Here is a 111,786-nt window from a genome sequence, read left to right as displayed (position 1 = left end):
GGGTCGAAATTGAACGAGCCAATGAAGGATTTCTGCTGGTCGAAGATGATCGCCTTGCTGTGCAGGCTGGAGTCCGATTCGCCGTAGGACTTGCTGTAGAACAAGTGAGCGCTGCCGCCGGTGTCGCCCGGTTGCCGTCGCAACTCGAACAGGCGCACGCCATGTTGCAGCAGGGCCTTGCGGTACGGCGCGTAGCCGCCGTGCACGGCGGGCACGTCGGTGGCTTCCAGGGAATTGGTCAGCAGGCTCACCGACACACCGGCGTCGGCGCGACTGGTCAGGTACACCAAGCCTGGCTGGCCGGGGACGAAGTAGGCGGAAATCATGATCAGTTCTTTGCTGACGCCCGTCAGTTCGGGGGCCAGTTGAGTGGTCAGCAATAGCTGCGGGTCCGGTTCACCCTTGGCCAGCACTTTACTGGGCGCGTCCCACAGCGCCTGGTTCCAGGCCCAGATCAACTGGTCGCGCCACGTATCCAGGCGCGGTTGGGTCTTGTAGGCAGTCAATTGCTGGTAAAGCGCGTGGTTTTCCTTGTGGGTCTGCTCCAGCGACTCTTGCAGGCGCAGCCGACTGTTGGCCAGGTCCTTGGGCGTGGGGCGATGGGACAGGAACTGTTCGATGGGTTTGCTCAGGGCGCTGTTCCAGTACTGGTCGAAACTGTGCCCCAATTGTTCGGCCACCGGACCGACGCCGAGCAGGTCGATGTCGGTGAAGTTCAGGTTGGGTTCGGCGTCGAAATACTCATCGCCCAGGTTGCGGCCGCCGACGATGGCCATGCTGTTGTCGGCCAGCCACAGCTTGTTGTGCATCCGCCGGTGTTGCAGCGACAGGTTGAACAGGCGCCCGAGGCCACGGGTCACGCCGGTAGCGCGTCCGAGGTGCAGCGGATTGAACAGGCGGATCTGGATCTGTGGGTGAGCGGCAAGGGTCGCGATGATCTGGTCGAGGCCATCGCTGGTGGTGTCGTCCAGCAGGATTCGCACGCGCACGCCGCGGTCGGCGGCCTTGAGCAATTCATCCACCAGCATTCGCGTACTGATGCCGTCGTGGACGATGTAGTACTGCAAGTCCAGGCTGCCTTGGGCGTTGCGAATCAGCTCGGCCCGGGCGGTAAAGGCCTCGGTGCTGTCCGATAGCAGCCGAAAGCCCGAGCGTCCTTCGTGGGGCGCGGCCTGGGCCTGGACCGAGCGGCCGAACGAGGATTCAGTGGCGGGCAAGGCCTGGGAGGGCTCACGGGTGACATCAAGACCGGCGCAGCCGCTCAGCAGTGAGGCGACTAACAGCAACGCAGGCAGGATCGGTCTGGATCTCACGTAGGATCGTTCCGCTTGTTGGTAGTGATCGGCTGTTGGGTGCTGCTTCCCTGGTTAACGTTCAGACGACATCGTGCTGGGTTTCGTTCAACAGTGCGATGGCGGCCGCTCCGACCTTGCGCACAGCCTCTTCGATCTGGGCTGTTGGCTTGGCAGCGTAGTTCATCCGCAGGCAGTTGCGGTACTTGCCCGATGCCGAAAAGATGCTGCCGACAGCGACCTGCACGCCTTGGTCCAGCAGGACCCGATTGAGCTTCAGCGTATCGAAGCCGTCGGGCAGTTCCACCCACAGCATGAAACTGCCCCGCGGGCGGCTGGCACGGGTACCCGCTGGAAAATAGCGGCTGACCCAGTCAATCATCACGTCGCGATTGCGCTGGTATTGCGTGCGCATCCGCCGTAAATGGGGTTCGAAATGCCCGCCCTTGAGAAACTCGGCAATGGCGATCTGCGGCTGTGGCGCGGTAGAGCCGGTGCTGATGTATTTCATGTGCAGCACCCGCTCCAGATACCGGCCTGGTGCGACCCAACCAATGCGCAGGCCAGGCGCCAGGGTCTTGGAAAACGAACTGCAGAGTAAGACGCGGCCGTCTTCATCGAATGACTTGATGGTGCGTGGGCGAGGGTAGGTGTAGGCCAATTCCCCATACACGTCATCTTCAATGATCGCCACGTCGAAGCGTTGCGCCAGGTTCAGCAGCGCGCGTTTATTGGCGTCGGGCATGATGTAGCCCAGTGGGTTGTTGCAGCTGGGAGTCAACTGTATGGCCTTGATGGGCCATTGCTCCAGGGCCAGTTCCAGCGCATCCAGGCTGATGCCGGTAAGCGGGTCGGTGGGGATTTCCAGGGCTTTCATGCCCAGGCCCTTGAGGGTTTGCATGGCCCCGTGAAAGCTGGGTGAGTCCACCGCGACGATATCGCCTTGTTCGCAGGTGGCGCGGATGCTGACCGACAGGGCTTCGTGACAGCCGGTGGTGACGATCAGGTCATTGGGGCCCAATTGGCAGCCGGAGTCCAGCGACAGCCGGGCGATCTGCTCGCGCAATGCGAGGTTGCCGTAGATGTTGTCGTAATACAGGCCCGGCATGTCTTGTCGGCGGCTGATCTGCGCCAGGCTGCGTAGCAGCGGTTTCATGGTCGGCGAATGGATATCGGGCATGCCTCGGCCCAGTTGCACCACGTCCGGGCGCGGCACGGCGCGTATCAGTTCCAGCACCTGGTCCCATTGGGAAATGTCCACGGGGCGCTGGGCCGGGCGGCCAATCACCGGCAGGTCCGGCAGTTCACGGCTCACGGGTACGAAATAACCTGACTTGGGTCTCGGCATCGCCAGCCCGCTGTCCTCCAGCACGCGATAGGCCTGCTGCACCGTACTCAAGCTGACCCCATGCTCCGTGCTCAATGCCCGTACAGAAGGCAGCCGGTCGCCAGGACGGTAGAAGCCCTGTTCGATGCGGGTGCCGAGCAGTTCGGCGAGGTTCACGTAGAGGGTCATGGTGCGCTCCCGATGAGATGAGCAACTGCAACCGATACAGTTGGGTTGGAAAATGACGATTCAGTACCGTAAATACCAAATCTGTATGCTTATAAAAGAATTAGGTTGAATCTGTATTGCTTTTGGCCGTCCGCGCATCATGAAACCTCTGGCTACCCAAGTAAACAGGAGCGATCGAAATGAACGGCTTGAGCGATGTGCGGCTGACGTTACACAGTCAGGAACTGGCGGCAGGGCAAGAGAAAGGGCTGCGCAGCGCAACATTGCGCAATGCACCGTCCGGCCTGGGTCGCTGGGGCCTGTTCTGGCATCGTCTGCATACACGCAAGGCCTTGTTGGAACTTACACCCGAACAGTTGCGTGACGTCGGGCTGAGCCGAGAGCAGGCGCGGGAGGAGGGGCTGAAGCCGTTCTGGCGGCTTTGACGTGATCAAGAACCTGTGGCGAGGGAGCTTGCTCCCGCTCGGTTGCGCAGCGACCGCAAAATCGTAGGGTCGCTGCGCAACCCCGCGGGAGCAAGCTTCCTCGCCACGGTTGTTGGGTTAGACCAACTCTTTCAACCGATGCCACAACATCCCCAACGCCAACAACGGTGAGCGCAAATGCTTGCCACCCGGGAAAGTCATGTGCGGGACTTGGGCGAACAGGTCGAAACCGCTGCTCTGCTGCCCGCTAATGGCTTCGGCCAACAATTTGCCAGCCAGGTGCGTGGCATTCACGCCGTGGCCGGAATAGGCTTGGGCGTAATACACATTGGGTTGGTCCTTGAGCCGGCCGATCTGCGGCAAGCGGTTGGCACCGATGCCAATCATCCCGCCCCATTGATAGTCGATTTCCACGCCCGCCAACTGCGGGAACACCTTGAGCATCTTCGGACGCATGTAGGCGCCAATGTCCTGCGGGTCGCGGCCGGAATAGTGACAGGCCCCGCCGAACAACAAGCGACGATCGGCCGAAAGCCGGTAGTAATCCAATGCCACCCGTTGGTCGCAGACCGCCATGTTCTGCGGCAACAACGCCTGTGCCTGCGCCTGGCTCAAGGGTTCGGTGGCGATGATGTAGCTGCCGGCCGGCAACACTTTACCGCCGAGTTGCGAGTTGAGTCCGTTGAGGTAGGCGTTGCAGCCCAGAACCAGCGTCTTGGCGTGGACCGAGCCCTGTTGGGTGTGCACTTTCACTTCAGGGCCGTAGTCGATACGCGTGACCGCCGATTGCTCGAACAGCCGGACCCCCAGTTGCTGCGCGGCGGCGGCTTCGCCCAAGGCCAGGTTAAGCGGATGCAGATGGCCCGAGCCCATGTCGATCAATCCGCCGACGTAGCGATCCGAGCCTACGACGCTGTGCATTTCGTCGGCTTGCAGCAGTCGGATCGGGTGGCGATAACCGAGGCTGCGCAGTTCTTCGGCGTCTTCGGCGAAGCCTTCCAGATCGCCGGGCTTGTTGGCGAGGTCGCAGTAGCCCCAGGTGAGGTCGCAAGGAATCTGGAAGCGCTCGACCCGCTGCCGAACGATTTCCACCGCCTCAAGGCCCATGAGCTTCATCTGGCGCACACCGTCGGTGCCGATGATGGGCGCGAACTGGTCGAGGCCATGGCCGACGCCGCGGATCAATTGGCCGCCGTTGCGCCCGCTGGCGCCCCAGCCGATCCGGTGCGCCTCCAGCAGCGCCACGCTCATGCCGCGTTCAGCCAGTTCGATCGCCGTGTTCAACCCGGAGAACCCGCCGCCGACGACGCAGACGTCCACCCGCAACTCCCCCTGCAACACCGGATGGTCCGGTTGCGGCAGGCTGCTGGCGGCGTAGTAAGAGGCGGCGTGCGCGTGGTTCGGGACAGGTTGCTGAACACGGGCGTTCATGTGCGTAATCCTGATTGTTCTGTTTGAGAAATTTTACGGAGCATAAGCCGGGGATTCCTCCCCGGGCAACACCGGTCGGTTGGCGCTGTCTGGTCCGCGGCTTTTAAGGCAGAATCCCGGACAGTCCTTCTCGGTAACCGTCTCGATGAGCTGCAACAGTCAAAAAATTCGTACGCTACGCCAGCAGATTCCCTCGTTCGAGTGCGTACCGGGCTGCCATGACTGCTGCGGTCCGGTCACCACCTCGCCCGAGGAAATGGCCCGCTTGCCTCGCAAGACCCGCGCCGAACAGGATGCGGCCATGGAAGCGCTCGACTGCGTGCACCTGGGGCCCAACGGTTGCACGGTCTACGACGAGCGTCCGCTGATCTGTCGGCTGTTCGGCACCACGGCGACCTTGCCGTGTCCCAATGGCCGGCGACCGGTGGAACTGATTCATCCGCGTGTGGAGAAGCAGATTCATGAGTACATGGCCAGTACCCGGCAGGTGTTGGTCTAGCAGGCAGGGATACCGAGTCGCGGCCTTCGCGAGCAGGCTCGCTCCCACAATGGAACTCTGTTGCCCACAAGAAGGTAATCACCACCGCACGATGTGGGAGCGAGCTTGCTCGCGAAAGCGGTCCTCCAGGCAACCATTGCCTGGAGCCAGGCTCAATCCGGAATCGGCAGGTTCAAGCTCTCCTTCACTTCTTCCATCACGATGTAGCTCTTGGATTCGCGCACGTGCGGCAACTTGAGCAGGATGTCCCCCAACAGTTTGCGGTACGACGCCATCTCGGAAATCCGTGCTTTCACCAGGTAGTCGAAATCCCCTGACACCAGGTGACATTCCAGCACGTGAGGCAATTTCAGCACGGCGCGTCGGAACTCTTCGAAGGTGTCGCCGGATTTGTAGTCGAGGCTGATTTCGACAAACACCAGCAGGCTGCCCTTCAAGTGCTGCGGGTTGAGCCGGGCGTTGTAGCCCATGATGATCCCTTCGCGCTCCAGGCGCCGTACCCGCTCGGTACAGGGCGTGGTGGAGAGGCCGACCTTTTCCCCCAGCTCGGTGAAGGAGATCCGTCCGTCCGCCTGGAGGATCCGCAGGATGTTGCGGTCGATCTTGTCCAGCTCGCGTTTGGTCTGGGTGTTGGTACGCACAGGTGATGCGCCTCCATGAAAAGGGGTTTTGCCGAGAATTCTCGCCAAATATAGGTGTTTATATAGTGAAAAGCACTGGCTGATCTTTTTTACACTGCGCCCATCAAAGCTATGTACAACAAACGTCAGCGGTTATCCGCGATGAGGGCATCAACATGCGCGTTCTGGTCTTGGGTAGCGGCGTCATCGGTACCGTCAGTGCTTATTACCTGGCTCGTGCCGGGTTTGAAGTGGTGGTGGTCGACCGTCAGCCAGCACCTGCCATGGAAACCAGTTTCGCCAATGCCGGCCAGGTGTCGCCGGGTTATGCCTCGCCGTGGGCCGCGCCGGGCGTACCGCTCAAGGCCATCAAATGGCTGCTGCAACGCCATGCGCCACTGGCGATCAAGGCCACTGCCGACGTTGATCAATACCTGTGGATGGCACAGATGCTGCGCAATTGCACCGCCAACCGCTACGCAATCAACAAGGAGCGCATGGTCCGCCTGTCGGAGTACAGCCGCGACTGCCTCGACGAGCTGCGCGCCGAAACCGGCATCGCCTACGAAGGCCGTAGCCTGGGGACTACGCAGTTGTTCCGCACCCAGGCCCAGCTCGATGGCGCGGCAAAAGATATCGCCGTGTTGAAAGAGTCCGGCGTGCCGTTCGAAGTGCTCGACCGCGAAGGCATCGCCCGGGTCGAGCCGGCCCTGGCCAATGTCACCGACATCCTGGCGGGTGCCTTGCGCTTGCCCAACGACCAGACCGGCGACTGCCAGATGTTTACCACGCGCCTGGCGGAAATGGCGGTGAAGCTGGGCGTGCAATTCCGCTTCGGCCAGGACATCCAGCGCCTGGACTTCGCGGGTGATCGCATCAACGGCGTGTGGATCGACGGCAAGCTGGAAACCGCCGACCGTTATGTGCTCGCCCTGGGCAGCTATTCGCCGCAACTGCTCAAGCCCCTCGGGATCCGTGCACCGGTGTATCCGCTCAAGGGTTACTCCCTGACCGTGCCGATCACCAACCCGGCCATGGCACCGACCTCGACCATTCTCGACGAAACCTACAAGGTCGCGATCACCCGCTTCGACAATCGCATTCGGGTAGGCGGCATGGCGGAAATCGCCGGTTTTGACCTGTCCCTCAACCCACGTCGGCGCGAAACCCTGGAGATGATCGTCAACGACCTTTATCCTCAGGGCGGCGACCTGGCCCAGGCCAGTTTCTGGACCGGCTTGCGTCCGACCACCCCGGACGGCACGCCAATCGTAGGCGCCACACCGTTCAAGAATCTGTTCCTGAACACAGGCCATGGCACCCTTGGATGGACCATGGCCTGTGGTTCCGGTCGCCTGTTGGCCGACCTGATGGCAAAGAAAAAGCCGCAGATCAGCGCCGAAGGCCTCGATATTTCCCGTTACGGCAGCAAACCCCAGGAGTCTGCAAAACATGTCAATCCAGCGCCAGCTCACCAATGACCGCATGAGCCAGGTTGTCGTGCACAACGGCACCGTTTACCTGGCCGGGCAGGTCGGCGACGACATGAACGCCGGTATTGAGCAGCAGACCCGCGAATGCCTGGCCAATATCGAACGCTTGCTGGACCTGTCCGGGACTGACAAGACGCGGCTGTTATCGGTGACGATCTACCTGAAGGACATCAAGGCCCATTTCGCAGGCATGAATGCCGTCTGGGACCAATGGTTGCCCAAAGGCGTCGCCCCGGCCCGTGCCACGGTTGAGGCCAAGCTGTGTGAACCGGAGATTCTGGTGGAGCTGTCCGTCGTGGCCGCGCTGCCTTAATCCCCGGCCGAAACGATCCCTCTTCCGGCGCTGCGGGCGGTTCATGCCGTCAGCCCGCGCCGGTTTTTTATTGATGACCGCCTAGAAGCCTGCCGCCATGCGTCCTGCCCGTGCCCTGATCGATCTCCAAGCCCTGCGTCACAACTACCAATTGGCCCGCGAAGTCACGGGGGCCAAAGCCCTTGCGGTGATCAAGGCCGATGCCTACGGGCACGGCGCGGTGCGTTGCGCCGAGGCGCTGCAGGACATGGCGGACGGGTTTGCCGTGGCCTGCATCGAAGAGGCCCTGGAATTGCGGGCCGGCGGGATTCGTGGGCCGATCCTGTTGTTGGAAGGGTTCTTCGAAGCCGATGAGTTGCCACTGATCGTCGAGCACGATTTCTGGTGCGTGGTGCATTCGTTGTGGCAGCTTGAAGCGATTGAAAAAGCCCCTCTGAGCCAGCCGATCACCGTCTGGCTCAAGCTCGATTCCGGCATGCACCGGGTCGGCCTGCATCCGACGGATTACCAAGCGGCCTACCGTCGCCTGCTCGCCAGCGGCAAAGTGGCGAAGATTGTGTTGATGAGCCACTTCGCCCGTGCCGATGAACTGCACGATCCCAGCAGTACCGAGCAGTTGGCGATCTTCGACAAAGCCCGCCAGGGCCTGGTGGCGCCGATCAGCCTGCGCAATTCACCGGCGGTGCTGGGCTGGCCGCAGATACCCAGCGACTGGGTGCGCCCGGGCATCATGCTCTACGGGGCCACGCCTTTTGATGAGCCCAACGCTGTCGCCTCGCGCTTGCAACCGGTGATGACCCTGGAGTCGAAGATCATCAGCGTGCGTGAATTGCCTGCCGGCGAGCCGGTGGGCTATGGCGCTCGCTTCGTGACCACGCAACCGACCCGGGTGGGCGTGGTCGCCATGGGTTATGCCGACGGCTACCCACGCCAGGCCCCCACCGGTACGCCGGTGCTGGTGGAGGGGCAGCGCAGCCAGTTGGTGGGCCGGGTGTCGATGGACATGCTGGCTGTCGACTTGACCCATGTCCCCCAGGCCGGGTTCGGCTCGACCGTGGAATTGTGGGGCAAGCACATCCTCGCCAGCGATGTCGCCAAGGCCGCTGACACGATTCCTTATCAGATTTTCTGCAACCTGCGGCGGGTGCCACGGCTCTATTCCGGGGCCTGACACGAAGCGCCGCCTACCGAAAGTCGCTTCACCGCACGGGATTCGGGTCAAAGTGTTGTAAATACTGAACGCTGTCGCCATGATAACGCTCACTTTCCACACAACCTGATTCCCTGGAGGCTCCAGCATTGGACGTCGGTGAACGACTGCAATCCATTCGTAAACTCAAAGGCCTTTCCCAGCGTGAACTCGCCAAGCGCGCGGGCGTCACCAACAGCACTATTTCGATGATCGAGAAGAACAGCGTCAGCCCCTCGATCAGCTCGCTGCGTAAGGTCCTTGGCGGGATTCCCATGTCCATGGTCGAATTTTTCTCCGAAGAGATCCTCCAGGAGAAACCGACCCAGATCGTCTACAAAGCCAACGAACTGATCGACATCTCCGACGGCGCCGTGACCATGAAACTGGTGGGCAGGGCACATCCGAGCCGGGCGATTGCCTTCCTCAATGAAATCTATCCACCGGGTGCCGATACCGGTGAAGAGATGCTCACCCACGAGGGCGAGGAAACCGGGATCCTGGTGGAAGGGCGGCTGGAATTGGTGGTCGGCGTCGAAACCTTCGTGCTCGAAGCCGGCGACAGCTATTATTTCGAAAGCACCAAGCCGCACCGTTTCCGTAATCCGTTTGACGTGCCGGCGCGACTGATCAGCGCAGCCACACCGGCCAATTTCTAGACCAAGAGGCGCCAGGCCCGCGTGGCCAAGGCGCCCGCTTGTTGGGCTGTCATGACAAACAAGACCCTTGCGACTTTGGGGTTGTTTCAGAGTGACAGGCTTACCGCTATACTTGCGCCCGCCTGCAAACCGTGGCCGCAGGCGTGACTAGCCACCATTGAGGGTGTACGCGTGAACCTAATTATGAAAATGCTGGCTGCACCAGCAACCGTATTGGCCCTATGGGCTGCGACCGCTCAAGCGGCGCCGAACGACGAAATCGCCAAGCGCCTTGAACCCGTCGGCCAGGTCTGCGTCCAGGGCAAGGAATGCAAGGGTATGGAAGTCGTGGCTTCGGCTGGCGGCGGGGCTGCCAAGACGCCGAAAGACGTGATCGCAAAACACTGCAACGCTTGCCACGGCACTGGCCTGCTGGGCGCGCCGAAAATCGGCGACAAGGCTGCCTGGAAAGAGCGCGCCGATCACCAGGGTGGTCTCGATGGCATCCTGGCCAAGGCAATTACTGGCGTGAACGCCATGCCGCCTAAAGGCACCTGCGCCGACTGCTCCGATGACGACCTCAAGGGCGCCATCAAAGAGATGTCTGGCCTGTAATACGCCAACATCTTTCACAAAAAAGCCGCTTACGAGCGGCTTTTTTGCGCCTGGGGTTTTTCGGGGCTGTTCATCGCAACCAAGACCCGGCAAGCTCGGTCCAACCCACATTCATGGAATGTCCCGGAGGGTCCGATGGTGCAGTTGTGTTCAATCGAACAGGCGGTGGATGACGTGCTCGAGCGCCTGCCGGCACATATTCACCTCGGCATGCCCCTGGGGCTGGGCAAGCCCAACCTGTTCGCCAACGCGCTGTACCGGCGCATCGCAGAACTGCCCGAACGACAGCTGACCCTCTACACCGCCCTGAGCCTGGGCCGGCCGAACCTGGGCGATGGTTTGCAGAAGCGCTTCCTCGAACCCTTTATCGAACGGGTCTTCGGCGATTACCCCGAGCTGGATTTCTTGGCGGACCTGCAGCGGGACAGCCTGCCGGCCAACATCCGCGTCCAGCAATTCTTCATGCAGCCCGGCAGCCTGCTGCATAGCACGTCGGCCCAGCAGGACTACGTCAGCAGCAACTACAGCCATGCGGCCCGGGACATCAATGCCGCCGGCTTGAACCTGGTGGCGCAGCTGGTGGCGAGCGACCCGGAGCACCCGGATCGCCTGAGCCTGAGCTGCAACCCGGACATCACCCTCGATCTGCTGCCGATGATCGCCAAGCGACGCGAGGCCGGGGAGACCATTCTCATGGTGGGCCAGGTCCACAGCGACTTGCCCTACATGCCCGGCGACGCTGAAGTCGGCATCGACGCTTTCGACCTGTTGATCGACGAAAAGGACAGCCACTCGTTGTTCTCCACGCCGAACATGCCGGTGGGTTTCCAGGACCATTTGATCGGCCTGCACGCCAGTACGCTGGTGCGCGATGGCGGTACGTTGCAGATCGGTATCGGCTCGATGGGCGACGCATTGACCGCGGCACTGCTGGCGCGCCAGGCCGATAACGCCGGCTACCAGGCGTTGCTGGCGGACCTGAACCTTAGCCAGTGGGCGCAGTTGATCGAGCGTGAGGGCGGGGTCGAGCCGTTTGCCAAAGGGCTTTACGGTTGCAGTGAAATGTTCGTCAACGGTTTGCTGGCGCTGGCGGAGGCCGGGATCATCCGGCGCAAGGTCTACCCCGACGAGGCGACCCAGGAGCGGGCCAATGCCGGGACGCTCGACGAGGCGGCGCAACCCGACGGCATCTGCATACACGGCGGATTCTTCCTCGGCCCGCGCAGTTTTTACGAGCGCCTGCGCGAGCTGCCGCAAAGCCGTCTGCGCGAATTCAACATGACGCGCATCAGTTACATCAACGAGCTGTACGGCCAGGAACAGCTCAAGCGCCTGCAACGCCTCGATGCCCGTTTCATCAACACGGTTTTCACCATGACCCTGATGGGCGCCGGGGTGGCCGATCAGTTGGAAGATGGGCGGGTGCTCAGCGGTGTGGGCGGGCAGTACAACTTCGTTGCCCAGGGCCATGCGCTGGAGGGCGGGCGCTCGATCCTGCTGCTGCGCAGTTGGCGTGAGGCCGGGGGCGAGATCAGCTCGAACATCGTCTGGGAGTATGGCCATTGCACGATTCCCCGGCACCTGCGGGACATCGTGGTCACCGAATACGGCATCGCCGACCTGCGCGGCAAGACCGACGCGGCGGTGATCGAGGCGTTACTGAACATCAGCGACTCACGCTTCCAGCCCGGGTTGATCGAGCAGGCGCAAAAGGCCGGCAAGCTGCCGAAGGATTTCCGTCTCGATCCGCGGTTCGCCGACAACACCTCGGAGCGCTTGCAGGCGATCCAGGCACGTCATCCGAACCTGTTTCCCGAGTACCCGCTGGGCTGTGATTTCGATGGGCTGGAGCGGGACCTATTACGGGCGCTGAACTGGCTCAAGAGCAAGTTCAAGCTCACCGAGCTCCTGGAGCTGGGCAAAGCCGCGCTGGATGCACCGGAGCCCTGGGAATATGCCGGGCATCTGGAGCGGATGCAGTTGACCAGTCCTGAAGGGTTGAAGGAGGAATTGGCCCAGCGGCTGCTGCTGGCGGGGCTCAAGGCGACTGTGCAACAACAATCAACCTGAAACCCCTGTGGGAGCGAGCTTGCTCGCGATGGCGGTATATCTGTTACCTAAAGGGTGCCTGACAGACTGCTATCGCGAGCAAGCTCGCTCCCACAGGGGCACAGGGGCACAGGGGCACAGGGGCACAGGGGCACAGGGGCACAGGGGCACAGTGATCAGTCGATGAAAGTCACAACCCCACCCGCCAGCGACTTCACTCGGGCCAACGACTCGACGCGATAGCCCTGGGCATCCAATTCCGCGCGGCCGCCCTGGAATGACTTCTCGATCACGATCCCCAAGCCTGCCACGGTGGCGCCGGCCTGCTTGATGATGGAGATCAGCGCCTGGGAGGCTTTGCCGTTGGCCAGGAAGTCATCGATGATCAGCACCCGGTCACTGCTGGTCAGGTGACGCGGGCTGATGGCGACGGTGCTTTCGGTCTTCTTGGTGAACGAATACACGGTGGCCGACAGCAGGTTCTCCGTCAGGGTCAGGGACTGTTGCTTGCGGGCGAAGATCACCGGCACGCCAAGGTTCAGCCCGGTCATGATCGCCGGGGCAATGCCCGAGGCTTCGATGGTGACGATCTTGGTAATGCCAGAATCCTTGAACAGCGCGGCGAATTCGTCGCCGATCAGCTTCATCAATTGCGGGTCGATCTGGTGGTTGAGAAACGCATCGACCTTCAGGACCTGGTCGGACAGCACGATGCCTAGCTCGCGGATTTTCTGGTGCAGGGCTTCCATGAAGCCTCCTCTGATGGCGCGTGGGCGCCTGAAGTCGGTAAAAAAGTAGTCGATTCTAGCGCTTTAACATCGCGCGTATATCCGCCAGGGCACTGTTGCCGCGAACGACTTTGACTTCCGTCGGCGTGTCGTCGTTGCCTTCCCAGGCCAGGTCGTCCGGCGGCAGTTCATCGAGAAAGCGGCTCGGTGCGCAGTCGATCACTTCGCCGTATTGCTTGCGCTTGGCGGCGAAGGTGAAGGCCAGCGTCTGGCGTGCCCGGGTAATGCCGACATAGGCCAGGCGTCGTTCTTCCTCGATGGTGTCGGCCTCGATGCTGGAACGGTGCGGCAGGATTTCCTCTTCCATGCCCATGATGAACACGTAGGGAAACTCCAGGCCCTTGGAAGCATGCAGCGTCATCATCTGCACGCCTTCGGCGCCTTCTTCCTCTTCCTGCTGGCGCTCGAGCATGTCCCGCAGCACGAGTTTGCCGATGGCGTCCTCGACCGTCATGTCGCCGTCTTCGTCTTTTTCCAGGGTGTTCTTCAACGCCTCGATCAGGAACCAGACGTTGCTCATGCGGTAGTCGGCAGCCTTGTCGCTGGAGCTGTTGGTGCGCAGCCAGTTCTCATAGTCGATATCCATGACCATGCTGCGCAGCGCTGAGATCGGATCTTCCCCGGCGCACTGCTCACGGACCTTGTCCATGAAGCGCTTGAAGCGCGCCAGGCGATCGGTGAAGCGGCTGTCCAAGTGTTCGCCCAGGCCGATTTCATCGGTGGCGGCGTACATCGAGATCTTGCGCTCGGTGGCGTAGTTGCCGAGTTTTTCCAGGGTGGTCGAACCGATTTCCCGGCGCGGCACGTTGATTACCCGCAGGAAGGCGTTGTCGTCGTCCGGGTTCACGATCAGGCGGAAGTAGGCCATCAGGTCCTTCACTTCCTGGCGCCCGAAAAAGCTGTTGCCCCCTGACAGGCGATAAGGCACCTGGTGATGCTGCAATTTCAGCTCGATCAGCTTGGCCTGGTAGTTGCCGCGGTACAGGATCGCAAAGTCGCTGTACGGCCGGTCGGTGCGCAGGTGCAGGCTGAGGATTTCCATGGCCACGCGCTCGGCTTCGGCGTCTTCGTTGCGGCAACGGATCACGCGGATCTCGTCGCCGTGGCCCATCTCGCTCCACAGCTGCTTTTCGAACTCGTGGGGGTTGTTGGAAATCAGCACGTTGGCGCAGCGCAGGATGCGGCTGGTGGAGCGGTAGTTCTGCTCCAGCATCACCACTTTGAGCGACGGGTAGTCCTCTTTGAGCAACATCAGGTTTTCCGGTCGCGCGCCGCGCCAGGCGTAGATCGACTGGTCATCGTCACCCACCACGGTGAACTGGTTGCGCTTGCCGATCAGTAGCTTCACCAGCAGATACTGGCTGGCGTTGGTGTCCTGGTATTCGTCCACCAGCAGGTAACGGACCTTGTTCTGCCATTTTTCGAGAATGTCGGCGTGGTCCTGGAACAGCTTGACCGGCAACAGGATCAGGTCGTCGAAGTCCACCGCGTTGAACGCCTTGAGCGTGCGCTGGTAATGGGTATAGACGATGGCGGCCGTCTGCTCCTTGGGGTTGCGGGCGTTTTCCAGGGCCTCGGGCGGCAGGATCAGGTCGTTTTTCCAGGCGCCGATCATGTTCTTGATCTCATCCACGCCGTCGTCGCCCGAATATTCCTTCTGCATGATGTCGGTCATCAGGGCCTTGACGTCGGTCTCGTCGAAAATCGAGAAGCCCGGTTTGTAGCCCAGCCGCGCGTGTTCCTTGCGGATGATGTTCAGGCCCAGGTTGTGGAAGGTACAGACCGTCAGGCCGCGACCTTCGCCGGCGCGCAGCAGGCCGCCGACCCGCTCTTTCATTTCCCGGGCGGCCTTGTTGGTGAAGGTCATGGCGACGATGTACTGGGCGCGGATGCCACAATTCTGGATCAGGTGCGCGATCTTGCGGGTGATCACGCTGGTCTTGCCGGAGCCTGCACCGGCGAGCACCAAAAGAGGGCCGCCGACATAGTTCACGGCTTCTTGCTGCCGGGGATTGAGTCGGGACATGACAGGGTTCAGGGAGTCGTTTGCGAAATGGGCCGGCATTTTAACAGGCTCAGAGAATTGTGCTGCTCTGTCCGACTTGTGACGCACACAGGATTGTCATTTGCCGCTTTTGTCACTTTCACGCAGGATGTGGAGCCAATTGGGTCCTGCGTAGCATTTCGAGCGGAAAAAACCACCGAAAAGCGCGTGTTTGAGAACCATTGGCATTGGTCATTGCCCATCGGCAGGTCATAATGCCCGGCGCCTACCACCTTGCAGAGTCTAGGGAGTCAGCTTGTCAACGCCTGTCGAACCCTTGCGTTTGCTGTTATTGGCCCAAGAGCCAGAGTGGGCAGCAATCTTGCGCGAGGGCCTGGTGCCCTTGGGGCCCTCGGTCGTGTTGATCAGCGCTCCGAGCTGGGAGTCAGTCTGCAGCCTGTTCGAAGACAATCGCAATGCGGTGTTGCTGACCGTTGCGGCGTTGCAACCGGCGCCGGGTCGTTGCAGCCTGCCAACCATCCTGTTGCTTGAGCACGAGCCGGCGGCTGCCCCCGACGGTGTCAGCGACTGGCTGGTGCGCGACGTGCTCGACAGTGCGACCCTGCGTCGTTGCCTGCGCCATGTGCGTGAACGCGGCGTGCTGGAAAACACCTTGCAGCGCCTCGCCGAACAGGACCCGTTGACAGGCATCGCCAATCGCCAGGGCTTCCAGACCTTGCTGGCGGCGCGCCTGGCGGAAAACGACGGCCGTGGCCTGGCGCTCGGTCACCTGGACCTGGACAACTTTCGCCACGCCAACGACGCCCTCGGCCACCAGGCCGGTGACCGCTTGATCCTGCAAGTGGTGTCGCGGCTCAAGAGCTCGCTCGAGGCCGGCGATCAACTGGCGCGATTGGGCAGTGATGAATTCGCCCTGTTGATCGACACCCGCCGCGCACCACAGCGGGCCGAGTGGATGGCCGAGCGTATTACCGAGGCCTTGGCCGAACCCTATTGGGTGGACGGTGAAAGCTTGCTGATCGGCTGTAGTCTGGGCGTCGCCCATGCCCGCGCCCAGGCCGGCGCCGATCCGCTGATGTGGCACGCCCACATCGCCATGCAACAGGCCAAGAGCACCCAGGGCTGCACCTTTCATATCTTCAACGAGCGCATCAATCGCAATGCCCGCAGCCTCGCCGACCTGGAAAGCGAGCTGCGCCGGGCACTGCGCCGCGACGAGTTGGAACTGCATTACCAGCCCCGATTGAACCTCGATGGCGGCCACATCGTCGGCCTCGAAGCCCTGGTGCGCTGGCGTCATGGCGAGCGCGGCTTGCTGCCGCCGAGTGAGTTCGTGCCGCTGGCCGAACAGAGCGGCCTGATCGTGCCGCTGGGCTACTGGGTGATTTCCCGGGCGCTGCGGGACATGCAGGCCCTGCGCGAGCGAGGGCTGGCGCCGTTGCACATGGCGGTCAACCTGTCGTTCCGGCAGTTCCAGGACAGCCAGTTGCTGCCGACCTTGAGCCGGCTGATTGCCGAGCGGGGGGTCGAGGCGCAATGGCTGGAATTCGAACTCACCGAAACCGCCGTCATGCGCCGCAGCGAACTGGTCAAGCAGACCATGGATGCCTTGGGCCGCCTGGGGGTGCGTTTCTCCCTGGACGACTTCGGCACCGGCTTCTCGTCGTTCGTGCACCTCAACAGCCTGCCGATCGCCTTGCTCAAGATCGACAAGAGCTTCGTCGGCGGCATGGAACAGCGCGAAGAGAACCGCAAACTGGTGCACGCCATGATTAACCTGGCCCACAACCTCAACCTGGAGGTGGTGGCCGAAGGTGTGGAAACCCAGGAGCAACTGGATCTGCTACGTGGTTTCGGTTGCGACCAGGTGCAGGGTTTCCTGATCAGCAAGCCGTTGCCGTTGCCGGAGTTGGTTGAATATTTGACGTTCGAGGGTGATCAGCAGTCCACCCACGAAGTCGTGGTCTGACTCCTTTCCCTTGTGGGAGCGAGCTTGCTCGCGATAGCGGTGTGTCAGTCAAAATCGATGTGACTGACCTATCGCCATCGCGAGCAAGCTCGCTCCCACAGGGGGATGAGTTTCATTTGGCCTGGACCGCTTTGAAACTGGAACGCCCAGGCTCATTGCGAATCATCCGTTTCATCTTCCATTCGAACGCCAGCGTCAGGCTCACGGCCGCACAGGCCAGCCCCAGGGCCAGGCCCCACCAGACACCGGTTGGCCCCCAGTTCAGGTGGAAAGCCATCCACCACGCCGACGGCGCACCGATCAGCCAATAGCAACCCAGGCCCACCAGGAAGGTGGTCTTGGCGTCCTTGAGTCCGCGGATGCAGCCCATGGCGATGGTTTGCGTGCCGTCGAACAGCTCGAACCACGCCGCCACCGCCAGCAGGCTCACCGCCAGGTTGATCACCTCGCGAAACGCCGGGTCGTCGTGGTCCAGGAACAAGCCGATCAATTGATGGGGCAGCAACCAGAACACCATGGCGAACGCCAGCATCGCGGCCGCGCCGAAGCCGATCCCGACCCGCCCGGCCAGGCGCGCCATCAGTAGTTGCCCGGCGCCGTAGTGCTGGCCGATGCGCATGGTGATGGCGTAGGACATCCCGGCCGGCACCATGAACGCCACCGAGACGATTTGCAGGGCGATCTGGTGGGCCGCCAACGGCGTGCTGCCCATGGTGCCCATGCACAGCGCGGCGAACGCGAACAGCCCGACTTCCACTGCGTACGTGCCGCCAATCGGCAGGCCCAGGCGCCACAGTTCCTTGAGGTATTGGCGGTTGGGCCGCGACAGCCCATCCAGCAGCGGATAGGCACGGTAGGCCGGGTGCCGATGGATGTGCCAGGCCAGCGCCAGGGCCATGCAATTGGCGACGATGGCCGTGACCAGGCCGATGCCCATCAAGCCGAGTTTCGGCAGGCCGAACATGCCGGTGATGAGCGCGTAGTTGAGCAGGAAGTTGGCCACCGTACCGCCGAGGCTGATCACCATTACGGGGGTGGCTCGGCCGATGGCGCTGGTAAAGCCGCGCAGGGCCATGAAGCTCAGGTAGCCGGGCAGGGCGAATGGCAGCGCCAGCAGGAACTGCCCGGCGGACAGTACGTTGGTTTCGGTCTGGCCGAACATCAGCAGCACCGGCTTGAGGTTCCACAGCAGCAACCCGGCCATCAGCGCCATCAACCAGGCCAGCCATAATCCGGCCTGGGTCAGCCGGGTAGCGCCCTCGACATCGCCTGCGCCCTGGCGAATCGCAACCAGGGTGCCCACCGCGGCGATCACGCCGATGCAGAAGATCGACACGAACGAATAGGTGGCCGCCCCGAGCCCGCCACCGGCGAGGGCTTCGGGGCTCAGGCGCGCCATCATCACGGTGTCGGTGAGCACCATCAGCATGTGCGCCAACTGCGAGGCAATCAACGGCCCCGCCAGCCGCAGGATGGCCCAGAGTTCGGTACGCACCGGATGCCGCATGATCATCACGCTCCCTGTTCAAAGAAGGCAGTAAAACGACGATTCTCGGCGCTCTCGACGGATTGCACAAAAGGATAAAAAAGATCGCTGGCATGATTAAAACTCATGCTGGACGCGTTTCTGGTAGGGTTTGCAAACACCGCCATGGAGCTTTTGCGATGCCTCGTCGTCTTCCTCCGCTTTATGCGCTGCGGGCATTCGAAGCCGCGGCACGCTACAGCTCGTTCACCCGGGCCGCCGAAGAGTTGTCGATCACCCAGAGCGCCGTCAGCCGGCACATTCGCACGCTGGAAGATCACTTTGCCTGTCGGCTGTTCCAGCGCAGCGGTCGCAACCTGCAATTGACCGAGGCGGCACGGCTGCTGCTGCCGGGCGTGCGCGAGGGTTTCATGGCCCTGGAGCGGGCCTGCCACACCTTGCATGGCGAAGACGGCATCCTGCGCATGAAAGCGCCTTCTACCCTGACCATGCGCTGGCTGTTGGCGCGCCTGAGCCGTTTCCGGCATCTGCAGCCCGGCAACGAGGTGCAACTGACCAGTGCCTGGATGGACATCGATTCGGTGGACTTCAACGTCGAACCCTTCGATTGCGCCGTCTTGCTGAGTAACGGGCATTTTCCGGCGGACTGGGAGGCCAGTCTGCTGTTCCCCGAGGAGTTGATTCCGGTGGGCGCACCGAACCTGCTGAACGATCAGCCCTGGGATGTGGCGCGGTTGGCCAGCGCCGAACTGCTGCACCCGACGCCGGATCGCCGGGACTGGCGCAACTGGTTGCAACGCATGGGCCTGGCCGACAAGGTCTCGCTCAAGGGTGGGCAGGTGTTCGATACCCTGGAGCTGGGCATGATCGCGGCGGCACGCGGCTATGGGGTGTCCATGGGCGACCTGCTGATGGTGGCCGAGGACGTTGCCCAAGGGCGCCTGAGCCTGCCATGGCCGACGGCGGTTGCCAGTGGCGAGCACTATTACCTGGTCTGGCCGAAAACCCGGCCGGGAGGTGAACGTTTGCGTCGGCTCAGCGACTTTCTCCAGGGCGAGGTCAAGGCCATGCAATTGCCCGATGTGCAGCGTCTGGGCTGAAACGTTGCTGACACGCGGTTACTGATGGAAAGTGGCGTGCTAGCAACTTGGCATTAATCCGTCCAAACCGCTCAAGTATTTGGCTTTGCCGCCGAATCCGTGAAGATAGAACCCTCGTTCAGAAAGGGTCTACTTACACCTCACCCGAATAAAATGCCGAGCGTGCGACGTGATCAGGATGATCCGGTCTCTCGGCCAGGAGCCGTCATGTCTCAACCCCGCGCCCGGATCGCCTCGCAGCTAGGCCTTGCCCTTGCCGTGATACTGGCGGTCGTGATCTCCGGCAGTACCGTCTTCGCCCTGCGTTCGCTGGACACCGCCAACCTTGCCACCCGTGAAGAGCACTTGGCCAGCGAAGCGCGCCTGATGGCCGATCAGCTCAATACCTTCCACAGCACCTTGCGTGAGAGCACCCAGCGCTTGGCCGGCCTGTTCGAAAAGCGCTTCAGCGCGGGTTTGACCGTGCATCCGGACCAGCCGGTGACGGTGGCGGGCGTACAGACCCCAGGCTTGAACCTGGGCAGCGAAGTGTTGAACAACAACTTCAAGGAAGTGGATGACTTCAAAGCGATGACCGCCGGTGTGGCCACGGTATTCGTGCGCAGTGGCGACGATTTCATCCGCGTCAGCACCTCCGTCAGTAAACAGGACGGCACGCGGGCCATCGGCACCGTGCTCGATCGCGCCGGTCCAGCCTACGGTCCGGTGATCAGTGGGCAGAGCTACATCGGTCGGGCCCTGTTGTTCGGGCGCTTCTACATGTCGCAGTACACGCCCGTACGCGACAGCAGCGGCAAGATCATCGCCGTGTTGTATGTAGGCTTCGATTACACCGATGCGCAAAACGCGCAGTTCGAAAACCTCAAGCGTTTCCGCATTGGCCAGACCGGTTCGCTGGCCTTGTTGGATGAGCAAAACAAATGGCTGGTGCCGCCGGCAGGTGTACAGGCGCTGGATAACGCGACCACGGCCATTACGGGCCTGATCAAAAAACCGGGCAAGGCTGCGTTCTGGACCGATACCGCCGAAGATTTCTACAGCGTTGCCGTGCCGTTCGAGGGCGGGCCGTGGGCGGTGGTGGCGAGCATGCCGAAAACCGAGATCCGCGCCGTGACCTGGAGCGTCGGTACGCAGCTGGCCATTGGCAGCCTGCTGGCGATGCTGTTAGCGGTCGGCTCGGCGATGTGGTTGTTGCGTAGCAAATTGGCACCGCTGGGGGATCTGGTGCGCCAGGCCGAAGCATTGGGCGCTGGCGACCTGAGCGTGCGCCTGAACGTATCGAGCCATGACGAAATCGGTCAGCTGGCCCGTGCCTTCAACCAGATGAGCCAGGCCCTATCGACCATGGTCGAGCACATCCGCAAGGCCTCCCAGGAAGTCAACAGCCGCGCCCAGGCCCTGTCCGGGTTGTCCAGCGGGGCGTACGAGGGCATGGAGCAGCAGTCCGGCGAAATCACCAGCATGGCGGGCGCGGTGGAAGAGTTCAGTGCGACCTCCTTGAACATTGCCGACAACATGGGCAACACCGAGCGCCTGGCCCAGGAGAATGCCCAGCAAACCCGCATTGGCCGGACTTCGATGGATGAGGCGTCGTCGTCCCTGGAGCAAATTGCCGGCGCGCTGAACAGCACGGCCTCGGTCATCAATACCCTGGGCCAGCGTTCCCAGGAGATCGGCGGCATCGTCGGTGTCATCACCTCGATTGCCGAGCAGACCAACCTGCTGGCATTGAACGCCGCCATCGAGGCCGCCCGCGCTGGCGAGCAGGGCCGTGGTTTCGCCGTGGTGGCCGATGAAGTCCGCAGCCTGGCGTCCCGCACCCGCCAGGCCACAGACGAAATCTCCAGCATGATCAATAGCATCCAGCAGGAAACCGGCAATGCCATCAGCACGATGGAGCAGGGCAACCTGTTGATGCAGGAAGGCCTGTCGCGCAACGCCAACGTGGCCTCGGCCCTGGCGCGCATCGACGAGCAGAGTCGCTCGGCTGGCCAGCAATTCGCGGCAATCACCACCGCCACCCAGGAACAAAGCAGCACCGCGACCCTGCTCAGCAGCAATCTGCAGAGCATCGCCATGGCCAACAGCGAACAGCGCCAAGTGGTCTCGAACCTGGCGCTCACCGCCAAGGAACTGGAAAAACTGGCCCAGGACCTGCGCCAAGAGGTTGATCGGTTCCGCTGAGGCCTCTGCAACCACCGCGAACAGGCACCTCGCGATTAATGTGGGAGCGAGCCTGCTCGCGAAGGCGGCTTGCCAGTCACATCTCTGTGAGCTGACCCACCGCCATCGCGAGCAAGCTCGCTCCCACAGTTTGATTCGGGTGAATGCGAAATTCCGGGCCATCCCCTATTCCCTGTGGGAGCGAGCTTGCTCGCGATGGCGGCAGCCAGTCACCACAGCCCTCTGAATCCAATACCTGAACCGCAAGCCAAGCCAATCACCTGTGGCGAGGGAGCTTGCTCCCGCTCGACTGCGCAGCAGTCGCAAACCGGTTAACACGGTCCACCTGGAGATAGGCTGGGGCCTGCTTCGCAGGCCAGCGGGAGCAAGCTCCCTCGCCACGGGTTTGAGATCGGCCGGACGAAAGTTATCGCGAGCGAGCTCGCTCCCACAAAAAACTGCTGGTGTTGTCGCCGTACTTTTTTAAGGAAATTGCTGTTTTTAAGCTTGCTGAAACGTTTCTTCAAGTCTATAAAAACCGCACAACTCCAATAAAAGGTCGTGACCATGACTCCGCTCAAACTGCTCGTTACCCTTGGCGCCTTGGGCGCTGCTTCCCATGCAATGGCTTGGGATTACGTCCTGCTGGATACCGATAAAGCCGCCCAACCCTGGCAAATCACCAGCCAGCAACTCGGCGTGAAGACCGACAAACCCTTTTCCGTGACGATGCGCACCCTGCACGGTGGTCGGCAGGAAGGTATCAGCGTGGTCGACATCGACAACGGCACCCTGAAGCTTTCAGTGGTCCCGACCCGTGGCATGAATGTGCTGCAGGCATCGGTTGGCGACGTGCGCATGGGGTGGGATTCGCCCGTCAAGGAAGTGGTCAACCCGGCGTTCATCGAGCTCAACGGCCGAGGCGGGTTGGGTTGGCTTGAAGGCTTCAACGAGCTGGTCACCCGCTGCGGCTACGAATGGGTCGGCCATCCCGGCATGGACAACGGCGAGCTGCTGACCCTGCACGGTCGCGCCGCGAATATTCCGGCCAACAAGGTCACCTTGCACATCGATGAGAAACCGCCCTACGCCATTACCCTGCGGGGCGAGTTGAAGGAGCAGGCATTCAAGAAGGTCGATTTCTCGGTGCAGACCGAACTGGTCACCGAGCCCGGCAGCGTGACGTTCGTGCTCAACGACACGCTGACCAACAACGGCGATTACCCGAAGGAATACCAAGCGCTCTACCACAGCAATTTCAGCACGCCTTTCCTGGAGCAAGGCGCTCGTTTCGCGGCACCGGTCAAGCAGGTCTCGCCGTTCAACGACAAGGCCAAGGGCGACTTGGCCGACTGGCAAACCTACCGGGGTCCGACCAAGGATTACGACGAAACCGTTTATAACGTCGTGCCCTACGCCGACGCCAAGGGCGACACCCTTACGGTGTTGCACAACAAGGCCGGCAGTCTCGGGGTGTCGGTGGGCTTCAACACCAGCACGCTGCCCGTGTTCTCCCTGTGGAAAAACACGGATACCCAAGGCCAGGGCTACGTGACCGGGCTGGAGCCCGGCACCAGTTTTTCCTATAACCGCCGGTATCAGCGCCCCTTGGGCCTGGTACCCACCATCGCGCCGAAAGAGCACAAGCAATTCCAGATCCACTACAGCCTGTTGGCAGACAAGGGCGCTGTGGATAAGGCGCTCAAGCGCATCGATACGATCCAGAACGGTCAAAAAACCGAGGTCCGGCAAACACCATTGGTGGACCTGAGCAAGCCATAAAGCGGTTCAAGCCGTAGCCGGCCGGTACTGCAACGCTTCGGCCAGATGCTCGCGGCGAATGCTCCCCGCTTGCTCCAGGTCCGCCAGTGTCCGGGCGACCTTGAGCAGGCGGTGGGCGGCGCGCAGCGACAGCGTCAGCCGTTCGCAGGCGGTTTCCAGCCAGGCTTCATCGGTTGTGGATAACTTGCAATGCCGGCGCAATCCCGGCAGATCGAGGAAGGCATTGGCGCAGCCCTGGCGGTCGTGCTGGCGCTCCCGGGCTTCGGCGACGCGCTCGGCGACCGTGGCCGTATCGTCCCCGGGTTCGCGCTTGGGGTTCAAGGCAGTAGCTTCCCGGGCGACGGTCAGGTGCAGGTCGATGCGGTCCAGCAGCGGGCCGGAGAGTTTGTTGCGGTAGCGCTGCACCATGTCCGGTGTGCAGGCACAGCGGCCGCTGGGCTCGCCAAGATATCCACAGGGGTAGGGATTCATCGCCGCCACCAATTGGAAGCGCGCCGGGAAGCGCACCCGGTCACGGGCGCGAGACACCACGATGTGCCCGGACTCCAGCGGTTCTCTCAAGACCTCCAGCACCTTGCGGTCGAATTCCGGCAATTCATCCAGAAACAGCACGCCATGGTGGGCGAGGGTGATCTCCCCTGGCTGCGGTTTTGACCCGCCACCGACCAGCGCCGGGCCGGAAGCCGAGTGGTGTGGCTGGCGAAACGGACGTTGCGGCCAATGGCTCAACGGCACGCAACTGGCCACCGACTGAATGGCTGCGACCTCCAGGGCTTCGCTCTCGGCTAGTGGCGGCAGCAGCCCGGGCAAACGGCTCGCCAACAGGGTCTTGCCGGTGCCCGGTGGCCCGCTGAACAGCAGGTTGTGAGCCCCCGCTGCGGCGATCAGCAACGCCCGCTTGGCCGCGGCCTGGCCTTGTACTTCATTCAGGTCGGGGTAGGGTTTGCTGGCCGAAAGCAGCCCATTGGAAACGAACGGCTCGACCGGCGTGTGACCGTTGAAGTGCGCCACCGCTTCCAGCAGATGGTCCACGGCGATCACCTTCAGCCCCGAGGCCAGGCAGGCTTCCTCGGCATTGGCCCGTGGCACCACCAGCATGCGCCCGGCCTTGCGCGCCGCCAGCGCCGCGGGCAATACCCCGCGCACTGGGCGCACTGCGCCAGACAAGGCCAGTTCGCCGAGGCATTCCACGTCGTCCAAGGTCAGGGTCGGCACCTGCACGCTGGCCGAGAGGATCCCCAGGGCGATGGCCAGGTCGAAGCGACCGCCATCCTTTGGCAGGTCCGCCGGCGCCAGGTTCAGGGTGATGCGCCGCGCCGGAAAATTCAGCCCCGAGTTGATGATCGCGCTGCGCACACGATCCTTGCTTTCCTTGACCGCCGCTTCCGGCAGGCCAACCATCGTCAGCGACGGCAAGCCATTGGCCAGGTGGACTTCAACGGTAACGGCAGGCGCCTCGACCCCTACCTGGGCGCGGCTATGGACAATGGCAAGCGACATGAATCGTTCCTTGAGTGGATGGGGCGCCGCGTCCTGCGGCTCCTGAAGGTTAGTCGTGGGGATGAACTTGGGCGCGGTAATTGAGGGGGAAAAATTTGGCAGGATGTTTCGAGGGTGAGTGACAGCCGAGGAGCGGCCAACACCCTGTCATTCAATCGGCGCCGACGCGAAATATCCGGCCGTCGCCCTCTGCTAGACTCGATTTTGCCCAGTCGGCACTTGGCGGTATCAACGGCACAACGAGGAAGTGGCCATGAACGATCTGCTGGCTCTGTTAACCGACAAGCGCTTCATGCCTCACGGGCATTGCTACATGTGGCGTCCGGATTTGCTGTGGACCAATGTGATCGCCGACGGCTTGATCACCCTGTCCTACGTCACCATCCCCTTCACCCTCCTGTACTTTATCCACAAGCGCAAGGATGTGCCGTTCGATTGGATGCTGGCGGCTTTCGGCGTGTTTATCCTGGCCTGCGGGACCAGTCATGTGATGGAGATCCTGACCATCTGGCAGCCCTATTACTGGCTGTCGGCGCTGGTCAAGGTGATCACTGCGATCGCCTCGGTGATTACCGCCATCCTGCTGGTCCGGTTGGTGCCGGCGGCCCTGAAGATCCCCAGCCCGCAGCAACTGGCCAAGGTCAACGACGAGTTGCGCGAGGCGCAGGCCGAATTGGTGACCACCGCGCGCCGGGCCGGCATGGCGGAGATCGCCACCAATGTGCTGCACAACGTGGGCAACGTGCTCAACAGCGTCAATGTGTCAGCCCAGGTCCTCTACGATAAGGTGCACACCTCCAAGGGGCCTGCGGTGGCCAAGGTCGCCCAGTTGATGAAGGACCATCCCGATGACCTCGGCGACTTCATCAGCACTGATCCGAAAGGGCGCGCGCTACCCGACTATCTCGACAAGCTGGCCGACGCGCTGGCCGTCGAGCAGCAAGGCATGATCGCCGAGCTGGCGCAATTGACCCGTCGAATCGACCACATCAAGGAAATCGTCGCCACCCAGCAGTCCTACGCCGGTAATGCCAGTGTCTTGGAGCCGGGCTCGCTGCGAGAGTTGGTCGAGGATGTCGTGCGCATTTGCGATGTGTCCCTGGCCCGCCACCACATCACGCTGATCAAGGAATTCAGCGATACCCCGCAAATGCCGCTGGATAAGCACCGAGTGCTGCAGATCCTGGTCAATTTGATCAACAACGCCAAGCAGGCGCTGGACGCGGGTACGAACCGGCCGCCGCAGATCGTCCTGCGCCTGAAGATCGTTGACGAGGGGCGCGTGCGGGTCGAGATCGAGGACAACGGCGAGGGAATCGCGCAGGACAATCTGGCGCGGGTGTTCGAGCACGGTTTCACCACGCGTACCGGCGGCCACGGTTTTGGCTTGCACAGCTGCATCCTGGCTGCGCACGAGATGGGCGGCGATCTGACTGTGCGGAGCGCCGGGCCGGGCAGGGGCGCGCTGTTTATCCTGGAGCTGCCGCTGGCATTGACCCCGGACCCATCTCAACACGCTGCGATGGGTTGAGTGGCCCGCAGGGGCTGCTTATTCCTGTGCCGGAGCCAGTCGCGCTTCCAGCTCCGCGACCTTGGCCTCCAGGCTTTCGAGTCGCGCCCGGGTCCGGGCCAGCACGACCATCTGGCTGTCGAATTCTTCCCGGCTGACCAGGTCCAGCTTACTGAAGCCGCTTTGCAGCAGGGCCTTGAACTGGCTTTCGATTTCGCTTTTGGGCAGCGGCGTGTCACCACTCAAGAGGCGGGAGGCGTGGCCGCTCAGGGCGTCGAGGAGGTCTTTGGGCGCAAGCATGTGCAGGTGTCCTGGAAACGATGGCGGGCAGTGTACCACGCAGTGTCTATAGTCAATTTGCAAGCCAGGGATGCACGCTTTTCGCGCATTGCGCCGGGCGCCGCTGCACTGTTGTTGTGCGTATCGTTGCGGTTCATGCCGCAGTGCACGTCGAGCAGGTGGCCAAGAGATTGAAATCAGAGGGTTTGGGTGCAGATGGCAAGGTTTCTGCTTAGAGGCTGATGACCCATGCACTGATGCAGTCGCTGTGACGAATGCAGTGCAGCAGGCGGAACGGGGAGTTTCGTCAGGATCGGTTAACTGGCACCTGTCGGGCAACTTGGGCCGACGACGCGTTACAAAGCCAGGCACTGCGCTTAGACTTGAGTCGGGTTTGTTTTCCTGGGGCAAGTCCACCAATTCGGGAGAAAGTTTCATGAAGCTAGTCACTGCCATCATCAAGCCGTTCAAGTTGGACGACGTGCGCGAGTCGTTGTCCGAGATCGGCGTGCAGGGCATTACCGTTACTGAGGTCAAGGGCTTCGGTCGGCAGAAGGGCCACACCGAGCTGTATCGCGGCGCGGAATACGTGGTCGATTTCCTGCCCAAGGTGAAGATCGATGTCGCCATTGACGACAAGGATCTTGACCGGGTGATCGAGGCAATCACCAAGGCCGCCAACACCGGCAAGATCGGTGACGGGAAGATCTTTGTGGTCAATCTGGAACAGGCTATCCGCATCCGTACCGGCGAAACCGATACCGACGCCATCTAAGCCGCCAAACCCAACGCCCCAGGAGAAAACAATATGACTCTGCGTAAATTCGCAGGGCTAGGAGCCCTGTTGTCCTTCGCAATGCCTGGCCTGGCCATGGCAGAAGAAGCGGCAGCCCCTGTCCTGAACTCCGGCGACACCGCCTGGATGCTCACGGCCACGATTCTTGTACTGTTCATGACCATTCCCGGCCTGGCACTGTTCTACGGTGGCATGGTCCGGTCGAAAAACCTTCTTTCCGTGATGATGCAGTGCTTTGCCATTACCGGTCTGATCAGCGTCCTGTGGGTCATCTATGGCTACAGCATCGCGTTCGACACTACCGGCATGGAGCAGGGCGTCGTCAATTTCAACTCCTTCGTCGGTGGCCTGGGCAAGGCGTTCCTGGCGGGCGTCACTCCGGCGAGCATCACCGGTCCGGCGGCGCTGTTCCCTGAAGCGGTGTTCATCACCTTCCAGATGACCTTCGCCATCATCACCCCGGCCCTGATCGTCGGCGCATTTGCCGAGCGGATGAAGTTCTCCGCCATGCTGATCTTCATGGGCGTGTGGTTCACCCTGGTGTATGCACCGATTGCGCACATGGTCTGGTCCGGCAACGGCGGCCTGATGTGGGACTGGGGCGTGCTGGACTTCGCTGGCGGCACCGTGGTGCACATCAACGCCGGTATCGCAGGTTTGGTGGCGTGCCTGGTATTGGGCAAGCGCAAAGGTTTCCCGACCACCCCAATGGCGCCGCACAACCTGGGTTACACCTTGATGGGCGCGGCCATGCTGTGGGTCGGTTGGTTCGGCTTCAACGCCGGTTCCGCTGTCGCCGCCAACGGCACCGCCGGCATGGCGATGCTGGTGACCCAGATCGCGACCGCTGCGGCGGCGCTGGGCTGGATGTTTGCCGAGTGGATCACCCACGGCAAGCCAAGCGCGCTGGGCATTGCCTCGGGCGTGGTCGCCGGCCTGGTTGCAATTACCCCGGCTGCCGGCACCGTGGGCCCGATGGGCGCCCTGGTCATCGGCCTGGCGGCGGGCGTGGTGTGCTTCTTCTGCGCTACCACCCTCAAGCGCAAGCTCGGTTATGACGATTCCCTGGACGCCTTTGGCGTACACGGCATCGGCGGTATCCTCGGCGCGATCCTGACCGGTGTGTTCGCCGCTCCGGCACTGGGTGGCTTCGGCACCGTGACCGATATCGGCGCGCAAGTGTGGATTCAATTCAAAGGCGTGGGTTTCACGGTGGTCTACACCGGGATCGTCACCTTCATCATCCTCAAGGTGCTGGATGCCGTCATGGGTCTGCGTGTGACCGAGGAAGAAGAAGCCGTGGGCCTGGACCTGGCCCAGCACAACGAGCGTGGCTACAACCTGTAAGTACGCGCCCTAAAAAATGCCCGGTTCGCCGGGCATTTTTTTGCCTGGAATTTGTCATTGCTCACAGGATGCGGCGGTTTTTCCGACGCCTTTTGTTGTGGATGCGACATGGGTTTTTATACCGCCAAAGGCTTACATCGAAGCAAGAATATTAGGGCCTTTGTTTTTTCCCAGAGCGCGCTAGAATGCGCGCCGAACGTGCGGAGATCTGTATGTGGCAACAGACGCTGATAACCCTGCGGGCAAGGCCCCGGGGCTTTCATCTGGTGACGGACGAGTTGCTGGCCGGCCTGCCTGAACTCAAGGCGTGTCGTGTTGGTCTGTTGCATCTGTGGCTGCAGCATACCTCGGCCTCGTTGACCATCAACGAGAACGCCGATCCGGCGGTACGTCGAGACTTCGAACGATTTTTCAATCGGCTGATCCCACAAGGAACCGCCGACTATGAGCACAACGACGAAGGCCTGGACGACCTCCCGGCGCACTTCAAGGCCAGCGTGCTCGGTTGCCAGCTCAGCCTGCCGGTTACGGCAGGAAGGCTGGCATTGGGAACCTGGCAAGGTGTTTATCTGGGCGAGCACCGTGATCACGGCGGTGCTCGTAAAGTCCTCGCCACCTTGTACGGTGAAGAGGCATAACCGCTGATTGCCGGCGGATGTTGAATTTTTTCTGGCAGCCTTCGAACAGATGGCGAAGCTGGGCTATAACTAATCTGCTTTTCGCAAGTCATGAGGTAGAACATGAGCGACGATGATCTGGAAAACGACGACCTCGAAGTAGGCGACGAAGACGAGACCGAAGAAGGCCTTGAAGTGGCGGCGGAAGACGTTGCCGAAGACGATGGCGCCGACGTTCCGGCTCCTACCGCCAAAGGCAAGGCCAAGGCGGCTGTGTCGGTCGACGAATTGCCGAGCGTAGAGGCCAAGAACAAGGAGCGTGATGCGCTCGCCAAGGCCATGGAGGAGTTCCTGGCCAGGGGCGGTAAGGTGCAGGAAGTGGAGGCCAACGTGGTCGCTGATCCGCCCAAGAAGCCAGACAACAAGTACGGCAGCCGCCCTATCTGAGTGTCTGCTTCTTGCTTGCTGAAAAAGCCCGCCGTCGCTGCGGGCTTTTTCATGGGGGCGATTCCATTCCCAGGCCTGGCGCGGTCCCTGTGGGAGCGAGCTTGCTCGCGATAGCGGTTTGTCTGTTGGCATTGATGTTGGGTGTGCCGCCGTCTTCGCGAGCAAGCTCGCTCCCACAGGGATTTGTGCCTGGCGCAGCGCCTCAGGGCACAGCAGAACCAGGGTGGGAGCGAGCTTGCTCGCGATAGCGGTTTGTCTGTTGGCATTGATGTTGGGTGTGCCGCCGCCTTCGCGAGCAAGCTCGCTCCCACATAGGGTTTGGGGAGCTGCGAAGCAGGGGTTCAGGGCTGGCTATGCCACCCTGCCAATAACCCCGGCAGTTCGGTCAGGCTGCGGATTTGCGCGTCTGGTGCGTGATCGGCACTCCAGGGCTTGCCCGCCGGGTTGAACCACACCGCGCGCAAGCCGGCCTGTTGGGCGCCGGCGATGTCGTCGCCCGGGTGATCACCAACGTGTACGGCGGTGCGTGCCGTGGCGCCGCCCCGCTGCAAGGCTTCGTGGAACAGCCGGGCGTCGGGCTTGGCGATGCCAATGTCTTCGGCGCACAGGGCGAACTTGAAATAGTCCGCCAGCCCCAGGCGGCGTACGTCGGCGTTGCCATTGGTGACCACGCCGAGGGCGAAATGATTGGCCAGGATTTCCAGGGTGGGCTGCACCTCGGGAAAAATCTCCAGTTGATGGCGGGCATGCAGGAACGTCTCGAAGGCCTGGTCCGCCAGTTCAGAGGCTTGCCACTGGTCGTATCCGGCCTCCTGCAAGGCACGGAACAGCACCCGCCGGCGCAACGCACTGATGCGATGCTTCAGGTTCGGTTCTTCGCGCAACACTTGCTCGCGAATCGAAAAAAGATGCTCCACCGGCAGCCCGCCCAGGTTCGGGGCGTTGTCGGTCAGCCATTGGCGGAGTACGGCTTCGGCGCTGGCGATCACCGGGGCGGTGTCCCACAAGGTGTCGTCCAGGTCGAAAGTGATGAGCTCGATGGTCATGATTCGTCGCCCTTGATGCGTTTGGCCCTGGGGTGGGCACTGTCATAGACCGTTGCCAGGTGCTGGAAGTCCAAATGGGTATAGATCTGTGTGGTCTTGATGTCCGAGTGACCCAGCAGCTCTTGCACGGCGCGCAGGTCCTGGGAGGATTCCAGCAGGTGGCTGGCGAAGGAATGCCTGAGCATGTGCGGGTGCAGGTTCTGCCCCAGCTCGCGTTCGCCGGCGGCCTTGACCCGCAATTGGATCGCCCGCGGGCCGAGGCGTCGACCGCGTTGGCTGACGAATACCGCATCGTCGGCAGGGTTGGCCAGTGCTCGGAGGGGCAGCCACTGCTCCAGGGCTTCGCGGGCCTTGCGGCCCACGGGCAGCAGGCGCGTCTTGCTGCCCTTGCCGAGTACCTGGACCATGCCGTCGGCCAGGTCCAGTTGATCCAGGTTGAGCCCCGTCAGCTCTGAAAGCCGCAGGCCGGAAGAATAGAACAGCTCGAGAATCGCCTGGTCGCGCCGGGCCAGGAAATCATCCTCGACGGCGCCTTCAAGCAATTGCAGGGCGCGGTCGGTGTCGAGGGTCTTCGGCAGCCGACGTTCGCCCTTGGGCGGCGCCAGGCCGGTGGCCGGATCGTGATCGCACAGGCCTTCGCGATTGAGGTAGTGGTACAGGCCACGCACCGCCGATAACAGGCGCGCCAGGCTGCGGGAGGATTGGCCTTGTTGATGCAAACGGGCGATCAGGCTGCGCAAGCGCTGGATGTCCAGGGCCGACCAACTGCCGATATTCTGCTTCTGGCACCAGCCCAGCACTTTTTCCAGGTCGCGGCGATAGGCCGATAACGTGTGGGGCGACACCTGGCGCTCACTGCGCAGGTGTTCGCAGTAGGCGTCCAGTTGCCGTTCCATCATCAGCGTACCGGGCGCAGCGAGCCGGCGACCCTTGGCAGCACCCGGCCGGTGACTTCGGCGATGTAGCTCAGGAACAGCGTGCCCACCGAACTCTTGTAGTGCTGCGGATCGCGGCTGGCGATGGCCAGCACGCCGTGCACGCCCTGGTGGGCGATGGCGACGACGGCAGTGGAGCCGATCTGCTTGCGTTGTTCTTCGCCAAACAGGAAGTCCAGTTCATGCTCGCGCAGGCTGCCGCTGACGCTTTTGTCTTCCGTGAGCAGGCCGCCAATGGCCGTCTGCGCTTCGGCGTGGGTCACCCAGCGGCCCACCGGCATGGCGTTGTCGCCGAACAGGATCAGGCTGACGAAGGGCACCTGGAAGTCCTGGCGCAGGCTGTCTTCGACGCTCATGACCAGGTCTTCGAGCGTGCTGGCGTCCATCAGGGCCAGGATCAGCCGACGGGTCTTGTCGAAGAGCCGGTCGTTGTCCCGGGCCACGTCCATCAGGTGCGAAAGCCGATGGCGCATTTCGATGTTGCGCTCGCGCAGGATCTTCATCTGGTGTTCCACCAGCGACACGGTATCGCCGCGTCGGTGGGGGATGCGCATCGTCGCAAGCAGTTCTTCATGCTCGACGAAGAAGTCCGGATGAGCCTCCAGGTAAGCAGCCACGGCCGCGGTTTCTGGAAGACTGGGGGATTCGTCGGGCTGTGGGGCTGGAACCTGTGGCTGATCGGTCATGGGTTTGGCTCACTCAAAGACGAACTTGTCCTTCGTATACGCGCACTGCCGGGCCGGTCATCATCACCGGTTGGCCAGGGCCTGCCCATTCGATGGACAGGCGCCCGCCGGGGAGGTCGATCAACAATGGCGAATCCATCCACCCCTGGCTGATCGCAGCGACGGCGGCGGCACAGGCGCCGGTCCCGCAGGCCTGGGTTTCCCCGGCGCCGCGTTCCCAGACGCGCAATTGTGCGCGGTGGCGGTCGATGACTTGCAGGAAACCGACGTTCACCCGCGCCGGAAAGCGCGGATGATGCTCGATTTTCGGCCCCAGTTCATGTACCGGGGCACTGTTGATATCGGCCACGCGCAGCACCGCATGGGGATTGCCCATGGAGACCGCCGCCAGTTCCACCGGGGTGCCATCGACATCGACCTGATAGCTCAAGGCCTGGGCCGGCGCCTGGAACGGGATGTCCGCGGGCACCAGGCGCGGAGCGCCCATGTTGACGCCGATCTGGCCGTCGCTGCGCACATCGAGCTCGATGATGCCGCTCTTGGTCTCGACGCGGATCTGCCGCTTGGCGGTCAGGCGCTTGTCCAGCACGAAACGGGCGAAGCAGCGCGCGCCGTTGCCGCATTGCTCCACTTCCGAACCGTCGGCGTTGAAGATCCGATAGCGGAAATCCACGTCCGGGTTGTTCGGCGCCTCGACGATCAGCAACTGGTCGAACCCGATGCCGGTGTGGCGGTCGCCCCATTGCTTGGCATGCTTGGGCTGGATGTGCGCGTGCTGGCTGACCAGGTCGAGGACCATGAAGTCATTGCCCAGGCCGTGCATCTTGGTAAAACGCAGCAGCATGGTTTTACTCCGGCAGCAGGCTTTCGCCGGCAAACAACTCGGCTACCGTCTCGCGGCGACGCACTTCGAATGCCTGATCACCGTCCACCAGCACCTCGGCGCAGCGGCCGCGGGTGTTGTAGTTGGAACTCATGACAAACCCGTAGGCACCGGCCGAATGCACGGCCAGCAAGTCGCCTTCTTCCAGCGCCAGCTCCCGACCTTTTGCCAGGAAATCACCGGTTTCGCAGATCGGCCCGACGATGTCGTAGGGACGGGCCGCGGTGTCGCGAGGGCGCACAGCGGTGACGTCCATCCACGCCTGGTACAGCGCCGGGCGGATCAGGTCGTTCATGGCCGCATCGACGATGGCGAAATCCTTGTGCTCGGTGTGCTTGAGGTATTCGACCTGGGTCAGCAGCACGCCGGCGTTGGCCACGATGTAGCGGCCGGGCTCGAACATCAGCGCCAGGTCGCGGCCGTCGAGGCGTTCACGCACGGCCTTGATGTAGTCGGCCACCAGCGGCGGCTCTTCGTCGCGATAGCGCACGCCGACACCGCCACCCAGGTCGATGTGACGCAGGTAGATGCCGCAGTCGCCGAGGCGGTCGACCAGCGCCAGCAGGCGGTCGAGGGCATCGATGAAGGGTTCGAGGGTGGTCAGCTGCGAGCCGATGTGGCAATCGACGCCCAATACTTCCAGGTTCGGCAGTTGGGCGGCGCGCACGTACACGTCCTCGGCGTCGGCGATGGCGATGCCGAACTTGTTTTCCTTCAGGCCGGTGGAAATGTACGGGTGGGTACCCGCGTCGACGTCCGGGTTCACGCGCAGGGAAACCGGCGCGCGCACGCCCAGCTCGGCGGCGACGACTTGCAGGCGCTCGAGCTCATCGGTGGATTCGATGTTGAAGCAGTGCACACCGACTTCCAGGGCGCGGCGCATGTCTTCGCGGGTCTTGCCGACGCCGGAGAAGACGATCTTGTCGGCGCTGCCGCCCGCGGCCAGCACCCGCTCGAGCTCGCCACCGGAGACGATGTCGAAACCGGCGCCCAGGCGCGCCAGGACATTGAGCACGCCCAGGTTGGAGTTGGCCTTGACGGCGAAACACACCAGGTGCGGCATGCCGTCGAGGGCGTCGGCGAACGTCCGATATTGCGCTTCGATGTGGGCACGGGAATAGACGTAGGTCGGCGTGCCGAAACGTTCGGCGATCGCGGACAGGGCAACCCCTTCCGCGAACAGCTCCCCGCCACGGTAGTTAAAAGCGTCCATGGCGTTCCCTTAGTAAGTGGTGTGGGTGTCGTGCGAGTGTGACTTGGATTGCGACGACTTGGCCTGCTCTGCTTGTTCTTCGGGAGACTTGCTGTCATCAGGCAGGTACAGCGGACCCTTTTGACCACAAGCTGTCACGAGGCAGGCAACCGCGACGAGCGCAGCAAGGGAAGAGATCAGGCGCTTCATGGCGAAATCCTTGAAAATGCGTTAATTGCGCCGGAGTATACCGGCCACCCGTCAGCTTGCCTATGCAACGGGGCGCCCGTCCGGCGGCACTGGTGTCGTCAGTCGGTATATCCTTTGCAATCGCCGGGAAGCGTCCGTATCTTGCGGCGCTTGAGCATGAGCAGACATTTTCGAGGTTGCCGCAATGAGTTTGACTGAAGCCCGTTTCCACGACCTGGTCGATGCGACCCAGCAAACGCTGGAGGATGTGTTCGATGACAGTGACCTGGACATCGACCTGGAAATCTCCGCCGGTGTCCTCACCGTCAAGTTCGAAAACGGCAGCCAACTGATCTTCAGTCGCCAGGAGCCGTTGCGGCAGTTGTGGCTGGCAGCGGTCTCCGGCGGCTTTCATTTCGACTATGACGAGGAAAGCGAACGCTGGATGTGCGACAAGAGCGAAGAGCAACTGGGCGAGATGCTCGAGCGCATCGTCAAGCAGCAGGCTGGCGTGGAACTCGATTTCGAAGGCCTTTGACGGCGTGAGCCAGACCGCCCCGCCACGGCCACCCAAGCCGCTCTACAGCAACGTCAGCCCCGCCGTGCCGTCGCCGTGTACCGGCGTGTGCAAGTTGGATGAACGCAAGGTCTGCCTCGGATGTTTGCGCCATGTGGAAGATATCCGCGAATGGCGCTCGGCCGACGACGAGCGCCGGCGGGTCATCTGTGCCGAGGCGCTCAAGCGCCGATCCCTGACGTAACGGGTGGCTGGGTTCGTTGTGCTTGGGTGAATTGAAGATTGCCATCGCGAGCAAGCTCGCTCCCACATTGAGGTTGTGTGGTCGCGATATCTTCGACAACACCGCTCCCTCTGTGGGAGCGAGCTTGCTCGCGATGACTCTTGCCCAGGCAACCCAGAACCTGTGGCGACGTGGTGTCCATGGGCAAGGCAAATCCTGCCCGGGTTGTTTATTTATTGAGCTGTGGTAGTGTCCGGCTACGCCTCAACTTATCGAGGCCCGTGAAAACCCCGCCTTTTTGTGGCGGGGTTTTGCTTTTTTTGTGCAGAAGAAAGGAGTCTGCCTGGATCATGACCGCACCTTCCATCACCCTTACCCGCCTGGACGTACAGCGTCTGGAACGCCTGATCGACAGTCTTGATGAAACGCTGCCAGGCGTGATTGCGTTGCAAACCGAACTGGATCGCGCCGAGAACGTGGTGGGCCACGAAGAAGTGCCTGCCGATGTCGTGACCATGAACTCGCGTGTGCACTGCCGCGAAGAAAGCAGCGGCAAGGACTATCACCTGACCTTGGTTTATCCACAGGACGCCAAGGCCGACGAAGGCCGGATCTCGATCCTGGCGCCGGTGGGCAGTGCCTTGCTGGGCCTGAAGGTCGGCCAGCACATCGACTGGCCGGCCCCGGGCGGCAAGACGCTGAAGCTGACCTTGCTGGACGTCGAATACCAGCCCGAAGCCGGCGGTGATTTTCAGCTCTGAGTGCCCGGGCGCATCAGGCCAGCGCCAGCGCCTCGTTCAGGGCGCGTTCCAGGTCGGCCTTGTAGCGCAGGTACAAGTTTGTCGAGCAGGCGCCGTCGTCCACCAGTCCCGAGAGGTCCAGGTCGGTGATGTAGCAGCGATAGCGCTGGGCTTCGCGGCGCTGTTCGACGATCTCCCTGGCGACCACGCGGAACAGCTGGTCGCCATGCTCCAGTTCGGAAAACTCCTGTTGATCGCAGTACAAGGTGACGTGCACCTGCCCGTGCGCCGCTTTGCCGATGATCGCCTGCACGTCATAGAACGGTTTGTTGACCGGCATCTGCGGGGCTTGTCGCGCTTCGATCCGTCGTGCCCGGCCACCTGAAGGCAGCAACTGGTAGTACAGGGTTTCCAGGCTCAGCGGCTGGGCGGCATCCAGCGGCAGCAAGGCGTCGCGGCGGTACAGCACCGATTGCACAAAGCGCTGCAGCGGCACCAGCAGGCTTTGTTCGTCGTGATACGGCACGCGTTGTTGCCACAGCGCGTTCAATTCATCGAGCACGTACAGGTCGGCTTCGTCCTCGTTGGTCCGGTAGAACACCTGGATGCACTCGGGCTGCCCCATGGGCAGGATCAGCGCCAGGTCATGGTCTTCCAGCGCCATCGGGTCCAGGTGCAAGGGGCTGTAGGCCGTCAGTTCTTCGCCCAGGTAATCCATCAGCGCCGACAAGCTGCCCAAGGCCACGTGATTGACCTGGCCGGGCACCAATTCCAGCACGTGATAGTGCTGCTGGACCTGAAGCAGATAACGGTAATTGAGCCTGCTCAGTAACAGGGTCTGGGCTGTTTCGATGACGTCCTCGACGCGCCGCGCAATGAACTGGGCGCGGTTGTGGCAGAAGCAGCGCACCTGCAAGCGCGGCTGGCGCGGGGTGACGGGCAGGTCGTTGAGGTAGTCGCGCAGGCAATCGAGCAGGGCGTGTTCGCCGTCGAAACGGTTGACCAGCACCTCATTCCAACTATTGAGCGTGACTTGGTCGAGGGTCAGCACCAGGTTTTCCCGGACCCCGGCATAGCTCAGGGAATCGGTACGCTCGGTGGTCATCAGAATGTTCAAGTCACGGTGGTGCTTGAGCGGGTCGACGCCGACGTTCACCAGGATCAACACTTCGCTGGGCACGCTGGCCCGCAGCAACTGCGCTTCGTCCACCGTGACCAGGGGCAGGGCGATGGACTGCTGCAGGCTTCCCAGCAGGTTGAACAGTTCGAACTCGCTCAGGTCGCTGCTACCTGGGTGCAGCGCCAGGCGCGTGCTGCTGTCGATCACGCCGTTGCGATGGCACCAGGTCAGCAGCTCCAGCAACTCCCGGCAGCGCTTGATCGGCGCGAAGTTCTCCCACTCCAGGGCGTTGAGGCTGCCGTTGTACAGGCCCCACTGGTTCTGCCCGGGTTCTTTCTTGTTGGGCGACTGCACCAGGGTCAAGGTGTCTTCGGCCAGGTCCGGCGCGATGCCGGGGTTGATGAACTCGACCTTGTCGGCCTTGCGCTCGAAGGCGGCGTACAATCGCCGGCCCAGCACGTTGAGATCGCGCTTGTTGATCAGGCTGACGGTTTTCTCGGTGCGGGCGAACTGGGTCAGGAAGCGGTAGCTGTGGGTGAGTTCGTTGACCAGGGCGCGCCGCTCGTGGCTGACCTGGCGGACTTTCCACTGGCTGCGGCTGTCCAGCAAGGCCAGCTGACGCTGGTCCCAGCCCCACTCCCGGGCCAGTCGCTCAAGCAGTACTCGTTGCCAGCCACTGCTGCGGGCCTGGCCGGTGAGTTTGCGATTGACCTTCAAGTACAGCGCGCGGCGGATCAGCTCCAGGCGTTCGGGTTCGCCACGGGCATTGAGGTATTCCTCGATGCGGCGGTAAACCAACATGTATGGGTCCAGCTCTTCCAGGTCCAGGCGATTGGCAAACACCGCCTGCTTGAAACGCAGGCTCAGGCAGCGCACGTTCGGGTGTTCGCTGGCATAGACTTCGGTCAGCAGCAGCTTGAGCACGGACTTATAGGGCGATTCAATGCCCTTGAACAGTTGCCAGAGCCCGGCACCGACGAATTCGCCCGGCGGGATGTAGGCCAGATGTCCCAGGTCCAGGGTTTCATCCGCACGAATGAAACGCTTGGACATCAGCGTATGGGTGTATTGCTCGTAGTTCTCTTCTTCATAGACCGGCACCAGCCACCAGATCGGCGTGCGCCCGGCCAGCCAGATCGCGGTGCGGTAGAACTCGTCGAGCAACAGGTAATGCTGGGTGGTGCCGCAATCGTCGGAACTGAGCTGGTTGTCCCGCTCGCCCCGCACGAAGCGCGCCGGGTCGATCAGGAAAAAGTGGGCTTCGGCGCCCTGGGTCGCGGCCCATATCTCCAGCAACTGGCATTTCTTGCGCAGCTCGGCCAGTTCATCGTCGCTCAGGTCCGGCCCGTGGCAGACCCACACGTCCATGTCGCTCTGATCGGCCTGGGCCAGGGTGCCGAGGCTGCCCATCAGGAACAGGCCCAGGATCGGGCGAGGCGGGTTGCCGCCGTGCCGAGGCTTGTAGGAAAACGAACGGGTCAGCCGCTGGGCTTCGGCAAGGACGTCGGCGTCAGGCTCGTAATTCGACAGCCCGGCAGGCGTGCTGCCGGAGACGTAGCCGGGCAGCAGCGGATGGTTGACGTGGAAGAACAGCGGCAACAACGTCAGCACGCCTTGCTGGCGGGGCGACAGGCCTTCGAGGGCGCGCTCCATCCGCACGGTGTTGAGCTTGAGGAAACGTGCGCGCAACTGGCTCAGCACCTTGCGGTCGATTCCTTCGTCCAGATCGGGGCGTATTTCGTGGTTGCGGGTCATGTCGGCTCAAACCGGCTCGCGGCGTCGAACGTGGGGTGATGGCAGGTTAGCGCCCGGTCTTGGGAATACTTAAGCTGAAAACAGGATTTTGAGGTTGGTTTTTTACGCAGGGCGCCAGTGCGCCGGCGGAAATCCCGTAGAGGAGATTTCCGTGGGCGGCAGGGGGGATCAGGCGGTTTCTTGAACGCTGAGAATAGTCAGGACGGTTTGTACATTCTGCGCGGCATCACGCCCAAGGCTGGTCAGGTAGCCACCATCGGGTTGATCGATCAGCTCTTTTTCGAACAGGCGTTGGGCAGCGGCAATCGCTTTAGGGGCAGCGGTCTGATGAATTTTCAGGCCTTCCTGGGAACTGTCCAGGTTGAAGAGTGCGAGGATTTCCAGTTCGGCAACCAACTCAGGGGTAAGCGACATAAGGACTCCAGACTTTCTAGGAATTTGGTCGACAGCGTCACTAAGGTGAGCGCACTCGGCCGAGCTGTCCAGTGTCAGTGTCATGCTTTTTTTGTTTAAAGCGATTCTTTTGTGGCGAGGGAGCTTGCTCCCGCTGGGACGCGAAGCGGCCCCAATAGCTTGACGACTGCTGCGCAGCCGAGCGGGAGCAAGCTCCCTCGCCACAAGAGCGGTCCAGTCTTCACAAGAGCGGTTCAGTTTTTTTCCGGCGGCAACTCGGGGAGGGCGCGCAAGGCGGCTTCGTACCACTCGGTATTGAACGGGCGATCTTCTTCCAGGATCGCGTCGATTTCCACCGCCAGCACATGGGCCATCAGGTTGAGAATTTCTTCGCGCTCATAACCCACCAGGGTCAATTTATTGAAAACGGCCTTGGCCGCTGGCGGATTGTCACTCTCGATCTGGTTTTCAATCGCCTCGATCAGCGTGTTCTCGACGAACGCTTCTTCGTTGTCGATATCGGTTGGCTCGCTCATGGCAGGCTCCTGTAGGAAAGGTCGCCAGTTTACCTGCATTCAGCGTCGTGATGCGCCTGGCAGGAAACGCCTCGACGGTCTATAACGCAAGGCTGCCAACCCCGCACGGCCTGGAGGCTTTGTAATGCTTGAGCTTTATGGTTTCTCTGTCAGTAATTATTACAACATGGTCAAGCTGGCGCTGCTGGAGAAGGGCCTGCCCTTCGAAGAGGTCCAGTTCTTCGGCGCCCAGACCCCGGAAGCCCTGGCCATCAGCCCACGTGGCAAGGTGCCGGTATTGAAGACCGAGCACGGATTTATCAACGAGACCAGCGTTATCCTCGAATACCTCGAGCAGACCCAGCCGGGTAAGGCCTTGCTGCCAGCCGACCCGTTCGAGCGCGCCCAGGTGTTGGCCTTGTGCCGGGAAATCGAGTTGTACATCGAGCTGCCCGGACGGGCCTGCTATGGCGAGGCGTTCTTCGGTATGCAGGTGGCCGAGGCCATCAAGGAAAAATCCAAGGCCGAATTGCTGCTGGGGTTCGCCTCGCTCGGCCGACACGGCAAGTTCTCGCCCTACGTGGCGGGCGACAGCCTGAGCATTGCCGACCTGTATTTCTACTACAGCCTTTCGCTGGCTCTGCAGGTGGGCAAGAAGGTCTTCGATATGGATCTGCTGGCGGACATGCCGGCGGCCAAGGCGCTGATGGAACGGTTGGGGGAGAACCCGAACGTGCAGCGGATCGCGGCGGACCGGGAGGCAGAAATGCCGGCGTTTTTGGCGAGGATTGCTGCCAAGAAGTGAGTTTTGTACTGTTTTGAAGTGAGTCATCGCGAGCAAGCTCGCTCCCACATTTGATCTTCATGGCCACACACTCTATGTGTTCACCGAAGATCCATTGTGGGAGCGAGCTTGCTCGCGATGCTTTTGGCTTTTAGCGGCTGGCGATCAGCGCCTGGCCACGCACTACGGCTGCCTTGACCTGTGCCGGCGCGGTGCCGCCGATGTGGTCGCGGGCATTGACCGAGCCTTCGAGGGTCAGCACGGCAAACACGTCCTGCTCGATCTGGTCGCTGAACTGGCGCAGTTCGTCCAGGCTCATTTCCGCCAGGTCCTTGCCACTGTCTACGCCGTATTTCACGGCATGGCCGACAATCTCATGGCAATCGCGGAACGGCAGGCCGCGGCGTACCAGGTAATCGGCCAAGTCGGTGGCAGTGGAGAAGCCGCGCAGGGCCGCTTCGCGCATCACCGCATGCTTGGGCTTGATGGCCGGGATCATGTCGGCGAACGCCCGCAGCGAATCGCGCAAGGTGTCGGCGGCGTCGAACAGCGGTTCCTTGTCTTCCTGGTTGTCCTTGTTGTAGGCCAGCGGCTGGCCTTTCATCAGGGTCAGCAGGCCCATCAGTGCGCCGAACACCCGGCCACTCTTGCCGCGCACCAGTTCCGGCACGTCGGGGTTTTTCTTTTGCGGCATGATCGAGCTGCCGGTGCAGAAGCGGTCGGGCAAATCGATGAATTGGAACTGCGCGCTGGTCCACAGCACCAGCTCTTCGGAGAAACGCGACAGGTGCATCATCGCAATGCTCGCGGCGGCGCAGAATTCGATGGCGAAATCGCGGTCCGAGACATTATCCAGCGAGTTGCCGCCGACGGCGTCGAAGCCCAGCAACTGCGCGGTGTATTCACGATCGATCGGGTACGTGGTGCCGGCCAGCGCGGCGCTGCCCAGGGGCATGCGGTTGGTGCGCTTGCGGCAGTCCACCAGGCGCTCGTAGTCGCGGCTGAGCATTTCGAACCAGGCCAGCATGTGATGCCCAAACGTTACAGGTTGGGCGGTCTGCAGGTGCGTGAAGCCCGGCATGATGCTCTCGGCCTCGCGCTCGGCTTGCTCCAGCAGGCCTTTTTGCAGGCGCGTGATTTCGCCCAGGATCAGGTCGATTTCATCCCGCAGCCACAAGCGGATGTCAGTGGCGACCTGGTCGTTGCGGCTGCGGCCGGTGTGCAGTTTCTTGCCGGTCACGCCGATGCGGTCGGTCAGGCGTGCTTCGATGTTCATGTGCACGTCTTCAAGGTCGACGCGCCAGTCGAACTGACCGGCCTCGATTTCAGTTTCGATGGTCTTCAGGCCGTCGATGATGCTGTCGCGCTCGGCATCGGTGAGCACGCCGACCTTGGCCAGCATGGTGGCGTGGGCGATCGAACCCATGATGTCGTGGCGATACAGGCGCTGGTCAAAATTGACGGAGGCGGTGAAGCGGGCGACGAAGGCGTCGACGGGTTCACTGAAGCGGCCGCCCCAGGACTGATTGGTCTTGTCAGTGCTCATGAATTCGCTCGTGATCGGCTGTGGAGAAAGTAGCGGTTAAAGGCTGCGGCGGATGATAGCAGGGTTGCCGGGACTGGCGCTGGCACTGGTCGGCAGGTTTTTCCGATCGGGCCTTGGGATCCAAGAAGGTTTTCGCACAACGATATTTTTCGATTGAGCAATATCGTCGTGGCAACCGTCTACAGTGGACGGTAGGACTTTTGCTTTTTCCATCCATGGCGCACCGGAAAAATAGAAGAAGGGGGAGCTCATATTGGTCAGATCGACAGTTAACAATCCCTACGGCGACGCCGTGCGACAACGGGCCTCGGGCATCGGTCGGCAAGCGCTGGTAAAGATAGGCAACCGCCTCGCGGCACTTTTTGGCCCTCGAACGAGTCTTAGCGTGGATCGCGGTGACGGATGTCACTTCCCCTGTCTACGCTATCCTTGTGCGAGACTCACGCAGGAATCCAGCGCAATATGAATGTCCTGATCGTTGATGACGAACCACTGGCCCGCGAGCGCCTGAGCCGAATGGTTGGCGAGCTCGAGGGTTACAGTGTCCTGGAGCCGAGCGCCACCAATGGCGACGAGGCATTGGCCCTTATCGACAGCCACAAGCCGGATATCGTGCTGCTCGACATCCGCATGCCTGGCCTGGACGGCCTGCAAGTGGCGGCGAAGTTGTGCGAACGAGAATCGCCGCCCGCCGTGGTGTTCTGTACCACCCGGGACGACTTCCCGCCCGAGGTGTTGCAGGCCGGTGCCGTGGGCTATCTGGTCAAGCCCGTGGCGTCCGAGGCGTTGCTCGAAGCCTTGCGCAAGGCCGAACGACCCAACCGCGTGCAACTGGCGGCGCTGACCCGTCCGGCCGCCGAAAGCGGCAGTGGCCCACGCAGCCACATCAGTGCGCGCACCCGCAAAGGCATCGAGTTGATCCCCTTGAACCAGGTGGTCTATTTCATTGCCGACCATAAGTACGTGACCTTGCGTCATGAGAGTGGCGAGGTGTTGCTGGACGAACCCCTCAAGGCCCTTGAAGACGAGTTCGGTGAACGCTTCGTGCGCATCCATCGCAACGCCCTCGTGGCCCGCGAGCGCATCGAGCGTTTGCAGCGCACCCCCCTTGGGCATTTCCAACTGTTCCTCAAAGGCCTCAATGGCGACGCGCTGATTGTCAGCCGACGGCACGTGGCCGGCGTGCGCAAGATGATGCAGCAGCTTTGACCGGGCGGTCCAAGGCGTTCAACGCGTTTCATTTCGAGGATCTGGCGGCCAGGGAGGCCTTGGGGTCGTGATTCAAATCAAAGCGGTTTTGGCTGAGCTGTTATTATCTGCCGTATCTTTTAAGTACGGATTGATCCATGTCCCCTCGCGAGATCCGCATCGCCACCCGTAAAAGTGCCTTGGCCCTCTGGCAGGCCGAATACGTCAAAGCCCGCCTGGAAGCGGCCCATCCCGGGCTGAGCGTGACCCTGGTGCCCATGGTCAGTCGCGGTGACAAGCTGCTGGACTCGCCGCTGTCGAAGATCGGCGGCAAGGGCCTGTTCGTCAAGGAGCTGGAAACCGCGTTGCTGGACAACGAAGCCGACATCGCCGTGCACTCGATGAAAGACGTGCCCATGGACTTCCCCGAAGGCCTGGGCCTGTTTTGCATCTGCGAGCGAGAAGACCCCCGCGATGCGTTCGTCTCCAACACGTTTTCCAGTCTTGAGGCACTGCCTGCCGGGAGCGTGGTCGGCACGTCCAGCTTGCGTCGCCAGGCACAATTGCTGACGCGGCGCCCGGACCTGCAAATCCGTTTCCTGCGTGGCAACGTCAACACACGCCTGGCCAAGCTCGATGCCGGCGAATACGACGCCATCATCCTCGCCGCCGCCGGCTTGATCCGCCTGGGCTTCGAAGACCGCATCACCTCGGCCATCAGCGTCGATGACAGCCTGCCGGCCGGTGGCCAAGGGGCGGTGGGTATCGAGTGCCGTAGCGCCGACAGCGACATCCATGCCCTGCTGGCGCCACTGCATCATGCAGACACCGCCACGCGGGTGTTCGCCGAGCGCGCGCTGAACAAACATCTCAATGGCGGTTGCCAGGTGCCGATCGCCTGTTACGCCGTGCTGGAGGGTGAGCAGGTCTGGTTGCGCGGTCTGGTGGGGGATCCCAACGGCGGCCGACTGCTTAGCGCCCAGGCACGGGCGCCGCGCCACGATGCCGAGGCGCTGGGTGTGCGCGTGGCTGAAGACCTGCTGAGCCAGGGCGCCGCCGACATCCTCAAGGCGGTCTACGGCGAGGCCGGCCACGCGTGACGGGTTGGCGGCTGTTGCTCACCCGGCCGGCGGACGAGTCGTCGGCGCTGGCGGCGGTTCTGGCCGAAGCGGGGGTCTACAGCAGCAGCTTGCCGTTGCTGGAGATCGAACCGGTCCCGCTGTCCGATGCCGGGCGCGCGATATTCCAGGCGCTGGATCAATACGCTGCCGTGATCGTGGTCAGCAAACCGGCCGCACGCCTGTGCATCGAGCTGCTGCGCCAATACTGGCCCAAGCCTGCGGACCAACCCTGGTTCAGCGTGGGCGCGGCCACCGGACAGATCCTCGCCGATGCCGGCCTCACGGTGTTTTATCCCGATCACGGCGATGACAGCGAAGCCTTGCTGGAACACTTGGTCTTGCGCCAGGCTGTATCGCTGCCCGACCCCAAGGTCTTGATCGTGCGGGGCGAGGGCGGCCGTGGCTTGCTGGCAGAGCGTTTGCGCGAGCAAGGTGCTAGTGTCGATTACCTGGAATTGTACCGCCGCCACTTGCCCAGTCATGGCGAAGGGGCGTTGCCGGCGATAGTCGAAGCGGAACGCTTGAACGCCCTGGTGGTCAGCAGTGGGCAGGGCTTCGAGCATCTGCAGCGGCTGGCCGGCGATGCGTGGCCGGCCCTGGCGCGGTTACCGTTGTTTGTGCCAAGCCCAAGGGTGGCCGAGATGGCGCGTGCCGCCGGGGCCCGAACAGTTGTGGATTGCCGTGGCGCCCATGCCGCGGCTTTGCTGGCGGCGTTACGGGAACACTCCGTGCCGTTTTCTAATGCAAAGGATGGATACGTGAGCGAAACAGCCTTGCCAAAAGAAGATCTGGACCAGCCAGCGATCGATGCGCCGGTTGAAACCCCGCCCCCGGCGGCGCCGCGTCGCGGCAACGGGCTGGCCGTTGTTGCGCTGTTGCTCGGTGCTGCCGGCGTAGCCGTTGGCGGCTGGGGCGTGTGGCAGGTGCGTCACCTGCAAACCAATAACCAGCAGCAGTCCGCCCAGGTCCAGGCGCTGAACGACCAGGCCCAGGCCCTCAAGCTCAACGAGCAACGCCTGAGCGAGCGCCTGGCGCAATTGCCCCCGGCTGAAGAGTTGGAGGAGCGGCGGCGCCTGGTGGCCCAGTTGCAGAGTGACCAGCAACACTTGAATCAGCGCCTGGAAACCGTGCTCGGTGCCAGCCGCAAGGACTGGCGCCTGGCGGAGGCCGAGCACCTGTTGCGCCTGGCCAGCCTGCGTCTTTCCGCCCTGCAAGACATCAACAGTGCCCAGGCGCTGGTCCAGGGCGCTGACGAAATCCTGCGGGAGCAGAACGACCCTGGTTCGTTCGCCGCCCGCGAGCAATTGGCCAAGACCCTCGCTGCGCTGCGCAGCACCGAACAACCGGATCGCACCGGGCTGTTCCTGCAATTGGGTGCCTTGCGTGACCAGGTGCTGCAACTGACCGAACTGGCACCGGAGTACAAGGACCGCGGCGAATCGCTGCTGGGCCTGACCGCCGATGGCGATGGAGCCAGTCGGTGGGCGCAGTGGTGGGATCAGATCTCGCGCTATATCCGCATCGATTTCAACGCGGACGAGAACGTTCGTCCGCTGCTGGCCGGGCAGAGCCTCGTGCAAGTGCGCCTGGCCCTGAGCCTGGCGCTGGAGCAGGCGCAATGGGCCGCCCTCAACGGCCAGGCGCCGGTCTACACCCAGGCACTGACCGAGGCACGGGATGTGTTGAAGAACAACTTCAACCAGGACAACCCACAGAGCAAAATCATGCTCGAGCGCGTGGGTGAGCTGTCCAAGCAACCGGTGACGGTGGTCACCCCGGACCTGACCGGCACGCTGAGCAGCGTCCAAGCCTACCTTGAGCGCCGCAACCTCAATGCCGAGGAGTCGGTCAAGCCGCTGCCCGCGCCTGGCGCGCAGGAGGCCACGCCATGAAACGTCTCTACGTGATTCTGTTCGTGGTCATCGCCGCCGCCGGCTTGCTGGGCGTGGCGATTGCCGAGCATTCGGGTTACGTGCTGGTGGCGTACAAGAACTTCCGTTATGAAGCCGGCCTGTGGGTCACCCTGGCGCTGGTGGCGGTGCTCTGGCTGGTGTGGCGAGGCCTGAGATTCCTGATCGGGCTGGTGACCACGTCCAGTGGCGTGGTCAACCCGTGGTCGCGGCGCAACCGCAGCCGTCGGGTGCAAGTGGCGATCGAACACGGCCAGTTGGACCTGGCCGAAGGTCGCTGGGCCAGTGCCCAGCGCCACCTGCACCGTGCCGCCGAAGCGGAGCGCCAACCGCTGCTGTATTACCTGGGGGCCGCCCGTGCGGCTAACGAACAAGGTCTTTACGAACAGAGCGACAGTTTGCTGGAGCGCGCCCTGGAGCGTCAGCCCCAGGCGGAGCTGGCCATTGCCCTGACGCACGCGCAACTGCAGACGGACCGGGGCGACACGGACGGCGCATTGAGCACGCTGCAGGCCATGCATGAGCGTCATCCCCATAACGTCCAGGCCCTGCGCCAATTGCAGCGACTGCATCAGCAGCGCGGCGACTGGTCGGCGGTGATCCGGCTGTTGCCGGAGTTGCGCAAGGATAAAGTCCTGCCGCCGGCTGAGTTGGCTGAACTGGAACGGCGTGCCTGGGGCGAAAACCTCACCCTGGCGGCCCACCGTGAAGAGGACGGCAGTGTCGGTTTGCAGTCGCTCAATCGTGCCTGGCAACAGCTGACCTCCGCACAGCGCCAGGAACCGGCGTTGGTGTTGGCCTATGCCGAGCAACTGCGTCAGTTGGGCGCTCAGGTCGAAGCCGAAGAGGTGCTGCGCGGCGCGCTCAAGCGTCATTACGACAGCCACCTGGCGCGTCTATATGGGCTGGTTCGTGGCAACGATCCGATCCGCCAACTGCAAACGGCCGAGGGCTGGCTCAAGGACCACCCGGCCGATCCAAGCCTGCTGCTGACCCTGGGGCGCCTATGCCTGCAGAACAGCTTGTGGGGCAAGGCGCGGGATTACCTGGAAAGCAGTTTGCGGGCCCAGCGCAATCCCGAAGCCTGCGCCGAACTGGCGCGCCTGCTGGCGCAACTGGGGGATGCCGAGCGCAGCAACCAGTTGTTCCAAGAGGGGCTGGGGTTGTTGGATGAGCGCCTGCTGGCCGCGCCGCTGCCGGTTCCGGCTTAGGTCTTGTCGACTTGAGAGGGGCGTGACTTATTCTTGAACGTGGCATGAGTCATGTGGCGAGGGAGCTTGCTCCCGCTCGGCTGAGAGGCCTGTGGTGAATTGAGATCGCCATCGCGAGCAAGCTCGCTCCCACATTCGATCCCTGGCAACCGCCAACCCCCTGTGGGAGCGAGCTTGCTCGCGATGACGTCACCCCAGGCAACCCAGAACCCGTGACGAGTGAGCAAGCTCCCTCGCCACGGGTTAGTGAACCTTGAATGCGCGGTTGCGAATACGGTTTTGGGGCTTTGGTCATACCATCAGTAAAGTCCTACAGCTCATCGCGCCGTATCCTCCTCGGCCTGTTGGGAATTCCCTACACCCCTGGTGAAGTGTCTGCGCGGGGCTGCCTTGAAAGGCCCGAGGGCTTTCCTCTACCGTAACAGCTTGTCTCTTCTGTTACGGAATCGCCATGTCTTTGGCCAGCTCACGTTTCTTGTTTCTCATGGCTTCCATCGCCGCCGCCCTGGCTTTGGGCATCAGCACGTATCTGGAATATTCGGTCGGCCTGACGCCTTGCAGCCTGTGTGTCTTGCAGCGGTTGTGCCTGATGCTGTTCCTGGTGAACAGTCTCGTGGCCTGCGTACAGGGTCCAGGTCAAAGAGGTACGCTCTTCTACGGTACGGCAGGGCTGGTTTTTGCGACGGGGGGAATGGCCCTGGCCTGGCGTCAGGTCTTGATGCAAAGCCACTCGATCGAGCCGTTTGCTGATTGTGTTGCCCAGCCCAAGCCGATGGATTCGTGGTGGTGCGCGTTGCATCGTGTCCTCGATGGCACCGTTGACTGCGCGAATATCACATGGACGTTGTTCGACCTGAGCATCCCCGAGTGGAGCCTGTTGTTTTTTCTTGCGGTGTCCAGCGTGATGACCTATCTGCTGCTGCGCCTTGCCTGGAGTGCTCTGGTACAACCGCTCAGCGGCGAGACGTCGCAGTTGGTCCGGGCCGTGGATTAAACACTTGTATGAACTTTATCTCCTGCGTACCTTGAAGCCGTTGTCGTGCGGGCATAATCTGGCCCGCACGTGTTATTGGAATTGTGCCGCTCGATCATGTTGTGTCTGGCTTGTCCCTGTTCCATCAGGCGTGCACAGGCTGCGAGGGGCATGACTCACAAGGGAAGAAATCACCATGCTCGAAAGTTGTCAGAATGCTCAGGAACGCTGGGGTGGGGTGCATCTGTTGATCGATCGCTGGCTGCAAGAGCGTCGCGAACTGATTCGGGCCTACGATGATCTTGGCGACAAGCCTGAAGCCCTGAGCGAAAGCCGCAAACCCTTGCAAGAGTTTTGCGGTGTGCTGGTCGACTATGTGTCTGCCGGTCATTTCGAGATCTATGAACAACTGACGGGCGAGGCCAAGGCCTTCAACGACAAGCGCGGCCTGGAACTGGCCGAGACGATTTACCCACGCATCGATGTCATCACCGAGAAGCTGCTGGCGTTCAACGACCTGTGCGATGAAGGCAAGTGTGTCGCGGAAAAATTCAAGGAACTGGGCGGCTTGCTGCACGAGCGTTTCGAATTGGAAGACTGCCTGATCGAAGTGCTGCACAACGCTCACAAGGAAGAAGATACCGTCCAGGCCTGAGGGCTCGCGGTCATGAAAAAACGGTGCGCATTGCGCACCGTTTTTTATTGGGTCAACGTCAGGTCGTCGCGCCCAGCAACTCGATCTCAAACACCAATGGCGTGTACGGCGGGATCACATCCCCGGCCCCTTCAGCGCCATAGGCCAGGGACGACGGGATCACCAGTCGCCATTTCGCGCCGACCGGCATTTGCGGCAACGCACTGCGCCAACCGTCAATCACACTGTCGAGGTTGAACCACTGTGCCTGGCGATTGGCGTCGAATACGGTGCCGTCCGGCAGCCGACCGGTATATAGCACCTGGACCTTGCCGTGAGGGCCGGCCTTCGCGCCATGGCCTGGCTTGATTTCGGTCAGCAGGATGCCGTCTGCCAATTGCTGGACGCCGGGTCGGTTCTTTTCTTCGATGAGAAATTGTTGCTCGGTTTTCAATGCCGCGTCGGTCTGCGGCGTTGTCAAAGGCGCGTTCATTTGCGCCTGGTGCTCGGCCAGGATTTGTTCGATGCGTTCATCCTTGAGCGCCAGCGGCTTGCCCAGGTAGGCCTGTTGCAAACCTTCGACCAAGGCTTTGATCTGCAGGTCCGGCACGTCCTGGCGCAGGCGTTCGCCGAGGCTGGCGCCCAGGCTGTAAGCCAAATCGTGGGCATCGTTTGCGCTGGTTTTTTCAGCGGCCTGGACCGTGGCGCAAGCCATGCACAGGAGTAAAAACAGGTGACGCGACATGTGTGCTCTCCGGCCTCGAATCGAGGAATTATGCCAGTGCCGATATCTGTAGAGGTGGATTGCCAAGGCACTGGCGCAGAAGATTTTTCCTCCCTTGCAACGCAACGTCTTGTGTACTGTCAACATGCCCTAGCGGCGGTTGCAGCAGAGGTCTAGTATGAGCCGCACTCACGTCAGTCAGGAGGTAAACCATGTCGGCCACCAAGAAGCCTGTAAACACTCCGTTGCACTTGCTCCAACAACTCTCGGGCAGCCTGCTCGAACATCTGGAAAATGCCTGCTCCCAAGCGCTGGCTGATGCTGAAAAACTGCTCGCCAAACTGGAAAAGCAACGCGGCAAGGCGCAGGAAAAACTGCACAAGTCGCGCACCAAACTGCAAGACGCAGCCACTGCTGGCAAGGCCAAGGCTCAAGCCAAGGCTAAAGACGTCGTGAAAGAACTCGAAGACTTGCTCGATGCCTTGAAGGATCGTCAGTCCGAAACCCGCGCCTACATTCTGCAACTCAAGCGTGATGCCCAGGAAAGCCTGAAACTGGCCCAGGGCGTCGGTCGCGTGCAAGACGCCGCGGGCAAGGCGCTGTCGCTTCGTGCTGCCAAGCCTGCCGCTGTATCGGCCAAGAAGCCGGCGGCTAAACCCGCCGTGGCAAAAGCACCGGCCAAAGTCGCTGCCAAGCCTGCCGCCAAAGCACCGGCCAAAGCCGCCAGCAAGCCGGCTGCCAAACCCGTCGCTGCCAGCGCTGCAAAACCTGCGGCGAAAAAACCAGTCGTCAAGGCGGCTGCCAAGCCCGCTGCAAAAACGGCGGCCGCTAAACCTGCCGCTGCCAAGCCCGCTGTAAAAGCGGCTGCTAAACCTGCCGCCAAGCCAGCGGCAAAAGCTGTCGCCAAACCTGCCGCTAAAACCGCCGCCGCCAAACCAGCCGCGACGAAAACCGCCGCCGCTAAACCGGCTGCCAAAGCGCCGGTAAAAGCCCCTGCAAAACCGGCTGCCGCCAAGCCTGCTGCCAAACCGGCAGCGAAGCCTGCGGCAACCAAAACGGCTGCGGCCAAGCCCGCTGCAAAAACCGCTGCCAAGCCAGTCGCTGCCAAAGCCCCTGCCAAAGCCGCGGCTAAACCCGCTGCCAAACCGGCCGCGGCCAAGCCTGCAGCTGCGAAGCCAACGGCTGCCAAGCCAGCCGCCGCGAAACCCGCTGCTGCCAAGCCCGCCGCGAAACCGGCCGTGAAAAAACCAGCCGCTGCAAAACCTGCGACTGCGCCAGCCGCCAAGCCCGCAACATCGGCTCCGGCTCCGGCTCCGACCGCGGCACCTGCGCCAACCGCCAGCACGCCGGCCGCGGCGACCAGCCCAGCTGCCGTTGCGCCGACCGCCAGCAGCACCCCAACCAGCGCTTCCTAAGTGCCGGACACCGCGACGCGCAGCTGATGCAGCGCGTCGCGGCTCGCGGGTTCGGCATTCGCCGCCAGCCCTTGCAGCCATTGCGCTGAATCGTTCTGTTGTGCCCCCGGCCAATCCTTGGCCAGCGCTTCCAATCGTTCCAACAATTGCCGTTCGGCAGCCAACTCCATTTGTTTGACCTGTTCGCGCAGGCCATTGAGTGCCGTGTCCTGAAGGGCGCCGGCTTTCCATTGGTTGCGAAGCGTACGCAGTGGCCGCACCACCTCGGTCTCCCACGGCTCGGCCATTTGTCGAAGTTGCTGCAGCCTGTGTTCATTGCAGGCCACGCCGCGCTGCGCCAGCCACAGGCCACAAAGCAGCAGGCAGACGTTGGCGCCGGCGTCTTGTGCCGCCAGGCACGCAGGCTCTACGCCAGGCTTGGCATAGAGGTCGAGGGAAAAACTCCACAGGTCAGGGGACATCGTGCTACTCGCGCCAGTTGCGAGCGAAGCTGGTAGACTCCGCCGCCATTATGATCCGACTTCAGAACCTGACTTTACAGCGTGGCCCGCAACGTCTGCTAGAAGACGCCGAGCTGACCCTGCACGCCGGCCACAAAGCCGGCCTCATCGGTGCCAACGGTGCCGGCAAATCGAGCCTGTTCGCCTTGCTGCGAGGCGAGCTGCACCCGGACTCGGGCGATTGCCTGCTGCCGGCCGATTGGCGCATCGCCCACATGCGCCAGGAGGTCGACACCCTCGAGCGCCTGGCGGTGGACTACGTGCTCGATGGCGACCTGCGCCTGCGCCAGGTGCAGCGTGACCTGGCGGCGGCCGAAGCGGCCCACGACGGTGCCGCACAGGCCCGCCTGCATTCGGAACTCGACAGTGCCGATGGCTACACCGCCGATGCCCGCGCGCGTAAATTGCTCGCCGGCCTGGGCTTCACCAACGAACAGATGGACCGCCAGGTCGGGGATTTCTCCGGCGGCTGGCGGATGCGCCTGAACCTGGCGCAGGCGTTGATGTGCCCTTCGGATCTGTTGTTGCTCGATGAACCGACCAACCACTTGGACCTCGACGCCATCATCTGGCTCGAAGACTGGCTCAAGAGCTACCCGGGCACGCTGCTGCTGATTTCCCACGACCGCGATTTCCTCGATGCGGTGGTGGATCACGTGGCCCATGTCGACCAGCGCAAGCTCACCTTGTACCGTGGCGGCTACAGCGCGTTCGAGCGCGCCCGTGCCGAACGCCTGGCCCAGCAACAGCAAGCCTATGAGAAGCAACAGGCGCAACGTGCGCACATGGAAAGCTACATCGCCCGCTTCAAGGCCCAGGCCACCAAGGCCCGCCAGGCCCAGAGCCGGATCAAGGCGCTGGAGCGGATGGAAGAGCTGTCGGCGGCCCACGTCGATTCACCGTTCGATTTTGTCTTCCGCGAATCGACCAAGATCTCCAGCCCGTTGATCGACCTGTCTGACGCACGCCTGGGCTACGGCGACAAGACCGTGCTGGAGAAGGTCAAGCTGCAACTGACCCCCGGTGCGCGGATCGGCCTGCTGGGCCCCAACGGTGCCGGTAAGTCGACCCTGATCAAGAACCTTTCCGGCGAACTCGAGCCTTTGGCCGGGCGCTTGACCCGAGGTGAAAACACCGTCGTCGGCTACTTCGCCCAGCACCAGCTCGACTCCCTGGATTCCAAGGCCAGCCCGCTGTTGCACTTGCAACGGTTGGCGCCGACCGAGCGTGAACAGACCCTGCGCGATTTCCTCGGCGGTTTCGATTTCCGCGGGGCGCGCATCGACGAGCCGGTGTTGAATTTCTCCGGCGGCGAAAAGGCGCGCCTGGCACTGGCATTGATCGCCTGGGGCCGACCGAACCTGTTGTTGCTCGACGAACCGACCAACCACCTGGACCTGGAAATGCGCCTGGCCCTGACCATGGCCTTGCAGGAATTCAGTGGCGCGGTATTGGTGGTGTCCCACGATCGGCATTTGCTCAAGAGCACCACGGATAACTTCTTCCTGGTCGCCGATGGCAAGGTCGAGGAGTTCGACGGTGACCTGGAGGACTACGCCCGTTGGCTGGTGGAGTACCGCCAGCGTAACGCGCCGGTCAGCAGCACACCGGTCAACCCGGACAAGACCGACAAGAAAGCCCAGCGCCAGGCCGCCGCCGCACTGCGCCAGCAACTGGCGCCGCACAAGCGCGAGGCCGACAAGCTCGAAGCCGAGCTGGGCAAGCTGCATGAAAAATTGCAGAAAATCGAAACCAGCCTGGGCGACAGTGGTCTCTACGAGGCAGCGCGCAAGGATGAGTTGCGTGATCTGCTGGCCGAACAGGCCAAGCTGAAGGGCCGGGAAGCGGAGCTCGAGGAGGCTTGGATGCAAGCGCTGGAATGGCTGGAAAACCTGCAAGCGGAGCTGGAGGCGTTGTCCTGATGGAAGCGTTGGCGTTGCCTGTCCCTGTCATGTGGATCGAGCCGATCTGGCTCGGTGTGCAAATCCTGCTGATCCTGGTGGCCGGTTATGTCTCGCAGCGTTTCGTCGCGCGTGCGCTCACGGGCCTGGGTGAGCGTTACCCGCTCCCACCCCAACTGGTGATTATCCTGCGGGGTGTGCTGCGCTGGCTGATCATGGGCACTGCGGTGCTGGTGGTGCTCGAACGCCTGGGTGTCTCGGCCACGGTGCTGTGGACGGCGCTGTCGGGTTTTGTCGCGGTGGCAGCGGTGGCGTTCTTCGCCATCTGGAGCGTGCTGTCCAACCTGTTCTGCGCCGTTTTGATCTACACCGTCGGACCCTTTCGCCTGGGCGATGTGGTCGAGTTGGTGGATAGCACCGACAAGCCCGGTATCAAGGGGCGCGTGGTGGCAATCAATCTGCTGTACACCACGCTGATCGAACCCGAGGAGCTCGGCACCGGCAGCGCGATGGTGCAAGTGCCCAACAGCCTGTTCTTCCAGCGCTCGGTGCGGCGCTGGCGTGGCAGCGAAGCGTTCCCGGTGGGTGGTTTCGTCGAATAACGCAAAGGGCCGCTACGTGGCCCAGCGGGAGCAAGCTCCCTCGCCACGGTTCATGCCCGCTTGAGGTTTGCGCAAAAAACGGTAGTCAACCACGTGACGGCGCATTAGCTTAGTCGTTTCGACGAATCCGAGCCGGGGAGTGCAATGGTGCTGGAAACATGGTTGGCGTTTTTCGCTGCGTGCTGGGTGATCAGTCTTTCGCCGGGTGCCGGCGCGATTGCATCGATGTCCAGCGGTCTGCGATATGGCTTTTGGCGCGGTTACTGGAACGCCTTGGGCCTGCAGTTGGGCCTGGCGTTGCAAATCGTGGTCGTTGCCGCTGGTGTTGGCGCGATCCTTACGGCATCGGCCACTGCGTTTTATGCCATCAAGTGGTTCGGCGTGGCCTACCTGGTCTACCTGGGGGTCAAGCAGTGGCGAGCCATTCCCGGCGACATGACCGACGACGCGGCCCCACGGCCCATCGGTAAGCCCCTGGCTCTGGTGTTTCGCGGTTTCCTGGTCAATGTCAGCAACCCCAAGGCGCTGGTGTTCATGCTGGCGGTGTTGCCGCAGTTCATCAATCCCCATGCGCCGTTGATCCAGCAGTACCTGATCCTGGGCGTCACCATGATCGCCGTCGATCTCATCGTCATGGCCGGGTACACCGGGTTGGCGTCTAAAGTCCTGCGTCTGTTGCGCACACCGAAACAACAGCGGCGAATGAACCGTGCCTTCGCGGGTATGTTCATTGGCGCGGCGGGGTTGCTTGCGACGATTCGCAAAGCCGCGGCATAAAGCAAAACCTGTGGCGAGGTAGCTTTTGTGGCTGGCTTTTGTAGAGGGCTTTTGTGGCGAGGGAGCTTGCTCCCGCTCGGTTGCGCAGCGACCGCAAGATCTTGGGGCCGCTTCGCCCGAAGCGTCGGGCCGGCCCAGCGGGAGCAAGCTCCCTCGCCACAAAAGCAGCTAAACAGCTACCCGACGGTATGCCTTAGCGCAAGATCACCGGCGCCGTGTCCCGGGGCAGGTTGTTGCGCGGCACCGGCTCGCCAGGTTGCTCGTAGCTCGGGCCGCCGAGTTGTTCGCTCAGTTGCCGCGCCACGTCTTCACCCAGGGCCTTGGACACTTCGCGGACCACCCGTGGGCGGTTGAGGCTGATGCGTGCGTCCCGGTGGTTCAGCAACTTGGTGTCCTGGCCTTCACCCATGGCCGTGAAGGCCGAGGTGATCTCGTAGGTCTTGGTGTTGATCAGGCTGAAGTCCGCCACCAGGGTCAACGCCAGCACAGCCGAGTAGCTGTCGGTATGGGCCAACTCGTTGATGTCGCGGGTGAAGTCGATGTCCGACACGGTGCCGAACAGCACGTAGTCGGCACCCTTGAAGTTGCCGGCCTTGATGCGCTTGATCACGTCATACACGTCGCCAGTGGAAGCCGCCGTGTGGGGCGTGCCCTGGGTCAGCTGGAACATGCCGCTGCGCAGGATCTCGCCCTTGATGTCGCCGGTGAACTTGCGCAGTTCGCCCTGCTCGATGTAGCTGCTGGTGGCTTCCATCTCGTCGTAGCTCGAGGAAGCGCTGGCGCTGTAGGGGTTCGCCTGGAAGTTGCTCTGCGCCGAAACGGTGTGGATGTATTCCTCCACCCGTTCCTGGTACGCCAGGTCGGTTACCGCGACTTTTGGGGCCGCCTGGGCACTGAATGCGCAGGCCAGGGCCATGATGCCTATCCATGTGCGCATGGCTTAGCGCTCCGTGGTCTTGCGGATTTCTTTTTCGTCCATCCACTCGGCCAGACCGCTCTCGACGTCGATCAATTGCAGGCTGAATTTGTAGAAGACGTCCTTGTAGTCGCTGCTGCGCTTGACGATCGAGCTGATGGAGCCCTCGAGGCGGTACTTGGCAGCGATCATGTTGCCGGTCTTGGCCACGGTGCTTTTCTTGTACAGGCCGCTCTGGTTCTGCAGCTTGAGCTGGTCGACCTGGCTTTCCATGGCGGTGTTGTCGCTGGCGAAACGGGCCGCGCCGGTCTTCATCAACTGGGTCTTGATGCTGGTGGTGATTTCCCGGGTGTCGATGTATTCGCTGGTCTTGTTCTTCACGTCATAGACCTGGACAACCGGGCGACCCTGCAGGATGCCGGACTGTGCCAGGGAGCGGGTCATGGACTCGGCGATCATTTGCAGGTCGGTGGAGCCGAACTCGTTGGTCACGGTTTCCACGGCCTTGGTATCGCCGTAGCTGATGTTCTTGTTGCCCAGGACCGGCGAGTTGTTGGCACAGCCGCTGACCAGCAGGGCGGCGAGGGCGAGGGAGGAAATGCGTACGAACATGTGGGGGCTCTCGAAAACTGAAAAAGGAGAATAACGCGTCATTCGGGCGTTTTTTGTGGGAGCGAGCTTGCTCGCGATAGCTGTGTGTCAGTCACATCATGGCTGGCTGATCCAGCGCTATCGCGAGCAAGCTCGCTCCCACAGTTTTTTGCGTCTCAAGGGGTATTGATTTCCAAGCGGAAATCCACGGCCTTGGGTGTCGGTGCGATGGCCGGCAGGAAACTGGTCTGTTCGCCATACATCGTCAGGCTTTTCCAGGTTTCTTCTTCGGCGATCGGAAAGCCTTCCGGCCCCAGCCAGGCAAAGCGGTAATACATCGTCTTGTTGTTGTAGCTGGTGTTGCTCAACTGGACGTTGACGGTCATGTAGCCGTTTTCCCGGGCCACGCGCATGGCGCCGACCACGATGTTCTTGGTCTTGCCCATCGCCACGACCTTGCTGGCGGCGCTGCCCGGCTCCGGTGGCGGCGGGGTGGCGCAACCGGCCAGCAAGGCCAGGGCGCCGACGGCGATCAGTTTTAAACGCATGTGAACAAGACTCCGTTCTTAAGGTTGCTTGAGGGCAATGGCGGTCGGGTTGGCGCTTGGTATCACCTGGGCCGCCAGGCCGCCGGCGAACACTTGGTTACCCACCGCTCGCAGCGTGATGACCTGGTAGCGCTGGTCGACGGTGACCTTGACCACCGAACCGCCCACCGCGCTTGGCAGGGTGACCTGGTGCTCGCCTTTCTTCAGGCGCAGGCGCACGACCTGGGTGTAGTCGGGCAGGGTGCGCCAGGTCCGGGTGTCGGCGCCTTCGAGTACCGCCGAGGTAAGACCCACGGCCAGGCCGGCCAAGGGATTGGTTTCGTTGATCTGCTTTTGCGCCACACCACGGGTGATTGCGCGCACGGTGGTGCGCAGGATGATGCCCGGCATGTCATCGCGCAGGGCTCGGCGCGACATGGCGGTGGTGCTGTTGAGCTGGGTCAGGTCCAACTGGCGGCCGTCGACACCGATCTGGCCGAAGGTGGCTGTGGAGGTGTCAGGCTTGATCAGCGGGAACGACAACGGTGTGATGACCAGGTTGCCGCTGATTGGCAGCGGAAGGGGAATGCGGATCGAGTCCCGGGACGGCGCCAGGCCACTCTGCACCACGATCAGGATGTCGCTGTCATCGCTTTTGGCGGCAGGCTTGTCCAGGTCGCGCAGGGCCTGCTCCAGCAATGGCGTGTTGGGGCGCAGTTCGGCGGCCTTGCGATAACCCGGCGCGGCCAGGTCCTTTTCACCCAGGGCTTCGTAGACGAAACCGGCCAGGTAATGGCTGAACGCGCTTTGGTAGCTGTTTTTGAGGCCGACGACTTCCGGGGCGTCGAGGCTGGCCACCGGGTAACCCTGGAGGTCCTTGTATTCGGTCCTGACCCCTTGTTTCTCGGCTTCTTCCTCGCGCTTGAGGTATTCCTTGTCCCGCAGGTCGGCGATCACCGCTTCGCGTTCGTGGGTCTTCTTGATCTGGGTCCGGGCGCCGTCGAAGTCATTCACTGCCAGCAGATTCAGGGCCATCTGCGTGGTCAGCATGACCTTTTCGTAATCGTAGCCTTCGTAGCGGCGGACTTTATCGTTGACCAGGAAGCTGCCGAACTGGGCCAGGTACTTGGCTGTGTCGAGCTTGACCGCATCTTCCCACTGGCCAACCTGCTGATCGGCGCTGTTCCAGGCGGTCTGGCTGCCGGACAAATCGCCCTTGGCACGCAGCAGCTCACCTTTCTCGAAGTAATACAGCAGGTCTTTGTCCTGACTGGAATTGTTCTTCTCCAGCAGGGTCAACGCGCCGTCGACGTTGCCGGACGCCAGCTGCTGGTTGGTCTGGGCCAATTCGCTGTCGTAGTTGCGAAAGGCCGAGCAGCCGGACAACAAGGTGATCGCGCCGAGGGCGACCGAAAGAACGGCACGGGATGCCATGAACATTTTCTTCCCTGATAGCAGCCGGGGGTGTGCGGGCCGGGCTGGAGCGATCCCACGGACAAGCGTCGAAACGCTGTCGGTTCCTCATAAAAAGAGGAGCTTTTATGCCATCGAATGATAAGAAGGCCGCGGGATTATAAACATGGCGCTTGGCTATGTAATGGCTTTTCAATTGCGAATTGCTGTTTTTGTGACATCACCTCCAAAGCATGAAAATCCGATGAAAATCGGCTCCCTAAGCACATCCGCCCTTGAGCCAAAGCCATTGGAAGTGAACAATGTGTTACTTCTTATTACCAACCGAGAGTCATTCATGACTGCGCCGTTCCGTTTCCTGGCCTGGCTTGTATTGCCATTGCTTGCGCTGTGCAGCACTTCGCTGCTGGCCGACACCCTCGAAAGTGCCCCCCAGGCGCTGCATTTATTGGATTACATCGGGGCGGATTACCCGGCTACGGTCGAGGCGGGCAAGGTCATCGACGAGGCGGAGTACCGTGAGCAGTTGGAGTTCACCCAGGCGCTGGAAGGGTTGATCGTCGGGTTGCCGGCCAAACCGGAAAAGGCCGAGCTGGTCCAGGGCATCGGCGCCTTGCGCACGGCGATCACCCAGCGCCAGGACGGCGGCGAAGTCGCCCGTCTGGCGCGGCAGCTGGGGGCCAAGCTGGCGGTGGCATATGAAGTCAGCCAAGCGCCGGTCATCACTCCCGATCCCATTCGCGGTGCGCCGTTGTATGCGCAGAATTGCTCGGTGTGCCACGGTGCCACCGGTGCCGGCGACGGTCCTGCCGGTGTTGGCCTGGAACCGCCGCCCGCCAACTTGCGGGACGCCCAGCGCCTGGATCGCCTGAGCCTCTATGGGATCTATAACACGCTCGGCATGGGCATCGAAGGCACCGACATGCCGGCTTTCGCCGATCAGCTCGACGACCGTCAACGCTGGGATTTGGCGACCTATATCGCCAGCTTCAGCGCCGATCCGGCCGCCGCCAAAAGCGAACAAGTCTTTAACCTCGCTGACCTGGCGCGCCAGACCCCGGGCGAAGTCCTCGCCGCGCAAGGCCCAGCGGCGGCGGCGACATTCCGTGCCCAGCGCGCCCAGCCGCCACAGGTTCAACGTGGCCCGGCGCAGTTGCTCGACTACACGGCCGCCACCCTGGACAAAAGCATCGCGGCGTATCGCGCCGGTGACCATGACCAGGCCTACGACCTGTCGGTAGCGGCTTACCTGGAAGGTTTCGAGCTGGTGGAAAGCTCGCTGGACAACGTCGACGCCAACGTGCGCAAAGACACCGAAAAGGCCCTGATGGCCTACCGTCAGTCGCTGCAGGACGGTCTGCCGGTGGAGCAGGCCGAACAGCGCCTGGACGCGGCCAAGGCCAAGTTGAAAGCGTCGGCCGGCCTGCTGGGCGGCGATGGCTTGAGCTGGTCGCTGAGCTACATCTCCGGCTTGCTGATTTTGCTACGTGAAGGGTTGGAAGCGATCCTGGTGCTGGCGGCAATCCTGGCATTCCTGCGCAACACCGGCCAGCAGTCGGCGGTGCGCAGCGTCAACGTCGGTTGGGGTCTGGCGCTGCTGGCCGGCCTGGCGACCTGGGGCCTGGCGGCGTATGTGATCGACGTCAGCGGTGCCCAGCGCGAGTTGCTCGAAGGCGCGACGGCGCTGTTCGCCAGTGTGATGGTGCTGTGGCTGGGCGTCTGGATGCACGACCGTCGTCACGCCGCGGCCTGGCAGGATTACATCAAGAGCAGCCTGGTGGGCGGCGGTGGTCGTTTTGGGTTTGCGATCCTGGCGTTCTTCTCGGTCTATCGCGAACTGTTCGAAGTGATCCTGTTCTACGAAACCCTGTGGCTGCAAGCGGGCCCTGCCGGGCACAACGCGGTGCTGGCCGGCGGCGCGACGGCGCTGGTGTTGCTGGTGGGGTTGGCCTGGGTGATCCTGCGCGGCTCGGCGAAACTGCCGCTGGCGCTGTTCTTCAGCATCAACGCCGCGTTGTTGTGCGCGCTGTCGGTGGTGTTCGCCGGTCATGGCGTGAAGGCGTTGCAGGAAGCCGGGATCTTCGGCACCCATCCGGTGGCGTTCTTCGACTTCGACTGGCTGGGCATTCATGCCGATGCCTATTCGCTGGCCGCCCAAGTGGTGGCGATCCTGGCGATCGTGGTGCTGTATGGGCGCAGCTGGGTGGCGGAGAAGCGTCGGGTGCAGGTTTCCTGAAAAAGCATTCGCTGCGCTCATAATCGCGAGCAAGCTCGCTCCCACAGTCAGCACCCACTGGGTTTGCACTCACCTGTGGGGGCAAGGTTGTGTGGGAGCAAGGCTTGCCCGCGATGCTTTTTAATCTTTAGAGGAAACCACTCAATGCGCGTATGGATCGACGCCGACGCCTGTCCCAAGGCGGCGAAGGAACTGGTGGTCAAGTTCGCCTTGAAGCGCCGGTTCGAGGTGGTGCTGGTGGCCGGCCAACCGCAGATCAAGCCGGCCCTGGCCTGTGTGAAATTGATCGTGGTGCCCAGCGGCCCTGACGCGGCGGACGATTACCTGGTGGAGCACGCCGTGCCGGGTGAGCTGGTGATCTGCAGCGACGTGCCCTTGGCCGACCGCTTGGTAAAGAAGGGCGTCGCCGCCCTGGACCCGCGGGGCAAGGAGTTCGATGCGCAAAACATGGGCGAGCGCCTGGCGGTGCGCAACCTGTTCACCGATTTGCGTGAGCAGGGGCATATGGGTGGCGGCCCGGCGGCGTACAGCGAGCGGGACAAGCAAGGGTTTGCCAATGCGCTGGATCGGATCCTGACGCGGTTGGCTCGATTACCTTAAACCTTGCGCATAACCCTGTGGGAGCGAGCTTGCTCGCGATGGCGGTGTGTCAGTCAATACCTAGGCAACTGAATTGATGCCATCGCGAGCAAGCTCGCTCCCACAGGAGAGGGTTGAGAAGGGTGGGTCAGGCGTCGTTCTCGTGCGTCAATTCCAGCACCCGGTCCACCAGCTTGTTGATGCCCGAAGCCGCTTCGCTGATGTTCTGCGCCAGCATGTAGGCCGGGGTGCTGACCAGTTTGCGCGCGCGGTCCTCGACGATGTCGGTCACCGCGCAGTCTTCGTGGGTGCCGCCCATTTTGCTCACGGCCGCCGCCGTGTCCGGGTCGTTGCCGATGGTGCAAGTCACCCCCGGGCCATAGATTTTTGCTGCCAGGGCCGGGGAGATGCAGATCAGCCCCACCGGTTTTCCCGCCTCGGCAAAGGCTTCGGTCAAGGCCAGGACTTCTGGCTGGACCGTGCAGCCGGCGCCTTCGACGGCAAAGTTGGAGAGGTTTTTCGCCGAGCCAAAGCCGCCGGGTACGATCAGCGCATCGAAATCGTCGACGTTGGCGTCACGCAAATCCTTCACGTTGCCCCGGGCGATCCGCGCGGACTCCACCAACACGTTGCGGCTCTCGGGCATTTCCTCGCCGGTCAGGTGATTGATCACATGCAGCTGGGCAATGTTGGGGGCGAAGCACTGGACCTGCGCCCCGCGCTGATCGAGGCGCAGCAAGGTGATCACGCTTTCGTGGATCTCGGCGCCGTCATACACGCCACAGCCGGAAAGGATCACTGCAATTTTTTTGCTCATGGGCTTTTTCTCCAGATTCATGGCGTTAAATGTCTACTAATTTGTCACTCGTTGCCATAGGGGGATCGGGCAGCTACACCTAACCTGCCGGTTATCTCCCTGCCTTGCCTGTCCGGGTTGCGTCATGAACTTCATCCTGTATGCCGTGCCGTTCTTCTTTGTGCTGATTGTCGTCGAGTTGTTGGCCGATCACTGGCGGGGCGTGAGCCACTACCGCGTGGCAGACGCGATCAACAGCGTGAGCACCGGCGTGCTGTCGACTACTACCGGCCTGCTGACCAAAGGCGTGGGACTGGTGACCTATGCCTTTGCGTTGAAGCACCTGGCCGTCATCGAACTCCCTGCCGACCGGGCCTGGACCTGGGTGTTTGCCTTCGTGCTCTACGACTTCTGCTATTACTGGCTGCACCGCATGGGGCATGAGCGCAACATCCTCTGGGCCGCCCATTCGGTGCACCACCAGAGCGAGGACTACAACCTGTCCACCGCGTTGCGCCAGACCAGCACCGGCTTCCTGTTGAGCTGGGTCTTCTACGTCCCGCTCGCCGTATTGGGCGTGCCGTTGGTGGTCTTCGTCAGCGTTGCGGCGTTGAATCTGCTGTACCAGTTCTGGGTCCACACCCAGCACGTTCCCAAGCTCGGCTGGCTGGAGTGGTGTTTCGTGACGCCGTCCAATCATCGTGCCCACCATGCACAAAACCCTCTCTACATGGATCGCAACTACGGCGGGGTGTTCATTATTTGGGACCGTCTGTTTGGCACCTTCCAGGAAGAAGACGATGACGAGCCGGTGGTTTTTGGCGTGACCACGCCGCTGGCGAGCTGGAATCCGTTGTGGGCCAACCTGCAGTTCTATGCCCAGCTGTGGGCCGATGCGCGGCGAGCGGAGCGCTGGTGGGACAAGCTGCGAATCTGGTTCATGCCCACCGGTTGGCGCCCGGCGGATGTCGCGGCCCGGTACCCGCTGAACAAGCCGGACTTGAGCCAGTTCCGCAAATTCGAAGTGCCGCTGGACCTGCGCCAGCAGTGGTACGTAGGGCTGCAGTTCGGCGTCTACATTGCCTTGGGCAGTTATTTGATGAACCTTGAAGGCAGCCTGCCGGTCGCCGCCCTGGTGCTGGGTTGGGGCGCGGTGGCGTTCGGTCTGTTCGTGTTGGGCGTGGCCCTGGAGAATCGCCCGTGGGCGCTGAAGCTGGAGCTGTTGCGGCTGGCGTCGAACCTGCCGCTGGTATGGCTGGCGCCCTTGGCCGGGTTGTGGCCGTCCAGCGCTATGATGAGCCATGGGGCTTGGGTCGGGCTGCTCAGCTACAGCCTGCTCAGCGGCATCGGGCTGTATTGCTGCCGCTGCCGGTTTACTCGGTTGGCGTCGTAGGTGCGTCGGACCGGGCTTGTTCCAGGCGCTCGGCTTCGAGGACTTTCTTGGCCAGCCGCGCGTTCTTGATGCGTCGGCGCAGCCACAGGACCAGGCCCAGCACCAGCAACGCGCCAAGCACCCATAGTTCATATTTCTTGATACTGCCCAGCATGCCTTCCAGCACCGCGCCGAAGTGGTACGCGGCGGCGGCCAGGGCCGTGGCCCAGATTGCCGCGCCGATGCCATTGAGCAGCAGGTAGCGGCCCGGCGGATAGCCTGACAGGCCGATGGCCACCGGCATCACCGTGCGCAGGCCGTAGACGAAGCGGAAACTCAGGACCCAGATGTCCGGATGCCGGCGGATGTGCTCCAACGCGCGATCGCCCATCAACTGCCAGCGCGGCTTGCGCGCCAAGAGCTTGCGGCCGTGCTTGCGCCCCAGGAAATACCACAGCTGATCGCCCGCGTAGCTGCCGCAGAACGCCACGACGACCACCAGGTTGATGTCCATGTAGCCACGGAACGCCAGGAAGCCTGCGAGCACGAGGATGGTTTCGCCTTCGAAGAACGTGCCGATAAACAAGGCCAAGTAGCCGAAGTCATGCAGAAATTGTTGGAGCATTGTCTGGGTGCTGGCGAAATGAACGCGCAGCCTAACCCTTCGGGCACATTCAGGAAAGTATCGAAATGTGTCTCGACGTGAACAATTCCTACAGAAGACAATGACTGCGACTACCGGTCGCGCTTTCGCACAACTGTCATGCGTTCGTCATAATGGCCGCTTATAACTGTCACGCTCGCCCGTCTGCGGGCTCAGGAGTCTGCCGTGAGCTTTACCCCCGCCAATCGTCTGTTCCCTGCTACCCGTCTGCGTCGCAACCGCCGTGATGAGTTCTCTCGTCGGCTGGTGCGTGAAAACGTGCTGACCACCGATGACCTGATCCTGCCGGTGTTCGTGCTGGACGGTGAGAACCGTCGCGAAGCGGTGGCGTCGATGCCCGGGGTGGAACGCCTGACCATCGACCTGCTGCTCGAAGAAGCCGCCCGCTGGGTCGAGCTGGGCATTCCGGCGCTGGCCCTGTTCCCGGTCACGCCGCCGGCGCTCAAGTCCCTGGACGCCGCCGAAGCCTGGAACCCGGAGGGCATTGCCCAACGTGCGACCCGCGCCCTGCGCGCGCGCTTCCCGGAACTGGGGGTGATCACCGACGTGGCGCTGGACCCGTTCACCACCCACGGGCAGGACGGTATCCTCGACGAAGAAGGCTACGTGCAGAACGACATTACCGTCGATGCGCTGGTCCGGCAGGCGTTGTCCCATGCCGCGGCCGGTGCCCAGGTGGTCGCGCCGTCGGACATGATGGACGGGCGCATCCAGGCGATCCGCGAAGCCCTCGAGGTCGCCGGTCATGTCAATGTGCGGATCATGGCCTACTCGGCCAAGTACGCCAGCGCCTATTACGGCCCGTTCCGCGATGCGGTCGGCTCGGCGCTGAACCTGGGCAAGGCCAACAAGGCCTCTTATCAGATGGACCCGGCCAACAGTCAGGAAGCCTTGCACGAAGTGGCGGCTGACTTGTCAGAAGGGGCAGACATGGTCATGGTCAAGCCTGGCATGCCCTACCTCGACATTCTTTGCCGGGTCAAAGACGAATTCAAAGTACCGACCTTTGTTTATCAGGTCAGCGGCGAGTACGCCATGCACATGGCCGCGATCCAGAACGGTTGGTTGGGCGAAGGGGTGATCCTGGAGTCCTTGACCGCTTTCAAACGCGCAGGGGCTGATGGCATCCTGACTTACTTTGCCGTGCGCGCCGCCCAATTGTTACGAGAGCAGAAATAGCCTCCCAGGAACTTGCGATGAATACCGAAGGACTCACAGAAGTTGCCGTAAAAGACGCTCAACCCGTGGTCGAGCAAGTCGCCGAGACACCGCCGGAGCTGGGGCCCGCTGCCCCGGCTGTGGTCGAGCCCGCCCCGGCCCCGGCGATTGCCATTCCGAACCTGGATGACAGCAGCCTGTACATCCATCGCGAGCTGTCGCAACTGCAGTTCAACATCCGCGTGCTGGAGCAGGCGCTGGACGAGTCCTACCCGCTGCTGGAGCGGCTGAAGTTCCTGCTGATCTTTTCCAGCAACCTGGACGAGTTCTTCGAAATCCGTGTGGCCGGCCTGAAGAAGCAGATCACCTTCGCCCGTGAACAGGCCGGCGCCGATGGCCTGCAACCGCACCAGGCCCTGGCCCGCATCAGCGAACTGGTCCACGGTCATGTGGACCGCCAGTACGCGATCCTCAACGACATCCTGTTGCCGGAGCTGGAAAAGCACCAGGTGCGCTTCATCCGCCGGCGCAACTGGAACACCAAGATCAAGACCTGGGTGCGCCGCTATTTCCGCGACGAAATCGCACCGATCATCACGCCGATCGGCCTCGATCCGACGCACCCGTTCCCGCTGCTGGTCAACAAGAGCCTGAACTTCATCGTCGAGCTGGAAGGCATCGACGCCTTCGGTCGCGATTCCGGCCTGGCGATCATCCCGGCGCCGCGCCTGTTGCCGCGCATCATTCGTGTGCCGGAAGACGTCGGCGGCCCGGGCGACAATTATGTATTCCTGTCGTCGATGATCCACGCCCACGCCGATGACCTGTTCCAAGGCATGAAAGTGAAGGGCTGCTACCAGTTCCGCCTGACCCGCAACGCCGACCTGTCGGTGGACACCGAGGACGTCGAAGACCTGGCCCGCGCCCTGCGCGGCGAGTTGTTCTCCCGCCGTTACGGCGATGCGGTGCGCCTGGAGGTGGCCGACACCTGCCCGAAACACCTGTCCGACTATCTGCTCAAGCAATTCAACCTGCATGAGACCGAGTTGTATCAGGTCAACGGTCCGGTCAACCTGACCCGACTGTTCAGCATTACCGGCCTGGACAGCCATCCGGAGCTGCAATATTCGCCGTTTACGCCGCAGATCCCGAAGCTGCTGCAAAACAGCGAAAACATTTTCAGCGTGGTGAGCAAGCAGGACATCCTCCTGTTGCACCCGTTCGAGTCGTTCACGCCGGTGGTCGACCTGCTGCGCCAGGCCGCCAAGGACCCTCACGTCCTGGCGGTGCGCCAGACCCTGTACCGCAGCGGCGCCAACTCGGAAATCGTCGACGCCCTGGTGGACGCGGCGCGAAATGGCAAGGAAGTCACGGCGGTGATCGAATTGCGCGCCCGCTTCGACGAGGAATCCAACCTGCAACTGGCCAGCCGCCTGCAAGCGGCCGGCGCGGTGGTGATCTATGGCGTGGTCGGCTTCAAGACCCACGCCAAGATGATGCTCATCCTGCGCCGTGAAGCCGGCGAGATCGTGCGTTACGCCCACTTGGGCACTGGCAACTACCACGCTGCCAACGCTCGCCTGTACACCGACTACAGCCTGCTGACTTCCGACGATGCCTTGTGCGAAGACGTCGGCAAGCTCTTCAGCCAGTTGATCGGCATGGGCAAGACCTTGCGCATGAAGAAACTGCTGCATGCGCCGTTCACCCTGAAAAAGGGCATGCTCGACATGATTGCCCGGGAGACGCAGTTCGCCCTGGATGGCAAGCCGGCCCACATCATTGCCAAGTTCAACTCGCTGACCGATCCGAAGATCATCCGTGCGTTGTACAAGGCCAGCCAGTCGGGCGTGCGCATCGACCTGGTGGTGCGGGGCATGTGCTGCCTGCGGCCGGGCATTCCGGGGGTGTCCCACAACATCCACGTGCGCTCGATCATCGGGCGGTTCCTGGAGCACACGCGGGTGTTCTACTTCCTCAACGGCGGTGAGGAGCAGATGTTCCTGTCCAGCGCCGACTGGATGGAGCGCAACCTCGACAAGCGGGTCGAGACCTGCTTCCCGGTGGAAGGCAAGAAGCTGATCCTGCGGGTCAAGAAGGAGTTGGAAAGCTACCTGACCGACAACACCCACAGCTGGAGCCTGCAGTCGGATGGCCGCTACATCCGCAACACGCCGACCGGCAACCAGAACCCGCGCAGCGCCCAGGCGACCTTGTTGGATCGCTTGAGCAGCCCGGTGCTGGCGGTGCGTTAAAGCTCGAAGGTTGGGGGGGCAGGCTTCGCTTTTGTGGCGAGGGAGCTTGCTCCCGCTGGGCTGCGAAGCAGCCCTGAAGCCATTCAGCTCGGTGTGTCAGGGAATATTCCGTTTCAGGCAGATCCGGCGACTGCTGCGCAGTCGAGCGGGAGCAAGCTCCCTCGCCACGGGAAGCGTGCCAAACCGCCAATCAATGGATGTTCAGCACAATCCCGACCCGCGTCAGCCATTCCGCTTCCTGGGCGAAGTCGGCCTGGGTCAGTTGGTTCTCTTCCAGCCAGCCGTCGGGGAACATCACGTCCAGCTGATCGCCGTCGGCATGCAGGGCCACTTGCGGCATTTCCTGGGTGCCACGGATGTGGTGGAACAGGATCGCAAAACGCAGCAGCACGCACAGGCGAATCAGCTTGATGCCGTCGTCGCCGAACTCGGCGAATTTATCCTTGGGAATGTTGCGCCGATGGCCGCGTACCAATAGCGCGAGCATCTGCTGGTCTTCCCGGGAAAACCCCGCCAGGTCCGAGTGCTCGATCAGGTAGGCACCGTGCTTGTGGTAGTGATAGTGGGCAATGTCCAGGCCCACTTCATGAACCTTGGCGGCCCAGCCCAGCAGCTCGCGCCAGACCCCGTCGTTCAAGTCCCAGTCGTCAGCCACCTGGTCGAAGGCGTGCAGGGCCTTGCGCTCGACCCGTACAGCTTGCTCCTGGTCGACGTGGTAACGCTCCATGAGCGAGCCCAGGGTGCGCTCGCGCACGTCTTCGTGATGATGACGCCCCAGCAGGTCATACAGCACACCTTCGCGCAGGGCGCCCTCGCAGTGGTCCATGCGTTGCAGTTCGAGGGCGTCGAAAATCGCTTCGAGGATCGCCAGGCCCGCCGGGAAAATCGCTCGGCGGTCGGGCTTGATGCCTTCGAAATCGATCTTGTCCGCCTCACCGAGCTTGAACACCTTGCGCTTGAGCCAGGCCAGGCCCTCGGCATTGACTTCGCCGGTGCCGTGGCCACCCGCCTTGAGCGCCAGGCCAATGGCGCGAATGGTCCCCGAGGAGCCGATGGCTTCATCCCAGGTCAGGCGGTGCAGGGCATGCTCGATGCTCATGATTTCCAGGCGCGCCGCTGTATAGGCCTGGGCGTAGCGGGCAGGAGTAATCTTGCCGTCGCGGAAATAACGTTGGGTGTAGCTGACGCAGCCCATCTGCAGGCTTTCGCGAAGCAGCGGCTCGAAGCGCTGGCCGATGATGAATTCGGTACTGCCGCCGCCGATGTCCGCCACCAGGCGCTTGCCTGGGGTGTCGGCCAAAGTATGGGAAACGCCCAGGTAGATCAGGCGGGCTTCTTCACGGCCGGAAATGACTTCCACCGGATGGCCGAGGATGGCTTCGGCGCGGCGGATGAACTCGCCCCGGTTGCGTGCCTCGCGCAGGGCGTTGGTGCCCACGATCCGCACCGCGCCCAGGGGCATGCCGTTGATCAGTTGGGCGAACCGCTTGAGGCAATCGAGCCCGCGCTGGATGGATTCTTCACTCAGTTGGCGTTCTTCATCGATGCCGGCGGCCAGTTGGACCTTCTCGCCGAGCCGCTCAAGGATACGGATTTCCCCGTTCTGGGCCTTGGCGACGACCATGTGGAAGCTGTTGGAGCCCAGGTCGATGGCAGCGATCAGGGACAGATTCTTGGCTTGGGATGGCGGCATGGTCAAAAAGTCTCGGTCGATAACCTCGCCATCCTGCCACGATCGACCGCTTACGCCAACGCGCCTGAACCAAACCCTTGAGCCAGGGCAGGTTGCAGGGTGCCTTTGTGGCGAGGGAGCTTGCTCCCGCTGGGCTGCGTAGCAGCCCCAAAACCAGTCAACCCGGTACACCAGGGATACATCGGCAGGCAGATCCTGCGATTGCTGCGCAATCGAGCGGGAGCAAGCTCCCTCGCCACAGAGGACTTCCTTGACAGTAAAGATCAGGCAGGCTCGACCGTACCGATGAAGTTCGCCAGCTCCGCCGTCTGCGGATCGGCAAACAGTACCTTCGGATCGCCCACTTCATGCACCTTGCCCTGGTGCATGAACACCAGTTTGTCGCCCACTTCCCGGGCGAAGCGCATTTCGTGGGTGACCATGATCAGCGTCATGCCTTCCTTGGCCAGTTGCCGCACCACGCTGAGCACTTCGTTGACCAGCTCCGGGTCCAGGGCCGAAGTGATTTCGTCGCACAGCAGCACTTTCGGCGACATCGCCAGGGCGCGGGCAATCGCCACCCGTTGCTGCTGGCCGCCGGACAAACGGTCGGGGAACGCATCGAATTTCTCGCCCAGTCCGACCCGTTCCAGCATCTGCCGCGCCAGCTCGGCCGCCTTGGCCTTGGGCACTTTTTGCACAACTTGCGGCGCGAGCATGACGTTCTCGCCGACGGTCAGGTGCGGGAACAGGTTGAACTGCTGGAACACCATCCCGACTTTCTGCCGCAGGCTGCGCAGGTCGGCACGGGCGGCGTCGAGGTATTCGCCGTCGACTTCGATCACACCGTCGTTGATCGACTCCAAGCCATTAAGGGTGCGCAGCAAGGTGGATTTGCCCGAGCCGCTGCGGCCGATGATCGCCACCACCTGGCCTTCCTCGACGCTCAGGTCGATGCCTTTGAGCACGTGATGATCGCCGTAGTATTTATGCAGGGCGGTAATTCTAAGCAGAGGCATGCAGTCTCCTTTCCAGGTAGCGCGCACTGAGGGACAAGGGGTAGCAGAGCAGGAAGTAACCGAGGGCGACCAGGCCATAGACCATGAACGGCTCGAACGTGGCATTGGCGAGCATGCCGCCGGTCTTGGTCAGTTCGGTAAAGCCGATGATCGACGTGACAGCTGTACCTTTGACCACCTGCACGGAGAAGCCCACGGTCGGCGCGACGGCGATGCGCAGGGCCTGGGGCAGGATCACGTAGCGCAACTGTTCCAGCGGGTTGAGGGCCAGGCTTGCGGAGGCTTCCCACTGGCCGTGGGAAATCGAATCGACACAGCCGCGCCAGATCTCCGCCAGGTAGGCGCTGGTAAACAGCGTCAGGGCGATCGCCGCCGCCATCCACGGTGAAATCTCCACTCCGGCCAGGGCCACGCCGAAGAACACCAGGAACAGTTGCATCAACAGCGGTGTGCCTTGGGACAGCTCGATGTAGGTACGGGCGATGTTGCGGGGCAGGGCGCGTTTGGAGATGCGCAGCACCATCACCAGCAAGCCGATCACGCCACCGCCGATAAACGCCACCAGCGACAGGGCCAGGGTCCATTGCAGCCCGGTGAGCAGGTTGCGCACCACGTCCCAGAAAGTGAAATCGCTCATTGGCTGCTCCTGGCAATGTAGCGACGCCCGACCCAATTGAGGAACTGGCGGATCAACAGCGCCATGCACAAATAGATCAGCGTGGTCAGCGCGTACGTTTCGAACGCGCGGAAGTTGCGCGACTGGATGAAGTTGGCGGCAAAGCTCAACTCTTCGGTGGCGATCTGCGAACAGACCGCCGAGCCGAGCATCACGATGATGATCTGGCTGCTCAAGGCCGGCCAGACCTTGCCCAGTGCCGGCAGCAGTACCACGTGGCGGAACGCCTCGAAGCGGCTCATTGCCAGGGCCGCGGCGGCTTCCAGTTGCCCCCGCGGGATGGCCTGGATACCGGCGCGGATGATCTCGGTGGAGTAGGCGCCGAGGTTGATCACCATCGCCAGTACCGCGGCCTGCCATTCGGAAATCTGCAGGCCCAGGGACGGCAAGCCGAAGAAGATGAAGAACAGCTGCACCAGGAACGGCGTGTTGCGGATCAACTCCACGTACACGCCGAAGATCGCTGCGAACGGACGAATGTTCCAGGCCCGCACCACGGCCCCGACGATGCCCAGGCCAACCCCGAGCAACGTGCCGATGGCCGTCAGTTCCAAGGTGAACAGCGCGCCGCGCAACAGCAGCTCGGTGTTTTGCACCACCGGCAGAAAATCGAACTGATAAGCCATGCTCAGCCTCTCAAGCGACGGTCAGAGATCGGCCGGCAGCGGCTGTTTGAGCCAGGTCTGGGCGTTCTTTTCCAGGCTGCCATCGGTCCTGGCGGTGGCCAGGATCTGGTTGACCTTGTCCAGCAACGCTTGCTCGTTCTTGTTCACGCCCACGTACACCGGCGAGTCCTTGAGTTTCACTTTCAGCGCCGGAACACGCTTGGGGTTGCGTTCGCTGATGGCGACCATCACCACATTGCCGCTGGCGATCAGGTCGACCTGGCCGGCCAGGTAGGCGGCGATGGTGGAGTTGTTGTCTTCGAAGCGCTTGATGGTGGCGCCTTCGGGGGCGACTTTGGTCAGCTCGATGTCTTCGATGGCGCCACGGGTGACGCTGATGGTCTTGCCCTTGAGGTCGTCCAGGGTGTTGATGGCGGCATCAGGCGGGCCGAACACGGCCAGGTAGAACGGCGCATAGGCACTGGAAAAGTCGATGACCTTTTCCCGCTCCGGGTTCTTGCCCAGGCTGGAAATCACCAGGTCGACCTTGCCGGTGGTCAGGAACGGGATGCGGTTGGTGCTGTTGACTGGGGTCAGTTCCAGCTTGACCTTGAGCTGGTCGGCCAGCAGTTTCGCGGTGTCGATGTCCAGGCCGCGGGGCTTCATGTCCGGGCCGACCGAACCGAAGGGCGGGAAGTCCTGGGGCACGGCGACCTTGAGGGTGCCACGCTTGACCACGTCTTCCAGGCCATCGGCGTGGGCAGGCAGCTGACAAAGCATCAGGCTGGCGAACAGGGCTGTGAGCAGGGCGCTGCAACGCTGAATCATGGCGAATCTCCGCAATCGGTGATGTGATTTCTGCGTTCGGACAGAGCACAGCCCATGCCAAGCCGGCTTTTCATCGGCCAAAGCCACGGTTTTGCTGGTGGGAGGCGGTCTTACTGGTCTGAACAGTTGCGCCGCGTTTCGCACCTTTATCGAGCGTCGGCATTTGCCGCCGAACCCTGCTGGGGCACGACTTGCCGGGCGCGGCGAATAGCTTTACAACTAGCCGCTCACTGGCCCGGTTCGTCTGAAAAATCATGAATTCCATCGCTCGTGCCGTTCCTGAAGTGGCGCTGCAAGCCATCCGCAAACTGATCGTCGATGAAGGCTTCGGCCCCGGCGATGCGTTGCCCTCGCAACGAGACCTGGCGCTGCAACTGGGGGTGAGCCGGGCGTCGTTGCGCGAAGCGCTGTCCTCCCTGAGTGCCTTGGGCATGATCAGCGTGCAGCCGGGCAAGGGCGTGTTCGTGCAGGCACCGGTAGAGGCTCCACGCAGCGAATCGGCGCCGGGCTGGCCGTTCGCGGCCCAGGCCTCGCCGGTGGATATCTTCCAGTTGCGCTACGCCCTGGAGGGTTTCGCGGCGGGGTTGGCGGCGGTGACGCTCAGCGCCGATGAGCTCGACCGGCTGCAAGACAATGTCGAAGCCATGCGCCGGGAATTGAAGGTCGGGGATTTCGACGCCGCCGCGCGGCTGGATTTCGAATTCCATCGGCGTATCCTGCTGGCCAGCGGCAACCAGGCGATGCTGAGCATCCTCACCGCCAGCGCCGAGATCTTCCTGGAGAGCCAGAAACTACCGTTCATCAGGGCGGAGCGGGCGATGGAAACCTGGCAGGAGCATCGCAAGATCCTGCGCGCCCTGGCCCGTCGGGCGTCAGGCGCCGCGCAAAAAGCCATGCAGGAACATGTACGTAACGCTGCGCTGCGTACCGGCATTTCCTTTGTCGCTCCCGTAGCTTCTTGAACCGGGCCATACTCAAATACATCGTGCGCCATAGCGAGACTCAATCAACTGCGGCTTCCTGAACCCGGGAAGGGCCGCTATGATGGGCCACGTTTTTTTGCTGATGACCCCGGAGATTTCCATGAGCAGCGATCTGATCAAACACGTTAGCGACGCTAGCTTCGAAGCTGACGTTCTCAAGGCCGAAGGCGCGGTACTGGTCGACTATTGGGCTGAGTGGTGCGGTCCTTGCAAAATGATCGCTCCGGTCCTGGACGAGATTGCCGAGACCTACAAGGGCAAGCTGACCGTTGCCAAGCTGAACATTGACGAAAACCAGGAGACGCCGGCCAAGCACGGCGTGCGTGGTATCCCGACCCTGATGCTGTTCAAGAACGGCAACGTCGAAGCCACCAAGGTAGGTGCGCTGTCGAAGTCGCAACTGGCTGCTTTCCTCGACGCCAACATCTAAGCGCCGAATGCCACTGGAAAAGCCCCGCAAATCGCGGGGCTTTTTCGTTATTCAGGGCTAGACGCTCGCAAACCCAGGTGTTACATTCGGCCCCGCACTGGTTTCTCCAGTGCCCCCTGCAAGCCGTCGCCGACGCTCTCCTTTCGAATAAGTACGCGATCCTGTCGCCTTCTCCGCGGCGCGGCCTCATTAAGCCAAAAGCTTAATTTCCCCCCTCCATAAATGATTACGTCATTCCTATATGAATCTGACTGAACTCAAGCAAAAGCCGATTACCGAACTGCTCGAATTGGCCGAACAGATGGGCATAGAAAATATGGCCCGTTCGCGCAAGCAGGACGTGATTTTCTCCCTGCTCAAGAAGCACGCGAAAAGCGGCGAGGAAATCTCCGGTGATGGCGTGCTGGAGATTCTCCAGGACGGCTTCGGCTTCCTTCGCTCCGCAGACGCTTCCTATCTCGCCGGCCCAGACGATATCTACGTCTCGCCGAGCCAGATCCGTCGCTTCAACTTGCGCACCGGTGACACCATCGTTGGCAAGATCCGCCCTCCGAAGGAAGGCGAGCGTTATTTCGCCCTGCTCAAGGTCGACACGATCAACTTCGATCGTCCGGAAAACGCGAAGAACAAGATTCTCTTCGAGAACCTGACCCCGCTGTTCCCGACCGTGCGCATGAAGATGGAAGCCGGCAACGGTTCCACCGAAGACCTCACCGGTCGTGTCATCGACCTGTGCGCACCTATCGGCAAAGGCCAGCGTGGCCTGATCGTGGCGCCGCCGAAAGCGGGCAAGACGATCATGCTGCAGAACATCGCGGCCAACATCGCCCGTAACAACCCTGAAGTTCACCTGATCGTGTTGCTGATCGACGAACGTCCGGAAGAAGTGACCGAGATGCAGCGCACCGTGCGCGGCGAAGTGGTCGCCTCGACGTTCGACGAGCCGCCAACCCGTCACGTGCAGGTTGCCGAAATGGTGATCGAGAAGGCCAAGCGCCTGGTCGAGCACAAGAAGGACGTGGTGATCCTGCTGGACTCCATCACCCGTCTGGCCCGTGCCTACAACACCGTGATCCCGAGCTCCGGCAAGGTGCTGACCGGTGGTGTCGATGCCCACGCGCTGGAAAAACCGAAGCGTTTCTTCGGCGCCGCGCGGAACATCGAGGAAGGCGGTTCGCTGACCATCATCGCCACCGCACTGGTTGAAACCGGTTCGAAGATGGACGAAGTGATCTACGAGGAATTCAAGGGCACCGGCAACATGGAGCTGCCCCTGGACCGTCGTATCGCCGAGAAGCGTGTGTTCCCGGCCATCAACATCAACCGTTCCGGTACCCGTCGCGAAGAGTTGCTGACCGCCGATGACGAGTTGCAGCGCATGTGGATCCTGCGCAAGCTGCTGCATCCGATGGATGAAGTCGCTGCCATCGAGTTCCTGGTCGACAAGCTGAAGACGACCAAGACCAACGATGAGTTCTTCCTGTCGATGAAACGCAAGTAAATCATCAGGGCAGGCCAGCAAGAGCCGGGGAAACCCGGCTTTTTGCTATCCGTGCATTCACTATTCTGGACGGGCGGCGTTAAACTCGGGCCCCCGAACGCCACGGCGACCATGAGGCTTTTGCATGCAGTATCGCGACTTGCGCGACTTTATCAGTGGGCTGGAACAGCGCGGCGAACTCAAGCGCATCCAGGTGCCGGTGTCCCCCGTCCTGGAAATGACCGAGGTCTGCGACCGCACCCTGCGCGCAAAAGGCCCGGCGCTGTTGTTCGAAAACCCGACGGGTTATGACATCCCGGTGCTGGGCAACCTGTTCGGCACACCGGAGCGCGTGGCCCTGGGCATGGGTGCCGAAGCCGTCAGCGAACTGCGCGAGATCGGCAAGCTGCTGGCGTTCCTCAAGGAGCCCGAGCCGCCCAAAGGCCTGAAGGACGCTTGGTCGAAACTGCCTATTTTCCGCAAGATCATTTCCATGGCGCCGAAAGTCGTCAAGGACGCGATCTGCCAGGAAGTGGTGATCGAGGGTGACGATGTCGATTTGGCTATGCTGCCGGTACAGACCTGCTGGCCGGGCGACGTCGGCCCGCTGATCACCTGGGGCCTTACCGTTACCAAAGGTCCGAACAAGGACCGTCAGAACCTGGGCATCTACCGTCAGCAGGTGATCGGCCGCAACAAGGTCATCATGCGCTGGCTGAGCCATCGGGGTGGTGCGCTGGATTACCGCGAGTGGTGTGAAAAACACTCCGGCCAGCCTTTCCCGGTGTCGGTGGCCCTGGGCGCGGACCCGGCGACTATCCTCGGCGCTGTCACGCCCGTGCCCGATAGCCTTTCCGAATATGCCTTCGCCGGCCTGCTGCGGGGCAACCGTACCGAACTGGTGAAATGCCGCGGCAACGACCTGCAAGTGCCGGCCACCGCCGAGATCATCCTTGAGGGGGTGATCCATCCCGGCGAAATGGCCGACGAAGGGCCGTACGGCGACCACACCGGTTACTACAACGAAGTCGACAGCTTCCCGGTGTTTACCGTCGAGCGCATCACCCATCGGATCAAGCCGATCTACCACAGCACCTACACCGGTCGTCCGCCTGATGAGCCGGCGATTCTCGGCGTGGCGCTGAACGAAGTGTTCGTGCCTATCCTGCAAAAGCAGTTTCCGGAAATCACCGATTTCTATTTGCCGCCGGAAGGCTGTTCGTATCGCATGGCCGTGGTGACCATGAAGAAGTCGTATCCAGGGCACGCCAAGCGGGTGATGCTCGGGGTCTGGTCGTTTTTGCGACAGTTCATGTACACCAAGTTCGTTATCGTCACTGACGACGATATCAACGCACGGGACTGGAACGACGTGATCTGGGCCATCACCACGCGCATGGACCCCAAGCGCGACACGGTGATGATCGAGAATACGCCGATCGACTACCTCGACTTCGCCTCGCCGGTGTCTGGCCTGGGGTCGAAGATGGGGCTCGATGCCACGCATAAATGGCCCGGTGAAACCACCCGTGAGTGGGGCCGGGTTATCGTCAAGGATGAAGCCGTTACCCAACGGATCGATGCCATCTGGAATCAGTTAGGAATAGATTGATGCGTGTAACCTTGCAGCCTTCCGGCGCGGTGCTGGAGATACAGCCGGCGGAGCGGATTCTCGATGGCGCGCGGCGCCTGGGCTATGAATGCCCGCAAAGCTGCCGCAACGGCAACTGCCACGTCTGTGGCGCGTTGCTGGTGGAAGGCCGTGTGCAACAGGCGGGCGAGGTGCGCGATCACGGTGAGATCTTCACCTGTATCGCCGAGCCGCTGGAGGACTGCGTGGTGCTGTGGGACGGCGTGCTGTCGCCGGGTGAGCTGCCGGTACGCAACCTGGCGTGCCAGGTAATCGAGTGCGCCGACGTAGGCGGTGATGTCTGGCGAGTGCGCCTGCGTGCGCCGGCGGGCAAGCCACCGCGCTATCACGCCGGGCAGTACCTGATGATCGAGCGGGAAAACGGCGAGAAATCGGCTTTTTCCCTGGCCTCGGCGCCGCATTCCGGGCGCGAGCTGCAACTGCACGTATTGGTGCGCGAAAGCAGTGCACAGGCGCTGCTGGAGCAACTGCGACGCAACCCCAGCGTGCGCGTCGAAATGCCATTTGGCGACACGCATTTGTCCGAGCTACCGGAAGGCCCATTGGTGCTGATCGCCGCTGGAACCGGCATGGCGCAGATGCACAGCTTGATCGAGCACTGCCGCGCGGCGGGCTTCAAGCACCCGGTGCACCTGTATTGGGGCGTGCGGCGGCCGGAAGATTTCTATGAAATCGAGCATTGGGACGAATGGAAAAAACTGCCGAACCTGTACCTGCATAAAGTCGTCAGCGACTTGTGTGGCTGGGAAGGGCGCTGCGGGATGCTCCATGAAGCGGTGTGCGAGGACATCAGTGACCTTTCTGGTGTGCACGTCTATGCCAGCGGTTCGCCGGCCATGATCTATGCCACCCTCGATGCCCTGGTGGAAGCAGGCATGGACGCTCATCAGATGCGCGCGGATGTGTTCGCGTACGCACCGCGGGCCTGAGCCGCATTTATACACCCAGGCTTAGGTCTGCTTTTGTGGCGAGGGAGCTTGCTCCCGCTCGGTTGCGCAGCGACCGCCTCTTTTGGGACTGCTTCGCAGTCCAGCGGGAGCAAGCTCCCTCGCCACAACGGCAGATGTCCATCCATCGATATAACTTCATATATTTCGTTTCGATATTTAGTCTTGAGACTAGATACCGATAACGTATATAGGGTGCGCAATGGCATTTAACTTGCGTGAATTCCCCTGACCGTCAACACCATGACGGCACCCCCGACTACCTTCCGCCCCCGCGAGGAGCCAACCGCTAACGGCCATGACCGCTATCGAATCCGCCATAACCTGCGCCCTGTACCCGCCCCGGCTCGAGCTGGGTGCACAGCTGACCCGCGAACAATTGCTCGCCTCGATGCGCTCGACCATGAGCCTTCATCAGGGCGGCCCGGTCTGGCTGTTTGCCTACGGTTCGTTGATCTGGCGGCCAGAATGTACGGCGGTGGAGCGGGTGCGCGGTCGGGTCCATGGTTACCATCGCGGTTTATACCTGTGGTCCCACGAACACCGCGGCACCCCGGAATTGCCAGGGTTGGTGTTCGGATTGGATCGCGGCGGTTCGTGCAGCGGGTTCGCCTATCGATTGCCGCAGGAGAACCTCGAGGACTCATTGTTTGCCCTGTGGCAGCGCGAGATGCCGGTGCCGTCCTATCGCCCGCACTGGCTCAGTTGCCGTCTCGAGGATGGCAGTCGGGTGCAAGCCTTGGGTTTTGTGCTGGAGCGACACCTGCCCAGCTATGCCGGCAACTTGCCGGACCATGTGCTGAGCCAGGTGTTCGAAAGCGCCTGTGGGCGTTACGGCACCACTCGCGATTATGTCGAGCAGACCGTACACGCCCTGCGCAGCCACGCCATGCCAGACCGGAACCTGGAGGCGCGGCTCAAGCGCTGCCAATCAGCGCTGGATCAGGCGACCGCTTCGCGGCTCTGACTGGCGATTTGCTTGTGCCATAGGGTTGGCGCGAGGAATGCCATCGCCAGCAGGCAGGCACCGACCAACAGCACAAAACCGCCATTCCAGCCAAAGTGGTCCACGGTGTAGCCCATGGCGGCACTGGCCGCGACCGACCCACCCAGGTAACCAAACAGACCCGTGAAGCCCGCGGCGGTACCGGCGGCTTTCTTCGGCGCCAGCTCCAGTGCCTGCAAACCGATCAGCATCACCGGGCCGTAGATCAGGAAGCCGATGGAAACCAGGGCGATCATGTCGACGGTCGGGTTGCCGGCCGGATTCAGCCAGTACACCAGCGTTGCCACGGTCACCAGGGCCATGAACACCATGCCGGTCAGGCCACGGTTGCCACGGAAGATCTTGTCGGACATCCAGCCACACAGCAGCGTGCCGGGAATGCCCGCCCACTCGTAGAAGAAATAGGCCCAGGAGCTCTTGTCCACCGTGAAGCCCTTGGCTTCCTTGAGGTAGGTTGGCGCCCAGTCCAGCACGCCGTAGCGCAGTAGGTAGACGAAGACGTTGGCCATCGCGATGTACCAGAGCATCTTGTTGCGCAGCACGTACTTGACGAAAATTTCCTTGGCGCTGAATTCGTTCTCGTGGCTGGCGTCGTAGCCTTCCGGGTAGTCGTTCTTGTATTTCTCGATCGGGGGCAGGCCAACCGATTGCGGGGTGTCGCGCATGGTCGCGAAGGCAAACACCGCAACGACGAGCGCTACGGTAGCGGGCACGTAGAATGCCGCGTGCCAATCATTGAACCAGGCCATCCCCAGCAGGAACAACGGGCCGATCAGGCCGCCACCGACGTTGTGCGCCACGTTCCACACCGACACCACGCCGCCACGTTCCTTCTGCGACCACCAGTGCACCATGGTCCGTCCGCTTGGCGGCCAGCCCATGCCTTGGGCCCAGCCATTGATGAACAGGAGGATGAACATGATCGTCACGCTGGACGTTGCCCAGGGCGTGAAACCGAACACGAACATCACCCCCGCCGAGACCAGCAAGCCGAAGGGCAGGAAGTAACGCGGGTTGGAACGGTCGGACACCAGGCCCATCAGGAACTTCGACAACCCATAAGCGATGGCGATGGCGGACATGGCCAGGCCCAGCTGGCCACGGGTATAACCCTCGTCGATCAGGTACGGCATGGCCAGGGAGAAGTTCTTGCGCAGCAGGTAATACCCGGCGTAGCCAATGAAGATCCCTGCGAAGATCTGCCAGCGAAGGCGTCGGTAGGTGCTGTCTATTTTTTCTTCAGGCAGGACTGCCTGGTGTGCGGCAGGTCGAAAGAAAGCAAACATTCAAGTGCTCCAGGTTCTTGTTATGGCGGCGGATGCGAATGTTACAGTTTCGTTACCGAAAATAGCATCGCTCGTTGTCGCATAAAAAGCAGAAATTTCGATTGGTCATGTTCTTAAGTGAACATGTCGTTCAGACGTAAGCGAAGAGCGTCGTAGGAAATGCCTTCGCGCTGCTCTTTCATGCGCCGCATCGGTGAATACGGGGCAAAGCAGTGGGAAACATCCTTCGCCCAAATGGGAAGTCTCGCTATAGGGCCCATGAGCCATGGCCTTTACCCTTTACGTTTCTGCCAGGTCTGGCATTTCAACTGAGGGGTAGGGGCATGAGGTGGTCCGTGATGATGCTGTTGCTGTGCTTGGCCGGTACGGGCGGGGCAGCGGAGGTGTTGCTGGTGCCCGAAAACAATCCGAGGCCGGATTACCCGACGACCCTGTTCCGCAAGGGCATTACGGGTATGGCCCGGGTCGGCTTCATGGTGCATGCCGATGGTCGTGTCGATGAGGTCACGATCTTGCACAGCGATCATCCGGATTTCGCCGAAGCCGCACTGGAAGCGGTCAGCCAATGGCGCTTCAAGCCTTGGCCGGTGGATCTTGAGCACCCGGCGAAGACGCATGTCGTAGCGCCCTTCGAGTTCCGCCTGGATGACTTGCCACTGGACGCCAATAAATGGATCAAGACCTGGAAATGCTCGGACATCAACGCCCACGCCAACGGCCAGCTATGGGTGCAGGACTTGCTCCCGTTCCATTACACACGCCTCTACTTGTCCAATGTGTTTTTGGTCAAACAGTTACCGGAAGCCGAGCGCCTGGCCTTGATCGCTCGGTTCAACAGGCTCTTGCCTTCAATCGTGCAGCGTTGCGGGAGTTTTCCAGCGGCGCGGTATATGCGGATGTTGCCGAAGGAGGTTCGTGAGTTGCTTTAGCCTCGTTTTTAGGGCATCGCCGTTGGCGATGCCCCTACTTGTTATTCTGGCTTGAAACCGGGCTTTCCGTTTTGTTCTCGCCAGATTTTAATTTCATTCAGGATTCCTTCCGGACTGTCTTCTCGACCTTGTTTGGGGTAGAAAATAAGTGCGGATTTTTCTGGGTGCTCAGTAATCTTCTCAAAATGCTTTGCAAGTTTACTGGTGTATTCACCCAGCTCATCTCCAGTAAGTTCGTTATTGTCTTCGAAAAATTCCTTAACAAAGGATAGAAACTCTGCTTCGGTATAGTCCTCGATTCTTTCTTTGAAGATCATGGCTTTGTTCCTTTTTTGTGAAGCTCAATGTGTTCTTTAGGTGTCATGATGCTTAGGTTGTCCAAATCGTAAACTGCACCGCCCTTGGAAATCCATTGTATATGATGAATTTCAAATTTGTTCCTTTCACCTACGTGGTCGTCTGGAGTTGTGAACGGGGCAGCGCCGTTACGCATCAGTTTCAGGTTGGCTCTACTGAACTGTGCTGATAATTTTTCATCATTGGCTACCCTCTCCCAAAATTTTTCTCGGAAGGCATCAAAGTCTCTGAAGTCCTGACCTCGAAGTAGATTTGCTATCTCGCGAGGAATGGGGGCACCAACGCCGTGTTCGCTACTTCCTAGCCAGTGTTCCCCAACCTCCTGACCTGCTCCAGTCACCGTCCCCGGCTCATATCGCGGCCCGGTACGACTCGCCATGACATAGACTGGCTGGATTCCCGATTCCATTGGGAATACCAGCACATAATCGTCAATGTCAGCGTCATCGCACGTTGGATGCTCGTCTATTCTCCCCTCTATCTGGGTAATCCTGGCCCCGGGAAGGATCCTGATTTCCGGCTGCGTCACAGGCAATTCGGTCGATCCAAGGAGACTATCCCCTGGAGGGCTGTTCGGCGTCCAGGTCAGTGTCCTTGGAAGAATCCCCTCGGTCGTGAAAGTGTAGAGATTGGTGTGTGGATCAAGTGTTACGTATCTGATCCGAACCTCGTTGGATAAACTTCCACCGGTCGGTGAAAGATAAAATTGAGTGTGCTCTCCCCGAACAGATGACACGACGCGAAACGGTAGGTGGTCTGTTTCAGTATTTGGGGTTAGTTTGAAATTCTCATCCAGTTGGGACAGCGGAATACTGATCACCACTGGATTACGCTGAAGTTCGCTATTGCCGAGTGTCGGAGAGTATGAAACCGCCACGCCAAATACCGTCAACGGACCACCCGCCAGGGTGGCACTCGCTTTCTTCAGTAGGTCGATGGCACCTTGCAACGAAACGGGCGAACCCTCATACCCAGCGATCAAGCCGTCGGGAGTCGTCATGAGTGGCCGCACCGATGCTGTCGCGCCGCTGGCGGTGGACAGTTGTATATTTCCGATGTGATGCTTCAACCGAAAAGTCGCATCGATATCGGCTTGTGCTTTACGCAGCGACGTCTTTCGTGAATCACTCGTCAATACATTGCCTACTGCATGCTCTGCTTTGGCTGCGTCCTGGTGCGCGATAGACAATTCCCGGTGTTTTTGCTGCATCCAAGGCAGTTTTTGATTGATGTCTTCAGGCTGGGCTTGGTTGAACTGATGAAGTAGCGCGTTAAAACGGTCTGCCAATGCCGCCGCGATTTTCTGTTTTCGTTCTTGTTCGGCTCGTTGCGCCTCAGCTCGGGCTTGGGCTTGCTTTAGAGCTTGTGCTTTTTTCTCGGCAGCAACACGTAGCTGTTCTTGTAAGCGTTCGGCTGCTAAGGCCCGGTCGATGAGTCCAGCAAAAGCGTTAGTTGTTTTCGTTAAATGTCGAACGGATTCGGAGTGAAGAAGTGATACATGGTAGTCCTGCCATCGCTTTCCTAAGTTTGTTTTTGCCTGTAGCGCCACAAGATTGTTGAGGGCTTCGAGCTCAGGTTTACTCAAGGGAGGCTTGATGTTCGGATTGGCTTTCGCAAAAGCAGCGATAGCGGCACGCTCAGTTGCAATCATCTTGGCTAAGGCTGCTTTGTAGTTCCTAAGCGACTGGGAGGAGGTTAGCCCGCCTGTTGCACCCAGCGTCGATGAGACCTTTTTTAGTAAAAAGCTTGGTAGAAGCTGGAGGTGAATATTTTTTTCCTGATTGATAACCCTAAGCTTTTCATTTGCTGTTGATGCGGAATCACTTTGTCCAGATTTGACAGCAGCCTGCTCGACTTTTTTTGATACGTGTTCCAGTTGTCCAGCAAGGATGTCTTTTTGCAATGAAAGTCGTTTCAGCTCTAACGCTGATCGGTATGCGTTATCAATCGCTGAGTAAGCGACGGCGATATTGGGCGGGGAGGCCTGCAGGCTTTCCATTACTCTTTTAAAAGACAGTTCCTTCATAAGGAAAAATGGATTGTGGCCATACAGCGAGTAAGCATTTTTGGTGCGTGCTTGATACTCGGATTCTTTGGATTGAATAGCCTTAAGCGTTGCATCCTGTTCTGTCTTCGCTTTTTCCAATGGCGAAAGTGGGCGAGCGCCTATCGCTGATGTTTTTGCTTGTTCGAGTTCTTTTATGGTTGTCTCGGTAAGTTTTATAAAAGTATCACGATACTCGGCGTCGATGACTTCGCTATTTGCTATACGCTCCTTCATCATGTCATCCCACGCGTGGGGAATAGACGCGTTGTGTCTTTTTGAACTTCTAGTGACTCCTCTAGGAGGCCCCTCGTACAAACCCCAAGCCCCTTGGGAATATCCGGCAGTGAAATTTTCACCTCTGATCGATAAAGGGCCTATTTCGTATGAGCCGGGTCCCAGTTGCTTATGAGGTCCTAAATAGGTATTCGCATCGCACATATGACTTATCCATGTCGGTTTGTCCGTGACTGAATGGCTCCCCGCTGCTGCGGGGGGCTTTGGGTGCGAGGAAGGTTTGCGCATTTTTTTGGCGAGGATGCGGTATATATCTATCGCCAAATCAAATTTTATTTATGGCTGCTAAGAATTCCGACATGGGCCAAATGGAATAAAAAAAGGCCAGGGCCACCCTCATCGGTGGCCCTGGCCTTTTTTGTCTGATGCGGTTTCAACGCACCTGCACAACCACCTTCCCCACCGCCTTGCGCTGCCCCAGGTCATTGATCGCCTGGGCGGCGTTGCTCAGCGGATACACCTGGGACACCAGCGGCTTGAGCTTGCCCTCGGCGAACCAGCCGAACAGTTGCTGGAAATTGGCGGCATTGTCCTTCGGTTGGCGCTGGGCGAAAGAGCCCCAGAATACGCCCACCACGGCGGCACCCTTGAGCAAGGCCAGGTTCACGGGGAATTCCGGGATGCGTCCGCTGGCAAAACCCACCACCAGCAACCGGCCGTTCCAGGCGATGGCGCGGATGGCCTGGTCGAACAGGTCGCCGCCCACCGGGTCATAGATCACGTCGGCGCCCTGGCCGTCGGTGAGGCGCTTTATTTCATCCTTCAGGCTGGTTTCGCTGTAGTTGATCAAATCGTCGGCACCGGCGGCCTTGGCCACGGCGAGTTTCTCCGCGCTGCTGGCGGCGGCGATCACCCGGGCACCCATGGCCTTGCCGATTTCCACGGCCGCCAGGCCAACGCCTCCGGAGGCGCCGAGCACCAGCAGGGTTTCGCCGGGTTGCAGGTTGGCCCGTTGCTTGAGGGCGTGCATCGAGGTGCCATAGGTCATGCTGAAAGCCGCGGCGGTGTTGAAGTCCATGGACGCGGGAATCGGCAACACGTTGTAGCCGGGGACCGCCACCTGTTCGGCAAAGCTGCCCCAGCCGGTCAGCGCCATCACCCGGTCGCCGACTTTCAAGTGGCTGACGTTCTCACCCACCTGGCTGACCACGCCCGCCGCTTCGCCGCCGGGGGAAAACGGGAAGGGTGGCTTGAATTGGTATTTGCCCTCGATGATCAGCGTGTCAGGGAAATTCACCCCGGCGGCGTGCACGTCCAGCAGCACTTCGTTCTTCTTGGCGACGGGGCTGGCGACGTCTTCCAGCACCAGCGATTCGGCGGGGCCGAATTCTTTGCACAGCACGGCTTTCATCAGGGCTATTCCTTTGGGAGTGATGGCCGATAAGTGTAGGTGTGAGAGACAACGGGTCAACGAGCATGCCCCGCCCTGATAGCCGGCCATAAGCTTGTGCTTGAACGGCGGGTCGGTATGCTGGGCCGCAAACCGGATGAGGAATCGATTGTGAAAGCGTGGATCATGTTGATGCTGGCCCTGTCGCTGCCTGTGGCGGCGATGGCCGAAGAGGCCAAGGAAGCGAAAGAGGGCGAGGCACCGAAAGTCAGTTATATCACCCTCAGCCCGCCGTTCGTGGGCAACTATGGCTTGGACGGCACGGCGAAGCTGAAGGTCTACAAGGCCGACGTGGCCCTGCGCGTGACCGGTGATGCCGCGGCGGCGGCGGTCAAGGCCAACGAGCCACTGATTCGTAACCAGTTGGTGGCGTTGTTTGCCCAGCAGACCACCGAGGGGATGAACAACCTCGAAGCCAAGGAAAAACTGCGTCAGGAAGCGTTGAAGCAGACCCAGCAAGTGATGAACGACGAGACTGGCAAGCCGATGGTGGATGATTTGTTGTTCAACAACCTGATCATTCAATAGGTTTGTGGTGGCTGGGCGGGCCCTTTCGCGAGCAAGCTCGCTCCCACAGTGGATCTCCAGTGGTCACGCAATGTGCGTACGCCGCCAATCCCCTGTGGGAGCGAGCTTGCTCGCGATAGCGGCCTACCGGACAGCGAATCACTCAAGGCTTCAGCGCAACCACCGCCGCCCACTGCTGCGCCGTCACCGGCATCACTGACAGCCGCGAGCCTTTCTGCACCAGCGGCATTTCCGCCAGGGCGGTCTGTTGCTTGAGGTAGTCGAGCTTCAGGACGTGGCGGAACGTCTCGACATGGACCACGTCGATCGCGGTCCAGGGGTTTTTGTCGAGGCTGGCCTTGGGGTCGAAATAATGGCTGTCCGGGTCCAGGGCGGTCGGGTCGGGGTAGGCCGCCTGGATGATTCTGCCGATCCCGGCGATACCGGGCTCGGGGCAGCTGGAATGGTAGAAAAAGAATGTATCGCCCACCGCCATGGCCCGCAGGAAATTGCGTGCCTGGTAGTTGCGAACCCCGTCCCAACGGGCCTGGCCAAGCTTTTCCAAGCCCTGGATGGACAATTCGTCAGGCTCGGATTTCATCAGCCAATAGGCCATGATTGCTACTCCTTGGCGGTGTGGAAAAAAATAGTTCAGCGATTTTATGACAAACCGACAGTCGGTTGACGCCAGAGTTTGCGTGTAGGGTCCGGTTGCCGCAAAATGCCGGCCTTCCAAGCTTGACGCTGCTGCACGGCCAATAAGAAAACCGCTGCTGTCATCGTGTGTGATATGCCTTGAGGGGGGCAATCGATGAAACGCAAACCGGATTTGTTGTGGATCTTGGTCATTCTGTTCGGTCTGGGTGTCGTGACCACGGGTTACGCCCAAAGCCTGTGGGCCAACAAGACCGAGGCGCCGGTGGATATCACCCAACCCGCGCCATCGCTCAAACGCTGAACCCGCTTTCCAGCCGCCGCGGATGACTGCGGCGTTCTATCCCGCGAGATACCACTGCCTGTCGCTGACCGTCCCCTGTAGCGGCACGTCCCAGCTTGCCTGCGCCAATCGTTCGACCTTCTGGCATTCATGGGCCAGCCCCAATAGCGTCGGCTTGCGCCACTGCTTGCGCCGCGCCAGGTACGCCAGGCTGCGGTCGTAAAAGCCGCCGCCCATGCCCAGCCGACCTCCCGCGTCGTCAAACCCCACCAGTGGCAACAACACCAGGTCCAGCGTCCAGACCTTGCGTTGCCGAGCGATGTTCTTGCGTGGTTCAGGGATACGAAACCGATTGGGCTGCATTTGTTCGCCGGGATGGATGCGTTGGAAAACCATCTTGGTCTGCGGCCACGGGCTGAGTACCGGCAGGTAAGTGGCCTTGCCCCGGCGCTGGGCCGCGCGCAGCAGCAGGCGCGGGTCGATTTCGCCATCGTTGGGCAGGTACAGGGCGATGTGCTTTGCACGGCGAAACAGCGGGTGCTGGGCCAGTTGTTTGTACAGCCCGCGGGCGGCTCGCCGTTGCTGGGCGGGCGTCAGAGCGCGACGGGCCTGGCGCAGCAGGCGTCGAAGTTGCGGGCGGGGCAGCAGCGCGGGTTCGGTCATATCAAGGCTTCACGCAGTGGCGATGCCACAGCGTAACCGCAAAACAGGGTGCCCAGAAATGCCTGCGCCAGAAACGACAATGCCAGTTCATATGAACTGGCATTGTCTGGAGTCAGGCTCCCCGGATGAACCGCTGTCGGCTTAGCCCTTGAACCCGAAAGTTCAAGGTGGAAGTTGCAGGGGGCGTTAAGGCTTTCCGTCAAGCGGACATGCACACCGGCCCCAACGTGCAACCCCCGTGGTTGTGCGTATCGGCTCAGGGACATCACCAACTGGCAAGCACCCCAGGGAGTGACGCGAGTATACCCCAGGCAGCTTCGCGAATCAGCCCTTGGCGACGTCTGGATCGGTGGCGAGCACCAGATCCACTCGATCGAGCAGGTCGCGCACCTGTTCACGGGTCGAGCCGCTGACCTGTACGTCCGGCGTATCCTGGCGATGCAACAGGTCGTGGGTGATGTTCAAGGCGGCCATCACGGCGATGCGATCGGCGCCGATGACTTTGCCGCTGCTGCGGATCTCGCGCATCTTGCCGTCCAGGTAACGGGCGGCGCTCACCAGGTTGCTACGCTCTTCCTGGGGGCAGATGATCGAATATTCTTTGTCGAGGATCTGCACGGTAACGCTATTGCTTGAACTCATGAGTCTTGCTCCAGGGCCTTGAGGCGCGAAATCATCGATTCGACCTTACGCCGGGCGATTTCGTTTTTTTCAATGAGGTGCGCGCGTTCCTCGCGCCAGGTTTTTTCCTGAGCTAATAGGAGTCCGTTTTGGCTCTTAAGTTGCTCGACCCGGTCAATTAGCAGTTCGAGTCTGGCCATCAGCGCTTGCAGGTCGGTGTCTTCCATTGTGTCCACTGAAGAATGTGTCTGATGGAGGGATGTAGGTCGCACAGCCTCTGATAGTCTTGGCGAGTCTGTCGATGTAGGATACAAGGCCTCCATTCTAGACATAGCGCCGTCTGGCGCCTAGCTGCCCATGCCCATTCAGAATTCCCCGTACCAAGCATTTGCCACCCTGCTGAGCACCAGCGGTCATCCTGTCTCGCCTGCCGAACTGCATGGCCTGTTGCTCGGTCGCAGCTGCGCCGGCGCCGGCTTCGAGGCCGACGGCTGGTTGGCCGACGCCGCCGAGCTGTTGGAAGGCGAGCCGGTGGACAACGTCCGTAACGCGCTGATCGGCCTGCAGGAAATGGTCAAGGGCGAGTTGACCAGCGACGACATGACCGTCGTCCTGCTGTTGCCCACTGACGACGCCCCCCTGGCCGAACGCGCCGCGGCGCTGGGGCAGTGGTGCCAGGGCTTCCTCGCCGGCTTCGGCCTGACCCGCCGCGAATACGCGCTGAGCGAAGAAGCGAAGGAAGTGCTGCAGGATCTGGCCGCGATTTCCCAGGTCCAGGATGCCCTGGAAGAGTCCGACGACGGCGAAAGCGACTACATGGAAGTGATGGAGTACCTGCGGGTCGCGCCATTGCTGCTGTTCACCGAGACCAAGAAAACCGATGCAGCGGCCCCCAAGCCGTCCTTGCATTAATTTTTAGAGGGAACCCCGTCTGCCCATGATTCATATCCCGAAATCGGAATACAGCCGTCGCCGCAAGGCCTTGATGGCGCAGATGGAACCCAACAGCATCGCAATCCTGCCCGCCGCCGCCGTTGCGATCCGCAACCGCGACGTCGAGCATGTCTACCGCCAGGACAGTGACTTCCAATACCTCAGCGGCTTTCCCGAGCCGCAAGCGGTGCTGGTGCTGATGCCGGGCCGTGTCCATGGCGAGTACGTCCTGTTCTGCCGCGAGCGCAACGCCGAACGTGAGTTGTGGGACGGCCTGCGCGCCGGCCAGGAAGGGGCGATCCGTGACTACGGTGCCGACGACGCTTTTCCCATCACCGACATCGACGACATCCTGCCGGGCCTGATCGAAGGCCGCGACCGGGTGTATTCGGCCATGGGCAGCAACCCTGAATTCGACCGACACCTGATGGAGTGGATCAACGTGATTCGCTCCAAGGCCCACCTCGGCGCCCAGCCGCCGAACGAATTCGTTGCCCTGGATCACTTGCTGCACGACATGCGCCTGTATAAATCGGCGGCGGAACTGAAGGTCATGCGCGAAGCGGCCCGGATCTCCGCCCAGGCGCACATCCGGGCGATGCAGGCGGCGCGCCCGGGGTTGCATGAGTTCAGCCTGGAGGCCGAACTCGATTATGAGTTCCGCAAGGGCGGGGCGAAGATGCCGGCCTACGGCTCGATCGTCGCTGCGGGGCGCAACAGCTGCATCCTGCACTACCAGCAGAACGACGCGTTGCTCAAGGACGGCGACCTGGTGTTGATCGACGCCGGCTGTGAAATCGACTGCTACGCCAGCGATATCACGCGTACCTGGCCGGTCAGCGGCAAGTTTTCGCCAGAGCAGAAGGCGATCTACGAAGTGGTGCTGGCCGCCCAGGAGGCCGCGTTTGCCCAGATCGCACCGGACAAACACTGGAACCAGGCCCACGAAGCGACGGTCCGGGTCATTACCGAAGGGTTGGTGCGCCTGGGGCTGCTGGAAGGTGAGGTGGACGATTTGATTGCCAGCGAGGCCTACCGGGCGTTCTACATGCACCGCGCCGGCCATTGGCTGGGCATGGACGTGCATGATGTGGGCGAATATCGGGTGGGCGGCGAATGGCGGGTCCTGGAAATCGGCATGACGTTGACGGTGGAACCGGGCATTTATATCAGCCCGAACAACCGCAGCGTCGCGAAAAAATGGCGCGGCATTGGCGTGCGCATCGAGGATGACGTGGTAGTGACCAAGACCGGTTGTGAAATCCTGAGCCGAGGCGTGCCGAAAACGGTCGCCGACATCGAGGCCCTGATGGCGGCCGCCCGGACGCAAGCGGCATGAGCCGGATCAACGTGGCCATCATCGGCGGCGGCCTGGTCGGTGCTAGCCTGGCCCTGGCCTTGCAGGCCGGCGCCAAGGCCCGGGGCTGGAAGATCATGCTGATCGAGCCCTTCGCCCCTGGCGACGCCTGGCAGCCAAGCTACGATGCCCGGTCCTCGGCATTGTCCTACGGTGCCCGGCAGATTTATCAACGCCTGGGTGTCTGGCAGGAAATTTCCCGCCGCGCCGAACCGATCAAGCAGATCCATGTGTCCGACCGCGGGCGGTTTTCCACGGCGCGGCTGTCGGCCATGGAGGAAGGTGTGCCAGCGCTGGGTTATGTGGTGGAAAACGCCTGGCTCGGCCAGTGCCTGTGGCAAGGCCTGGACCCGGAAGTGGTCAGTTGGCGCTGTCCGGCGCAGGTGACCCGCATGGAACCACTGGTCGGCGGTTATCGCTTGACCCTCGACGACGAAACCACCCTGGAATGCGATCTTGCGGTATTGGCCGATGGTGGTCGCTCCAGCCTGCGCGAGCAGTTGGGCGTCGGCGTGCGCAGTCGTCCTTATGACCAAAGCGCCTTGATCGCCAACATCACCCCCAGCGAAGCCCACAATGGCATGGCCTTCGAACGCTTCACCGATGACGGCCCGATGGCCTTGTTGCCGCTGCCGGAGAATCGTTGCGCGCTGGTCTGGACCCGCCAGGGCATGGACGCACAACGGCTGGCAGCCCTCGACGAGCGCAGCTTCCTCAGCGAATTGCAGGGCGTGTTCGGTTATCGCCTGGGGACGCTGAAACAGGTGGGCGTGCGGCACTTGTACCCGCTGGCGTTGGTGGAGGCTGAAGAGCAGGTCCGTCCGCACCTGGCAATCCTTGGCAACGCCGCCCACAGCCTGCATCCAATTGCCGGGCAGGGGTTCAACCTGTCCCTGCGCGATGCCCAGGCCCTGGCCGATGCCTTGCTCGACAGCGACGGCGAGCCCGGAGACTTTGCCGTGTTGCAGGCTTATCGCGAGAGCCAGCGCACGGACCAGGCCCTGACCGTGGGCTTCTCCGACCAGGTCACGCGCCTGTTCGGCAGCAACCTGCCGCTGGTGTCCCTGGGCCGTAACCTCGGCTTGCTGGGCCTCGACCTGTTGCCTCCGGCCAAGCGCTGGTTCGCCCGCCAGGCCATGGGCTTGGGGACGCGTCCCGATGCGTGAGGCTGGCGTGGTCACTTCTTTTCATGGGCGACTGATGTCGCCAGCAAAACAGGCATAGAGCATGGAATTGCGTGCAGATCTGCTGATTGTCGGCGCCGGTATGGTCGGCAGCGCCCTGGCGCTGGCGTTGCAGGGCAGTGGCCTGCAAGTGCTGTTGCTCGACGGCAGCCCGATGAGCGTCAAGCCCTTCGATCCCCAGGCCGCGTTCGAGCCCCGGGTCAGCGCCTTGTCGACGGCCAGCCAGCGAATCCTCGACCGCCTGGGCGTCTGGGACGGCATCACCACCCGGCGTGCCAGCCCTTATACCGACATGCACGTCTGGGACGGCAGCGGCACCGGGCAGATTCATTTTTCCGCCGCCAGCCTGCACGCCGAGACGCTTGGGCACATCGTTGAAAATCGCGTGGTGCAGGACGCGCTGCTGGATCGGTTGCATGACTGCGACCTGGGTTTGCTGGCCAATGCCCGGCTGGAACAGATGCGTCGCTCCGGCGACGATTGGTTGCTGACCCTGGCCGATGGCCGCACCCTGCGCGCGCCCCTGGTCATTGCCGCCGACGGCGCGAATTCGGCTGTGCGCCGTCTGACCGGCGTGGCGACGCGCGAGTGGGATTACCTGCACCACGCCATCGTCACCAGCGTGCGCAGCGCCCGGCCGCATCGAATGACGGCTTGGCAGCGCTTCACCGATAACGGTCCGCTGGCGTTCCTGCCCCTTGAGCGCGACGGCCAGCATGACTGGTGCTCGATTGTCTGGTCCACCACCCCCGAAGAAGCGCAGCGCTTGATGGCGCTCGATGACACTCGATTCTGCAACGAACTGGAACGCGCCTTCGAAGGCCAGCTCGGTCCAGTACTGAGCGCCGACCCGCGCCTGTGCGTGCCGCTGCGCCAGCGCCATGCCAAGCGCTACGTGGCCGAAGGGCTCGCGCTGATCGGCGACGCCGCCCACACCATCCATCCGTTGGCTGGGCAGGGGGTGAACCTGGGCTTCCTCGACGCCGCCGTGCTGGCCGAAGTGCTGTTGCAAGCGGCCGCACGGGGCGAGCGCTTGGCGGACGTGAAAGTGTTGAGCCGCTACGAGCGGCGCCGCATGTCCCACAACCTGGCGTTGATGGCCGCGATGGAGGGCTTCGAGCGGTTGTTCCAGGCCGATCCGCTGCCGGTGCGCTGGTTGCGTAACACCGGGTTGAAACTGGTGGACCGCTTGCCTGAAGCCAAGGCGCTGTTCGTGCGCGAGGCGCTGGGGTTGATTGGGGATCTGCCGGATCTGGCCAAGGCTTGAGCTGTGCATTGGGACTGATGGCTTCATCGCGAGCAAGCTCGCTCCCACAGTTGATTCGGTGAAACCTGTGGGAGCGAGCTTGCTCGCGACGAGGCCGGGACAGCCACCTCGACCCCACTGTTGCAACATTTGGAAATGTGTCCACCCACTGTTCGATTGTAGTGCCAAATGTGAGTCCTTATCATTTGCGCTTCGCTCACCATCCAGAGACCGCTACCATGTTGGCAACCAAACGCCTGCTGTCCGCCCTCGCCTTGACCCTGATCGGCACCACTGCCGCCCAGGCCGCCGATGAGGTGGTGGTCTACTCCTCGCGCATCGATGAACTGATCAAGCCGGTCTTTGACGCCTACACCAAGAAAACCGGCGTGTCGGTGAAGTTCATCACTGACAAGGAAGCGCCGTTGATGCAGCGGATCAAGGCCGAAGGCGCAAACGCCACCGCCGACCTGCTGCTCACCGTCGATGCCGGTAACCTCTGGCAAGCCGAGCAGATGGGCATTCTCCAGCCGTTCACCTCCCCAGTGATCGACGCCAACATCCCGCCTCAATACCGCGCGTCCTCCCACGCCTGGACCGGCTTGAGCCTGCGGGCGCGGACCATCGTCTATTCCACCGAACGGGTCAAACCCAGTGAATTGACCACCTATGAAGCGTTGGCTGGCAAAGAGTGGGAAGGCCGCCTGTGCCTGCGGACCTCGAAGAAGGTCTACAACCAGTCCCTGACCGCCACCCTGATCGAAACCCACGGGGCGGAAAAAACCGAGGAAATCCTCAAGGGCTGGGTCAAGAACCTGTCCACTGACGTGTTCTCCGACGACACTGCGTTGCTTGAAGCGATCAACGCTGGCCAATGCGATGTCGGCATCGTCAACACCTACTACTATGGCCGCTTGCACCAGCAGAAGCCGGACCTGAAGGTCAAGCTGTTCTGGCCGAACCAGGCTGATCGTGGCGTGCACATCAACCTCTCCGGCATTGGCTTGACCCAGCATGCACCGCATCCGGAAGCCGCGAAGAAGCTGGTGGAGTGGATGACCACGCCAGAAGCACAGAGCATTTTCGCCGACGTGAACCAGGAATTCCCGGCCAACCCGAAAGTCGAACCGTCCAAGGAAGTGGCAGCCTGGGGCAAGTTCAAGGCCGACACCCTGCCGGTGGAAGTCGCGGGTAAACGCCAGGCCGAAGCCATTCGCATGATGGATCGCGCTGGCTGGAACTGAGCCCCGTCCTGTTCAGTTCATTGGAAACAGGTGGCGAGGGAGCTTGCTCCCGCTGGAGGGCGAAGCCCTCCCAGAGTATCTGCGGGCCATGGCCCGGAACTTTGGGGCTCCTACAGAGCCCAGCGGGAGCAAGCTCCCTCGCCACGTGACCATTTAACGAGAGTTTTCCTTGGCCCACCCCGCCCAACGCCGTTGGTACCCCCTGGTCTTCGCCATCGCCGCGTTGGTCCTGTTGCCCTTGAGCGTCTTGCTGCTGTCCTGGCAGAGCATCGACCAACAGATCTGGTCCCACTTGTGGGACACGCAAATGCCACGCCTGCTAGGCAACACCCTCACGTTGATCCTTGGCGTGGGGATCGGTGTGACGCTGTTGGGGGTCAGTCTCGCCTGGCTCACCAGCCTGTGTGAGTTCCCGGGGCGACGCTGGCTCGACTGGGCGTTGATGCTGCCGTTTGCGATTCCGGCCTATGTGCTGGCGTTTGTCTTCGTGGGTCTGCTGGATTTTGCCGGCCCTGTGCAGACGCTGATGCGAGAGTGGTTCGGCAGCGGCCTGCGCCTGCCTCGGGTTCGCTCCACCGGCGGGGTAATCCTGGTGCTGGTGCTGGTCTTTTACCCTTACGTCTATCTGCTGGCACGCAGTGCTTTCCTGGCCCAGGGCAAGGGCCTGATGGAGGCTGCCCGGGTGCTGGGGCAATCGCCATGGCAGGCGTTCTGGCGCGTGGCGCTGCCGATGGCCAGGCCGGCCATCGGTGCAGGCGTGGCGCTGGCGCTGATGGAAACCCTGGCGGATTTCGGTGCGGTGTCAGTGTTCAACTTCGACACCTTCACCACCGCCATCTACAAGACCTGGTACGGATTCTTCAGCCTATCCAGCGCAGCCCAACTGGCCAGCCTGCTGTTGTTGGCGGTGATGCTGGTGCTCTACGGCGAACGCCGGGCCCGCGGCGCCCAACGAGCCAGCAACGAGCGGCCCCGGGTCAAGGCGTTGTACACGTTGCGCGGCTTCAAGGCCGTGGCGGCCAGTAGCTGGTGCTTCCTGGTGTTTGCCTGCGCGTTTGTCATCCCGGTGCTGCAATTGGTGGTGTGGTTCTGGCAACGCGGCCGTTTCGACCTGGATGAGCGTTATGCCGGGCTGATCGTCCATACCCTCTACTTGGGCGGCCTGGCCGCGTTGGTCACCGTCTGCGTGGCCTTGCTGCTGGCGTTCGCCCGACGGTTGGCGCCGACCCGCCCGATTCGTGCCGGCGTCGGCCTGGCGAACCTGGGGTATGCCTTGCCCGGTTCGGTGTTGGCGGTGTCGATCATGCTCGCGTTCAGCTACCTGGACCGTGAGCTGGTCATTCCGCTGTCGGCCTGGCTCGGCGGCGCAGGCAAGCCGTTGCTGCTGGGCAGCCTGTCGGCGCTGTTGCTGGCGTATCTGGTGCGCTTCCTGGCCGTGGCCTACGGTCCGTTGGAGAGCAGCCTGGCGCGAATTCGTCCGTCCTTGCCCGAAGCGGCACGCAGCCTTGGGGTCAGTGGCCCACGACTGTTTTTCAAAGTGTATCTGCCGTTGTTGTTGCCCGGGACATTGAGCGCGGCGTTGCTGGTGTTCGTCGATGTGCTCAAGGAAATGCCCGCGACGCTGCTGATGCGCCCGTTCGGCTGGGACACGCTGGCGGTGCGGATCTTCGAGATGACCAGCGAAGGGGAGTGGGCCCGGGCCGCGTTGCCGGCGCTGACGTTGGTCTTGGTGGGGTTGTTGCCGGTCATCGGATTGATACGACGTTCGGCCCATCGAAACAGCTAGGTGTCAGTCCTACGTCATGCGGCTACAATGCGCGGCATTCGGTGCGGTCCGTCTGTCGGACCGGGCAACTGAGAGCGTCAGAAAACTCCTTTTTTTCAGGCGTTCGCGCTACGCAGTGTCCGTCCGCACCTTCGCCAAGCCCGGAAGGAGAAACCCATGGGACAGCGTACGCCTCTGTATGACCTTCATCTCGCCCTTGGCGCGAAGATGGTCGATTTTGGCGGTTGGGATATGCCTTTGCACTACGGCTCGCAAGTCGAAGAGCACCATCAGGTGCGTCGCGACTGCGGTGTGTTCGATGTATCCCACATGACCGTGATCGATGTCGCCGGCCCCCAGGCCAAGGTCTGGCTGCAGCGCTTGCTGGCCAATGACGTCGACCGCTTGCAGGGCTCAGGCAGTGCCTTGTACAGCGCGATGCTCAATGAGCGCGGCGGCATTGTCGACGACATGATCATCTACCGTGTCGAGGACGGCTATCGGCTGGTCTTCAACGCCTCGACCCGCGATCAGGACCTGGCCTGGATGCAGGCGCAGCTCGGTGACTACGACGTGCAGTTACATGAGCGCCCCGAGCTGGCGATGCTGGCGATCCAGGGCCCCCACGCCCGGCAAAAGATTGCCGAGCTGGTCACGCAACCGCGTGGGCAAATCATCCAGCAACTCAAGCCTTTCGAAGGCCGCGCCGACGGCGAATGGTTCATCGCCCGGACCGGCTACACCGGTGAAGATGGCCTGGAGATTGTGCTGCCCGCCCAAGAGGCTCCGAGTTTCTTCAACGATCTCGTAGGGGCCGGCATTTCGCCCATCGGCCTCGGCGCCCGCGATACCTTGCGCCTGGAGGCCGGCATGAACCTCTACGGCCAGGACATCGGTCAGGACGTTTCGCCGCTGGCCTCGAACATGGCCTGGAGCATCGCCTGGGAACCGGCGAGCCGTCCGTTCATCGGGCGCAGTGCGCTGGAGGCCGAGCTTGCCAGCGGTGTGCAGCACAAACTGGTCGGGCTGGTGCTGGAAGAGCGGGGCGTGTTGCGCGCCCATCAGGTGGTTCGCATCGCCAATGTTGGCGAAGGAGAGATCACCAGTGGTAGTTTTTCTCCTACGCTTAGCAAGTCGATCGCCCTGGCACGTGTTCCGATGGCAACCGCCGACCGGGCCGAGGTGGAAATTCGTGGTAAGTGGTACCCGGTACGGGTGGTCAAACCGACCTTCGTCCGCCATGGCAAAACCCTGATCTAACCTTTTGCGGCGGGCCGCTGGCCGCTGACACTTTCTCTTGAGGACACAGAATATGAGTGATATCCCTGCCGACCTGCGGTTTGCCGAAAGCCATGAGTGGGCCCGTCTGGAAGCTGACGGCACCGTCACCGTGGGCATCAGCGATCATGCGCAGGAAGCCTTGGGCGATGTGGTGTTTGTCGAGCTGACGGAAATCGGTAAGGTCTTTGCCGCAGGTGACCAGGCCGGTGTGGTTGAGTCGGTCAAGGCCGCTTCCGACATCTACTCCCCGGTTGCCGGCGAAGTGATCGCGATCAACGAAGAGTTGGGCGCTTCGCCGGAGTTGCTGAACTCCGATCCGTACGGTGCGTGGATCTTCAAGCTCAAGCCAAGCGACAAGGCTGAGCTGGACAAGCTGCTCGATGCGGCAGGCTACAAGGCCGCTATCGGCGAATAACCCGACTGTACCTGTGGGAGCGAGCTTGCTCGCGATAGCGGTGGATCAGCAGCATTGTTGTTGGCTGACACTCCGCTATCGCGAGCAAGCTCGCTCTCACAGGGGACTGGGGGCTGTCTCGGGATTATTCACCGGGCAAAAAAATGCCGCTCTCATCAAGCGGCATTTTTCATGGGCCGGGAGTTACTCCTGGGCGACGGCGTTTTTCGCCAGGATCGCGTTGGCCAGTTCCATGTCGGTGGCTTGCAGGCCTGGGTTGTCGGCGCGCACTTTCTGCATCGCTGCCTCAAGGTAAGGGCCGCGGATACCGCCATCACTGGCGACGAAGCTGCCGGCATCGTCCTGGGCGGCGACGATCAGTTTGTGATCCTTGAAGGTCAGGTAGGTGGAACCGGTGGTCGCACCGGATGAGATGACGTTACGCCAAAACGTGTCGGCCATTGCCGAGCCAACAGGAAGAGACAGCAAGGCTAGGGTAGCGACAGCAAGTTTGAGACGCATGATAGGTGACTCCACTGGGTTAACTATGACGTTGGATTACCTGCGTCTCGATTCAGTTCCATGACTTGTCAGTCAGCCCGCTCCACTTGCAATACCGCGCCTTCCTGGGCCACCACCTTGACCCGCGTACCAATGGGCGACTCGGGCCCCTTGGCCAGCCACACGCTGTCGGCCACCTTGATCTTGCCGCGGCCCTCGACGATCGCTTCATGCACCAGGAAGACCTTGCCGATCAGTTCCTGTCCGCGCAGGTTCAGGAGCGGCTGATCGCTTTGGCGCACCGCGCTGCGCTGGCGTTGCCACCAGTACAGCGCCGTGGCGATGGCGAACAGGCCGAACAACAGGAACTGCAGTTCCCACGGCATCTGCGGCAGGATGAACGTGAGTACGCCGACTGCCGCGGCGGCCATGCCGATCCACAGCAAGTAGCCACCGGCGCCGAACACTTCGAGGATCAGCAGGATCACGCCCAGCGCGAGCCAGTCCCAGTACGACATGTGTTGCAGGAATTCCCACATACGCGCGCCTCAGGCTTTCTTGCTGTCGAAGGTGGCCTTGACTATCTCGCCGATGCCACCGACCGCACCGATGACCTGGCTGGCTTCCAGCGGCATCAGGATCACCTTGCTGTTGTTGGCCGACGCCAGTTTGCCCAGCGCATCGATGTATTTCTGCGCGACGAAGTAGTTCACGGCCTGGACGTTACCGTCGGCAATGGCCTGGGACACGACCTGGGTGGCCAGTGCTTCGGCTTGCGCCTGGCGCTCGCGGGCCTCGGACTCCAGGAACGCGGCCTGGCGGCTGCCCTCGGCCTCGAGGATCTGCGCCTGCTTCTTGCCTTCGGCGGTGAGAATCGCCGACGCGCGCAGGCCCTCGGCTTCGAGGATCTGGGCACGCTTGATCCGTTCGGCTTTCATTTGTCCCGACATGGCGGCCATCAGGTCGGCCGGCGGGCTGATGTCCTTGATCTCGATCCGGGTGATCTTGATACCCCACGGCGCCGTGGCTTCATCGACGGTGCGCAGCAGTTTTTCGTTGATGCCGTCGCGCTGGCTCAGCATCGCATCCAGCTCCATGGACCCCAGCACGGTGCGGATATTGGTTTGCAGCAGGTTGCGGATGGCGTGTTCGAGGTTGTTGACTTCGTAGGCTGCCTGGGCCGTATTGACCACCTGGAAAAAGCACACGGCGTCGATCTGTACCGTGGCGTTGTCGGCGGTGATGACTTCCTGGGGCGGGATGTCCAGCACGCTTTCCATGACGTTGATCTTGCGCCCGATGCGATCCATCACCGGGATGATGATGTTCAGGCCGGGCTTGAGCGTATTGGTGTAGCGACCGAACCGCTCGACCGTCCATTGGTAGCCCTGGGGTACGACCTTGAAGCCCATGAAGAGAATGACGACCACCAGGCCGATGAAAAGTAAAAGTACGCTACCGATCTGCATGACGGTTCCCTGTGCGAATTGAGATGGACCTGCGAGCCCTGAGTGTAGGGCAAGCGGCCATTATCTTCGCCCTGTGGGAGCAAAGCTTGCTCCCACAGTGGGAAATGAACCCTCTCTCCACAGGGTGCTATCACAACTACTTCTGCTCGCTCTGAGGCGTAACCCGCAACACTTCCTCGACCGTGGTCAAGCCTGCCGCGACCTTTTGCGCCCCTGACAGCCGCAGGCTGCGCATGCCCTCCTTGAAGGCCTGGCGGCGCACCGCCAGCAGGTCGGTGTCGGGGTGGATCAAGGCCTTGACGCTGTCGGTCAGTTGCATGATTTCGTAGACGCCAGCGCGGCCGCGGTAACCGGTGTCGCGGCATTCCAGGCAGCCGACGGCCTGCTGGGCATTGCTCGGCAGCGGTGCCTGCCAGGGCCGGGTCAGGGTCTGCCAGTCGTCTTCGTTCAGGGTCAGGGGCGCCTTGCATTGCGGGCACAGGGTGCGCACCAACCGCTGGGCCATGACCCCGAGGACGGTGGCCTTGATCAAGTAATGGGGCACGCCCAGCTCCAGCAGGCGGCTGATGGCGCTCGGCGCGTCGTTGGTGTGCAGCGTCGACAGGACCAGGTGACCGGTGAGCGCTGCCTGGATCGCCATTTCAGCGGTTTCCAGGTCTCGGATCTCACCGATCATGATGATGTCCGGGTCTTGCCGCATGAGGGCCCGCACCCCGGCGGCGAAGCTCAGGTCGATGTTGTGCTGGACCTGCATCTGGTTGAAGGACGCCTCGACCATTTCGATCGGGTCCTCGATGGTGCAGAGGTTCACTTCCGGCGTCGCCAGCTTCTTGAGTGTGGTGTAGAGGGTGGTGGTCTTGCCGGAACCGGTCGGCCCGGTCACCAGGATGATGCCGTTGGGCTGGCGGGTCATGTCCTGCCAGCGGCGCAGGTCGTCGGCGGAGAAACCGAGCTGGTCGAAATCCTTGAGCAGCACTTCCGGGTCGAAGATCCGCATGACCATTTTTTCGCCGAACGCCGTGGGCAAGGTCGACAGGCGCAATTCCACTTCGCCGCCGTCCGGGGTCTTGGTCTTGACCCGGCCATCCTGGGGTTTGCGTTTTTCCGCGACGTTCATTCGCCCCAGGCTCTTGAGGCGGCTGACGATCGCCATCGTGACCTGCGGCGGGAATTGGTAGACGGTGTGCAGCACCCCGTCGATGCGAAACCGCACCGTGCCCTGCTCGCGGCGCGGTTCGATGTGGATATCGCTGGCCCGCTGTTGGAAGGCGTACTGGAACAGCCAGTCGACGATATTGACGATGTGGGCGTCGTTGGCGTCCGGTTCCTGGTCGCTGGCGCCGAGGTTGAGCAACTGTTCGAAATTGCTCAGGTTGCTCGGTTGCTGATCGACCGTGGTGGCGCCGCTGACCGATTTGGCCAGGCGATAGAACTCCACGCTCAGGCGCTGGATATCCACCGGATTGGCGACCACCCGCTTGATCGGCAACTTGAGCACATGGGTCAGGTCGGCTTCCCAACTGTTGACGTAGGGTTGTGCGCTGGCGACGGTGACGGCGTCACGATCGACCGCCACCGCGAGGATCTTGTGGCGCTGGGCAAAGGCATAGGACATCAAGGGCGTTACGGCCGCCACGTTGATTTTCAGCGGGTCGATGCGCATGTAGGGTTGGCCGGCCTGCTGGGACAACCACAGGGTCAGGTTCTCAAGGTCCAGGCGCTTGCCGGGCCGACTGAGATCGTCCAGGTGCTGGTTGGCAATGAACTCCAGCGGGTGCAACTGGCTGTTGGCGCTGTGGCGTCGGCGGGCGTTGAGCGCGGTTTCGGCCGAATCCTGGCTGATGAAGCCCTGGGTGACCAGTTGGCGCAGCAGATCATTGAGGTCCAGCCAGCGGTCCTGAGTGGCGTGTTTGGTGGACATGCGGGTTCCTATTGGACAATTGCAGCAAAGCCGCGATACAGACGCCTCGGCGTCCTCGCTCGGTCTGCAAAAGAATAGTCCCGACCCGGTGGTCCGTTGGGCCACTACCCGACCAATGCGTTACCAATTCTTGCCCGTGGGAGGCTCAACCGGCCGCTTGGGCCGGCTCAACTCGCGCAATATCAGCGCCTTGCAGGTCCACCGAGCACATGCCGATCAGGTTACGTAATTTTTCTGCGATGACCTGGGCGCGGTGCCAGCTCAGGCCGTCCATGACGATGTCCAGCGACAGCAGCTCGTCGAGGCGCTCGACGCGAACATGCTGTGGGGTCAGGCCCTGCAAGGCAAACAGGTTCAATGCCCGGCAGAGCAGGTCCGGCTCGGCCTCGGCCAGCATCTGGTAGTGCACGCGGCAATGGGCATTGGCGGCGTGCCAGACATCGGCGCGGGTCGGGGTGGTGGCAACGGCTTCAAGTGGGGGCATGTGCGGTCTCCATGGCGGCGGAGAAATATTTACATGCGTCGCCGGGTATTTCTTATCTAAGATGAGTGCTTTCGGCGATGTTTCGAATCGCTTGAGTCTCAAGATCATTCATTTTGGGTTTGTCTATGCAAAGCGAGCTGGATAGCTATGACCGCAGGATACTGGCCCTGCTGCAAGAGGATGCCTCGCTGTCCAGCGCGCAGATCGCCGAGCAGGTCGGTTTGTCTCAATCGCCGTGCTGGCGGCGGATCCAGCGGATGAAGGAGGAGGGCATCATCCGCGCCCAGGTGACCTTGCTGGACCGCAAGAAAATCGGCCTGAACACGCAGATCTTCGCCGAAGTGAAACTCAACGCCCATGGCCGTTCGAACTTCACCGAATTCACCGAGGCGATCCGCGGCTTTCCCGAAGTGCTGGAGTGTTACGTGCTGATGGGGTCGGTGGATTTTCTGCTGCGCATCGTCACGGCGGACATCGAGGCGTATGAGCGATTCTTTTTCGAAAAGCTGTCGATGGTGCCGGGGATCCAGGAGGTGAATTCGATCGTGGCGCTGTCGGAGATCAAGTCGACGACGAGTTTGCCGGTGGTGCGCTGAAGCTTGTTTTTGTGGTGTTCGGGTTGGCCTCATCGCGAGCAAGCTCGCTCCCACAGGGAATTTCAGCGTCCACAAAAGGTGGGTACAACACCGAATTCCTGTGGGAGCGAGCCTGCTCGCGATGGCGATCTTACAGGCGCAACAACGTCTTCCAAGCCCGATTCTGATACACCGCAATCGCCTGTTGCTTGCGCGCATCCAGCGTTTCGTCGGTGATCGGATGGTTGGCCAGTTGTGCCAGCTTGTTCAGCTCACCGTAGAGCCGATCCATTTCCGGGATCTCCAGCACCTGGCGGGCATGGTGCAGCCAGGCCTGGATGCGTTCGATGCGCGGCAGTTGCTCGGCGAGGTCTTCCGGTTGCTGTTGATAACGTTGCAATTGCAGGGACGAGGACTCTTCGCCCAACAGGCGTGGCAACCAGCTGCCCAGTTGCGCCGCGCCCTGGCGATTGCCGCGGGTGTTGCGCTCGACGGCCCAGCTGCGGGCCAGCAGCCAGCGTGACGTGTTGAGGGAAAACAGGCCCCAACGCGGGTCTTGCAGCTCTTCGAGGAACTGCTCCGGCGCGGCCTTGCGCACGTCTTCGTCGTCCAGGCCGGCTTGGACCAGCGGGCGCCAGTCTTCCAGCAACGCGTCCAGGGCCAGGCGCAAGTCGTGGGTCGATTGGCGCGGCGCGGCCTGGCCGAGGCTGCTGAGCAGGGCGCGCAGTTCGGCGAGGTTTTCCACCCAGTCCTGCAGCAGGCGCCAATGGCCGTTGAACCGGTATTGCTCAGCCAGGCGTTGGCTGCTGCCGAGCAAATGCCAGCTCAGCGCGGCGAAGGCATCGTCCAGCGGCGTTTCGGCAGTCAGTTGCGGGGCCGGCAGGCTCAAGGCGTAGCTGCCCGCGTCATGCAGGCGATAGCCCCGCTCGGCCTTGCTGATGTCGCAGGGCATCAGGGGCAGGGTCATGGCCAGCTCGGCGGCCAGCTCCAGCAGGGCGGCGGGCTCGCCTTCGCGCAGCTCCAGCTCCAGTTCGCAGATTTCTTCCTTCTGCTTGCCGACCACCACGTGGCCCAGGTCCAGGGCCGCTTCGATGACTACCTTGCTTTTGCCACGGCCCCAAGCGATTTCAGCGCGCTCGCGGACGAAATCGGTGGTGAAGATGGCCTTGAGGGTTTTCTTGTCCAGTTCGGCCAGGGCCTCGGGCCAGCATTCGCCGTCGAGCTTCTTCAGGTCGAGCTTGGCCTTGGGCAGGTGCCAGTCGTATTCGTTGCGCTCGGACAGGCCGGCGACGCTCTGGCCGCGGGTCTTGAGGGTCTGGATCACCTCTTCGCCGTCGCGACGCAGGCGCAGGGCGACCTTGGCCCGGGCCAGGTCACGCTCTGGCGTGTCGAAATACTGGTTCATCAATTCGTGGCGTTCCCAGCCACTCTTGTTGCGTTTTTTCAGCAGCGGATGCTCGCGCAAGGCTGCCAGGGTCTCGCGGCTGACGCGGAGTTTGATTTCGGTTTCTTTCTGCATGGCCGGAAAATCCAGGGATCGGGTGCGCAGCCGGGGGAAGGTGTGGCTGCCAAGGCCGTGCAGTGTACAGGACTGACTCGCCCTAGGTTTATTCCTGGGTCCAGATGGTTCTATGATGAAGGCCAATCTGTATGCCCGGAGCCAGCGATGCCTTTGCCGTCCATGAAAGATCAATTCGCTGCCCTGATCGCCACGCCTTCGGTCAGCTGTACCCAGCCTGGGCTCGACCAGTCCAACAGCGCTGTCATCGAGCTGTTGGCCGGCTGGCTCACTGAGCTGGGGTTCTCCTGCGATATCCAGCAGGTCAGCCCTGGCAAATTCAATCTGCTGGCCAGTTTCGGCAGCGGTCCCGGCGGCCTGGTGCTGGCCGGCCACAGTGACACGGTGCCGTTCGACGGCGCGTTGTGGCAGACCGATCCGTTGAAACTCACTGAGGTCGATGGCCGTTGGGTCGGCCTGGGCAGTTGTGACATGAAGGGCTTTTTCGCCCTGGCCATCGAAGCGGTCAAGCCGCTGCTGGACCAACCGTTCAAGCAACCGCTGCTGATCCTCGCCACCTGTGACGAAGAAAGCTCCATGTCCGGCGCCCGGGCCCTGGCCGATGTCGGCCGGCCCTTGGGGCGGGCAGCGGTGATCGGTGAGCCGACCGGCCTCAAGCCAATTCGGATGCACAAAGGCATCATGATGGAGCGCATCGACATTCTCGGGCGCAGCGGCCATTCGTCCGATCCGCGCCTGGGCCACAGCGCGCTGGAAGCCATGCACGATGCCATGGGCGAATTGCGCGGCCTGCGCCTGCAATGGCAGCGTGAATTCCGTAACCCGCAGTTCACCGTGCCGCAACCGACCCTGAATTTCGGCTGCATCCACGGCGGCGACAACCCCAACCGGATCTGCGGCCAATGCTCCATGGAATTTGACCTGCGGCCTTTGCCGGGCATGGACCCGCAAGTGCTGCGGGCGGCGATCCAGCAGAAGCTCAACCCCATCGCCGAGCGTCATCAAGTCAAGATCGACTATGCGCCGCTGTTCCCCGAAGTGCCGCCGTTCGAGCAGGCCGAGGACGCCGAATTGGTCCGCGTGGCCGAACGACTGACCGGCCATCGTGCCGAAGCAGTGGCGTTCGGCACCGAAGCGCCTTATCTTCAGCGCCTTGGCTGTGAAACCCTGGTGCTCGGTCCTGGCGATATCGCCTGTGCCCACCAACCGGGCGAGTACCTTGAAATGTCACGATTGCAACCTACCGTAGATCTGTTGCGGCAGTTGATCGGCCATTACTGCCTGACGTCGGCCACGGCCGATTAAATTGCGCCCTTGCGGGCCCGTATTCATCACATGAGGAGAGCGCGCGTGTCGCCAAGCCTGTTCCGACGATAACCACCAGCCCGTTGTGCGTTCTGTTTCGTCTTTTTTTGGCTGTTATTTATTACAGGTCCAGGTTCATGCCCGAATACGTCAATTGGCTTCGTCACGCTTCGCCCTACATCAACGCCCACCGCGATTGCACCTTCATCGTCATGCTGCCCGGCGACGGGGTGGAACACCCTAATTTCGGCAACATCGTCCATGACCTGGTGCTGCTCCACAGCCTCGGCGTGCGCCTGGTGCTGGTCCATGGTTCGCGCCCGCAGATCGAGACCCGCCTCGCTGCGCGGGGCCTGACGCCCCACTACCACCACGGCATGCGCATCACCGACGCGGCGACCCTGGAATGCGTGATCGACGCGGTCGGCCAGTTGCGCATCGCCATCGAGGCGCGCCTGTCCATGGACATGGCGTCCTCGCCCATGCAGGGCTCGCGGCTGCGGGTCGCCAGCGGCAACCTGGTCACCGCCCGGCCGATCGGCGTGCTCGAAGGCGTGGATTACCACCACACCGGGGAAGTGCGCCGGGTCGATCGCAAGGGCATCAACCGCCTGTTGGACGAGCGCTCCATCGTGTTGCTGTCGCCGTTGGGGTATTCGCCCACCGGAGAAATCTTCAACCTGGCCTGTGAAGACGTCGCCACCCGGGCGGCCATCGACCTGGCGGCCGACAAGCTGCTGCTGTTCGGTGCCGAACAGGGGCTTATCGGCGAGGACGGACGGCTGGTGCGGGAATTGCGTCCGCAACAGGTCCCAGGCCACATGCAACGCCTGGGCAGCGACTATCAGGCCGAACTGCTGGACGCGGCGGCCCAGGCCTGTCGTGGTGGCGTTGCGCGCAGCCACATTGTCAGTTATGCCGAGGACGGCGCGCTGCTGGCCGAACTGTTTACCCGCGATGGCAGCGGCACGTTGGTGGCCCAGGAACAATTCGAAGTGGTGCGCGAAGCGGCCATTGAAGATGTCGGCGGCCTGTTGGACCTGATCAGTCCGCTGGAAGAGCAGGGGATTCTGGTGCGTCGCTCCCGCGAAGTGCTGGAGCGCGAGATCGAACAGTTCAGCGTGGTCGAGCGCGAAGGCATGATCATCGCCTGCGCGGCGCTGTACCAGATCGCCGATTCGGATGCCGGGGAACTGGCCTGCCTGGCGGTGAACCCGGAATACCGCCACGGTGGCCGGGGCGACGAACTGCTGGAGCGGATCGAAACCCGCGCTCGCGCCCAAGGGCTCAAGACGCTGTTCGTACTCACGACCCGTACCGCCCACTGGTTCCGCGAACGTGGTTTCGAGCCCAGCAGCGTCGACCGTCTGCCGGCCGCGCGAGCGTCGCTCTACAACTATCAGCGCAATTCGAAAATCTTCGAAAAAGCCTTGTAATCCCTGGGGCGCTCCCTGCGTGGGAGTGTCGCAGGGGGCGTCTTTTTGATTTCAGACAATGAATCGCCTGACGCATAGCCATCAAGCTCCCATCTTGAGCAGCCTCGGCGCCAAAGGATCAAGGGATCCCTCTACGCCGGGGGGTTCCCGCTGGGCGCTTCTCGACAAAAAGCCATTCAGTAATTCGCCGGCTGGCCGATACGCCGGACCACGGTTGATGAAGCTTTGATGGCGTCTATATGTCGAAAAGAGCTGAAAACTGGCAGAACAATTCTTTTTGGATTTATAGAGAATCCATTATCCTGCGGGCCGTGTAGCGGGGTTAGACCATGGTCGTAGACACAATTGGTTACGATTGACTTGTCAGTCACGGTCTGGCGCTAATCGCGCATCCGCGGATTCCGGGCGTTCGATCCGGAACCAAAGACACACAAGAATTAAAAAACGAGAGGAGCGAAGCATGAACAAGTCCACCTTGGCCCTGGCTGTGGCCGTTGGGGTTTTGGCGCAGCAGGCAGGCGCCGCCGGTTTTATCGAGGACAGCAAGGCTACCTTGGGTCTGCGTAACTTCTACATCAACACGGATAACCGTGATTCGGCTGCTACTACGAACAAATCCGAAGAATGGGGCCAGGGTTTCGACCTGCGCTTCATTTCCGGCTACACCCAAGGCACCGTCGGTTTCGGTATCGATGCCATCGGCCTGCTGGGTATCAGACTGGATTCGGGCGGCGGTACCAACGGTGCCTCCAATAACAGCTATGGCGGCACGGTTTTCCCAAGCAAGTCCAACGGCGAAGCAGTGGATAACTTCTCCAGCCTGGGCCTGACCGCCAAGGCGAAGATCTCCCAGACCGAGCTGAAGCTGGGCACCCTGCAACCAAAACTGCCAGTCATCGTGACCAACGATGGTCGTCTGCTGCCGCAAACCTTCCAAGGTGGCCAGATCACCTCGAACGAGATCAAGGACCTGACGCTCGTCGGCGGCCAGATCGAGCACGCCAAGGGTCGTAACTCCAGCAACAACGAGGAGTTGTCCATTGCCGGTGCGAACGGTCGTACCGCCAGCGGTCGCGACAGCAACAAGTTCATCTACGGTGGCGGTGACTATAAAATCACCAAGGACCTGACTGCCCAGTACTACTACGGCAACCTGGAAGATTTCTACAAGCAACACTTCCTGGGCCTGGTGCACAACTGGTCCATCGGTCCTGGCGTGCTGAAGTCCGACCTGCGTTATTTCAACAGCCGCAGCGACGGCGCCAACGGTCATGATTCCACCTACTACACCACTGGCTACTATGGCGGCAGCGTCACCAAGGGCAAAGTCGACAACAACCTGTACAGCGGCCTGTTGCTGTACACCGTTGCCGGTCACACCTTTGGCGGTGGCTACCAGGCCAGCAACGGCGGCAGCGATTTCCCTTGGCTGAACCAGGGTGACGGTTCGTCGGCTTACCTGACCACCGACATGCAAATCGCCAAGTTCGCCCGTGCCGGTGAACGCACCTGGCAGGGTCGCTACTCGTACGACTTCGCCAAGCTTGGTGTTCCTGGCCTGACCGCTGGTGTCATCTACCTGCGCGGCGACAACATCGACCACGCCACCGGTGACAAGACCGAGTGGGAACGTGACATCACTGTTGGCTACGTCGTACCGGAAGGCCCGCTGAAGAACGTTGGCGTCATGTGGAAAAACGCTACCTGGCGCAACGACATCCCAGGTCAGCGCGACCAGGATGAAAACCGCCTGATCGTCAGCTACTCGATCCCGCTGCTGTAAGCAACGCGCTCGCCTGACGAAAAAAAGCCCCGCCCGGCAACACGCCGGGCGGGGCTTTGCGTTTTCGAGTCGGGCCCACCCCTGTAGCCTTCCTCGAATTTCTCCTCTTTTCAGCAACTCGAGGCCTTCTCGAACCTCGCTGACGATCTTGTGCCGGTATGCGGAATGGCGCCAGTGAACAGTTTTTTATATTCACTAATGATCTAGATAAATGGATATTCATTCTTTTTAAAGCAATCGAAACCGGTGCAAAGTTTGGGCTCACAACAATTCATCCAGGAGCCGCACCATGAGCCTCAGACTCGGCGACATCGCCCCCGACTTCGAACAGGATTCCAGCGCCGGCAAGATTCGCTTCCACGAATGGCTCGGTGACAGCTGGGGTGTACTGTTTTCCCATCCGGCGGATTTCACACCGGTATGCACCACCGAATTGGGCCTCACGGCCAAGCTCAAGGACGAGTTCGCCCAGCGTGGTGTCAAGGCCATTGCCCTCTCGGTAGACCCGGTGGACTCCCACCACAAGTGGATCGAGGACATCAACGAGACCCAGAACGCCGTGGTCAACTTTCCGATCCTGGCCGATGCCGACCGCAAGGTCTCTGACTTGTACGACCTGATCCACCCCAACGCCAGCGACACCTTGACCGTGCGCTCATTGTTCGTGATCGACCCGAACAAGAAGATTCGCCTGACCATCACCTATCCCGCCAGCACTGGTCGCAATTTCAACGAGATCCTGCGGGTGATCGATTCCCTGCAACTGACCGACAACTACAAGGTCGCCACTCCGGCCAACTGGCAGGACGGCGATGAAGTGGTGATCGTGCCGTCGCTCAAGGATGAAGAAGAACTCAAGCAGCGTTTCCCCAAGGGCTACCGCGCGGTGAAGCCTTACCTGCGCCTCACACCGCAGCCTAACCGTTGACGCAACACCTGAACTGATCTGTGGGAGCGAGCTTGCTCGCGATGGCGGTAAATCAGTCGACATGGATGCCGGCAGATCCGACGCTATCGCGAGCAAGCTCGCTCCCACAGGATAGATGAGAACACTGTGCACCAAGGGTTTTGGCCGTTTCGACGGCCTTTTTTATTGCGCCAAGGAAAGTGAATTGCATATCCCTTAATGGCATAACCAAATGAATAAATATGATTTAAAGATATATTAATCCCCTGTTATGGTTTGCCCATGCAGCGAGATCGCCCGCCGCGAATCGCACGTGACAGTTAAGGAAGGGTAGGCATGTTGGTCGTCTCACTCGGTGGCAGTCCCAGCCAACGCTCCCGCTCCGGGGTGCTGCTGGAACGCTCGCAACGTTGGTTGCAACAGCAAGGTGTGGAGGTGGTGAGCTATCAGGTGCGCGATTTCCCGGCCGAAGATCTGCTCCATGCCCGTTTCGACAGCCCGAAGGTCGTCGACCTGCTCCAGCAGATCGAAAACGCTGACGGCCTGGTGATCGCCACGCCGGTATACAAGGCGTCTTTTTCCGGCGCGCTGAAGACCGTGCTGGACCTGCTGCCTGAACGGGCCCTGGCCCACAAAGTGGTGTTGCCCATGGCCACCGGCGGCAGCATCGCCCATATGCTGGCGGTGGATTACGCCCTTAAACCGGTGTTGTCGGCGCTCAAGGCCCAGGAAATGCTCCATGGGATTTTTGCCGAAGACAGCCAGATCGCTTATGGCGAAGGCAGCGCCCAGGCCCAATTGGCGCCGGCCCTGCAGCAGCGCCTGGACGAGGCGCTGGAACAGTTTTACAGCGCCATGGCCCGTCGGCCCCGGCCGTTGGACCCTCATGTATTGAACGAACGTTTGCTGAGTGCTCGCTGGAGCATTTGAACCCGAACACCCCTGATTCAACTCACCTTACTCAGCCGCCAACGGCCCAGCAGGTGCAGCCAAAACCCCACAGCAAAAAGGAGAGGCGCCATGCGCACTGTCATTTTGCGTCGCGGGCTGGTCGCTCTGTTTGCTGCGGCTGTGTCCCTCGGCGTCATCACCCAAGCTCAAGCCGAGACCTTGCGGATCGGTTATCAGAAATACGGCACCCTGGTGCTACTCAAGGCCAAGGGTTCGTTGGAAAAACGCCTCGCAGCCCAAGGCGTGGACGTGCAATGGACCGAATTCCCTGGAGGTCCGCAGCTGCTGGAAGGCTTGAACGTCGGTTCCATCGACTTCGGCGTGACCGGTGAAACGCCGCCGGTGTTTGCCCAGGCGGCGGGCGCCGACCTGCTCTATGTCGCCTACGAACCGCCGGCGCCCACCAGTGAAGCCATCCTCGTGCCCAAAGGGTCGGCGATCCAATCGGTGCAAGACCTCAAGGGCAAGAAAGTCGCGCTGAACAAGGGTTCCAACGTCCACTATCTGCTGGTGCGGGCGCTGGAAGATGCTGGCCTGAAGTATTCCGATATCCAGACGGTTTTCCTGCCACCGGCCGATGCCCGTGCCGCGTTCGAACGGGGCAGCGTAGACGCCTGGGTGATCTGGGACCCGTACCAGGCGGCCGCCGAACAACAGTTGCAGGCCCGCACCCTGCGTGACGGCAAAGGCATCGTCGATAACCACCAGTTCTACCTCGCCACCAAGCCCTATGCGCAAAAGAATCCCCAGGTCATTACCGCCCTGGTGGAAGAAGTGCGGGCAGTGGGGGAGTGGTCCAAGGCCAACCCTGAAGACGTGACCAAACAGGTCTCGCCACTGCTCGGCCTGCCGGCGGACATCACCCTGACGTCGGTGAAACGCCAAGGCTACGGGGCGCTGTTCCTCACGCCGGCGGTGGTGGCGGCGCAGCAGAAAATCGCCGACAGCTTCTACCAGCTCAAATTGATTCCCAAGCCCTTGAGCATCAAGGACGTGATCTGGACGCCGCCGGCGGCCGTTGCGAACGCGCAGTAATTCGACCCCTTAGGAGACCACTCCATGAGCCTCAATATTTTCTGGTTCCTGCCTACCCATGGCGACGGCCATTACCTTGGCACTGCCGAAGGCGCCCGCGCCGTCGATCACGGTTACTTGCAGCAGGTCGCCCAGGCGGCGGATCGATTGGGTTTCGGCGGTGTCCTGATCCCCACCGGACGTTCCTGCGAGGACTCCTGGCTGGTGGCTGCTTCGTTGATTCCCGTGACCCAGCGCCTGAAATTCCTCGTGGCCCTGCGTCCCGGGATTATTTCCCCAACGGTGGCCGCGCGTCAGGCCGCGACCCTCGAC

At 61.7% G+C, this 111,786-nt stretch carries 107 protein-coding genes, 1 other RNA gene and 1 pseudogene (2 of these 109 cut by a window edge); 62 read left to right on the top strand and 47 right to left on the bottom strand.

Going from position 1 to position 111,786, the window contains the following annotated elements:
* Positions 1-1,313 carry the 5' portion of a phospholipase D family protein gene (locus J3P85_RS28690; protein WP_434704291.1) on the bottom strand. Its footprint begins 253 nt before the window's first position, so the window shows 1,313 of its 1,566 coding nt (coding positions 1-1,313); the start codon lies at positions 1,311-1,313; its stop codon lies beyond the left edge, outside the window.
* A gap of 61 nt (positions 1,314-1,374) precedes the next feature.
* Entirely contained in the window at positions 1,375-2,808 is a 1,434-nt protein-coding gene (locus J3P85_RS28685) for a PLP-dependent aminotransferase family protein (protein ID WP_434704290.1), read from the bottom strand.
* Between the two features lie 179 nt (positions 2,809-2,987).
* On the opposite strand from J3P85_RS28685, the gene J3P85_RS28680 reads away from it, so the two are divergent.
* Positions 2,988-3,233, top strand: a complete 246-nt coding sequence (locus J3P85_RS28680) for a DUF1127 domain-containing protein (protein ID WP_411385949.1) — start codon at positions 2,988-2,990, stop codon at positions 3,231-3,233.
* Between the two features lie 117 nt (positions 3,234-3,350).
* On the opposite strand, the gene J3P85_RS28675 is transcribed toward J3P85_RS28680, so the two are convergent.
* Positions 3,351-4,664: an NAD(P)/FAD-dependent oxidoreductase gene (locus J3P85_RS28675; protein ID WP_434704289.1), complete on the bottom strand. Its 1,314-nt coding sequence runs from the start codon at positions 4,662-4,664 to the stop codon at positions 3,351-3,353.
* A 145-nt stretch (positions 4,665-4,809) separates the two neighbouring features.
* Between J3P85_RS28675 and J3P85_RS28670 the strand changes: the two genes are divergently transcribed.
* Complete coding sequence (locus J3P85_RS28670; RefSeq protein WP_003206850.1) at positions 4,810-5,163, top strand: YkgJ family cysteine cluster protein; 354 nt, start codon at positions 4,810-4,812, stop codon at positions 5,161-5,163.
* 152 nt (positions 5,164-5,315) lie between these two features.
* Here the strand turns inward: J3P85_RS28670 and J3P85_RS28665 are convergent, their stop codons facing one another.
* Entirely contained in the window at positions 5,316-5,804 is a 489-nt protein-coding gene (locus J3P85_RS28665) for an Lrp/AsnC ligand binding domain-containing protein (protein WP_003206849.1), read from the bottom strand.
* A 155-nt stretch (positions 5,805-5,959) separates the two neighbouring features.
* Between J3P85_RS28665 and dadA the strand changes: the two genes are divergently transcribed.
* From dadA to J3P85_RS28635, 6 genes are all read left to right on the top strand, one after another.
* A complete protein-coding gene (gene dadA / locus J3P85_RS28660) occupies positions 5,960-7,264 on the top strand; it encodes a D-amino acid dehydrogenase (RefSeq protein WP_434704288.1) in 1,305 nt (434 codons plus the stop codon).
* On the top strand, positions 7,236-7,589 hold the full coding sequence (locus J3P85_RS28655; protein WP_434704287.1) for a RidA family protein: 354 nt from the start codon (positions 7,236-7,238) through the stop codon (positions 7,587-7,589). The genes dadA and J3P85_RS28655 overlap by 29 nt, the downstream gene beginning before the upstream one ends.
* Before the next feature lie 97 nt (positions 7,590-7,686).
* Positions 7,687-8,760: an alanine racemase gene (gene alr, locus J3P85_RS28650; RefSeq protein WP_434704286.1), complete on the top strand. Its 1,074-nt coding sequence runs from the start codon at positions 7,687-7,689 to the stop codon at positions 8,758-8,760.
* 128 nt (positions 8,761-8,888) lie between these two features.
* Positions 8,889-9,437 (top strand): cupin domain-containing protein, encoded by a 549-nt coding sequence (locus J3P85_RS28645; protein WP_003206841.1) that lies wholly within the window; start codon positions 8,889-8,891, stop codon positions 9,435-9,437.
* Positions 9,438-9,620: 183 nt separating this feature from the next.
* The gene (locus tag J3P85_RS28640; protein WP_186706911.1) at positions 9,621-10,031 is read left to right on the top strand and encodes a c-type cytochrome; all 411 of its coding nucleotides are present in this window, start codon (positions 9,621-9,623) and stop codon (positions 10,029-10,031) included.
* Between the two features lie 135 nt (positions 10,032-10,166).
* Entirely contained in the window at positions 10,167-12,101 is a 1,935-nt protein-coding gene (locus J3P85_RS28635) for an acetyl-CoA hydrolase/transferase C-terminal domain-containing protein (RefSeq protein WP_434704285.1), read from the top strand.
* Between the two features lie 155 nt (positions 12,102-12,256).
* On the opposite strand, the gene J3P85_RS28630 is transcribed toward J3P85_RS28635, so the two are convergent.
* On the bottom strand, positions 12,257-12,829 hold the full coding sequence (locus J3P85_RS28630; RefSeq protein WP_042728997.1) for a xanthine phosphoribosyltransferase: 573 nt from the start codon (positions 12,827-12,829) through the stop codon (positions 12,257-12,259).
* 55 nt (positions 12,830-12,884) lie between these two features.
* Positions 12,885-14,894 carry a DNA helicase Rep gene (rep, locus tag J3P85_RS28625; RefSeq protein ID WP_186706875.1) on the bottom strand — a complete coding sequence of 670 codons (2,010 nt, stop codon included), beginning with the start codon at positions 14,892-14,894 and terminating at the stop codon, positions 12,885-12,887.
* 274 nt (positions 14,895-15,168) lie between these two features.
* Here rep and J3P85_RS28620 point away from each other — a divergent pair, with 274 nt between their 5' ends.
* Positions 15,169-16,842: a putative bifunctional diguanylate cyclase/phosphodiesterase gene (locus tag J3P85_RS28620; RefSeq protein WP_434704284.1), complete on the top strand. Its 1,674-nt coding sequence runs from the start codon at positions 15,169-15,171 to the stop codon at positions 16,840-16,842.
* A 112-nt stretch (positions 16,843-16,954) separates the two neighbouring features.
* On the opposite strand, the gene J3P85_RS28615 is transcribed toward J3P85_RS28620, so the two are convergent.
* A complete protein-coding gene (locus J3P85_RS28615) occupies positions 16,955-18,349 on the bottom strand; it encodes a NorM family multidrug efflux MATE transporter (protein WP_434706437.1) in 1,395 nt (464 codons plus the stop codon).
* Between the two features lie 158 nt (positions 18,350-18,507).
* Between J3P85_RS28615 and J3P85_RS28610 the strand changes: the two genes are divergently transcribed.
* The 3 genes from J3P85_RS28610 (at position 18,508) to J3P85_RS28600 (ending at position 23,373) form a co-directional block, all read left to right on the top strand.
* A complete protein-coding gene (locus J3P85_RS28610; protein ID WP_186730321.1) occupies positions 18,508-19,428 on the top strand; it encodes a LysR substrate-binding domain-containing protein in 921 nt (306 codons plus the stop codon).
* A 207-nt stretch (positions 19,429-19,635) separates the two neighbouring features.
* A complete protein-coding gene (locus J3P85_RS28605) occupies positions 19,636-21,612 on the top strand; it encodes a methyl-accepting chemotaxis protein (RefSeq protein ID WP_434704283.1) in 1,977 nt (658 codons plus the stop codon).
* 546 nt (positions 21,613-22,158) lie between these two features.
* Positions 22,159-23,373, top strand: coding sequence for an aldose 1-epimerase family protein (locus J3P85_RS28600; RefSeq protein WP_434704282.1), 1,215 nt, complete (start codon positions 22,159-22,161; stop codon positions 23,371-23,373).
* A gap of 6 nt (positions 23,374-23,379) precedes the next feature.
* Here J3P85_RS28600 and J3P85_RS28595 read toward each other — a convergent pair whose 3' ends face one another.
* On the bottom strand, positions 23,380-24,873 hold the full coding sequence (locus J3P85_RS28595; protein WP_434704281.1) for a YifB family Mg chelatase-like AAA ATPase: 1,494 nt from the start codon (positions 24,871-24,873) through the stop codon (positions 23,380-23,382).
* Positions 24,874-25,126: 253 nt separating this feature from the next.
* Here J3P85_RS28595 and J3P85_RS28590 point away from each other — a divergent pair, with 253 nt between their 5' ends.
* Entirely contained in the window at positions 25,127-26,404 is a 1,278-nt protein-coding gene (locus tag J3P85_RS28590) for a sensor histidine kinase (RefSeq protein WP_434704280.1), read from the top strand.
* 18 nt (positions 26,405-26,422) lie between these two features.
* Here the strand turns inward: J3P85_RS28590 and J3P85_RS28585 are convergent, their stop codons facing one another.
* Positions 26,423-26,683 (bottom strand): accessory factor UbiK family protein, encoded by a 261-nt coding sequence (locus J3P85_RS28585; protein ID WP_053126510.1) that lies wholly within the window; start codon positions 26,681-26,683, stop codon positions 26,423-26,425.
* Between the two features lie 415 nt (positions 26,684-27,098).
* Here J3P85_RS28585 and glnK point away from each other — a divergent pair, with 415 nt between their 5' ends.
* The 4 genes from glnK (at position 27,099) to sutA (ending at position 29,869) form a co-directional block, all read left to right on the top strand.
* Positions 27,099-27,437, top strand: a complete 339-nt coding sequence (gene glnK, locus J3P85_RS28580) for a P-II family nitrogen regulator (protein WP_002555808.1) — start codon at positions 27,099-27,101, stop codon at positions 27,435-27,437.
* 33 nt (positions 27,438-27,470) lie between these two features.
* The gene (locus J3P85_RS28575) at positions 27,471-28,805 is read left to right on the top strand and encodes an ammonium transporter (protein ID WP_186706865.1); all 1,335 of its coding nucleotides are present in this window, start codon (positions 27,471-27,473) and stop codon (positions 28,803-28,805) included.
* 212 nt (positions 28,806-29,017) lie between these two features.
* Complete coding sequence (locus J3P85_RS28570; protein WP_434704279.1) at positions 29,018-29,443, top strand: secondary thiamine-phosphate synthase enzyme YjbQ; 426 nt, start codon at positions 29,018-29,020, stop codon at positions 29,441-29,443.
* Between the two features lie 102 nt (positions 29,444-29,545).
* On the top strand, positions 29,546-29,869 hold the full coding sequence (gene sutA, locus J3P85_RS28565) for a transcriptional regulator SutA (RefSeq protein WP_072406034.1): 324 nt from the start codon (positions 29,546-29,548) through the stop codon (positions 29,867-29,869).
* Between the two features lie 341 nt (positions 29,870-30,210).
* Here the strand turns inward: sutA and J3P85_RS28560 are convergent, their stop codons facing one another.
* The 6 genes from J3P85_RS28560 to lptM are packed head-to-tail and all read right to left on the bottom strand — an operon-like array spanning position 30,211 to position 34,821.
* Positions 30,211-30,915, bottom strand: coding sequence for an HAD family hydrolase (locus J3P85_RS28560; protein WP_434704278.1), 705 nt, complete (start codon positions 30,913-30,915; stop codon positions 30,211-30,213).
* Positions 30,912-31,811 carry a tyrosine recombinase XerC gene (xerC, locus tag J3P85_RS28555; protein WP_186706862.1) on the bottom strand — a complete coding sequence of 300 codons (900 nt, stop codon included), beginning with the start codon at positions 31,809-31,811 and terminating at the stop codon, positions 30,912-30,914. The genes J3P85_RS28560 and xerC overlap by 4 nt, the downstream gene beginning before the upstream one ends.
* A 2-nt stretch (positions 31,812-31,813) precedes the next feature.
* Complete coding sequence (locus J3P85_RS28550) at positions 31,814-32,536, bottom strand: DUF484 family protein (RefSeq protein WP_053126501.1); 723 nt, start codon at positions 32,534-32,536, stop codon at positions 31,814-31,816.
* Positions 32,537-32,549: 13 nt separating this feature from the next.
* Entirely contained in the window at positions 32,550-33,380 is an 831-nt protein-coding gene (gene dapF, locus J3P85_RS28545) for a diaminopimelate epimerase (RefSeq protein WP_207963783.1), read from the bottom strand.
* Between the two features lie 4 nt (positions 33,381-33,384).
* Entirely contained in the window at positions 33,385-34,632 is a 1,248-nt protein-coding gene (lysA, locus tag J3P85_RS28540; protein WP_186706860.1) for a diaminopimelate decarboxylase, read from the bottom strand.
* Positions 34,633-34,641: 9 nt separating this feature from the next.
* Positions 34,642-34,821 carry an LPS translocon maturation chaperone LptM gene (lptM, locus tag J3P85_RS28535; RefSeq protein ID WP_018605419.1) on the bottom strand — a complete coding sequence of 60 codons (180 nt, stop codon included), beginning with the start codon at positions 34,819-34,821 and terminating at the stop codon, positions 34,642-34,644.
* A gap of 184 nt (positions 34,822-35,005) precedes the next feature.
* Here lptM and cyaY point away from each other — a divergent pair, with 184 nt between their 5' ends.
* The 3 genes from cyaY (at position 35,006) to rnk (ending at position 36,301) form a co-directional block, all read left to right on the top strand.
* The gene (cyaY, locus tag J3P85_RS28530; protein ID WP_250964771.1) at positions 35,006-35,338 is read left to right on the top strand and encodes an iron donor protein CyaY; all 333 of its coding nucleotides are present in this window, start codon (positions 35,006-35,008) and stop codon (positions 35,336-35,338) included.
* A gap of 4 nt (positions 35,339-35,342) precedes the next feature.
* Positions 35,343-35,561 carry a DUF1289 domain-containing protein gene (locus tag J3P85_RS28525; protein WP_250964770.1) on the top strand — a complete coding sequence of 73 codons (219 nt, stop codon included), beginning with the start codon at positions 35,343-35,345 and terminating at the stop codon, positions 35,559-35,561.
* Positions 35,562-35,890: 329 nt separating this feature from the next.
* Positions 35,891-36,301, top strand: coding sequence for a nucleoside diphosphate kinase regulator (gene rnk / locus J3P85_RS28520; RefSeq protein ID WP_186706858.1), 411 nt, complete (start codon positions 35,891-35,893; stop codon positions 36,299-36,301).
* Between the two features lie 13 nt (positions 36,302-36,314).
* Here rnk and J3P85_RS28515 read toward each other — a convergent pair whose 3' ends face one another.
* The 3 genes from J3P85_RS28515 to J3P85_RS28505 all read right to left on the bottom strand — a co-directional run bounded on the left by J3P85_RS28515 (position 36,315) and on the right by J3P85_RS28505 (position 40,084).
* Positions 36,315-39,155 carry a class I adenylate cyclase gene (locus J3P85_RS28515; protein ID WP_434704277.1) on the bottom strand — a complete coding sequence of 947 codons (2,841 nt, stop codon included), beginning with the start codon at positions 39,153-39,155 and terminating at the stop codon, positions 36,315-36,317.
* A gap of 168 nt (positions 39,156-39,323) precedes the next feature.
* A complete protein-coding gene (locus J3P85_RS28510; protein WP_157711860.1) occupies positions 39,324-39,569 on the bottom strand; it encodes a TIGR02647 family protein in 246 nt (81 codons plus the stop codon).
* A 233-nt stretch (positions 39,570-39,802) separates the two neighbouring features.
* Positions 39,803-40,084, bottom strand: a complete 282-nt coding sequence (locus J3P85_RS28505) for a hypothetical protein (RefSeq protein ID WP_434704276.1) — start codon at positions 40,082-40,084, stop codon at positions 39,803-39,805.
* 124 nt (positions 40,085-40,208) lie between these two features.
* Here J3P85_RS28505 and J3P85_RS28500 point away from each other — a divergent pair, with 124 nt between their 5' ends.
* Entirely contained in the window at positions 40,209-40,868 is a 660-nt protein-coding gene (locus tag J3P85_RS28500) for a glutathione S-transferase family protein (protein ID WP_434704275.1), read from the top strand.
* A gap of 130 nt (positions 40,869-40,998) precedes the next feature.
* Here the strand turns inward: J3P85_RS28500 and argH are convergent, their stop codons facing one another.
* A complete protein-coding gene (argH, locus tag J3P85_RS28495; protein WP_434704274.1) occupies positions 40,999-42,393 on the bottom strand; it encodes an argininosuccinate lyase in 1,395 nt (464 codons plus the stop codon).
* A 462-nt stretch (positions 42,394-42,855) separates the two neighbouring features.
* Here argH and J3P85_RS28490 point away from each other — a divergent pair, with 462 nt between their 5' ends.
* The 7 genes and pseudogenes from J3P85_RS28490 to J3P85_RS28460 all read left to right on the top strand — a co-directional run bounded on the left by J3P85_RS28490 (position 42,856) and on the right by J3P85_RS28460 (position 49,451).
* Entirely contained in the window at positions 42,856-43,602 is a 747-nt protein-coding gene (locus J3P85_RS28490) for a LytR/AlgR family response regulator transcription factor (protein ID WP_060740100.1), read from the top strand.
* 137 nt (positions 43,603-43,739) lie between these two features.
* Positions 43,740-44,681 carry a hydroxymethylbilane synthase gene (gene hemC / locus J3P85_RS28485; RefSeq protein ID WP_411385931.1) on the top strand — a complete coding sequence of 314 codons (942 nt, stop codon included), beginning with the start codon at positions 43,740-43,742 and terminating at the stop codon, positions 44,679-44,681.
* Positions 44,678-45,376 (top strand): annotated as a pseudogene (locus J3P85_RS28480) (uroporphyrinogen-III synthase); the annotation flags it as partial. The gene hemC and the pseudogene J3P85_RS28480, both read left to right, overlap by 4 nt.
* Positions 45,377-45,460: 84 nt before the next feature.
* Positions 45,461-46,594: a uroporphyrinogen-III C-methyltransferase gene (locus J3P85_RS28475; protein WP_434706436.1), complete on the top strand. Its 1,134-nt coding sequence runs from the start codon at positions 45,461-45,463 to the stop codon at positions 46,592-46,594.
* Positions 46,591-47,823: a heme biosynthesis protein HemY gene (locus J3P85_RS28470; protein WP_186730156.1), complete on the top strand. Its 1,233-nt coding sequence runs from the start codon at positions 46,591-46,593 to the stop codon at positions 47,821-47,823. The genes J3P85_RS28475 and J3P85_RS28470 overlap by 4 nt, the downstream gene beginning before the upstream one ends.
* Positions 47,824-48,274: 451 nt before the next feature.
* Positions 48,275-48,817: a disulfide bond formation protein B gene (locus J3P85_RS28465; RefSeq protein ID WP_434704273.1), complete on the top strand. Its 543-nt coding sequence runs from the start codon at positions 48,275-48,277 to the stop codon at positions 48,815-48,817.
* A 175-nt stretch (positions 48,818-48,992) separates the two neighbouring features.
* Entirely contained in the window at positions 48,993-49,451 is a 459-nt protein-coding gene (locus J3P85_RS28460; RefSeq protein WP_053126475.1) for an Rsd/AlgQ family anti-sigma factor, read from the top strand.
* Positions 49,452-49,509: 58 nt separating this feature from the next.
* Here the strand turns inward: J3P85_RS28460 and J3P85_RS28455 are convergent, their stop codons facing one another.
* The gene (locus J3P85_RS28455) at positions 49,510-50,175 is read right to left on the bottom strand and encodes an FKBP-type peptidyl-prolyl cis-trans isomerase (RefSeq protein WP_434704272.1); all 666 of its coding nucleotides are present in this window, start codon (positions 50,173-50,175) and stop codon (positions 49,510-49,512) included.
* A 191-nt stretch (positions 50,176-50,366) separates the two neighbouring features.
* On the opposite strand from J3P85_RS28455, the gene J3P85_RS28450 reads away from it, so the two are divergent.
* On the top strand, positions 50,367-51,569 hold the full coding sequence (locus J3P85_RS28450; protein WP_434704271.1) for an AlgP family protein: 1,203 nt from the start codon (positions 50,367-50,369) through the stop codon (positions 51,567-51,569).
* On the opposite strand, the gene J3P85_RS28445 is transcribed toward J3P85_RS28450, so the two are convergent.
* Complete coding sequence (locus J3P85_RS28445; protein WP_434704270.1) at positions 51,566-52,030, bottom strand: TIGR02444 family protein; 465 nt, start codon at positions 52,028-52,030, stop codon at positions 51,566-51,568. The genes J3P85_RS28450 and J3P85_RS28445 overlap by 4 nt on opposite strands.
* A gap of 50 nt (positions 52,031-52,080) precedes the next feature.
* Between J3P85_RS28445 and J3P85_RS28440 the strand changes: the two genes are divergently transcribed.
* The 3 genes from J3P85_RS28440 to rhtB all read left to right on the top strand — a co-directional run bounded on the left by J3P85_RS28440 (position 52,081) and on the right by rhtB (position 55,349).
* Positions 52,081-53,991: an ATP-binding cassette domain-containing protein gene (locus J3P85_RS28440; protein WP_434704269.1), complete on the top strand. Its 1,911-nt coding sequence runs from the start codon at positions 52,081-52,083 to the stop codon at positions 53,989-53,991.
* Positions 53,991-54,572: a mechanosensitive ion channel family protein gene (locus J3P85_RS28435; RefSeq protein ID WP_186706844.1), complete on the top strand. Its 582-nt coding sequence runs from the start codon at positions 53,991-53,993 to the stop codon at positions 54,570-54,572. Before J3P85_RS28440 ends, J3P85_RS28435 begins: the two co-directional genes overlap by 1 nt.
* 144 nt (positions 54,573-54,716) lie before the next feature.
* Positions 54,717-55,349 carry a homoserine/homoserine lactone efflux protein gene (gene rhtB / locus J3P85_RS28430; RefSeq protein ID WP_186706843.1) on the top strand — a complete coding sequence of 211 codons (633 nt, stop codon included), beginning with the start codon at positions 54,717-54,719 and terminating at the stop codon, positions 55,347-55,349.
* Between the two features lie 193 nt (positions 55,350-55,542).
* Here the strand turns inward: rhtB and J3P85_RS28425 are convergent, their stop codons facing one another.
* The 4 genes from J3P85_RS28425 to J3P85_RS28410 all read right to left on the bottom strand — a co-directional run bounded on the left by J3P85_RS28425 (position 55,543) and on the right by J3P85_RS28410 (position 58,817).
* A complete protein-coding gene (locus J3P85_RS28425) occupies positions 55,543-56,286 on the bottom strand; it encodes a penicillin-binding protein activator LpoB (protein WP_207963812.1) in 744 nt (247 codons plus the stop codon).
* 3 nt (positions 56,287-56,289) lie between these two features.
* The gene (lpoB, locus tag J3P85_RS28420; protein ID WP_053126460.1) at positions 56,290-56,877 is read right to left on the bottom strand and encodes a penicillin-binding protein activator LpoB; all 588 of its coding nucleotides are present in this window, start codon (positions 56,875-56,877) and stop codon (positions 56,290-56,292) included.
* A gap of 155 nt (positions 56,878-57,032) precedes the next feature.
* Complete coding sequence (locus J3P85_RS28415; RefSeq protein WP_186706841.1) at positions 57,033-57,404, bottom strand: YcfL family protein; 372 nt, start codon at positions 57,402-57,404, stop codon at positions 57,033-57,035.
* 18 nt (positions 57,405-57,422) lie between these two features.
* Complete coding sequence (locus J3P85_RS28410) at positions 57,423-58,817, bottom strand: COG3014 family protein (protein ID WP_186706840.1); 1,395 nt, start codon at positions 58,815-58,817, stop codon at positions 57,423-57,425.
* A 316-nt stretch (positions 58,818-59,133) separates the two neighbouring features.
* Here J3P85_RS28410 and J3P85_RS28405 point away from each other — a divergent pair, with 316 nt between their 5' ends.
* Positions 59,134-61,032, top strand: coding sequence for an FTR1 family protein (locus J3P85_RS28405; RefSeq protein WP_434704268.1), 1,899 nt, complete (start codon positions 59,134-59,136; stop codon positions 61,030-61,032).
* A 144-nt stretch (positions 61,033-61,176) separates the two neighbouring features.
* On the top strand, positions 61,177-61,632 hold the full coding sequence (locus J3P85_RS28400) for a YaiI/YqxD family protein (protein WP_092254454.1): 456 nt from the start codon (positions 61,177-61,179) through the stop codon (positions 61,630-61,632).
* Positions 61,633-61,759: 127 nt separating this feature from the next.
* Here the strand turns inward: J3P85_RS28400 and elbB are convergent, their stop codons facing one another.
* Positions 61,760-62,428, bottom strand: a complete 669-nt coding sequence (elbB, locus tag J3P85_RS28395) for an isoprenoid biosynthesis glyoxalase ElbB (protein WP_186706837.1) — start codon at positions 62,426-62,428, stop codon at positions 61,760-61,762.
* A 124-nt stretch (positions 62,429-62,552) separates the two neighbouring features.
* Here elbB and J3P85_RS28390 point away from each other — a divergent pair, with 124 nt between their 5' ends.
* A complete protein-coding gene (locus J3P85_RS28390; protein WP_434704267.1) occupies positions 62,553-63,800 on the top strand; it encodes a sterol desaturase family protein in 1,248 nt (415 codons plus the stop codon).
* Here the strand turns inward: J3P85_RS28390 and J3P85_RS28385 are convergent.
* Complete coding sequence (locus tag J3P85_RS28385; protein ID WP_434704266.1) at positions 63,781-64,404, bottom strand: DedA family protein; 624 nt, start codon at positions 64,402-64,404, stop codon at positions 63,781-63,783. The genes J3P85_RS28390 and J3P85_RS28385 overlap by 20 nt on opposite strands.
* Positions 64,405-64,608: 204 nt before the next feature.
* Here J3P85_RS28385 and hemB point away from each other — a divergent pair, with 204 nt between their 5' ends.
* The gene (gene hemB, locus J3P85_RS28380) at positions 64,609-65,622 is read left to right on the top strand and encodes a porphobilinogen synthase (protein ID WP_434704265.1); all 1,014 of its coding nucleotides are present in this window, start codon (positions 64,609-64,611) and stop codon (positions 65,620-65,622) included.
* Between the two features lie 17 nt (positions 65,623-65,639).
* Positions 65,640-67,856 (top strand): polyphosphate kinase 1, encoded by a 2,217-nt coding sequence (ppk1, locus tag J3P85_RS28375; protein ID WP_434704264.1) that lies wholly within the window; start codon positions 65,640-65,642, stop codon positions 67,854-67,856.
* 190 nt (positions 67,857-68,046) lie between these two features.
* Here the strand turns inward: ppk1 and ppx are convergent, their stop codons facing one another.
* The 5 genes from ppx to J3P85_RS28350 all read right to left on the bottom strand — a co-directional run bounded on the left by ppx (position 68,047) and on the right by J3P85_RS28350 (position 72,656).
* Positions 68,047-69,549: an exopolyphosphatase gene (ppx, locus tag J3P85_RS28370; RefSeq protein WP_208665953.1), complete on the bottom strand. Its 1,503-nt coding sequence runs from the start codon at positions 69,547-69,549 to the stop codon at positions 68,047-68,049.
* Positions 69,550-69,812: 263 nt separating this feature from the next.
* Positions 69,813-70,547 carry an amino acid ABC transporter ATP-binding protein gene (locus J3P85_RS28365; protein ID WP_030138144.1) on the bottom strand — a complete coding sequence of 245 codons (735 nt, stop codon included), beginning with the start codon at positions 70,545-70,547 and terminating at the stop codon, positions 69,813-69,815.
* Positions 70,534-71,184: an amino acid ABC transporter permease gene (locus tag J3P85_RS28360; RefSeq protein ID WP_434704262.1), complete on the bottom strand. Its 651-nt coding sequence runs from the start codon at positions 71,182-71,184 to the stop codon at positions 70,534-70,536. The genes J3P85_RS28365 and J3P85_RS28360 overlap by 14 nt, the downstream gene beginning before the upstream one ends.
* A complete protein-coding gene (locus J3P85_RS28355; RefSeq protein WP_207963834.1) occupies positions 71,181-71,849 on the bottom strand; it encodes an amino acid ABC transporter permease in 669 nt (222 codons plus the stop codon). Before J3P85_RS28355 ends, J3P85_RS28360 begins: the two co-directional genes overlap by 4 nt.
* A gap of 21 nt (positions 71,850-71,870) precedes the next feature.
* On the bottom strand, positions 71,871-72,656 hold the full coding sequence (locus tag J3P85_RS28350) for a transporter substrate-binding domain-containing protein (RefSeq protein ID WP_434704261.1): 786 nt from the start codon (positions 72,654-72,656) through the stop codon (positions 71,871-71,873).
* Positions 72,657-72,910: 254 nt separating this feature from the next.
* Here J3P85_RS28350 and J3P85_RS28345 point away from each other — a divergent pair, with 254 nt between their 5' ends.
* The 6 genes from J3P85_RS28345 (at position 72,911) to J3P85_RS28320 (ending at position 79,114) form a co-directional block, all read left to right on the top strand.
* Positions 72,911-73,618: a FadR/GntR family transcriptional regulator gene (locus tag J3P85_RS28345; protein ID WP_250965004.1), complete on the top strand. Its 708-nt coding sequence runs from the start codon at positions 72,911-72,913 to the stop codon at positions 73,616-73,618.
* Positions 73,619-73,739: 121 nt separating this feature from the next.
* Positions 73,740-74,069, top strand: a complete 330-nt coding sequence (gene trxA / locus J3P85_RS28340) for a thioredoxin TrxA (RefSeq protein ID WP_003206727.1) — start codon at positions 73,740-73,742, stop codon at positions 74,067-74,069.
* 241 nt (positions 74,070-74,310) lie between these two features.
* The gene (gene rho, locus J3P85_RS28335) at positions 74,311-75,570 is read left to right on the top strand and encodes a transcription termination factor Rho (protein WP_003206716.1); all 1,260 of its coding nucleotides are present in this window, start codon (positions 74,311-74,313) and stop codon (positions 75,568-75,570) included.
* 124 nt (positions 75,571-75,694) lie between these two features.
* Complete coding sequence (ubiD, locus tag J3P85_RS28330) at positions 75,695-77,161, top strand: 4-hydroxy-3-polyprenylbenzoate decarboxylase (RefSeq protein ID WP_434704260.1); 1,467 nt, start codon at positions 75,695-75,697, stop codon at positions 77,159-77,161.
* A complete protein-coding gene (locus J3P85_RS28325; protein WP_434704259.1) occupies positions 77,161-78,129 on the top strand; it encodes a CDP-6-deoxy-delta-3,4-glucoseen reductase in 969 nt (322 codons plus the stop codon). Before ubiD ends, J3P85_RS28325 begins: the two co-directional genes overlap by 1 nt.
* Before the next feature lie 316 nt (positions 78,130-78,445).
* Entirely contained in the window at positions 78,446-79,114 is a 669-nt protein-coding gene (locus tag J3P85_RS28320; protein ID WP_434704257.1) for a gamma-glutamylcyclotransferase, read from the top strand.
* Here the strand turns inward: J3P85_RS28320 and glpT are convergent.
* Complete coding sequence (gene glpT, locus J3P85_RS28315; RefSeq protein ID WP_434704256.1) at positions 79,090-80,439, bottom strand: glycerol-3-phosphate transporter; 1,350 nt, start codon at positions 80,437-80,439, stop codon at positions 79,090-79,092. The two genes, J3P85_RS28320 and glpT, sit on opposite strands and share 25 nt — an antisense overlap.
* A 323-nt stretch (positions 80,440-80,762) precedes the next feature.
* On the opposite strand from glpT, the gene J3P85_RS28310 reads away from it, so the two are divergent.
* Positions 80,763-81,368, top strand: coding sequence for an energy transducer TonB (locus J3P85_RS28310; RefSeq protein ID WP_434704255.1), 606 nt, complete (start codon positions 80,763-80,765; stop codon positions 81,366-81,368).
* A 41-nt stretch (positions 81,369-81,409) separates the two neighbouring features.
* Here J3P85_RS28310 and J3P85_RS28305 read toward each other — a convergent pair whose 3' ends face one another.
* From J3P85_RS28305 to J3P85_RS28295, 3 genes are all read right to left on the bottom strand, one after another.
* Entirely contained in the window at positions 81,410-81,685 is a 276-nt protein-coding gene (locus tag J3P85_RS28305; protein ID WP_434704254.1) for a bacteriocin immunity protein, read from the bottom strand.
* On the bottom strand, positions 81,682-84,009 hold the full coding sequence (locus tag J3P85_RS28300) for an S-type pyocin domain-containing protein (protein ID WP_434704253.1): 2,328 nt from the start codon (positions 84,007-84,009) through the stop codon (positions 81,682-81,684). The genes J3P85_RS28305 and J3P85_RS28300 overlap by 4 nt, the downstream gene beginning before the upstream one ends.
* A gap of 430 nt (positions 84,010-84,439) precedes the next feature.
* Positions 84,440-85,417 carry an NADPH:quinone oxidoreductase family protein gene (locus J3P85_RS28295; protein ID WP_434704252.1) on the bottom strand — a complete coding sequence of 326 codons (978 nt, stop codon included), beginning with the start codon at positions 85,415-85,417 and terminating at the stop codon, positions 84,440-84,442.
* Positions 85,418-85,567: 150 nt separating this feature from the next.
* Between J3P85_RS28295 and J3P85_RS28290 the strand changes: the two genes are divergently transcribed.
* Positions 85,568-85,984 (top strand): flagellar basal body-associated FliL family protein, encoded by a 417-nt coding sequence (locus tag J3P85_RS28290; RefSeq protein WP_186707593.1) that lies wholly within the window; start codon positions 85,568-85,570, stop codon positions 85,982-85,984.
* 142 nt (positions 85,985-86,126) lie between these two features.
* On the opposite strand, the gene J3P85_RS28285 is transcribed toward J3P85_RS28290, so the two are convergent.
* Positions 86,127-86,579 carry an EVE domain-containing protein gene (locus J3P85_RS28285; RefSeq protein WP_434704251.1) on the bottom strand — a complete coding sequence of 151 codons (453 nt, stop codon included), beginning with the start codon at positions 86,577-86,579 and terminating at the stop codon, positions 86,127-86,129.
* Between the two features lie 195 nt (positions 86,580-86,774).
* Between J3P85_RS28285 and J3P85_RS28280 the strand changes: the two genes are divergently transcribed.
* The gene (locus J3P85_RS28280; protein WP_162893876.1) at positions 86,775-86,921 is read left to right on the top strand and encodes a hypothetical protein; all 147 of its coding nucleotides are present in this window, start codon (positions 86,775-86,777) and stop codon (positions 86,919-86,921) included.
* A 36-nt stretch (positions 86,922-86,957) separates the two neighbouring features.
* Here J3P85_RS28280 and J3P85_RS28275 read toward each other — a convergent pair whose 3' ends face one another.
* The 4 genes from J3P85_RS28275 to J3P85_RS28260 form a co-directional block, all read right to left on the bottom strand.
* Entirely contained in the window at positions 86,958-87,563 is a 606-nt protein-coding gene (locus J3P85_RS28275) for a 5-formyltetrahydrofolate cyclo-ligase (protein ID WP_434704250.1), read from the bottom strand.
* A 114-nt stretch (positions 87,564-87,677) separates the two neighbouring features.
* Positions 87,678-87,857, bottom strand: a non-coding RNA gene (ssrS, locus tag J3P85_RS28270) — 6S RNA.
* Between the two features lie 30 nt (positions 87,858-87,887).
* Positions 87,888-88,205, bottom strand: a complete 318-nt coding sequence (locus J3P85_RS28265) for a cell division protein ZapA (protein WP_053126417.1) — start codon at positions 88,203-88,205, stop codon at positions 87,888-87,890.
* Positions 88,202-88,411, bottom strand: coding sequence for a TIGR02449 family protein (locus J3P85_RS28260; protein WP_003177365.1), 210 nt, complete (start codon positions 88,409-88,411; stop codon positions 88,202-88,204). Before J3P85_RS28260 ends, J3P85_RS28265 begins: the two co-directional genes overlap by 4 nt.
* Positions 88,412-88,541: 130 nt before the next feature.
* Here J3P85_RS28260 and J3P85_RS28255 point away from each other — a divergent pair, with 130 nt between their 5' ends.
* From J3P85_RS28255 to gcvH, 8 genes are all read left to right on the top strand, one after another.
* Positions 88,542-89,096 carry a YecA family protein gene (locus tag J3P85_RS28255; protein ID WP_434704249.1) on the top strand — a complete coding sequence of 185 codons (555 nt, stop codon included), beginning with the start codon at positions 88,542-88,544 and terminating at the stop codon, positions 89,094-89,096.
* 25 nt (positions 89,097-89,121) lie between these two features.
* Positions 89,122-90,456, top strand: coding sequence for a Xaa-Pro aminopeptidase (gene pepP, locus J3P85_RS28250; RefSeq protein ID WP_434704248.1), 1,335 nt, complete (start codon positions 89,122-89,124; stop codon positions 90,454-90,456).
* Complete coding sequence (gene ubiH, locus J3P85_RS28245) at positions 90,453-91,640, top strand: 2-octaprenyl-6-methoxyphenyl hydroxylase (RefSeq protein WP_411385915.1); 1,188 nt, start codon at positions 90,453-90,455, stop codon at positions 91,638-91,640. The genes pepP and ubiH overlap by 4 nt, the downstream gene beginning before the upstream one ends.
* A 67-nt stretch (positions 91,641-91,707) precedes the next feature.
* Entirely contained in the window at positions 91,708-92,925 is a 1,218-nt protein-coding gene (locus J3P85_RS28240; RefSeq protein WP_434706435.1) for a 2-octaprenyl-3-methyl-6-methoxy-1,4-benzoquinol hydroxylase, read from the top strand.
* Positions 92,926-93,143: 218 nt separating this feature from the next.
* Positions 93,144-94,148: an extracellular solute-binding protein gene (locus J3P85_RS28235; RefSeq protein WP_434704247.1), complete on the top strand. Its 1,005-nt coding sequence runs from the start codon at positions 93,144-93,146 to the stop codon at positions 94,146-94,148.
* A 169-nt stretch (positions 94,149-94,317) separates the two neighbouring features.
* Complete coding sequence (locus J3P85_RS28230; RefSeq protein ID WP_434704246.1) at positions 94,318-95,934, top strand: ABC transporter permease; 1,617 nt, start codon at positions 94,318-94,320, stop codon at positions 95,932-95,934.
* 156 nt (positions 95,935-96,090) lie between these two features.
* The gene (gene gcvT / locus J3P85_RS28225) at positions 96,091-97,173 is read left to right on the top strand and encodes a glycine cleavage system aminomethyltransferase GcvT (RefSeq protein ID WP_186730171.1); all 1,083 of its coding nucleotides are present in this window, start codon (positions 96,091-96,093) and stop codon (positions 97,171-97,173) included.
* Between the two features lie 52 nt (positions 97,174-97,225).
* Positions 97,226-97,609, top strand: a complete 384-nt coding sequence (gene gcvH / locus J3P85_RS28220; RefSeq protein WP_411385913.1) for a glycine cleavage system protein GcvH — start codon at positions 97,226-97,228, stop codon at positions 97,607-97,609.
* A gap of 183 nt (positions 97,610-97,792) precedes the next feature.
* Here the strand turns inward: gcvH and J3P85_RS28215 are convergent, their stop codons facing one another.
* The 5 genes from J3P85_RS28215 to J3P85_RS28195 all read right to left on the bottom strand — a co-directional run bounded on the left by J3P85_RS28215 (position 97,793) and on the right by J3P85_RS28195 (position 101,963).
* Positions 97,793-98,113, bottom strand: a complete 321-nt coding sequence (locus J3P85_RS28215) for a DUF2388 domain-containing protein (RefSeq protein ID WP_170867266.1) — start codon at positions 98,111-98,113, stop codon at positions 97,793-97,795.
* 65 nt (positions 98,114-98,178) lie between these two features.
* Complete coding sequence (locus J3P85_RS28210; RefSeq protein ID WP_186707584.1) at positions 98,179-98,628, bottom strand: NfeD family protein; 450 nt, start codon at positions 98,626-98,628, stop codon at positions 98,179-98,181.
* A 9-nt stretch (positions 98,629-98,637) separates the two neighbouring features.
* Entirely contained in the window at positions 98,638-99,558 is a 921-nt protein-coding gene (locus J3P85_RS28205; protein ID WP_186707583.1) for an SPFH domain-containing protein, read from the bottom strand.
* A 136-nt stretch (positions 99,559-99,694) separates the two neighbouring features.
* Positions 99,695-101,479, bottom strand: a complete 1,785-nt coding sequence (locus tag J3P85_RS28200; protein ID WP_186730173.1) for a GspE/PulE family protein — start codon at positions 101,477-101,479, stop codon at positions 99,695-99,697.
* A 145-nt stretch (positions 101,480-101,624) separates the two neighbouring features.
* Positions 101,625-101,963, bottom strand: coding sequence for a hypothetical protein (locus tag J3P85_RS28195; RefSeq protein ID WP_434704245.1), 339 nt, complete (start codon positions 101,961-101,963; stop codon positions 101,625-101,627).
* A gap of 125 nt (positions 101,964-102,088) precedes the next feature.
* On the opposite strand from J3P85_RS28195, the gene J3P85_RS28190 reads away from it, so the two are divergent.
* Complete coding sequence (locus J3P85_RS28190) at positions 102,089-102,559, top strand: Lrp/AsnC family transcriptional regulator (protein WP_186707580.1); 471 nt, start codon at positions 102,089-102,091, stop codon at positions 102,557-102,559.
* Positions 102,560-102,689: 130 nt separating this feature from the next.
* Here the strand turns inward: J3P85_RS28190 and J3P85_RS28185 are convergent, their stop codons facing one another.
* A complete protein-coding gene (locus tag J3P85_RS28185) occupies positions 102,690-104,057 on the bottom strand; it encodes an inorganic triphosphatase (RefSeq protein ID WP_434704243.1) in 1,368 nt (455 codons plus the stop codon).
* A 147-nt stretch (positions 104,058-104,204) separates the two neighbouring features.
* Between J3P85_RS28185 and argE the strand changes: the two genes are divergently transcribed.
* The 7 genes from argE to ssuD all read left to right on the top strand — a co-directional run.
* Positions 104,205-105,362, top strand: a complete 1,158-nt coding sequence (gene argE / locus J3P85_RS28180) for an acetylornithine deacetylase (protein ID WP_434704242.1) — start codon at positions 104,205-104,207, stop codon at positions 105,360-105,362.
* A 137-nt stretch (positions 105,363-105,499) separates the two neighbouring features.
* On the top strand, positions 105,500-106,798 hold the full coding sequence (argA, locus tag J3P85_RS28175) for an amino-acid N-acetyltransferase (protein ID WP_053126389.1): 1,299 nt from the start codon (positions 105,500-105,502) through the stop codon (positions 106,796-106,798).
* Between the two features lie 460 nt (positions 106,799-107,258).
* Positions 107,259-108,581 carry an OprD family porin gene (locus tag J3P85_RS28170; RefSeq protein WP_434704241.1) on the top strand — a complete coding sequence of 441 codons (1,323 nt, stop codon included), beginning with the start codon at positions 107,259-107,261 and terminating at the stop codon, positions 108,579-108,581.
* Positions 108,582-108,870: 289 nt separating this feature from the next.
* A complete protein-coding gene (locus J3P85_RS28165; protein ID WP_024617266.1) occupies positions 108,871-109,509 on the top strand; it encodes a peroxiredoxin in 639 nt (212 codons plus the stop codon).
* 315 nt (positions 109,510-109,824) lie between these two features.
* Positions 109,825-110,418 carry an NADPH-dependent FMN reductase gene (ssuE, locus tag J3P85_RS28160; RefSeq protein WP_434573695.1) on the top strand — a complete coding sequence of 198 codons (594 nt, stop codon included), beginning with the start codon at positions 109,825-109,827 and terminating at the stop codon, positions 110,416-110,418.
* 90 nt (positions 110,419-110,508) lie between these two features.
* Positions 110,509-111,474 (top strand): sulfonate ABC transporter substrate-binding protein, encoded by a 966-nt coding sequence (locus J3P85_RS28155; RefSeq protein ID WP_434704240.1) that lies wholly within the window; start codon positions 110,509-110,511, stop codon positions 111,472-111,474.
* 24 nt (positions 111,475-111,498) lie between these two features.
* Positions 111,499-111,786 carry the beginning of an FMNH2-dependent alkanesulfonate monooxygenase gene (gene ssuD, locus J3P85_RS28150; RefSeq protein WP_109752544.1) on the top strand. 861 nt of this gene lie beyond the right edge of the window, so 288 of the gene's 1,149 nt are visible here — the first part of the coding sequence; its start codon is at positions 111,499-111,501; the stop codon falls past the right edge of the window.

It is taken from the genome of Pseudomonas sp. Z1-12, from assembly GCF_051132015.1.
In the GTDB taxonomy this organism is placed as follows: Bacteria; Pseudomonadota; Gammaproteobacteria; order Pseudomonadales; family Pseudomonadaceae; genus Aquipseudomonas; species Aquipseudomonas zanjanensis.
The sequence above is the reverse complement of the archived record's forward strand: the minus strand, read 5'-3'. Positions and strand labels throughout refer to the sequence as shown.

Bases quoted from the DNA above. Each gene is read 5' to 3' on its own strand.
- J3P85_RS28685 (WP_434704290.1), bottom strand. From the start codon at position 2,808: ATGACCCTCTACGTGAACCTCGCCGAACTGCTCGGCACCCGCATCGAA.
- J3P85_RS28680 (WP_411385949.1), top strand. From the start codon at position 2,988: ATGAACGGCTTGAGCGATGTGCGGCTGACGTTACACAGTCAGGAACTG.
- J3P85_RS28675 (WP_434704289.1), bottom strand. From the start codon at position 4,664: ATGAACGCCCGTGTTCAGCAACCTGTCCCGAACCACGCGCACGCCGCC.
- J3P85_RS28670 (WP_003206850.1), top strand. From the start codon at position 4,810: ATGAGCTGCAACAGTCAAAAAATTCGTACGCTACGCCAGCAGATTCCC.
- dadA (WP_434704288.1), top strand. From the start codon at position 5,960: ATGCGCGTTCTGGTCTTGGGTAGCGGCGTCATCGGTACCGTCAGTGCT.
- J3P85_RS28655 (WP_434704287.1), top strand. From the start codon at position 7,236: ATGTCAATCCAGCGCCAGCTCACCAATGACCGCATGAGCCAGGTTGTC.
- alr (WP_434704286.1), top strand. From the start codon at position 7,687: ATGCGTCCTGCCCGTGCCCTGATCGATCTCCAAGCCCTGCGTCACAAC.
- J3P85_RS28640 (WP_186706911.1), top strand. From the start codon at position 9,621: ATGAAAATGCTGGCTGCACCAGCAACCGTATTGGCCCTATGGGCTGCG.
- J3P85_RS28635 (WP_434704285.1), top strand. From the start codon at position 10,167: ATGGTGCAGTTGTGTTCAATCGAACAGGCGGTGGATGACGTGCTCGAG.
- J3P85_RS28630 (WP_042728997.1), bottom strand. From the start codon at position 12,829: ATGGAAGCCCTGCACCAGAAAATCCGCGAGCTAGGCATCGTGCTGTCC.
- rep (WP_186706875.1), bottom strand. From the start codon at position 14,894: ATGTCCCGACTCAATCCCCGGCAGCAAGAAGCCGTGAACTATGTCGGC.
- J3P85_RS28615 (WP_434706437.1), bottom strand. From the start codon at position 18,349: ATGCGGCATCCGGTGCGTACCGAACTCTGGGCCATCCTGCGGCTGGCG.
- J3P85_RS28610 (WP_186730321.1), top strand. From the start codon at position 18,508: ATGCCTCGTCGTCTTCCTCCGCTTTATGCGCTGCGGGCATTCGAAGCC.
- J3P85_RS28605 (WP_434704283.1), top strand. From the start codon at position 19,636: ATGTCTCAACCCCGCGCCCGGATCGCCTCGCAGCTAGGCCTTGCCCTT.
- J3P85_RS28600 (WP_434704282.1), top strand. From the start codon at position 22,159: ATGACTCCGCTCAAACTGCTCGTTACCCTTGGCGCCTTGGGCGCTGCT.
- J3P85_RS28595 (WP_434704281.1), bottom strand. From the start codon at position 24,873: ATGTCGCTTGCCATTGTCCATAGCCGCGCCCAGGTAGGGGTCGAGGCG.
- J3P85_RS28590 (WP_434704280.1), top strand. From the start codon at position 25,127: ATGAACGATCTGCTGGCTCTGTTAACCGACAAGCGCTTCATGCCTCAC.
- J3P85_RS28585 (WP_053126510.1), bottom strand. From the start codon at position 26,683: ATGCTTGCGCCCAAAGACCTCCTCGACGCCCTGAGCGGCCACGCCTCC.
- glnK (WP_002555808.1), top strand. From the start codon at position 27,099: ATGAAGCTAGTCACTGCCATCATCAAGCCGTTCAAGTTGGACGACGTG.
- J3P85_RS28575 (WP_186706865.1), top strand. From the start codon at position 27,471: ATGACTCTGCGTAAATTCGCAGGGCTAGGAGCCCTGTTGTCCTTCGCA.
- J3P85_RS28570 (WP_434704279.1), top strand. From the start codon at position 29,018: ATGTGGCAACAGACGCTGATAACCCTGCGGGCAAGGCCCCGGGGCTTT.
- sutA (WP_072406034.1), top strand. From the start codon at position 29,546: ATGAGCGACGATGATCTGGAAAACGACGACCTCGAAGTAGGCGACGAA.
- J3P85_RS28560 (WP_434704278.1), bottom strand. From the start codon at position 30,915: ATGACCATCGAGCTCATCACTTTCGACCTGGACGACACCTTGTGGGAC.
- xerC (WP_186706862.1), bottom strand. From the start codon at position 31,811: ATGGAACGGCAACTGGACGCCTACTGCGAACACCTGCGCAGTGAGCGC.
- J3P85_RS28550 (WP_053126501.1), bottom strand. From the start codon at position 32,536: ATGACCGATCAGCCACAGGTTCCAGCCCCACAGCCCGACGAATCCCCC.
- dapF (WP_207963783.1), bottom strand. From the start codon at position 33,380: ATGCTGCTGCGTTTTACCAAGATGCACGGCCTGGGCAATGACTTCATG.
- lysA (WP_186706860.1), bottom strand. From the start codon at position 34,632: ATGGACGCTTTTAACTACCGTGGCGGGGAGCTGTTCGCGGAAGGGGTT.
- lptM (WP_018605419.1), bottom strand. From the start codon at position 34,821: ATGAAGCGCCTGATCTCTTCCCTTGCTGCGCTCGTCGCGGTTGCCTGC.
- cyaY (WP_250964771.1), top strand. From the start codon at position 35,006: ATGAGTTTGACTGAAGCCCGTTTCCACGACCTGGTCGATGCGACCCAG.
- rnk (WP_186706858.1), top strand. From the start codon at position 35,891: ATGACCGCACCTTCCATCACCCTTACCCGCCTGGACGTACAGCGTCTG.
- J3P85_RS28515 (WP_434704277.1), bottom strand. From the start codon at position 39,155: ATGACCCGCAACCACGAAATACGCCCCGATCTGGACGAAGGAATCGAC.
- J3P85_RS28510 (WP_157711860.1), bottom strand. From the start codon at position 39,569: ATGTCGCTTACCCCTGAGTTGGTTGCCGAACTGGAAATCCTCGCACTC.
- J3P85_RS28505 (WP_434704276.1), bottom strand. From the start codon at position 40,084: ATGAGCGAGCCAACCGATATCGACAACGAAGAAGCGTTCGTCGAGAAC.
- J3P85_RS28500 (WP_434704275.1), top strand. From the start codon at position 40,209: ATGCTTGAGCTTTATGGTTTCTCTGTCAGTAATTATTACAACATGGTC.
- argH (WP_434704274.1), bottom strand. From the start codon at position 42,393: ATGAGCACTGACAAGACCAATCAGTCCTGGGGCGGCCGCTTCAGTGAA.
- J3P85_RS28490 (WP_060740100.1), top strand. From the start codon at position 42,856: ATGAATGTCCTGATCGTTGATGACGAACCACTGGCCCGCGAGCGCCTG.
- hemC (WP_411385931.1), top strand. From the start codon at position 43,740: ATGTCCCCTCGCGAGATCCGCATCGCCACCCGTAAAAGTGCCTTGGCC.
- J3P85_RS28470 (WP_186730156.1), top strand. From the start codon at position 46,591: ATGAAACGTCTCTACGTGATTCTGTTCGTGGTCATCGCCGCCGCCGGC.
- J3P85_RS28465 (WP_434704273.1), top strand. From the start codon at position 48,275: ATGTCTTTGGCCAGCTCACGTTTCTTGTTTCTCATGGCTTCCATCGCC.
- J3P85_RS28460 (WP_053126475.1), top strand. From the start codon at position 48,993: ATGCTCGAAAGTTGTCAGAATGCTCAGGAACGCTGGGGTGGGGTGCAT.
- J3P85_RS28455 (WP_434704272.1), bottom strand. From the start codon at position 50,175: ATGTCGCGTCACCTGTTTTTACTCCTGTGCATGGCTTGCGCCACGGTC.
- J3P85_RS28450 (WP_434704271.1), top strand. From the start codon at position 50,367: ATGTCGGCCACCAAGAAGCCTGTAAACACTCCGTTGCACTTGCTCCAA.
- J3P85_RS28445 (WP_434704270.1), bottom strand. From the start codon at position 52,030: ATGTCCCCTGACCTGTGGAGTTTTTCCCTCGACCTCTATGCCAAGCCT.
- J3P85_RS28440 (WP_434704269.1), top strand. From the start codon at position 52,081: ATGATCCGACTTCAGAACCTGACTTTACAGCGTGGCCCGCAACGTCTG.
- J3P85_RS28435 (WP_186706844.1), top strand. From the start codon at position 53,991: ATGGAAGCGTTGGCGTTGCCTGTCCCTGTCATGTGGATCGAGCCGATC.
- rhtB (WP_186706843.1), top strand. From the start codon at position 54,717: ATGGTGCTGGAAACATGGTTGGCGTTTTTCGCTGCGTGCTGGGTGATC.
- J3P85_RS28425 (WP_207963812.1), bottom strand. From the start codon at position 56,286: ATGCGCACATGGATAGGCATCATGGCCCTGGCCTGCGCATTCAGTGCC.
- lpoB (WP_053126460.1), bottom strand. From the start codon at position 56,877: ATGTTCGTACGCATTTCCTCCCTCGCCCTCGCCGCCCTGCTGGTCAGC.
- J3P85_RS28415 (WP_186706841.1), bottom strand. From the start codon at position 57,404: ATGCGTTTAAAACTGATCGCCGTCGGCGCCCTGGCCTTGCTGGCCGGT.
- J3P85_RS28410 (WP_186706840.1), bottom strand. From the start codon at position 58,817: ATGGCATCCCGTGCCGTTCTTTCGGTCGCCCTCGGCGCGATCACCTTG.
- J3P85_RS28405 (WP_434704268.1), top strand. From the start codon at position 59,134: ATGACTGCGCCGTTCCGTTTCCTGGCCTGGCTTGTATTGCCATTGCTT.
- J3P85_RS28400 (WP_092254454.1), top strand. From the start codon at position 61,177: ATGCGCGTATGGATCGACGCCGACGCCTGTCCCAAGGCGGCGAAGGAA.
- elbB (WP_186706837.1), bottom strand. From the start codon at position 62,428: ATGAGCAAAAAAATTGCAGTGATCCTTTCCGGCTGTGGCGTGTATGAC.
- J3P85_RS28390 (WP_434704267.1), top strand. From the start codon at position 62,553: ATGAACTTCATCCTGTATGCCGTGCCGTTCTTCTTTGTGCTGATTGTC.
- J3P85_RS28385 (WP_434704266.1), bottom strand. From the start codon at position 64,404: ATGCTCCAACAATTTCTGCATGACTTCGGCTACTTGGCCTTGTTTATC.
- ppk1 (WP_434704264.1), top strand. From the start codon at position 65,640: ATGAATACCGAAGGACTCACAGAAGTTGCCGTAAAAGACGCTCAACCC.
- ppx (WP_208665953.1), bottom strand. From the start codon at position 69,549: ATGCCGCCATCCCAAGCCAAGAATCTGTCCCTGATCGCTGCCATCGAC.
- J3P85_RS28365 (WP_030138144.1), bottom strand. From the start codon at position 70,547: ATGCCTCTGCTTAGAATTACCGCCCTGCATAAATACTACGGCGATCAT.
- J3P85_RS28360 (WP_434704262.1), bottom strand. From the start codon at position 71,184: ATGAGCGATTTCACTTTCTGGGACGTGGTGCGCAACCTGCTCACCGGG.
- J3P85_RS28355 (WP_207963834.1), bottom strand. From the start codon at position 71,849: ATGGCTTATCAGTTCGATTTTCTGCCGGTGGTGCAAAACACCGAGCTG.
- J3P85_RS28350 (WP_434704261.1), bottom strand. From the start codon at position 72,656: ATGATTCAGCGTTGCAGCGCCCTGCTCACAGCCCTGTTCGCCAGCCTG.
- J3P85_RS28345 (WP_250965004.1), top strand. From the start codon at position 72,911: ATGAATTCCATCGCTCGTGCCGTTCCTGAAGTGGCGCTGCAAGCCATC.
- trxA (WP_003206727.1), top strand. From the start codon at position 73,740: ATGAGCAGCGATCTGATCAAACACGTTAGCGACGCTAGCTTCGAAGCT.
- rho (WP_003206716.1), top strand. From the start codon at position 74,311: ATGAATCTGACTGAACTCAAGCAAAAGCCGATTACCGAACTGCTCGAA.
- ubiD (WP_434704260.1), top strand. From the start codon at position 75,695: ATGCAGTATCGCGACTTGCGCGACTTTATCAGTGGGCTGGAACAGCGC.
- J3P85_RS28325 (WP_434704259.1), top strand. From the start codon at position 77,161: ATGCGTGTAACCTTGCAGCCTTCCGGCGCGGTGCTGGAGATACAGCCG.
- J3P85_RS28320 (WP_434704257.1), top strand. From the start codon at position 78,446: ATGACCGCTATCGAATCCGCCATAACCTGCGCCCTGTACCCGCCCCGG.
- glpT (WP_434704256.1), bottom strand. From the start codon at position 80,439: ATGTTTGCTTTCTTTCGACCTGCCGCACACCAGGCAGTCCTGCCTGAA.
- J3P85_RS28310 (WP_434704255.1), top strand. From the start codon at position 80,763: ATGAGGTGGTCCGTGATGATGCTGTTGCTGTGCTTGGCCGGTACGGGC.
- J3P85_RS28305 (WP_434704254.1), bottom strand. From the start codon at position 81,685: ATGATCTTCAAAGAAAGAATCGAGGACTATACCGAAGCAGAGTTTCTA.
- J3P85_RS28300 (WP_434704253.1), bottom strand. From the start codon at position 84,009: ATGATGAAGGAGCGTATAGCAAATAGCGAAGTCATCGACGCCGAGTAT.
- J3P85_RS28295 (WP_434704252.1), bottom strand. From the start codon at position 85,417: ATGAAAGCCGTGCTGTGCAAAGAATTCGGCCCCGCCGAATCGCTGGTG.
- J3P85_RS28285 (WP_434704251.1), bottom strand. From the start codon at position 86,579: ATGGCCTATTGGCTGATGAAATCCGAGCCTGACGAATTGTCCATCCAG.
- J3P85_RS28280 (WP_162893876.1), top strand. From the start codon at position 86,775: ATGAAACGCAAACCGGATTTGTTGTGGATCTTGGTCATTCTGTTCGGT.
- J3P85_RS28275 (WP_434704250.1), bottom strand. From the start codon at position 87,563: ATGACCGAACCCGCGCTGCTGCCCCGCCCGCAACTTCGACGCCTGCTG.
- J3P85_RS28265 (WP_053126417.1), bottom strand. From the start codon at position 88,205: ATGAGTTCAAGCAATAGCGTTACCGTGCAGATCCTCGACAAAGAATAT.
- J3P85_RS28260 (WP_003177365.1), bottom strand. From the start codon at position 88,411: ATGGAAGACACCGACCTGCAAGCGCTGATGGCCAGACTCGAACTGCTA.
- J3P85_RS28255 (WP_434704249.1), top strand. From the start codon at position 88,542: ATGCCCATTCAGAATTCCCCGTACCAAGCATTTGCCACCCTGCTGAGC.
- pepP (WP_434704248.1), top strand. From the start codon at position 89,122: ATGATTCATATCCCGAAATCGGAATACAGCCGTCGCCGCAAGGCCTTG.
- ubiH (WP_411385915.1), top strand. From the start codon at position 90,453: ATGAGCCGGATCAACGTGGCCATCATCGGCGGCGGCCTGGTCGGTGCT.
- J3P85_RS28235 (WP_434704247.1), top strand. From the start codon at position 93,144: ATGTTGGCAACCAAACGCCTGCTGTCCGCCCTCGCCTTGACCCTGATC.
- gcvT (WP_186730171.1), top strand. From the start codon at position 96,091: ATGGGACAGCGTACGCCTCTGTATGACCTTCATCTCGCCCTTGGCGCG.
- gcvH (WP_411385913.1), top strand. From the start codon at position 97,226: ATGAGTGATATCCCTGCCGACCTGCGGTTTGCCGAAAGCCATGAGTGG.
- J3P85_RS28210 (WP_186707584.1), bottom strand. From the start codon at position 98,628: ATGTGGGAATTCCTGCAACACATGTCGTACTGGGACTGGCTCGCGCTG.
- J3P85_RS28205 (WP_186707583.1), bottom strand. From the start codon at position 99,558: ATGCAGATCGGTAGCGTACTTTTACTTTTCATCGGCCTGGTGGTCGTC.
- J3P85_RS28200 (WP_186730173.1), bottom strand. From the start codon at position 101,479: ATGTCCACCAAACACGCCACTCAGGACCGCTGGCTGGACCTCAATGAT.
- J3P85_RS28195 (WP_434704245.1), bottom strand. From the start codon at position 101,963: ATGCCCCCACTTGAAGCCGTTGCCACCACCCCGACCCGCGCCGATGTC.
- J3P85_RS28190 (WP_186707580.1), top strand. From the start codon at position 102,089: ATGCAAAGCGAGCTGGATAGCTATGACCGCAGGATACTGGCCCTGCTG.
- J3P85_RS28185 (WP_434704243.1), bottom strand. From the start codon at position 104,057: ATGCAGAAAGAAACCGAAATCAAACTCCGCGTCAGCCGCGAGACCCTG.
- argE (WP_434704242.1), top strand. From the start codon at position 104,205: ATGCCTTTGCCGTCCATGAAAGATCAATTCGCTGCCCTGATCGCCACG.
- argA (WP_053126389.1), top strand. From the start codon at position 105,500: ATGCCCGAATACGTCAATTGGCTTCGTCACGCTTCGCCCTACATCAAC.
- J3P85_RS28170 (WP_434704241.1), top strand. From the start codon at position 107,259: ATGAACAAGTCCACCTTGGCCCTGGCTGTGGCCGTTGGGGTTTTGGCG.
- J3P85_RS28165 (WP_024617266.1), top strand. From the start codon at position 108,871: ATGAGCCTCAGACTCGGCGACATCGCCCCCGACTTCGAACAGGATTCC.
- ssuE (WP_434573695.1), top strand. From the start codon at position 109,825: ATGTTGGTCGTCTCACTCGGTGGCAGTCCCAGCCAACGCTCCCGCTCC.
- J3P85_RS28155 (WP_434704240.1), top strand. From the start codon at position 110,509: ATGCGCACTGTCATTTTGCGTCGCGGGCTGGTCGCTCTGTTTGCTGCG.